The following is a 115343-nucleotide window of genomic DNA, read 5'->3' on the forward strand; positions in this document are numbered from 1 at the left end:
ACCTTGTGGATCCAGTCGATGCTGCGCACTCCGTCCACGAGCACGACATCGGCGTCGGTCGCGGCCAGCGCCTTGGCGCGGCGCAGGATCTCGTCCTCCTCGGTCGCGTCGGTGCGGGCGACCACGACGAGCTCACGGCGCGAGGTGAGCACCATGTCGAGCTTCTCCAGGTACTCCTCCAGTGGCAGTACCTGCTTGCCGTCGACGTGCCCGCAGCGCCGCGGGCGTTTCTGGTCCTCCAGGATGACGCCGGAGGCGCCGATCGCCTCCAGGTTCCGCACGACATGGCACGCGGTCTCCGGATCGACGTAGCCGTCGTCGATGTCCACGAGCAGGTGCTGTCGCGGGAAGGCCAGTCTCAGGCGCTGGACGAAGGCGATGATGTCCGGCCAGGCGATGAAGCCGATGTCGGGCAGCCCGTAGTGGGACGCGGCGAAGCCGAATCCGGAGATGAACATCCCGTCGTAGTGCCGGGCCGCGACGGATGCGGAGAACATGTCGAACACGCCGATCAGGGGCGTGGTCCCGCTTGTGTTGATGGCATGGCGTAGCCGATCGGGGTGGCTCACGGTACCCTCCGGGAAACTGGTTGCGTGGCCTTTCCGCCGTGCGGCTGCTTGCCTGCGAAAGCCGTGGCCGCGCGGCGCGTCGCGCACTAGACAGACCGGGCATCTCTCTTCGGAAGGGGTGCCCGGCCTGTGCTGTCCAGTGCGATGACGGCACCCTAAGAAGGTTTTTGCCGTATCACAACCATCCCTTGGGGATCGCAATACGGATATGGCCATCGTCCGACGCCGGTTCGGCACGCTGAAACGCGTACACGCATGGAACTGGCCGACACCCAATGGCAGGCCATGGCGAGGATCTCGCCCTGGCGCAGCTTGTGACCCGGAGCCTTGAGGGCGGCCAGGGACCGACGGCGGCGTCCGGGCCGACAGGGGCGGCCTCCCGGCCCACTGTCTCGGTGGGGGCGCACTCGGCTTTGATCACGTCTCGCGGGGCTCGGAGTGCTATCCGACCGCTAACCCGACGGTAACGGCCGGTTGTCTCCAGGTGCGCCGGGTTGCGAGCCCGGCGATCTCCTCGGGTGTACTCCGGAATCAGAGCTGCCTCGACATACTCATCCAGCTTGCGGCTCGTGCAGGTAGGTGTGCCCTCATGGTTCGGCGGCTACCGTAGGTTGTTCGCGTCACCGGCATGCCGGGGGCCACAGCACGAGAAGATCGAGGCCGAGGGCCCGTTCATCGCCCGCTCCTCCAGGACCCTCATCGAGGCGCGCAGGACTGAGCGCGCGTAAGTGCTCGCGGAGGACAGACGTGTCCTCATGGGCGGCGGTGCGGCCGGCTGTCCCAGAGCTCGGTGGTCCCACGCCCGGCGGATCAGGCTGCGGACGATAATGATCGTGTCGTGACTGCGCATCTCGCTGCCCGGCTGGCCCTCCTCCTTGTCGAGAACGCACTCGCTTCACCGCCTTTGCCCAGGCCGTCCTCGCTCGATGAGACCCGCACGCACCGGACTTCTCATCCCACGCTCCGCGTTCCGTGAGCCTGCACTCCCGATGTCAGCAGATTCGACCACCGGCGGAACGGGACCCGTCCCGTCCTCCGAGTCAGGGCGTCGTGGGGAGTGGGCCAGGCGGTATGGGGGAGGTGTGCGGGACCCGTCCCGTCACGGGGCTGACACAGTACCTCCGGTTTTTGACCACAACCATCCGGCCCCGACCAGCCGTCTCGGTGGCCCGGGGCTGTCAATCGAAGCGAGGCCCTATGAGACGCATGCTTCATGCGCTGTTAGTGGGTGCGGTCGCCGTCGGAGTCTCGGGTGTGTTCCACCCGGTCGCGTCGGCCGCCGACACCTCTCCGCTGGAGGTCAAGAGCGTTACGGCGAGTGCCGATGACGGCAACGTTCCCGCCAACACCCTGGACAACAACCTGAGTACCCGCTGGTCGGCCGAGGGCGACGGGGCGTGGATCCGCTACGACCTGGGCTCGGCGCAGACCGTCGGGTCGGTGTCGGTCGCCTGGCACCAGGGGGACACCAGGAAGAGTACCTTCGACGTCCAGCTGTCCGCCGACGGATCGTCGTGGACCACGGTCCTGAACCGGAAAGCAAGCAGCGGTACCACACTTGAGCAGCAGAACCACGACTTCGCCGACGCCTCGGCCCGCTACGTGCGGATCGTCGGCCATGGCAACACGTCCAACGACTGGACCAGCATCACCGAGACCGACATCAACGGGGCCGACGGCGGCGGAGACGACGGCGGTGGCGGCTCCTGCGCGTACCCGGCCGACGTGCTGGACCTGACGGACTGGTACATCGGGCTGCCGGTGGGCGAGGAGGAGTCCCCCACCAACGTCTACCAGCCAGAACTCGCCACGTACGCGAACGACCCGTGGTTCACCACCGCCGACGACTGCGCGGCCGTCCGGTTCCGGGCCCCGGTCAACGGGGTCACCACCAGCGGCTCCAAGTATCCCCGCTCGGAGCTGCGGGAGATGACGGACTCGGGGGAGACCAAGGCGAGTTGGTCGTCCACGTCCGGCACCCACACGATGGTGATCGACCAGGCCATCACGGACCTCCCCGAGGAGACCCCGAACGTCGTCGCCGGGCAGATCCACGACGCTTCCGACGACGTCAGCGTCTTCCGCCTGGAAGGCAGCAAGCTCTACATCACCGACGGCGACGAGAAGCACAAGCTGGTGACGGACGACTACGTGCTGGGCACGAGGTTCCAGGCGAAGTTCGTGGTCAGCGACGGCAAGATCAAGGCTTACTACAACGGCGAGTTGCAGACCACGCTGTCGAAGGAATTCTCCGGCGCCTACTTCAAGGCGGGCGCGTACACGCAGGCCAACTGCGACAACTCGGAGCCGTGCAGCGACGACAACTACGGCCAGGTGAAGATCTACGGGCTGAACGTCACGCACGGCGACGACGGGGGCGACGAGGGCGGCAACGACGGGGACTCGACCGAGGCCGCCAAGCGGTACGGCTGGGGCACACCGCTGCCGATTTCCGACGAGTTCGACTACACCGGCGCGGTCGACCCCGACAAGTGGGCGGTACCGACGGGCGAGGTTGGCGGCACGCAGGGATGCTGGGAAGGGCATGACGAGAACGGCCGCCGGTGCGCCAAGAACAGCACCGTCGCCGACGGCATGCTCACCATGCGCGGCGAGGCGAACGGCGACACGGGATGGCTCAGGCAGCAGCGTGACGCCCAGTACGGCCGGTGGGAAATCCGCTCGCGCTCACGGAACACCGGCTCGGACGGCGGGCTCTACCATGTGCTGCACCTGATCTGGCCCACCGCAGGCAACCGGCTCGAAAACGGGGAGTACGACTGGGTCGAGAATTCCGACCCCGAATCGCGGTGCCTCACCGCTTTCCTGCACTACCCGAAGAGCCCTTCGGACAAGAAGGAGCACCGCGAAGTCTGCTCCGTGGACATGACGCAGTGGCACAACTTCGCCTTCGAGTGGACGCCGGACGCGCTGGTCGGCTACGTCGACGGCGTCGAGTGGTTCCGGGAGTCGGGCGGCGCGGACGCCGACCGGGGGGACATCCAGACGATGCCGTCGGGGCATCTGAACCTCCAGCTCGACAACTTCACCGGTGACAGCGGTCTGCGCCCGGCCGTGCTTGAGGTCGACTGGGTCCGGACCTACGACATCGAGCCTGCGGGCGAGGATCCCACCGACCCCACCGACCCCACCGATCCCGGCGGGGATTCCCCGGTCCAGGTCGCGAACGTCTCGGCGAGCGCGGATGACGGCAACGTTCCCGCCAACACCCTGGACAACGATCTGAGCACCCGCTGGTCGGCCGAGGGCGACGGGGCGTGGATCCGCTACGACCTCGGCTCGGCGCAGACCGTCGGGTCGGCGTCGGTCGCCTGGCACCAGGGGGACAGCAGAAAGAACACCTTCGACGTCCAGCTGTCCGACGACGGATCGTCGTGGAAGACCATCCTGGAACGAAAGACCAGCAGCGGCGACACGCGTGAGCAGCAGAAGTACGACTTCGCCGATGCCTCGGCCCGCTACGTGCGGATCGTCGGTCATGGCAACACGTCCAACGACTGGACCAGCATCACCGAGACCGACATCTACGGAGCCGACGGCAGCGGCGGCGGAGATGGCGGCGGAGATGGCGGCGGGGACGGTGACGACGGGGGGCAGAGCCCCGTCCGCACGGTCCGTGTCGCGGACTCGGACGAGTTGAAGAGCGCGTTCGGGGACGCGCGGGCCGGGGACCGCATCGTGCTCGCGGACGGCACGTATGCGATCGGCAAGATGACCGGCAAGAACGGAACGGCCGCCGAGCCCATCACCGTCGTCGCGGAGAACCGCGGCAAGGCGTTGATCGACGACGGGCAGCTGGAGGTGGCGGACTCCTCCTACGTAACCTTCGAAGGGCTGAAGTTCACGAACAGCGACACACTGAAGATCACCAGCTCGAACAACGTGCGGCTGACCCGCAACCACTTCCGGCTGACCGAGGAGTCCTCGCTGAAGTGGGTGATCATCCAAGGTGCGAACAGCCACCACAACCGGATCGATCACAACCTGTTCGAGGAGAAGCACCAACTCGGGAACTTCATCACCGTCGACGGATCCGAGACCGAGCAGTCACAGCACGATCGCATCGACCACAACTACTTCCGTGACATCGGCCCTCGCGCGGACAACGAGATGGAGGCCATCCGGGTCGGCTGGAGCGGAATCTCCCAGTCGAGCGGATTCACCGTCGTCGAGTCGAACCTCTTCGAGAACTGCGATGGTGACCCGGAGATCGTCTCCGTGAAGAGCAACGACAACATCGTCCGCTACAACACGTTCCGCAGCTCGCAGGGCGTCCTGTCCCAGCGGCACGGGAACCGCGGCGAGTTCTACGGCAACTTCTTCCTCGGCCAGGGCAAGGCGGGAACCGGCGGGATCCGCATCTACGGCCAGGACCACAAGGTCTACAACAACTACTTCGAGGGCCTGACCGGCACCGGCTACGACGCCGCACTGCAGATCGACGGCGGCGACGTGGACACCTCGGGCGCGCTGAGCGCACACTGGCGTGTCTACCGGGCGACCGTGGTGAACAACACCTTCGTGAACAACGTATCGAACATCGAGATCGGCACCAACTACAAGCTTGCCCCGGTCGACTCGGTCATCGCCGACAACGTCGTCACGGGCAGCCGGGGCAAGCTGATCAACGAGGTCAAGAAGCCCGAGGGCATGACGTACGCCGGGAACATCGCGTGGCCGACCGGATCGGCGACCGTCGGCGTGTCCGTGCCCTCCGACTCCGTCAGGGCAGTCGACCCGCTGCTCGCCTCCGACGGATCGCTGTACCGGATCGGTGCGGGCAGCCCGGCGATCGACACCGGCACCGGCGACCACGCCTTCGTGACCGACGACATGGACGGCCAGGCTCGCGTCGGCGGCGTCGACGCCGGCGCCGACGAGCGGTCGTCGTCCACGGCCACGCGGGCCCCGCTCAGCGCGAAGGACGTCGGCCCCGGCGCCGTGTAGGACCCGCCACGCGAAAGGACCGGTGGCGGGCCGGCCCCGCCACCGGTCGTACGCGCTCACCGGGCCAGGCAAGAAACGCCTGCCCGGCGGGCGCGGAGTCGGTCAGCGCCAGGCGAGGTGGACCTCTGTGCCGGCGGTGTAGACCAGCGCGGCGTAGGCGTTGACACGATCGGGCAAGATTCCCGCGTCGGCGTTGACCGTTCGTCCGGTGCGCCCGTCGACGACAAACGCCCTTCACGTACCGGACTTCTCATCCCGGTCTCCGCGTTCCGTGACCTGCGAGGCCGCCCCCGGTCGGTGACCAGGTGCGCACCCTGACGGCGCCACCATGACCAGGCCCGAGGAGACCGATTGTTCCGACCGCAGCGTCGGACGCCTGCTGCCCGGCGCTCGGAGGCGTTCCGCGACGCACTGCCGGAGGCAGACCGAGGCGGCAACCTCGTGGCCGCTTGCAATCGGCTGATGAACAGCATGGACGAGGCAGTCCGGGTCAAGGCCGCGCGGGGCTGGTGCGCTTGGGAGGACGCCGTCATCGCCCACGAGGCACTCGCCGAGCCTGGCGCATACAGCGACAAGCCGGAGGACGCGCTGATGGCCTTCGTCCGGATCTGCGCGCACTACTTCGCGAACGACGCCTGGCTTGAGGACGGGCAACTCCTGTGCGACGCGGGCCGGCCGGCCGGGATCCCGGCAGTGCCGATTCACGGCCGGCTCGACCTGGGGAGCGCGCTGAAGACCGCGTGGGAGATGGTCAAGGCGTTGCCGGACGCGGAGCTGAAGGTGATCGACGACTCGGGCCATACGGGCAGTCCCGCGATGCAGGACGCGATCCTTGAGGCGACCCCCGCCGTGACGGCACCCCTGGGCGGCACCTGATCCGCAGCCGCCACTACAAGAACGTCACCAACGACGACGGCCACCACGTCTCCGCCGGTGAGGACCGCAAGGTCCCCTGGGCTGCCATCGCCCCCGCCGTCCACGCCATCCGTGTCCTGGAACGCATCGTCCCCGACGCTTCGTGGCCTGGGTGAACCGGGAGGCTCTCGGTCAAGGACACCGCACCATGTCACCCCGGCTGCCTCACCATCCGCAAGGAAAGCCCAGATCAGCACCCTGATCGGAATATTGACACGCTTCAGGGGCTTGGTCAGCTGCGACCCGGCTCACGACGCCACACCATGTCGTGTCGGGGCTTCCTGTCGAAACGGTCGTGAGGTTCAGACCATCGCGCTGAGCCCCGACTGTTTCCTACAGGGTCTCTGCGGGGCGGAGTGAAAATGTCACGCTGAGAACGAGACCCCCGGTTCGCCGGCCGGGATCACCGGTAGGAGCAGGTGGCTGTCCGTGGTGCCGCCGGTGTGGATCCGGTGTCGACCGCGGTTCACTGAGTTCTCGTGGGCTTGTGTGGGTCCCAGGTCGTAACGATGGAAGTCCCGTCCTTGCACGACGAGCCTTAGAGTCTCTCCGGCGTCGAACAGCGTCGACGACGGCCAGATCTCGATGTCGACCGGTACACGCTCGCCGGCACGAAGCATCGCCTGCTGGCGATGGCGCAGTCGAGGCTGCCACGGTGTCGAGCGTTGCTCGTCGAGTTCACGGTGGCTTGCGCGCAGCCAGCCCAGCGCAACCTGTCCGTCGTCCATCATCGACCAGTACGGAAACTGCACCTCATGGCCATCGCGGTCGAGCTTCTGCAGTGCCACGAACAGGTCCATGTCGTTGCCTGCATCGGTCTCGACCCACAGTCGCAGCTTCGCGTAGCCCGTGATCTCGGTGCGAGACGCGAACTGCAGGTCGAAGACGGCTCGCTCGTTTTCGGCCATCGGGTCGTAGTCGATCGATGATTGCGTCGGCGGTGTTTCGAGATCTAGTCGGCCGGCGGCGGCGTCCAATGCGTAGGCCTGGTACGTGGTTCGGGCTATCGGCCATTCGTTCTCGGCGCGCTCGACACCCACGTCGCGACGCTCGCGGACCTCGATGCGCACCGGCGCCCACGACGCGATCTCGTCATCGTCCGTGGGATCGGCATCCTTGAGGAAGCGATCAAAGAACGCCTTTTGGCGACGCAGGCTTTCGGGCCGGTAGTAATATTGCCACTTCTTTCGGCCGTGGATTTCGAGCCATTTGTGCTTCGAACCGAGCTGACGCCAGGCTTCGATCGTCCCGCGTGTGTGGAGCCCGTGGTCGCCCCATCCGGCGACACAGTATGCCGGCACGTCGATGACCGAGAGGTTGGCAACCGACTTGCTCTCGTTGTACTCGTCGAGCAGGGGGTGGGCCTCGTGCATCGCTACCAGATCTTCGATGCGTCCGGTGCCGCACCGGACGGACCACTGCATGAACTTGACGAACTTGGTCTCGGGGATCCCGCCGTGGAAGAAGTACTCGCGGTAGACGTCGCTCAGTCCCTCCCACGGGTTGATCGCGGCGAGGTGCGGTGGTCGGGTCGCGGCGACGCGCCATTGCACGATCGCCAGGTAGGAGACGCCGGACATTCCTACCCTGGAGTTGCACCACGGTTGACGTGCAGCCCACTCGACGAGGTCGTGGCCGTCTTCACCCTCCTGCTCGCCGAAGACGACCAGGTCGCCTTCGGACATCCATGAGCCTCGGGAGTCGGCGTTGACGACTGCGTATCCGCGTTTCGCCCACCACATCGGGTCCGGGCCCTCCCAGACGGTGTGCCGGGAGACAGAGCGGTCAGGGACGTCGGCGCCGGGGAACAGGTGAAGCCCCTTGGGCGCGTGCTTGCCGTACGGACTCAGAGTCAAGATCGCGGGAACCGCTGAGCTCGTGCGCGGTCGGAAGACATCGACGAAGATCGTCGCTCCGTCGCGCATCGTGACGGGCGCGTCACGCTCGATCAGGACGCCGTCTTCCTCGAGAACGACTCCGGTCCGGAGTCCGGGATGCCCACCCTCGGCTGGGGCTACCGCGTCCGCCCACTTGAACTGAGGAAGAGTCCGCCGGTCGGAGTCGGACCAGGGCGATGAGGTAGTCATGATGGAGCACGATCCTGTTCGTTGTTGGACGGCTCGGACAGACGCCCGCGCCTAGCGGACCGGCGCCGGCCTTAAGGTCCGCCAGAAGGGCCCTAGGCGCGAAGGAGCCCGCCCTCGACCAGGGACACAGTGCCGGTGACGTAGTCGGCCTCCATCAGGTGCACGTACGACTGGGCGATCTCTTCCGGTTCCGCGGCCCTGCCGACGAGGGTGTGAGAACCCGCATGGGCGAACATCTCGTCTCGCGCCTGCTGAGGCATGCTGGCGTAGAGCGGCGTGCTGACGATGCCCGGAACGATGACGTTGACCCGAATCGGGGCGAGTTCGGAGGCCAGGGACTGCCCTGCCGAGATGAGTGATCCACCGACTGCGGCACTCAGCAGTCTTCCCGGACCGCCGAGGTAAGCACCCGCGCCGCTCGTGAGAGTGATCGACCCTGTCGGGCGTAGCGTCGAGAGCGCGGCACGGATGGTGTCGAAGGCTCTGAACACCCGGACGTCGAAGAACGCGTGCGCCTTCTCCGGGGTGTAGTCGGCGATGGGCGCGCGGACGATGTCGTCACCGGCCGTGTAGACGAGGTGGTCGAACTCGCCCGCCTCGGCGAAGAACGACTGCAGCGAGGTGAGGTCGGTGACATCCACCTGCCGGCCTCTCGCGCCGGGCAAGCCGTCGAGCGCCTCGTCCACCGACTTTGTCGAACGAGAGCCGATGACGACTCCAGCGCCCCGCTTCGACACCGCGTGAGCGACGGCAAGGCCGATGCCGCTGGTGCCGCCGACGACTACGACCCGTGATTCTGCTGCGAGGGACATTGCGCTCCATTTCTCATGACGTGACTCGAAGGGGGTACGGCGGGCGGGCGTTTCAGCACACCCGCCGTACCGACACCGGAACCGGACGCAAGAGGTTCGGGTGATCCGGCCCCGGCCGGTCGTGCGCGGTCACGCACAACGCCGTTCAGTCGAGGTCGGCCTGGGCGTCGCCGAAGAAGTGCTCGACGGCCGGCCAATCCGCGCAGAGTTCCCAGTGCTCGACGAGCAGCCCCTCCGAGAAGCGCCACATGCCACAGATGGGAACGTCCAGCTGGTCGGTGCCGCGCTGGACCTGGAACCGGGCGAACGAGGCACCGAAGTAGTCGTTGGCGATTACGAGTTCCACCGGCTCCGAGAGCGAGTCGCCCGACAGGCGCTTCATCTCTTCGGCACGGAGGATGAAGTTCGCCTTGCCCACGACGTCGCCCTTCCCCAGTCCTGCCGTCCCTTGGGGATGGACCACAATGTCTTCGGCGCAATTCTCGAACAGGAAGTCGAAGTCACTGTAGGCGCGGCGCAGGAGAGCCGCATTGGGATGTTCGGTAGATGCTTTCATGGTTGCCTCGTTGAGTTCGCGCGGGTGAGCGGTCTCGGTTCGGTGTCGTTGTGGACGCGGGTCAATCGGTGCTGGGAGTCTCCTGCCCGCCGTCCGCGGTTTCGCTGCGCTGGAGCGGGTGGAACTCGCTCGTCTCCATGAGAACGGCGGCCGCGAGTCCTTCGGACGTCAACCGGAGCGTCCCACCGCTCTCGACGAGCCAAGCCTCGAACCCGCCTTCAACGTCCTCCTCGGGGCCCCGGTGGGCGACGGCCTTCGGGATCCAAACCGTGCTGCCGGGCTCGCTCAGCCCGCCATAGGGGGCGGGACCGCGGAAGTAGAACAGCAGCTCGTCGTAGTCAGCGTTGTGGTGCTGAGGGGGACGCCCGCCGGGCCGCGAGCTCGCAGGATAGAGAAGGAGGTCCTTGGTCGGCGTCTCCGCGAAGTGGGTCGGCGGTCCACCGTGAGGCAGGTAAACGGTCGCTTGGATGTCGGCCAGGTTGACCTTCCAGACTGGCGGTTGCCCGGCGACCAGCGACGTCATTGCCAACGGGTCGTCTTTCATGGTGAAGCGTGTGATGCCGTCGGCGGCCCTGATCAGCAGAATTGTCTCGCCGCTCTGCTGAGAGGTGCGGGCGGTGTCGGGGCGGTGCACATCCCGCGCCGTGTTGACCATGCCGCGCAACGCTTCCGGGTTGAGGCCGATCGTCTCGGGAGTCTCGATGATGACCCGCAATGTCGACTGCGTCGTGGGGATCACTCGGTACGACGCCGCGCGCGGCAGGAAGACGAAGTCACCCTCGCGGACCGCCAACGTTCCCCAGTCCGTGACGTAGTCGAACTCGCCGTCCTGCACGAAATGCACTTCGTCGTACTCGGCGTTGCGCCACACGAACGGGGTCGGCTCTGAGCGTGCCGAGACCGCGAGGGTCAGGCCGGTGCTGGAACGGGCGAAGATCGTCGGTGGCTCCGCCGGGTCGGACGCGTCGAGCGCCTTGATCTTCGTGATGTCGATCCGGTGAGGCGCATGGGGTCCGACCACCGAGACGTAGTCGGTGATGGGATGGGGTCGTAGCGTGACCGCGGCGTCCCCCAAGAAGCCCTCTCGGGTCCAGCTGTGCGGATAAACGGTGTCTTCCACTTGGACTCCATTCCTATGTGACGTCTCGCTCGTCAGGCTGTTGCGCGCGCTCAGACAACCGCGGAACCACTGCGTTGTCGCGTCGGAGTCCAGGCCCCGGCCGTGGCTCGCGGTTTCACCTGGTCAGGGCGATGACGATGCTTCGCGACGGGCCGCGGCTGTCCGGCGGTACCAGAACCGGTGAACGGTCTCGACCGTGCCGTCGGCGGTCTCGCGGGTCATCTCGTCGACTGCGGTGAGAGCTGGATCGACAGCCTGATATCCGTCGATGAAACCGTCGAAGAAGGCAGCGCGTACGGGGGATTCCGCCATCCTCGTGGTGCCGAAGGAATCGTCGGTACGGACCACTTCGACGAGTTCCTCGCTGTACCGGGCGAACAGCGCCGTCGTGTGTCGTGGTCCGGCCGAGGAATGAGCCGTATCCTGCCACATGGCCATCGACTCCGCGCCCCCGGCGGACCCGCGTCCGGCGAGGAATGTGCCAAGCCGTCGTTTGCCGTGGATCATCCCTGCGGCGTAGCTGACTCGGCACGCGACGTCGACGTCGACCGTCTCCTCCAGCGCGTGCCACAGAAGGTCGAAGCTGTGGGCGAGCTCGTTCTCCAATGCTTCGACTCTGAGATGCGGATTCTCGAGGAACTCGCGAGGTGTCATCCGATATTCGGCGACTCGGGCGCGCTCGTCGGCGGACGGCAACTGATCGCGGTACCGGTCGAGCGCCACTGCCGTGCTCTCCGCCCAGGGGAGGTGGGTGAGCTGGGGTGAACCTGGACCCTCGGTACTGACCACGCGGCCCAATCTGTTGAGCGGCATCTCACGTCCTTTCTCAGCCGAGCGGAAGTCGTGCCTTCAGGCCGACCCGGGCCTTGTGCGGCGGAGCCGGCGCGTTGCGCAAGGCCGCTGGCGTCGCAGGTCGCCTCGCCGCTCGGTTCGAGCCACTGGCAAGTCATTACGTGTACGTACTATTTCTGGAACGCTAGGCCCGTGAATCGGGTAAGTCAACACCGCGAAGTACGTTTCGTCACTGGGTGCTTGCTGATCGGCGCGCTGTGGGGCCTGGTGATCGTGCCCGGTGAGCCCGTCGTCGACAGGTCAGGGCCTGATGTCGTCGGCGTAGGCCAGGTGACCCAAGTGGTGCAGGAAGCCGGCGCGGGTTGTCTCGTCGGCCAGGGGGCGCAACAGCCTGTCCTGAACCCGCTCTACGGCGGGCCGGAGTTGACGGAGTTCGCCGACGACCCCGTCGGGGAGCCGCAGCAGCCGACGACGTGCGTCGGCGGGATCCTTGGTCCGCAGTACCCAGCCCCGTCGCACCAGGCGCGCCACGACGTCCGCCATGGTCGACGGATCCAACGACGCAAGGTCGGCGCCGGTGCCCTGGTCGATTCCGTCCGGGTGTGCCCACAGTGCGCTGAGGACGGCGTATTGGGGCGCGGTGATGTTGCGGCCGACTTCCTCGGTCCATGCGACGGTGTGAACCTGTTGGGTGCGACGGATCAGGTGGCCGGGTGTGCTTCCCAGGGCCAGGACCTGGTCTCCTGCCACGCCGGGCAGCGGGGGATTGCCGGCGTAGGCCACGAGACGCAGCGCCTCGACGAACTCCTCACGGGTTGCAGACGGCAGTGGCGCGAGTAGCCGCTCCTGGACCAGGAGGACCCGGCGCGTTATGTCGGGGAGAGCGGTCCGCGCCAGTGAGGTGAGACGCAAGGTCTTGCGACGGCCGTCAGAGGGGTCTTTGGCGAGGCGGAGCCATCCCTGGCCCTCGAGGCGGGCGATGATGTCGCCGACGCTGGACTTGTCCAACGAGGCGCGCTGGCCTACGGCTCGCTGATCCAATCCGCACTCTGCCCCGATCGCCGAGATCACCGCGTACTGGGGGCCGGTGAGTGCGCCGTCGAACTCTTGCGACCACAGCGATGTGTGGCGCTGTTGCGCTCGGCGGACGAGGTGTCCCGCCGCTTCGCGCAACGCCAGTATCGGAGCACCTTCGGCCGCTCGGCCGCGTCCGGCACTCGCCTCGCTCACTGAGAGACCTTCCTGCGTCGATGCGGATTCGGACGTACCGCCCGCGCTCCGTCCCGAGTAGGAGGAATCCTATCGCGGGACCGTGGGGCCGCCCCGCTGCTGCGGCCCGGGGGCGTAGGCGCCCGTCGAGAGGGTCCAGGTGGCGACGCCGATCCTTCGCGCCGGCGCAGCGCCTTGACGCACGTGGGACTGTCTCCTACGGTCAGGGAATCGAACGTATACGGACTATCTTCGAGAAGATCGGCTGGATCACTCGCACCCGACGCACCTACCGGTCGGACCGGACAGCGGTCTTCGGTCGATGGGGACCGCAGTGTCAAGAACTCGACTCTCGTTGCTCACCCCACTGCCTTAGGAGCGGAATCTGCATGCGCGTTTTCGTAACCGGAGCGTCCGGCTGGATCGGCTCGGCCGTCGTGCCGGAACTCCTGTCCGCCGGACACCACGTCACCGGCCTCGCCCGCTCCGACAAGTCGGCCGCCGCCATCGAGGCGAGCGGTGCCGCCAGCGTCCGCGGCAGCATCGAAGATCTCGATCTCCTGCGCGCCGCCGCCGCCGGATCCGACGCCGTGATCCACCTCGCGTTCCCGGTCGAGCTGGCGCTTGCCGGGAACATCGAGGAGGCGGTGGCCGTGGATGTCGTCACGATCAAGACCCTCGGCGAAGGACTACGCCCCGGCGGAACCATCGCGGTCGCCTCCGCAACCGTGGGACTCGCTCAGGACGGTGTCGTCGCGACCGAACGCGACGAAGCGCCGCCGGGCGCTTTGGTCGCCCTCCGCAAGCCGTCCGACCACGCCGCTCTCGCGCTGTCGGCGCACGGCCTGCGCCCGGTCGTCGTCCGTCTGCCGCCCACGAGCCACGGCGAGGGCGACAACGGGTTCATACCGAGTCTCATCGAGACCGCCCGGAACTGCGGATTCTCCGGCTACCCAGCAGACGGTGCGGCGCGCTGGTCCGCAGTCCACGTCCGGGACACGGCTCGATTGTTCCGGATCGCCGTCGAGACGGAGGTGACCGGGTACCTGCACGCCGTTGCGGAGGAGGGCATCTCGTTGCGCGAGATCGCCGAGGCCATCGGGCGTCACTTGGACATGCGGACCCGGTCGGTGCCGGTAGACCGGATCGACGAGCACTTCGGCTGGGTCGCCCCGTTCCTCAAGGCCGACAGTCCGGTCTCCAGCGCCATCACCCGCGAGACCTGCGATTGGCGGCCGACCGAGCTCAGCCTGCTGGACGACCTGGGCGAGGGGCACTACTTCGCGAAGGCGTGAGGGACGAGAGCGACGGCGTGGATGGCGTCGGCGCGATGAGTCGTCGCTGGCGATTCGTGCACGGAACCGGTCGATGCGTCTCCCCGTGCGAGAACGGGCGACCACTGTCGAGCCTGTAGCGACGTACACGTATGAGTGTGGATGATCGGAGCGGATATGGCGACCCAACGTTTCACGGCACCAGACCCCCTGCTTGACGCGTTCTACAGCCAACTGTCGGAGCACTCGCTGCAGCCCTTGTGGGAGCTGTCCGGCCTACTGACCTCTCAACCCCGAGTAGCGGGCGTGCCCGCCCATTGGCCGGGACGGACGCTGAAGGCGCTCGCCGAGCGAGCGGGTGAACTCGTTCCCGTCGACCGTGGTGGTGATCGTCGCGTGCTCGCCTGCTGCAATCCCGGTCTCGGAGGTGCGCCGTACGCGGTGTCAACACTGTGGGCCGCCGTCCAGTATCTGCGCGGGCACGAGGTCGCCCCGGCGCACCGCCACACCCCGGCTGCGTTGCGCTTCATCGTTGCCGGCGAAGGCGTGTGGACCCTCGTCGACGGCGATCCGCTGCACATGGGCACCGGCGACTTGATCCTGACCCCGAGTTGGACGTTCCACGAACACCACAATCCCACCGGCGATCCGATGATCTGGCTCGACGTCCTTGATCTGCCGGTAGTCAGCGCGCTGGATGCGGTGTTCTTCGAAGAGGGTCCGTCCGAACAGCCGGACACCCGGGTCGCCGAGCGGTCGGCCTCCGAGGCTTTCTTCGGCGGCGGACCCGGTCTGGTGCCAGTTGACGCGCCCGGGACTTCGGCTCGCCGATCGCCCCTGCTCGCCTACCGGTGGCGCGACACTGACCGTGCCCTCGACGCCTTGCTCGACACGTCGGGCGGAACGCACGCATTTTTGAGGTACAGCGATCCCGTCCACGGCGGCGATGTGTTGCCCACGATGCGGTGCGAGATCATGCGTGTCAGGGCCGGACACTCGAGCGATCTCGTCCGGCAGACGGGCGGGCGCGTGTTGTGCGTCCTCCACGGCGACGGGGAGGTCGCGGTCGGTTCGCAGCGGTACCCGCTCGCGCCGGGCGACGTCGTAGCGGTGCCCTCGTGGACCGCCTGGTCGCTGCGCGCCTCTGATGAGCTCGACGTTTTCAGCACCAGCGATGCACCGGTGCTCGAGGCACTCGACCTGATGCGTACGGAGAACCTCAGTCGGACAGCTGGGGGTATACCTTCTGCCGTCTCGACGCACGATGCGACGATGCGTCCCACAACTGCGCGGATTGGATCTCGCGGATGAGCAAAGCGCATCGGGTACCAGCTCTCGTGGTCGGTGGAGGCATCGGCGGCCTGGCAACCGCGCTGTCCCTTGCCAGGAACGGTCAACAGGTCCATCTGATCGAGCGAGCGGAAGAATTCGGCGAGATCGGCGCGGGTCTTCAATTCGGTCCCAACGCCAGCCGCGCGCTCGACGCCCTGGGTGTCCTTGACGACATCGTGCCTGCATCGGTGGCCCCGGCTGAGGCGGTGCTCATGGACGCGATCTCCGGTGAACGCTTGACCACACTGGACCTCGGCGCCGACTTTGCCGCCAGGTTCGGATACCCCTACCTGGTGCTGCACCGGCACGACCTGCTGCAGCGACTGGTCGAGCACTGCCGGCGACATCCGCTGGTCACCCTCGAGACCGATCGCGACGTCGTCGATGTCGAAGTCGGCAGCAGGAGTGCGCTGCTGCGATGCGCGGACGGGTCGTCGTACCAGACCCCGGCGCTCATCGCGGCGGACGGATTGCACTCCACCCTCCGTCGCCATGTGATCGACGACGAGGCCTCTTGCAGCGGATACGTGGCGTATCGAGGAACGGTGCCCGCCGAGGTCGCGCCCCACACCCCGGCCCGTAACGCCATCGTGTTGTGGATCGGACCGGGACTTCATCTCATGCAATACCCCGTCCGCAACGGCGAGCTCTACAACCAGGTAGCCGTTTTCAAGAGCGAGCGCTATCAGCAGGGTTTCACCGAGCCGGCTACGTGGGGCGGGCCTGACGAGCTCGACGCAGCGTTCGCGGCCACGTGCTCAACTGTTCGCAGTGCCGTGGCCCAGGTCGGGCGGGCGCAACGCTGGCCCATGTACGACCGGGCTCCCGCCTCATCGTGGTCCAACGGCCCCCTCGTGCTCACAGGCGATGCGGCACACCCGATGCTGCAGTACCTCGGCCAGGGTGCGTGCCAAGCCCTTGAGGACGCCGTTGAGCTCGGATACCGCTTCGCGGTGCACACCCACGAGGGCGTGGTCGACGTGCCGCGTGCGTACGGGGATTTCGAACGCGTACGTCGGCCCCGTGCTGCGAGGTGCCAGACAAGCGCTCGCCCGTGGGGGGATCTGTGGCACACCGAGGACCCGACAGTGCTCGCTCTGCGCAACCGGGTGTTCTCAATGCGGGCAGCCAATGACTATCACGAGCTCGATTGGCTCTACGCGCCGGCGTCACCGGGTACGTCGGCCCCCGCGTTGACCGTGATCCGACCTGGCGAATCCACAGTCGTCCCGACTGCCTGAGGGGGAGCAGCAATGCGATACCTGTCCTTCGCCGACCCCGCGGGCCCGCCGCGGGTGGGCGTTCTCGAGCGCGGTTCCGGCACCATCCTCGATCTGACCGATCTGCTGCCCGCTCCGCCGAATCCGGCGCAGGGCGGCAGTCCCATGAGACGTCTCATTGCGGCGTCTCGCGACGTGGACGTCGCCGATCTCTTGCCGCGCGCACCAGTCGTCGACGCCTCCAACGTCGTCTTGTTGCCGATCGTTCCCGACCCGCCGAAGATCGTCGCTGCGCCGGTGAATTACCACGCTCATCAGGCGGAGATGAACGAGGCGGCGCACATCGACTCACTGGGAGTGTTCCTTAAGGCGCCGAGTTCGGTCCTCGGCGACCGGGGCACGGTCCGCCTGCCTTATGTCGATCGACGATTCGACCAAGAAGGCGAATTTGCGGTGATCATCGGGCGCGAGACCCGGAACACTTCTGAGGCCAACGCTTTGGATGCCGTATTCGGCTACACCTGCTTGCTCGACATGACGATGCGCGGCGGCGAGGACCGATCAGTGCGCAAATCGTTCGACACCTTCACGCCCGTCGGACCGACAGCCGTAACCGCCGATGAGGTGGGGCGAATCGAGGATCTCGAACTTCACCTGTGGGTCAACGATTCTCTCCGCCAGCGCGCGGACCTCAGGGACCTGATCTGGAGCGTGCCGCGCCTGATCGCCTACGTATCATCGGTGATGACGCTCCTGCCAGGCGACATCCTCACCACCGGAACCCCTGAAGGGGTAGGCCAAGTGCACCATGGCGACAACGTTGAACTCGAGATCACCGGCCTGGACCGCCTCACGGTAAAGGTCGACACCGACGGCGCCGTGCCCTGCCCCACCCGCGGCGCACAGCGCGGACCGGTTCCTCCGTCAGCACCGACGCAGGTTGCCGAGCGGTGAGCCAACCCGTCCCCTAGGGCGTGTTTGAAATGAGGTCACAGCGACTGCCGTATCAAGGTGAGTTGAATGGTGGCTTCGTAGCGGACGGCCAACTTGTCGTAGCGTGTCGCGACGCCGCGGGCCTGCTGGTGATGACCGCGGCCAGGACGTGGAAGGAGGCGTCGACTGTGAGGTGAATCTTGGTGGTTAGGCCGCCGCGCGAGCGGCCGAGCGCATGGTCGTCCGGCTCGGCCGCCAGCCCGTCGGGATGCGTCCGGCCCGTGCCGGGAGCCCGTAGCGCTTCAGAACGGCTTCACTGGTTGCGAGCTGGGATTTTCCTCATGGTCAGCTGGCTCGGTGGTACTCGCGAGGGCACCCGCGCCCAGAACCGCCTGCGCACCGCGGAGCGGATCATCAAGAAGCTCGGGCCTCTGGCTGCCACCGCCTTCGACCGTCCGGCGCCCGTTGTCTACGTCCAGGGCATCGGACACGTGGAGTTTGCGGAGTTCGTTTGCAGCTATGCCGCGAATGAGGCTGTTCTGTGCCATGTCCGTGCCCGTTGCGGCGAGGGGCGGTCGGTGGACGTCGTCCTCTTCGGCAGCATGGAGAACGTCGAGGGGTTCCGGCCCGGTGACGCGATCGACGGCGGCTGGGTCTCATCTGCGGCCCCGGCGATCGAGGAGCTGCTGTGCAGCCGAGGGGCTGAGAACACCTGGCAATGGGACGATGACGAGTCCCGCGCCGTGGGAGCTCTCAAAATCGCCGTTCAGCAGGGAAAGCTTTTCGGACAGGAACACGAAGGGCGTCCCTGGACGTGCGGTTACACCCTCGGCAATGACCGTCAGGGCCTCCGCGCCTTTACCGTGACGGACAACCATCTGGTTCGGCTGCTACGCGTAGCCTTCACCGAGTTCGAGCGCCGGAATGAGGACGGTCGCGGCATCGCAGTTGTGGCAGGCCCGAGCACCTGGCCGAATCAAGTTGGCCGAGTTGGGGTTCACTGCCGAGATCGCCCGCAAGGGTGTGCCCGCCCCGATCCAGGCCGGCAGGCGCTGGCCCGTCGAGCGCACGCATTCGTGGATGAACGGCTACGGCAAGCTTCGGCGCTGCACCGAGAGAAACGGCAGGGTCGTGGACTTCTACCTCTACCTCGCCGCTACCCTCGTCACACTTCGCATGCTGATCTGGCAGGCACGCAGCCGCTACCGCTGGGATGGCCGCCCCACCAGCCGCCGCCTCAAGTGATCCATTCGCCGGTCGGTTAACTGCTCGTTCGGAATGAGTTGAACTCTGGACCTCGCGCTCGGCGATCTTGGTCGGTGGAGCGGCTCTCGCGTCAGGTGAGGACCAACCTCTGCCTGCCGTCGATGAGTTCGCGCACGACGTCCAAGTGGCCGGCGTGGGTGGCGGTCTCGGTGATCACGTGCAGGATGACTTCGCGCAGGTTGTCGAGGTGCCAGTTGCCGAAGAAGTCCGGCCACCAGCTCGGGGCCGCGCTCAGGTCGGCGCCGGCCAGGAAGGTGTCGGCGAGCTTCCCTTCCTTCCGGTACAGAGCGAAGATCTCCTCGGCTGTCTTCTCCGGGGCGGGCTGCCACGCGTTCTCCCCGGCCCCGAGGATCTCTTCGATCGCCGCTTGCTCCCCCGCAGCAACCGCGCGGAACCAGAACTTCTCGTCGTCCAGAGCGAGATGGTGCACCAGCCCAAGGCATGTCCATCCGGACGGCAGAACCGGGCGCCGCAGCGCCTCCTCGTCCAGGCCCTCCAGGATGTCCAGGACGTGCCTGCGCTTGCTGTTCAGGACGCTGAGCAGCGTCGTGAGTTCAGTGTCAGCCATGGGCCGGACTCTATGCGGCCCCACTGACATCCGGCTCACTGAGCGTTTCAGGATGCCGTTCGGAGCCGTCGGAGGCAGATGACGCCACAGGCGAGTTCAAGGAGGCCCTGGTGGAGGTCGGCGCGCCGCTCGTAGCGGGTACGGAGCGCAACTGGGGGGCGACAAGTGCGGTAGCGCGGCACTTGGCGTGTGCGCGGACGATCAACGTGAAATAGTGTGCCAAGCACGCCGTCGAAGGGGCTGAGTGAGGCTGACGACAGCTTCCTCGGGCAGATTCCGGAAGTGGCCGAGTCGCTCGCTGCCCGCATGGTCGCGCGCATCCGCGCATGTGACACTCTGGCCGCATGATGTGGAACGGTGATGAGTACCAGTCCCGGTTTGACCGCATCGCCGCCGAAGGAGGGGATATCCACGGTGAGGCCGCGCTGGTCCGTTCCTTCCAGCCCGCCACGGTCCTCGATGCGGGTTGCGGTACCGGTCGGGTGGCCATCGAGCTGGCCCGTCACGGGATCGATGTGGCGGGTGTGGACACCGACGAGTCGATGCTCGCCACCGCCCGTCGGCTGGCCCCGGAGATCCGCTGGTACCTGCGGGATCTGATCAACCTCGACCTGGGGTTGTCATTCGATGTCGTGGTGCTGGCGGGCAACGTCCCTCTGTTCACCCCGCCGGGAACGGAACCGGCCCTGGTGGCCGGGGCGGCGGCCCACGTGCGTCCGGCCGGGCGTCTCATCGGGGGTTTCGCCCTGGACCGCGGTTACACGCTGGACGACTATGACGCGCACTGTCGTGCGGTGGGACTCGTCGTTGAAGCCAGGTACGCGACGTGGGCTCGCGACCCTTACACCGACGGGAAGTATGCCGTTTCCGTGCATATCAAGCCCTAATGCCCTGTGTTACTCGAAAATACGATTCGATGCTGTGCGCTGTGGGGATGCCCTTCGGTCAGGCAGCCTGGCGATACTCGTTCACCAGGCCACCGAGAACGGGCCGTTGTTCGGTTCGATGGGCCTTGAGGTCGGTGACGTTGTCCGGGACGGGTGGATCGGTACCGTCCGGGGTAGTTGCTTCCGGGACTGGTGGGTGGGTGTGCCGGTTGTATGGTGGAGGCACCGATGCGGTGGCCGAGCCGCATCAGCTCGCCTTGGATCCGCTTGTACCCCCAGGACGGGTTCTCTCTCGCGAGCCGTTCGATGAACGTGGCGATTGCTTCGTCGAGGGGAGGGCGGCAGCTCCTGTGTGGGTAGGTCCATTTCCGTGCTACGAGGCGGCGATGCCAGCGCAGGAGGGTGCCGGGGTGACAGCTCTGTGTTCGCGTAGCCTTCTCGGCAGGAGCGGGACCAGGGCGCTGAGGATCGCGCGGGGTGAAGGACGGCCGCCAGGACCTGGTCGGGGAAGGCGAGTCGGGGCGGGCGGCCGCGCTTGACGTCGCCGTCGAGGGCCAAAGTGTTGGTGAGATCGCTCAGTTGCTGCCCCGGACATGCCGGTCAGGACGGGGTCGGACAGGAGAGCATGGTCCCACTCCGGGGCGGGTTCCTGCGGAGGCCGGGGCGCTGGGTTGGCAGGGCACGGCTGGGGGTGCACGGCATAGTTCCAGTCGCCGTGGAAGGCGTGTCGGGTCAGTGGCAGGGCCGCCATCTCCGCGTCGCCGATCTGGACTCCGGTTGGGTAGATGTTGGTGTCCAGCTCGGCCATGACGCGCAGTCCGGTGCGGGTGGTGGTCGCAGCGATGGACTGGACGATGACTTCGTGGCTGGTCAGCGGGCGGCCGCGCCAGTTCAAGGTGATGTGCGAGAAGAGCCGATGCTCGATCTTGTTCCACTTCGATGTGCCCGGCGGCAGGTGGCACACGGTGATCATCAGTCCTGTTTCGGCCGCGAGCCGGGCGAGTTCGAGCTTCCAGGCCCGGGTGCGGTAGCCGTTCGAGCCGCCCGCGTCGGCGGTGATGAGCAGTCGTGTCGCCTGCGGGTAGGCGGCCCGGCCCTGGCCGCACCACCAGCGGCGGATCGACTCCACTGCGAACGCGGCGGTGTCGTGATCGGTGCCCACATTGACCCAGCCGGTGTTCGCCGCGAGATCGTAGATCCCATACGGGACGGCCTTGCCCAGCTGCGGGTCGGCGAAGTCATGGACGTTCACCGGCACAGGATCAGCCACAGGCCGCCACTGGCGGCCGTTGTTCTTGAACTCGCCGACGAGCTCCTTCTTCTTGGTGTCCACGCTGATCACCGGCTGGCCGGTATCCCGGTGATCACGGGCCTGCTCGTTTAGATAGCGGAACTGGGCATCCCGGTCCGGATGCTGGCTGCCCTCGATGGTCTTGGCGTTGGCCTGCAGACTGAAGCCTTCCTCCCGCAGCAGGTCCGCGACGGTGTCCGCACTGACTTTGTGCCCGCTCCGGGCCAGCTCCCGCGCCAGCGTGCGGGTCGACTTCACCGTCCACCGCAGCGGCGACATCGGATCACGGCGCTCGTCGGGCTCGACCAGCGCCAGGAGGGCCGGCCGCAGCCCCGGATCGAGATCTGCGACCCTCTTGCGGCCCCCGCCCGGCCGCCGAACCCGCCCCAGAGGCTCCTCGCCGGCCTCCAACTCGAACACGCCCTTGCGGACCGTGGTCTCACTCACCGAGGCCGCCCGCGCGACGGCCCGAACACCACCGTGTCCTAGGACACGGGCCTCTGCGGCCATCAGCGGCCGTCGCTGTCGCTCATCCATATGTGGGAACAACACCGCAAACTTCACAGCGAGTTGGGTACGGATCTCGTCCGGGATGCGCATACCACATCAACGAGCCATCGGACGGGAAGCAACACCTTGATGATCTGCAAGCCCTTAGGGACTGTTTCCAGTTGTGATCATTGGGCTTTCAGGATGCTGCTGATCCAGATGGTCGCTGCGCGGAGATGGAGTCCGGCGAGGTAGCTCTCGGGCGTCTTGTCGTAGCGGGTCGCGATGCCTCGCCAGTCCTTCATCCTGTTGATGGCCCGCTCGACCGTGTTGCGGTCGCGGTAGAGATCGGCATTGTGGGTGACGGGCCTGCCGCCCCGGCTGCCTTTCTTCCTGCGGTTGGCGGCCTGGTCCCTCTTCTCCGGGATGACTGCCTTGATGCGGCGTTTGCGCAGATGGGCTCGGTTGGCGCGGGAGGAGTAGGCCTTATCACCGGCCACGGCAGCCGGCCGGGTGCGGGGACGGCCGACCGGCAGACGGACCCGTACCTTGCTCAGAACCGGGATGAACTGCGGGCTGTCGGCGGCCTGTCCGGCGGTCAGAAGGAGCGCCATCGGCCGGCACCGCCGGTCGGCAGCCAGGTGGATCTTGCTGGTCAGCCCGCCGCGCGACCGTCCGAGCAGGGCGGCCTTCAGCCGGGCCCGCCGTCGCAAGCGGATGCGCCGGCGTTCGGCCCGGACCGGATCGCTTTCGCCGTCCTGCCCGCCTTGTCCCTGCGATGCTCCCCCTTTTGCGAGGCTGCCTCCTCGAGTGCGGCCAGAGTCTGTTCGCTGACCCGCATGCCGGCGGCGTCGTGATGGGCCCGCGCGGTGGTGGAGTCCACGCTGACCAGGGACATGTCGATCTCGTCCCTGCGGGCGGCCTCGGCGATCGCTTCGTCCAGCAGGGTCTGGAAGACGCCCGCGTCCCGCCATCGCATGAAGCGGTTGTAGACGGTCTGCCAGGCGCCGAACCGCTCGGGCATCTCTCTCCACTGGCTGCCGGTGCGGAACCGCCAGATCACCCCCTCGAACTGCTCACGCAGCCGCTCGGGGTACGGGCCGAACCTGCCGACCGGCAGGAACGGCTCGATGAACTCCCACTCAAGGTCGGTGAGTTGCGCACGCGTCACAGCACAGTCTTATCGGACCGGCCCCCACCCCGGGGCTTGATCACAACCGGAGACAGTCCCTAGACGTACACGCCGCGGGGCGGGCAGGGGCAGCCGGTGCAGCAGCGCCCCCAGGAACGCCCGGTCGCTGGGCTGAATCGGGCTTTTCTTCTGCCGAGTTGGTGTTCCAGAACCGCGAGCCGATAGCCGTAGTGCAAGGATCTCCACGTCCTTGTCCTGCTCGCTCATCGGCAGCTCACGCTCGGACAGGTAATGTCGCCATGCCCCCGAAGTGGACAGATGGGGAGGGCTCGTTCGCCACTCCGGCCCAGACTGGCACCGAATCCGGCCCCGCCGGCCGCTTGCGCGGCGTCGGGGCCCGTTGCTCGCGCTCTTCGCGAGTATCGTTACGAGGGTGGTGTGTTGTTGCACCTGCCGTAGCGGCATGTGGTGTCGTCGAGGCACCACAGCACGAAAGGCTCCGTCTGCGATGTACCCCTTCGTCACACCGCCCCGCCAGGTCAAGATAGGCGCTGCTGCCGCCTTCGCCGGGACCACCCCACGCGCTATCCGCCACTACCACCAGATCGGTCTGCTACCGGAACCCGAGCGCGGTGGAGACGGCCGCCGCCGCTACGGCTACGACGACATGATCCGCCTGTTGTGGATCCGCAGAATGGCGGAGGTCGGCATCAGTCTGGACGACATGCGAGCTGCCTTCGACGAATCCGGGGACATCGAGGAGACCCTGGGCCGGCTGGAGGAATCCCTGGCTGCCCAGGAGGCCGACATCAAACGTCAGCGCGCGGCCGTCGGGCGCCTGCGGGCTGTGGGCAGCCCGCAGGGCCTGCTCTCCGAGCCGGTGACGGATCGGCTCAGCCACCTGCCCCCTGGCGCATTGCGCGCCTCCGACATGGAGGCCCTGCTGGTCACGGAACGGATCTTCGGTCCGCTCGGCTCCGCACTACAGGCCGGCGTGTACATCGTGCTGGCCACCCATCCCGACCTACGGGCCGAGGAGGACCGTCTCGACGAGGCCGAGGCCGCCCTCGACGACGGCGTCGACCCCGATGACCCGCGCGTCGAGGAAATCGCCGTACAGCGATACACCCACCACATGGCCCTCGTGCAGGCCATCACGGCAGCCGGGCTGGACACGGCCGATGACGAGCTCTTCGAGACCTACGACGCCGACCTGGCAGAGGAGGAGGACACGCAGATGGGCGCCTTGGAGGCGATTACCAAGATGCCCTACGACTTCTCTCCTGCCCGGATGCGCTGCATGGAGCGCGTGGCACAACTCGTCGGCCAAGACGCCTCCGCAGACAGTTGATCACCTGTGCCCGGTACCGACCTGGCCGGCATCCCATCCCGTCCACCTGTACGTGACCGGCCACATCAGGAACCGGTCAATCCGAAACCGAGAGTGACATCTCAACTGGCCGTACGTCGGGATTCCGGACTGGCCGCTGACACCCCATGCCCTCATCGGCCCTGGAAGGCCGGCAACTCCACGGAGAACCGGCTGTTGTCGCGCTTGATGGTTGTCCGTGTCGATGTGCCAGCCACCGAGATGTAGGGAGCTCCGTGCACGGCGTCGGGACAGGGCAGTTTGTGCCGGTCAGCCCACTGTTGGGAAGGCTCTGTTCGAGGTGACGGCGTCATGCCTTCGTGATTTGCAGCGCGCGGGTGTCGGACCAGGGGACCAGCGCGCGTAGCCATACTTGCGGCATCTGGTCGGCCATCCAGTTCTTTTCAGGCGGGCCCTGGTTGAGCGTGAAGCGCATAGTCGGATCGTTCCTGCTGGGGCGTACCACGGTCAGCGGCACGGTGGCGCCCACCATTTGGCCCAGGCTCAGCGAATTTCCGCTGTGGCGATGGGCCGATCCCTGCTTGCTTCAGAATGGTCCAGACAGTGGAGGCCGCGACGTCACGTCCAAGGCCGAGGAGCTCTCCGTGGACGCGGCGGTATCCCAGCCCGGGTTCTCCTTCGCCAGGCGCAGGACCAGTTGGCGCAGGGTCTCTGGTTTCGGTGGTCGGCCCGGACGACCAGGGCGGCTTCAAGTTCCGGGATCGCGTAGATCGTCGGGGCCGTTCACGGGTGGGGCTGAGCTGGGGCTTTGACAGAACTCAAACCGCCGTTCCCAAATCGCGTGGAGATCATTACCCGACTGCGTGCATAGTGCAATTATGTAGGCCTCCGGCCCTCCGAAGCGATGCCGCTCCGCCGACCTGATCGGCTGCGGCGTCACGGGTTTTCTCGTTACTCCACAGCGCGGCCGATGAGTTTGTGGCTCCGGGCCGGTCCAAGCTCATGACACCCCTAGGAAAGGACACCGCCATGTCGGAGCTTCTCGTCGACTTCATCACCTCCCTCGACGGCCACGCATCGGGAGAGGGATGGCCCGGGTTCTGGGGCCTCGAGGGCCCGGAGTACCTCGCATGGCTCGGCGAGCAGCCCGAGGTCACCTACCTGATGGGAGCGAACACCTACCGCCTGATGTCGGGCTTCGCCGCAGGCGAGGCCCCGAATGGCCAAGACGAGTTCAGGCCCGAAGAAGAGGCGTCCGTCGACGAGCTCACGCAAGCGTCCAAGGTGGTGTTCTCCTCCTCACTCGAGGAGCCACTGACATGGGCCAACTCCAAGCTCGTTCGCGACGACGCCGTCGAGGCGGTCCGCGCCATGAAGTCGAGTGGCTCGGGGCTCCTCAGCACGATCGGCAGCCTCAGCCTGTGCCGGTCCCTGCTACGAGCCGGACTCGTCGACCGCTTCCGGGTCGTGATGTTCCCGGTGATCACCGGGGCCACGGGCGAAGAACGCATCTACGACGGCTATCCGGACGTTGCCCTCGAGATGATCGAGCACCGCACCTTCGACGGCCGCATCCAGCTGGTCGAGTACAAGCCCCGCGTGCTCGAGCACCCGCCGCTCGGCGTCCCTGCGTGACGTCGCCCCGTCCGCCGGTCTGGACGGCCGCCAGGCCCCGGCGCCGGCGGGCGCGGAGCAAGACCTCATAGGGGGCGAACGGCCAACGTCAGGAAGCCCGGTCCATCGCCGCTGTGCGGCGGGGGTTGACGCCGCAGCAGAACAGGCACGGAGCCAGTGATCACGTTGGTGTCGAAGCCAGCTGATCACGAAGAGGTCCCGTGCCTGCCCGCTCATCTCCGCCCATCCTTGTCGTCCTGATCGAACCGGGTCCGCTCGACGAGCGCGGAATCGGGCGTCTGCGCGCCCATCTCGAGCGCGTCCCTGACCCGCGCTCGCGCCGCGGCCGTTGGTATCCCCTGGTCAGCGTGCTGCTGATCTGCTCGTGCGCGGTGGTCTCCGGCGCGCGGACCATCGAGGAGATCGCCGAGTGGGGCCAGCGCGCCGCCGTCGGCCTGCTGGCACGGATGGGGGTGCGCCGCCACCTGCCCGGCCGCTACCGTGCCCCCTCTCACCCCATCATCACCCGGATCCTGGCCGCCGTCGACGGCGACGCCCTGGACACGGCCGAGGGCGCCTACCTGGCCGAACGCCACGATCACCCTCGCCCAGCGGGAGGTCGGTGCCAAGACGAACGAGACGGCCGCGTTCCGCCCGCTGCTTGAGTCGCTGGACCTGGCCGGGGCTGTGATCACCTTCGATGCGATGCACAGCGTCAAGGACCAGGTCCGCTGGCTGGTACAGGACAAGGACGCCCACTACCTCGCGGTCATCAAGGGCAACCAGCCGACCGCGTTCGCGCAGCTGACCAACCTGCCGTGGGACGAGGTGCCCATCGCACACACCGCCTCGCAGTCCGGACACGGCCGACGGGAATCCCGCTCACTCAAGACGCTCACCCTCGCAGCGTCCACGGGCGGGCTGGCCTTCCCCTACGGCCGGCAGGCGCTGCGGGTGCGCCGCCGCCAGGAGACCGGGCGCAAACAGTCACGCGAGACTGTCTACGCCGTCACCAGCCTGGATGTCCACCAGACCACCCCGGCTGACCTGGCCGGATACGTTCGCGGACACTGGGCAGTGGAAAACTCCAGCCACCATGTGAGGGACCGGACCTTCGCCGAGGACGCCTCCACCGTCCACACCGGCACCGCACCACGGGCCATGGCATCGCTTCGGAACCTGGCGATCGGACGCCTGCGACTGCTCGGCGCGACGAACAGCGCCAAGACCACCCGGGCGATCCGGGACCTACCCGAACACGCCGCATGGATCATGGGCATCACCGACAGCCCGTACCCTTCGGGAACTTGAAGCCGCCCTGCCGGACGACGGGATGGGTAGGTCCACTTCCAGGCGATGAGTCGTGCGTGCCAGCGCAGGACCGCCCGCGGAGAGATCAGCAAGGCCACTTGTGAACGCCGCTGCTTGCTGACGATCATCCGGAGCAGTGCCGCCATGACGGCCCGGTCACTCCAGGAGAAGGGAGGCCGTGGCTGGGCGCGTCGTGCGATGGCGAGTTGATGCCGGAGCATCAAGGTCTCTGCGTCTTTCGTCGCGCTCGAGCGGGCGAGCAGGGCAAGCCATCGGAAGGTCTGGCAGGCGAGCAGGTAGATCAGCCGTATCACCACGACCGGAATGCTGCCTCAAAACGGCTCGTCGTTCCTGAGATCTGGGCAGGTCCGAAGCAACAGGTCAGCCCAGGTGACATGAACCCCGGCACCCACAGGGATCGACTCTTGACGCGCGCAAAGCGGGACTTGTATTTTGATCCTAAATTGAAGTCACTTCAGTTAATGGCCCATCATGGTGATGGTCGCGGTAATGAGGGAGCGCATCGGGGAAGGACGCACAATGACGACGCTCAATCGGAGGCGTTTCTTCGGGGTTGCTTCGACGGCCGGAGCCGCCGCGACGATGTCGCAGGGTGTCGCTCTGGCGAGCGGCCGTGATGCGCGAAAACCGCACCTCATCGGAGTCCGGGCCGACAACGGCGCGAGCGTGATCGCGCAGAACTTCCTTGATCCGAACACGGTGGACATCACGATCGACTCGGTTGCGCTGGGCCACGCCGCATCTGCGCGCATCATCCTTCCGCGTCGGTTCGGGACGCGGTCCAGTGCCTCATGGCCGGTCCTCTATCTTCTCCATGGCGGTTACGGCGCCTATGTGGACTGGGCGCGGCACAGCGACATCGCGGGCCTCTCCCGTAAGCGCGACGTGTTGGTCGTCATGCCGGACGGTGGAGAACTCGGCTTCTACACGGACTGGTGGGCCCGTGGTGCAGGAAATAAGCCTGGCTGGGAAACCTTCCACCTGGTGGAGCTCTCGCAGATCCTCGTGCGGGGGCTCCGTGCCGCCGACCGGCGCGCGATTGCCGGTCTGTCGATGGGGGGCTTCGGCGCGATGTCGTACGCCGCTCGCCATCCCGGTTCCTTCCGGGCGGCGGCGTCCTTCAGCGGTACGCTCGATATGCTCCACCCGACCGTCGAGCCCGTCTCCTCCGACCCGTACGCGACGTGGCTCTTACGGACACACATCGCGCCGAACGGGTATGACCCGCTCGGCCTCTTCGGCGATCCGACGGCCCAGCGCGCCGTATGGGCAGCGCACAACCCGGCGGATCTCGTAGAGAACTTGCGTGGCACGAAGCTGTTCGTATCCTGCGGCAACGGGCGGATCGGCCCGCTGGATCCACCTGGAACCGATCCTTCCGACGTCTCCGCCCGATTCGAGGCATCCCAATTGCTGCAGAACCAGGAGTTCGTCAAGCGGGCGACCAGCCATGAACTCGACGTGACCTTCGAGACCTACACCGGCACGCACACGTGGCCCTACTGGGCGCGCGAGTTCGAGAAGGTGTTCCCGCTCCTGATGCGGGCGATCGAGATGGGGTGAGTCCGCACCACGTGCAAAGGTCTGGTCGAGCTCTGGAACTCACAGCGTCAGGACCATTTTCTGACCACACACTCGGCTGTCGCGTCCCTGAAGGGTGTCTTTGTCGCAGTACGGTGGCTGGCCAGGCGCTTTGCGTGCCACCCGCTCTGCGCAGCCTGTGCCGGGTCCCAGCCGGTCCTGCCGATAATGCCGGGCATGCCCGAACGACGCACCCATGACTACGTCCGCAACGGGCTGACCACCCTGTTCGCCGCATTCGATGTCGCAACCGGCGAGGTCATCAGTGCCCTGCACCGCAGGCACCGGGCAGCGGAGTTCAAGAAGTTCCTGATCCGCATCGACAAAGAGGTGCCCGCGCACCTGCAGGTCCACCTGATCGTGGACAACTACGGTACCCACAAAACCCCCGCGATCAAGGCGTGGCTTGGCAAACACCCGCGGTTCCAGCTCCACTTCACCCCGACCGGCTCCTCCTGGATCAACCAGGTCGAGCGATGGTTTGGCTTCCTGGCCGACCAGATGATCCGCCGTGGCGCACACCAGAACGTCCAGGCCCTCGAAGCTGACATCCGCGCCTGGGTCAAGAACTGGAACGAAGACCCCAAGCCGTTCATCTGGACCAAGACAGCCGAAGAAATCCTCGACTCCCTCGCCCGCTTCTGCCGACGGATCTCCGGCGCAGGACACTAGTAGGACTCCGTTAGGTCTGTGTGTCGACCGTCTTCGGGGGCACATGGGGTGTATGGACGCACATGAAGTCAATCGTGTTCGGGCGTCGTTGGCGTTATTCGTGGCGGATGTGTTCGCCTCGGTGCCGCGCAAGGACCAGCGGGCCAAGGGTGACTGCTATCTGCGGGGACTGATGCTGGACGGTCGACGCAAGTCCATCCAGGCCATGGCCTCGCGGCTGCCGGACGGAAACGAGCAGAACCTGCAGCAGTTCGTGAACCAGTCCACGTGGGATCCGGTGCCGGTGCGTCGGCGGATCGCGGAGCGGATGGTGCCGCGGATCGGCCCGGACGCCTTCGTGGTCGACGATGTGTCCTTTCCCAAGGACGGCCGGATGTCGGTGGCCGTCGCCCGCCAGTACTGCGGCGCCCTGGGCAAGCAGGCGAACTGCCAGGTAGCGGTGAGTGTGCATGCGGTCAGCGACACCGCTTCCCTTCCCCTGGGATGGCGGCTGTTCCTGCCCAGGGAGTGGGACACCGACCTCCAGCGGCGACAGGCGTGCGGAATGCCGGAGGACGAGCGGCACCGGGAGAAGTGGCGGCTGGCGCTGGATGTCCTGGACGAGCTGGCCGGGTGGGGCCTGACGCCGCCAGTGATGGTCGCCGACGCCGGATACGGCCAAAGCCACGCCTTCCGCGCCGGGCTGCGCGAGCGCGGTGTGGACTACATCACCGCCGTGCGCGGGGACACCAGCGCGCACCCCGCCGATGCCGTGCCCACCGCGCCGGAACGGGCCGGCCGGGCCGGCGCACCCCGCCTGCCCCGCTACCGCGACCCCGCCCGCCCGGTGAAAGACCTGGTCATGGCAGCCGGGCGAGGGTCGCTACGGCGATGCACCTGGCGGCGGGGCAGCCGCGGTGCGATGACCGGCCGCTTCATCGTGATGGAAGTGCGTCCCGCCGGTGTCGCGGCCCGCACAGTGGCCCGCGAGCAGGCCGGCGGACGCGCCGCCTGGGACGGCACCCTGCCCCTCGAGACCCTCCTCGCCGAATGGCCACCCCACCAGGACGAGCCCACCGACTACTGGCTGACCAGCCTGCCCACCGGTACTGCCCTGCGCCGCCTGGTGCGGCTGGCCAAGATCCGCTGGCGGATCGAGCACGATGACCGCGAACTCAAGCACGGCCTGGGCCTGGACCACTTCGAAGGACGCTCCTTCAACGGCTGGCACCATCACGTCACCCTCGTCACCGCCGCCCACGCCTTCCTCACCGAACAGCGCCTGTCCCCAAAAGCCGACACACCGGACTCACCCTCTACCAGATCCTCGACACCCTCCAGGACCTGCTGAACTGCTGGACCGGCATCTGCACCACCTGCCACCAACCCCTGCCCAGCAGAACACACACAACACCAAGATCGAGACAGACCTAACGGAGTCCTACTAGGGACTGTCTCCAGTTGTGATCATTGGGCTTTCAGGATGCTGCTGATCCAGATGGTCGCTGCGCGGAGATGGAGTCCGGCGAGGTAGCTCTCGGGCGTCTTGTCGTAGCGGGTCGCGATGCCTCGCCAGTCCTTCATCCTGTTGATGGCCCGCTCGACCGTGTTGCGGTCGCGGTAGAGATCGGCATTGTGGGTGACGGGCCTGCCGCCCCGGCTGCCTTTCTTCCTGCGGTTGGCGGCCTGGTCCCTCTTCTCCGGGATGACTGCCTTGATGCGGCGTTTGCGCAGATGGGCTCGGTTGGCGCGGGAGGAGTAGGCCTTATCACCGGCCACGGCAGCCGGCCGGGTGCGGGGACGGCCGACCGGCAGACGGACCCGTACCTTGCTCAGAACCGGGATGAACTGCGGGCTGTCGGCGGCCTGTCCGGCGGTCAGAAGGAGCGCCATCGGCCGGCACCGCCGGTCGGCAGCCAGGTGGATCTTGCTGGTCAGCCCGCCGCGCGACCGTCCGAGCAGGGCGGCCTTCAGCCGGGCCCGCCGTCGCAAGCGGATGCGCCGGCGTTCGGCCCGGACCGGATCGCTTTCGCCGTCCTGCCCGCCTTGTCCCTGCGATGCTCCCCCTTTTGCGAGGCTGCCTCCTCGAGTGCGGCCAGAGTCTGTTCGCTGACCCGCATGCCGGCGGCGTCGTGATGGGCCCGCGCGGTGGTGGAGTCCACGCTGACCAGGGACATGTCGATCTCGTCCCTGCGGGCGGCCTCGGCGATCGCTTCGTCCAGCAGGGTCTGGAAGACGCCCGCGTCCCGCCATCGCATGAAGCGGTTGTAGACGGTCTGCCAGGCGCCGAACCGCTCGGGCATCTCTCTCCACTGGCTGCCGGTGCGGAACCGCCAGATCACCCCCTCGAACTGCTCACGCAGCCGCTCGGGGTACGGGCCGAACCTGCCGACCGGCAGGAACGGCTCGATGAACTCCCACTCAAGGTCGGTGAGTTGCGCACGCGTCACAGCACAGTCTTATCGGACCGGCCCCCACCCCGGGGCTTGATCACAACCGGAGACAGTCCCTAGGGCATCTAGGGCAATCTGCCTACTTCAAACGCCCTCTGAGGTCCGGCGCGTAAGACCGGAGGAGCCGTGAGGAGACGGCGGTTCAAGGAGTGGACAGGGGCTCGGCGACGATGGCCGTCGAGCCCCTGTCGGTCTCAGTGGAAGACCCGCTCCACGAACGCGTCGAGGTTGCCGCGCAGGCGCTCGATCTGCTGCTCGACAGTGAGGTACTCCTCCATGCGCCCGCCCGGTGCCGCCTTCTTCCTGCCCCGTGCGTACAACGAGCAGTCCAGGTCGGCGCAGATGTAGAGGCCAACCGAGTTGCCTTCGCGGCCGGCCGGGCCCGCCTTGGGGGCGGTCATGAGGGAGACGCCGCTGCCGGGATGCGTGGTCAGGCACAGCGAGCACAGGCTGCGGCGCAGGAAGCCGCGGTTGCCGGAAGCGGAGCGCAGGGACAGGCCGACGAGTTCATCGGCGCGTTCGACGACGAGATACCTGCGATCGGGCGCGGACAGATCGAACCAGCCCAGGAAGTCCAGGTCGTCCCAGTGGTCGAGGTCCGCCAGGTTCTTGGGCAGGGGGAGGCGTTTGGCCTCGCCCTTCGAGCAGTTGACGAACGAGGTACGGATGTCGTGCTCGGTCAGGGGTTTCATGGAGGATCCTTCGAGGGGTGAGGTGGACGGTGGCGGGACACGACCCCGGCAAGCTAGGCCGGTGCGTCGTTTCCGGCGTGCTTCGGCGTCTTGTGCCGTACGGTGAGGCCCGCTACCAGGGCGGCGAGCAGCAGGACGCCCGCCGAGCACCAGTAGGCGACGGAGAAGCCGTGCACCATGCCTTCGTTGAGGGTCGCGCCGCCGTGGGCCGGATCGTGCACGTGCGAGTGGACGTAACGGCTGGTGGCGCCGGTGGCGATGGTGTTGAGCAGTACGGTGCCCAGCGAAGCGCCCATCTGCTGAACGGTGTTGAGGACAGCCGAGGCCACACCGGCGTCCTGCGCGGGCACGCCGGCGGTGGCCGTCGCGTAGACCGGCATGAAGGTCAGGCCCATGCCCAGACCGAGCAGCAGCAGGGCGGGCAGCACGTGCGGGACGTACTGCGCATGCACGGTCAGGCTGCTGAGCAGCACCATGCCGGCGGCGGCCAGCACCATGCCGGACGACATCAAGGTGCGCGGCGCCGTGCGTGGCAGCAGGCGGGCCGCGATCTGGGTCGCGCCGATGACGATACCGGCCGAAATCGGCACGAAGGCCAGGCCCGTCCGCACCGGCGGGTAGCCGAGGACGACCTGCAGGTAGTACGTCAGGAACAGGAAGACGCCGAACATGCCGATGGTGGCCAAGCCCATCGTCGCGAGCGATCCGGCCCGGACACGGTCCTTGACGATGCGCAGCGGCAGCAGCGGGCTCGCCGCGCGGCTCTGCCACCACACGAAGGCGGCGAGCAAGATCACGCCGACCACGAGCAGCGTGAGCACCGACGGGCTGGTCCAGCCGCGAGGTTCGGCCTCGCTGAAGCCGTACACGAGGGCGACGAGCCCGCCGCAGCCCAGCAGCGCGCCCGGCACGTCCAGGTGCCCGCCCCGGCGGCCGGAGCGGTCGCGCAGGAAGGCCGGTGCGCCGAGCAGGGCGGCCAGCGCGATGGGCACGTTGACGTATAGGGACCAGCGCCAGTTCAGGTACTCGGTCAGCAGACCGCCCACGATCAGCCCGATCGCGCTGCCGCCGCCGGCCAGCGCACCGTAGACCCCGAACGCCCTGGCCCGCTCCTTGGGGTCGGTGAACGTCGTCGTCAGCAGCGACAGGGCCGAGGGCGCCAGGACCGCCGCGAACGCACCTTGCAGGGCCCGCGCCGCGAACAGCATCCCGGGACCGGCCGCCGCGCCGCCCAGCGCGGAGGCCGCGGCGAACCCGGCCAGGCCGATGACGAAGGCGCGCTTGCGGCCCACCAGATCGGCGATCCGGCCGCCGAGCAGCAGCAGCCCGCCGAAGGCCAGCGTGTAGGCGGTGATCACCCACTGCCGGTCGGCGTCCGACATGCCGAGAGCGCGCTGGGCGGAGGGCAGCGCGATGTTCACGATGGTGCCGTCAAGGATCACCATCAGCTGGGCGAGGGCGATGACGGCCAGCGCCCACCAGCGCTTCGGATCCGGTGCCGGTACCGGAGTCGCGGCGGGAACCTCGCGGTCCGGGGAACGGTCGGTGGCCGTGGAAGGGGCGGACGGGAGGGATTCCCCTCCGGGACGTTTCTTGCTCATGGCGATCACGCACGTTTCGTGTCGAAGTGCTGTCGGGACAGCCGGCCAGGGACGGTCGCAGTGGTGACGACGGGCCGGTGTACGCAGCACGGGGACACGGCATGGCGGTGGGGCAGCGGGAACCGCGGACAGCACCCGGGGCCTGCCTCACCAGCTGCGTGTCACTCACGCCGGCGCTCTTGCTGGTCGTGAGGCGGAGAGTGCCGAGATCACGGTGACCAGCAAAAGAAGGGCCCGTCTTCGGGCACGCGCCCCCGCGGCCCGCGCGGCGACGAACCGCGCAGGCCAGGACATCTCGTGACGCGGCATCTCAGGAAGATGCCGAAGACAAGAAACAAGAAGGGGGAAGAGTTACCGCGCGCCGCAGAGGAGAGAGGGCACACGGCCGGAGGCAACTATGGCCGCAACGCATTCGGCACGGTCCATGTCTCTCGCCTCCTTCCGGGCAGGGCACGCGGTGCGTGTCGACGCCGAGCGCGCCGAGCGGGGCGGCAGAGAACCTGCCGCGCGAAATCCCGGACAGGATATCCCATCGACGCCACCGCGCGACCGGAATTGCCGACCGCCCGCGCGCACACGGAAGGGGTTTGACGACGGCCGTCGTCAAACCCCTTCCGTGTGCGCGCCCAGCATGGGTGATTGCTTGGGGTGGAAGTCCCTGGGGGAAGAGGTGGTGCTCACCCCGAGCCGGGAGTACGGGGCGGGAAGCCGTTGACGATGTCTGACAGCTGCTGGTGCAGCCCCGACACGTATGCGGTCTGGCCGCCGCGGGGCTTGATGTCCAGCACGACCCAGGTGCCGAGTAGTCCTGCTGCTCTCGCTCGACCAGAGCGCGGCGTTCCTCTGGGGCGACGTCGTCAGACAGGACGTCGACGACCTCGACGTCAGCTTCCGTGGGCTCGGGAGCGATCCTGTGGGCGCTGGCGAACCCGAAACTCGACGAACGCGAAGTGCTCCAGGCCATGCTCGACGTCGATGAAGACCTGGTCGCCGACCGGCCCGGACTGCTGATCATCGCGGACAAGGGCTTCGCCTCCAAGGAGTTCGACAATGACCTGGTCATGCGTGGGGCCGAACTGCTGCGGCCCTCGTTCAAGCGGGAGAAGAAGCGCAAGGGCGAGGGCCTGCTCAAGTCGGTGCGGCAGCTGATCGAGTCCGTGAACGAGACCCTCAAGGGGCAGTTGGACCTGGAGCAGCACGGCGGACGGACCTTCGAGGGCGTCGCCGTCCGTGTCGCCCAGCGCATCCTCGCCATGGCCGCCGCTATCTGGCGCAACCGCAAGACCGGCGCCCCGAGCACGCGGTCGCTGGTCGCATTCGATCACTGAATACATCGGACTTATTCGTCTAGTAGGACTCCGTTAGGTCTTCCGGTTCGGGCTGTTCCTGGGCATGTTGGATGTGTGGATACACGCGAAGTGAACCGTGTACGGGCGGCGTTGGCGTTATATGTGGCTGATGTGTTCGCCTCAGTGCCGCGCAAGGACCAGCGGACCAAAGGTGACTGCTATCTGCGGGGACTGATGCTGGACGGCCGCCGCAAGTCGATCCAGGCCATGGCCTCACGGCTGCCGGACGGCAACGAGCAGAACCTGCAGCAGTTCGTGAACCAGTCCACCTGGGACCCGGCGCCGGTGCAGCGTCGGATCTGCGAGCGGATGCTGCCGCTGATCGCCCCGACGGCCTGGGTGATCGACGACGTGTCGGTACCCAAGGACGGACATGTCGGTCGCCGTGGCTCCGCAATACTGCGGGGCACTGGGGAAACGGGCGAACTGCCAGGTGGCGGTCAGCGTCCACGCCGCGAGTACCACCGCTTCCCGCCCGTTGCAGTGGCGCCTGTTCCTGCCCGAGGAGTGGGCCTCGGACACCGCTCGCCGGGCCACAACCCGCATCCCGTCCGACGTCGTACACCGCGAGAAGTGGCGCCTGGCAGTGGACATGCTCGACACGCTCGCCGGCTGGGGCATGACGCCGCCGGCCGTGATCGCTGATGCCGCCTACGGCACCAACGCACACCTGCGGGCCGCCCTGGCCGACCGGGGGCTCTCCTACGTACTCGCCATCAAAGCGAATGTGACCGCTCACCCCTTCGATGCCGAGCCCGTGGCCCCGGACCTCAACGGAGCCATCGGCTGCCGGCCCAGCCCCGCTACCGGGATCCCGCACCCTCGGTGGCCGCTCTGGCCACCGGCCTCGGGCAGGAGACATTCACCGCTCTCACCTGGCGGCAGGGCTCGTGCGGGGAGTTACGCTCCCGCTTCGCCGCCGTGCGCGTCCGCCCCGCGGGCAAGGCCGTCGAGCGCCCCATCCGGGCAGCCGCCTCGGCCGAACAGGGCTGGTGGGACAAGATCCTGCCCGACTGCCGGCTGCTGATCGAGTGGCCCGCCGGCGCCGAGGCGCCGACCGACTACTGGCTGTCCAACCTGCCGGCCGACACCCCGATCATCGACCTGGTCCGTCTGGCCAAGGTCCGCCGGCGCATCGAGCACGATGACCGCGAACTCAAGCACGGCCTGGGTCTGGACCACTTCGAAGGCCGTTCCTGGCCGGGCTGGCACCACCACGTCACCCTCGTGACCGCCGCCCACGCCTTCCTCACCGAACAGCGCCTGGCCCCAAAAGCACCCGAACAGGACTCACCCTCTACCAGACCCTCGACACCCTCCAGGACATCCTGAGGTGCTGGACCGGCATCTGCACCACCTGCCACCAACCCCTGCCCAGCAGGACACACACAACACCAAGATCAAGACGAACCTAACGGAGTCCTGCTAAGCGAGGAACACCCCGATCTGGCTGTTCTCGGTGCGTCCGGCGGTGCCGGAGTACCGCCTTTGTACGCCGGCTTCCGGATAACCTGACCGATGGCCACCACGCGGAACCTGTCCCTCAGGCCATCGCCCACGACTACGGCACCACCGCCACCTGTCCTGCCGCCCCGCAAGATCCCGCACGAAGGAACACATCACATGCAAGACGACCTGGAAGACCGGCTGCGCGTCGTCGAAGACCGGTTGGCGATCTACAATCTGCTCGCCGCGCACCCACTCAGCGCGGACACCGGCGAGCCCGGATTCATCGAATCCATCTACACGCCCGACTTCGTGTTCGACCGTGGCGCCGGGCTGGCAGGCGCACGCGGCCGCGACAACATGGTCACCTTCGTCGGAAGCGACGCGCACCACACCGCCATCGCCGGCGGGCTGGCGCATTTCGGCAACCTGCCGCTCATCGAACTCAACGGCGACACCGCCACGGCCACCTCCTACATCGCCCTCATCACGCCGGACGAAGAGGGCGAAGAACGGGAACTGGCCAACCACGGAAGGTCAACAGGATTCCGCATCCACCGCATCGTCGCCAACCGCTGGTCGCTCGTCCGTGAAGACGGACGATGGGCGATCGCATCCCGGAAGGTCCTGCCCATGGACGGCAGCGGGCCGGCACTGGACATGTTGCGCCAGGCCGCCACCTACTACACCGACCGCTGAAGGGCCCACTGTGTATGAGGACATCTACCGGGTAAGCCAGGACGACCCGGAAGGGTTCTGCTCGACGCGCCACGGAAGCGCTCGACTGGTCGCGGCGTCCCCCCGTTATCTTCTTCGCGGTCCTGCAAGGGGACCGCTGGCCTCCGGGCCCGGCATGACTGTTCCCCCCTGTCGAAGGGATGACCTGGGGGGTGGTGTCACCGGACCCGAGGGGTGCCGTTGGAGACGCTGATGAGAGGTCCGACTACCGCCCGGCCTGGCGCAACGCCAGGCCGCTTGCGGGCGGCAGGTCTGCATAACGTGGATGCGCGCGTACGGCCCCGAAGCCCTGGCCAGCACCGCACGAACCCCGCTTTGGGAGGATGGGTTGGACGACATCGACGACGTGGGCGTCTTCCTCGGCCTGGACGTCGGCAAGAGCGCCCACCACGGGCACGGCCTCACCCCGGCCGGCAAGAAGGTCTTCGACAAGCAGCTGCCCAACAGCGAGCCCAAGCTGCGGGCCGTCTTCGACAAGCTGGCCGCGAAGTTCGGCACCGTGCTGGTGATCGTGGACCAGCCCGCCTCGATCGGAGCCCTGCCCCTGACGGTCGCCCGGGACACCGGCTGCCAGGTCGCCTACCTGCCGGGCCTGTCCATGCGGCGAATCGCCGACCTCTACCCGGGAGAGGCAAAGACCGACGCCAAGGACGCCGCGGTGATCGCGGACGCAGCCCGCACCATGCCGCACACCCTGCGCTCGCTTCAGGTGACCGACGAGATCACCGCCGAACTGACCGTGCTGGTCGGCTTCGACCAGGACCTGGCAGCCGAGGCCACCCGCACCTCCAACCGGATACGCGGCCTGCTCACCCAGTTCCACCCCAGCCTGGAGCGCGTCCTCGGACCCCGCCTGGACCACCATGCTGTGACCTGGCTGCTGGAACGCTACGGATCCCCGTCCGCCCTGCGAAAGGCCGGTCGACGCAGACTGATCGAGGTGATCCGGCCCAAGGCCCCACGCATGGCCCAGCGCCTGATCGACGAAGTCTTCGACGCACTCGACGAGCAGACCGTCACCGTCCCCGGCACGGGCACCCTCGACGTCGTGATCCCCTCGCTGGCCCGCTCGCTCGCCGCCGTTCACGAACAGCGGCAAGCTCTGGAAGCGCAGATTGCGGCCCTCCTGGAGGAGCACCCTCTTTCCCAGGTCCTGACCTCGATGCCGGGGGTCGCGGTCAGGACCGCCGCCACCTTGCTGGTCACCGTCGGCGACGGCACCAGCTTCCCCACCGCCGCCCACCTGGCCTCCTACGCCGGCCTCGCCCCGACAACGAAGTCGTCGGGCACCTCGATCCACGGCGAACACGCGCCCAGAGGCGGCAACCGACAGCTCAAACGGGCCATGTTCCTGTCCGCGTTCGCCGCCCTGCACGATCCCGCCTCCCGTTCCTACTACGACCGGTGCCGGGCCCGAGGAAAGACCCACACACAAGCCCTCCTCCGCCTGGCCCGCCACCGCATCAGCGTGCTGTTCGCCATGCTCCGCGACGGCACCTTCTACGAACCCAGAACCCCCCGCCTCGCTTGACGAAAGACATAGAGGCACCCCCGGGGCATTCGACGACACGAACCCACCGTTCCACCAGTGGTTCCCGGACGGTGAGCTGAACGTCGCCCACAACGCGCTGGACCAGCATGTCACGGCCGGCCGTGGCGCGCAGACGGCACTCGTCTACGACTCACCGGTCACAGGAGTTCAGCGCACCTACACCTACACACAGCTTCGGGACACGGCCGCGCAGTTCGCCGGCGCCCTGCGAGACCTCGGGGTCGGCCTGGGCGACCGGGTGGTGATCTACCTGCCGATGGTGCCCGAGGTCGTGATCGCCATGCTCGCCTGCACGCGCATCGGTGCGGTGCACTCGGTGGTGTTCGGCGGGTTCGCCGCCCACGAACTCGCCATCCGCATCAAGGACGCCGCGCCGAAGGTTCACCGCGTCGGATGTCGGCTGGGTGGCGGGACACTCGTACATCGTCTACGGCCCGCTGCTCGCCGGCGCCACCACCGTCTTGTATGAAGGCAGGCCAGTGGGAACACCCGACGCGGGGCAGTTCTGGCGGGGCGTGGCCGAGCATCGGGTCCGCTCGATGTGGCCGTGAGCCCCTTCATGTGCTGCGGTTGTCATGACTCAAAAGCTAAACTATGGCGTTAACCTGAGTGTCAGCCTTGGAGGCTCGTCGTGCGGATCGGAGAACCCAGCAGGGCCACTGGAGTAAGCGCCCGTTCGCTGCGGTACTACGAGGAACAAGGCCTGCGCCAGAGTCGTCGGCGTGCCAACGCCTACCGGGAGTACCCGGAGGCCGTGCAGCAGGTCGCTTTCATCCAGGACCTCCTCAGCGCGGGCCTGCCCTCGCAGGTCATCCGCGGCATCCTTCCGTGTGCTTGGCAGGCGCAGCCTCAAGGTGACTGCGCTCCGATAGGGTCGACCTCGCCGACCGGACGTTCTTCGGCATGCGGAGGCTGAGATGGATCGGGCACTGCTGGCCGACTTTCTCCGGGCACGTCGGGAGGTGTTGCAACCGGAGGACGTCGGGCTTCCCCGCGGCTCCCGGCGTCGTACCGGTGGGCTGAGGCGTGAGGAGGTGGCCGCGCTGGCTGGTATGTCGGTTGATTACTACAGCCGGATCGAGCAGCAGCGTGGGGCGATGCCGTCCGAGCAGGTGCTCGCCGCGCTCGCCCGGGGGCTGCATCTCAGCCTGAGTGAGCGGGACTACCTCTTCGATCTCGCCGGGCACCCTGTACCGCGGCGGGTCCTGCGCGAGGATCACGTCAGCCCCACCATGATGCGCATCGTGGAGCGGCTTTCGGACACGCCCGCGTTGGTGATGTCCCGGTTCGGTGAGACGCTGCTGCAGACCCGTCCGGCGGTTGCCCTGCTGGGTGATTACACCAGGTTCAGCGGACTGTCCCGCTACCTGGTCTACCGCTGGTTCACCGACCCGGCGCAACGCGATCTCTATCCCGTCGAGGACCACGCCCTGCGGGGCAGGGTCTTCACCGTGGACCTCCGGGCGGCGTACACGGCGGACCCTACGGGCAGGGCCGGCGAGATCGTGGCAGCGCTGCTTGAGATCAGCCCGGAATTCGCCGAGGTCTGGCGGTTGCACGAGGTCGACGTCACCCACCATCTGGACCTCAAGCGCTACCGGCATCCTGAGCTGGGCGAGATGGAGTTGTACTGCCAGCGACTGGTGGACCCCGACCAGGCCCAGGAACTGCTGGTCTTCTCCGCCACGCCCGGCTCACCGAGCCACAAGAAGCTCCAGCTCCTGTCCGCCGTAGACGCTTAGGGCGTGCAGATCTTTAACTCGTGGCTTTTCGCTCGGTGGTTCGTTGGTCTTGCATGAGCGGGTTGGAAGGGCAACGGGCCGTGCTGGCTGCCAAGTTCCGGGCGATTCTGCCGCACCTCGACGAGCGGCAGCGTCGTCTGTTGATAGGGGCGGAGGCCCAGTCTCTCGGCCATGGCGGGATACGGAACACCTGATCCCGACGCGAGGCTGAAACGGGCAAGAAATCGCTTCTCGCTCTCTCATGAGTGCCGGTGATAAGCCTTGTTGGCGATGCGCCAACTGTCGTCGACGCGGACCAGCAGGAAGATGTCGGTGAAGGTGTCCGCGCCGTGCTGGAGCGTCATGGTCGCGGTAGCGATGGTGCCGTGGACGTCGACGGTGTCGATCCGGCGAGAGCGGGTCGGTTCGTCCGGGGCCGAGTGGCCGTGGAAGAGAGCACAGTATTCGTCCAGAGGCCACGAGACGAAGGCGCCGCCCCGGATTCCCTCGATGTGGGCGGTGGGCAGGAACGCGTCGCGGAAGTGGGTGGGCTCGCCGGTGGCATGTCCGCGAATGTAGGCGCGGAGCGGTTCGAGAACGGCGTCCGATACGGCGGGGACCGTGGCGGCAATGGCGATGTCGGCCTCGGGAGCGGCAGGGGTGTCAGCCAGACCCACGGCGCTGCGCAGAGGCGTGTTCGACGTGTCGGCCAGCAGAGTCATGTCCTTGGCCAGCGCACCGATCGTGAAGTCGGCGGTGCCGGCGGGCGACTCACCGTCGAGGAAGGGGCGTTTGCGGGCCACGAGCCCGCCGAGCTGGCCGAGTTCGAGGACGTCCAGCGCCTGGGTGCGCTGCAAGCCGAGGGCGTCGGCTTGCCGCAGTGAGTCGCGCAGTGCGAGGACGGCGCCGGCGAGGCTGTTGTTGGCGATCAGCTTGAGCACGGCGGCGGTGGAGGCGTCGTCGACGCGCCGCACGGTGCCGAGCGTTTCCAGAACCGGTTGGGCTCGATCGAGCGCGTCTTGGTCGGCGGCGGCGAGAATCCGCAGGGCGCCCGCGGCGGCAGCCGGCACCGTGCCGAGCACGGGCGCGTGGACGTAGGACGGGCCGAGTTGCCGGGCCAGATTCGACGCTTCGGCAGGGGCGATGGTGCTGGTGTTCAGCACCATCGTGTCCGGTCGCAGCGAGTCACGGACGTCGTCGAGGAGCTGCTGGCAGGCCGGGCCGTCGAACAAGGCCAGGAGCACGAGATCAGCCTTTGCCACTGCCTCGTTCGGATCGCCGGTCGTCTTGACGGCGCCTGATGTACGCCCTGAGCGTGTCCAGCCCACGACGTCCCAGCCCTGGGCAGTGAGTCGGGTCGCGATCGCGCCACCCATGCGCCCCAAGCCGAGGACGGCGATCGTGTGCGGTGTGGTCATGCCCGCCACATTGGCGCACCGAGAAGGCTGCGACAAGCGCATATTGTGCAGGCCAGGCATGCGGGAGACGCATGCCGGCTGTGCATACTGGCGCCATGGAACTGACGGTGTGGCGCACCTTCGTGACCGTGTGCCGACTCGGGTCGCTGTCGGCGGCGGCCGCCGAGCTCAATCACACGCAGTCGGCCGTCTCGCGGCAGATCGCGGGGCTGGAGCGGCAACTTGGCGTGCCTCTGGTGGAACGCCATGCGCGGGGTGTGCGTCCGACGCCTGCCGGCGAGGTGTTCCGGCACCACGCGGTGGCCACGCTCAACGAGGCGGACCGCGCTGTTCGTGCCGTACGAGACGTTCGTGACGGGACGTTCAATCGGCCGCTGACTGTTGGCGCGACACCGTCTCTGGCCGCAGGGATCGTTCCCGAGGCCATCCGGGGGCTGCTCGAGCGAACCGGATCCATCCGGTGGAACCTGCTGCCGGGCCTGAGCGCGCAACTGCACAACCGCGTGATCGCCGGCGATCTCGACATCGCTGTTGTCACCGATGCACCGCCAGGGCTGCCCCATGGCTCCCGGGTCGAACGCCGGTACCTCGGTCTGGACGACATGGTCGTCGCACTGCCCGTCGGCCATCCGCAGGCCGGGCCCGGCCCGGTGCACATGCAGACGCTGGCCGACCAGACCTGGGTCGAGGACAACGAGGGCTCGGCGGCGCTTCTGCGCCAGCACGCCGCCCGCGCCGGGGTGAGCGCCCGCATCGACCTCACCGCAGCCGATCTGGTCGGCAAGCTGGCCCTGGTCGCAACCGGTCACGCCATCGCGCTGATACCCGGCGTGCTGACGGGCGCCCTGCGGACCGGCGTCACCACCATGCCCCTCGTCGATCCTCCGACCCGCGGCATCTACGCAATCACACCACGCCGTGACCCCCACCCCTCCGCGGCGCCCCTGCTCGACCAGCTCGCCACAGCCTTCGCCTCGGTCAGTCCTACCCGTTTCCAAGCCCCGTTCTGAGTAGCTTTGCGTCCTACGCCGGGCTGATGTCCGAGGGCACCGGACGAGCCGGGGAGAGAAACCGGCCCGGCGGCCGTGCTGCTTCCAGGTGAGGCGGCGGCGCAGGTCGGCGAGGTGGTGCTGGGTGAGCTGGACGATGTGGAAGCAGTCCACGATGACAGCTGCGTGCGGCAGTGCGCGGTGGATGGCGGCGCGGAAGGTGGAGCACAGGTCGATGGCGACGTAGCGCACCTTCTCGCGCCAGGTGGCGGGCTGGGAGGTCAGCCAGTCGGTGACCGACCTCGCGTCGCGGCCTTCGACCTGCCCGAACAGGCCGCTTCCGCCCACCGCGTCGACGAATCCGATGTGCCAGGCGTCCGCGGCCAGCTCCCACTTCCCGGTGTCAGGGTTCTGCTTCCACACCGGTTTGCCGGCCGGGTCTCATCGATCCCGATCGCCCAGGTCTCGGGCAGGGCCTTCGCGGCGTACTCCTCCAGGCAGCGCTCCACGATCGCCCAGGACAGGCCCAGATCGCGGCCGGCCCGCACCACGGTGCGCCCGCCGTCACACACCGCGGCCCCCGCCGCCTCGCGCAGAACGGTCGTGGTGCGCATCCGTGCGGGCACCGCGTGGATCGCCTCGGTGAACGAGCCTCGCTCACAGGCAGGTTCGGTGCAGTACCAGCGTGCCTTGCGCCACCGGATTTCTCACGGGACGCCCGCCGCAGGGCAGGTGTCCCGGCCGGGTGGTGCGTAGCCCTTCAGCCGGGTGGCGAAACACCCCACAGGAGGGACCGGCGCGGGCACCGTCCTCGGCGGTGACCACATACACCACCGAACCGCCCTCCCCGTCATCCCTCACCTGCGTCACACTCACCCCCCAGCCCCAGCAGTTGTGTCGCTGCGGTGTTGATCCCCGTATCAATGCTCAGGCCCGTGGGCTTTCAGGCTCTGTCGCCGAACTTGTGGTCCTCGATGCCTTTTCAAGGGGACTGGGTGCCGTCCGAGCTTTGCCTCGTCAATGCCGGACGGCGGGGTCCCGCGAGGTCATGAGGCGTTGTCGAGGCGGTGCCGCAGCTCGTCGTCCAGCTCCAGGTCCAGGGCGCCGAGGCACTCGTCCAGCTGATTCACCGAACTGACGCCCAGCACCGGCAGCACCGGCGGGTCGCCGCGCATCAGCCAGGCGAGGACCACTTGGTTCCGCGTTATGCCCAGCTCGTTCGCCACGTCAGCCAGCACCGCCAGCCGACGCCTGCTGCCCTCGTGGTCGTACTGCTCGGGCAGGGGTCGGTCGGGGCGAGTGTACGCGCCGGACAGCAGCACCGAGTAGCTGAGCACTGTCAGGTTGGGCTCTTCGCGCGCGTAGTCGAGCAGTTCGTCGCTGATGTGCGGGTTCACACCGAACTCGGCGCCCGGCCGCGGCCGCAGGTAGGTGTGGCGCTGCTGGACACACGTGAAGCCGGGCAGCCCCGCGGTCCTGGCGATCTCACGGGCCTTGGCGATGCGCCAGGCGGCGTGGTTGCTGCACCCGGTAACCCGAACCAGGCCGTCGGTCACCAACGACGCGAAGGTGGCCACGGTGTCTTCCAACGGTGTGCGACGGTCCTCAATGTGGGCGAAGTAGACGTCGAGATGGTCGGTGCCCAGGCGGCGCATGCTGGCCTCGGCTTGGGCCCGGACCACCTTGTGGGACAGCCCTTCCGCGTGCTGCGGCCAGGGAGCGCCCAGCGGGTCGGGCAGCGCTCCCACCTTGGTGGCCAGCACGACCCGGTCCCTGGCCCGCCGGGACGCCAGCCACCGGCCCAACAGCTCCTCGCTCTCCGCACCGGTGCCGCCAGGCACCCAGAACGCGTAGGTGTTGGCGGTGTCGATGAACGTGCCGCCGAGGTCGGTGAACCGGTCGAGGATGGCGAACGCCCGCCGTTCGTCGACCGTCGTGCCGAAGTGCATGGTGCCCAGGCACAGCGCACTCACGCTGAGCCCCGACCCGCCGTCGGACAAGATCCGCTGTTCCACGTGAACCTCCTGTGATGATCGCGGATGACGCTAACGGCGATTGGCTCGGCATTACGATCCATTCACATGGAAGAATCCCGAACCAATCTCGCGTGGGGCGTGCTGCTCGACCTCCCAGGGGCGGGCGCGAAGCACGAGCGGCTGACCCGCGCGCTGCGGGTGGCGGTCCGCTCCGGGCGGCTGCCCGCGGGCAGTGCGCTGCCTCCGAGCCGCACCCTGGCCGCCGACCTGGGCTGTTCCCGCTGGGTCGTCACGCAGGCGTACACGCAGCTGGTCGCTGAGGGGTACCTGGACGCGCGGGTCGGGTCGGCCACCAGGGTGCGCTGGACTCCCGACACAGTGCCCGCGCCGTCGGACGCCGACCGACCGCCGGAACCACAGACCCGGTTCGATCTGACCCCGGGGCTGCCGGACCTGCGGGCCTTCCCGCGCGCCCGGTGGGGCGAGGCGGTCCGCGACCAGGCACGCCGGGCGCCGTTCTCCGACCTGGGTTTCCCTCCGCCGGGCGGACACCCCGAGCTTCGCCGGGTCCTGACCGACCACCTGCACCGCTCCCGGGGCGTCGTGGTGGACACCGACGACATCGTGGTCTCCACGGGCGTCACCGACGGCGCCGCCCGCCTGTTCCGGGCCTTGCGGGTGGAGGGGATCACCCGCGTGGCCGTCGAGGATCCTGGTTGGACGCGGCTGCACCACGTGGCCCGCGAGGCCGGGCTGACCGTCGTGCCGGTCCCGGTGGACGAGCAGGGCCTGCGGGTGGCCGAGTTGGACCGCGATCCAACGGTCCGGGTGGTGCTCACCACGCCGGCCCACCAGTTTCCGACCGGCGTCACGCTCAGCGCGGAGCGGCGCGCCGCGCTCGTGGAGTGGGTGCGGCGGATCGACGGGGTGGTGCTGGAGGACGACTACGACGCCGAGTTCCGCTACGACCACCGCCCGCTGGGCGCGGTCCAGGGGATGTGCCCGCAGCGAGTGGTGCTGCTCGGTTCGGTCAGCAAGACGCTGTCACCGGCCCTCGGCATCGGTTGGGTGGTCGCGCCGCCGCAGTGGCGCCGGGTGCTGCAGGCGAGCGGCACCGTCCGGTCCGGCCCGCCGGTGCTGGACCAACTGGCGTTCGCCCGCCTGGTCCGGACCGGTGGCTATGACCGGCACCTGCGGTCGGTGCGACAGCGCTACCGGACCCGGCGGGCCGCCCTGCTCGACGCGCTGCGCACCCGGCTGCCGACATGCCAGGTCACCGGGTCGGCCGCCGGTCTTCACATGGTGGCCCACCTCGGGGACGGCGTCGACGCGGCCGACGTCGTCACGGCCGCGGCCGCCCGTGGGCTTCGGCTGGTCGACCTGGGGACCTACCGAGTGGACCACCGGGAACCGGCCGACTGCCTCGTCCTGGGCTACGGCAACCTCGCCGACGGCGCGGTCGACGACGCGGTGGTCGTGCTCGCCGCATCGGTGGCCGATCAGAGAGCGCACGACAGCGGATCACCCCGGTAGTCGATGGCATTCGGACCTGGCGGCCACGCAGTCCCGTTCCGCGCCCGCGTGGCATCTCAGTACCTCATCACCGCGCCGTGACTCACGTCCTGGCCTCCACAGGGCAGGGCACGCCGAGACCGGCCCGATCAACCTGGCCTGTCACGATGTGCGGTTCGTGGCGATGGGGTCGAGCCTGAAGACGGCCGTCTTGTCGACATGACGCTGGATCAAATCGAGTGGTGCTTTCCGGCTCGAACAGCAGATGCGGCGCCGGGCACGTTCAGCTCAACACGCTGGACTTGACAGAGAAGTCGTCGCTGACCACGCCGCGCAGACGATGGAGCGAGAGGACCTGGGAGGCCGGCCAGGTGCGGGCCGGCGTCGACTTGCCCGCGCCGGAGGCGCCGATCAGCAAGATCAGCCCGTTGTCGGGCAGGTCCGGGTACAGCGGCGAGGTCATGCGGGTTCTCCTTCGGGGTACAGGACGCGGGTGGCCCAGTAGAGGCGGACAGGGACGTGGTCGGTCAGCAGGGCGGCCGCGTCGTGCAGCGGGCCGGAGGCGTCGCCGTCGCTGTCCGTGTCGCGGCGTTCGGCGGTTCGGGCGGAGACGGTGAGCAGCTGCGCGACGCCGGCGAGGACTCCGTCGTGTGGGTCGTCTTCGCGGTGAAGCTCGCGCAGGATCTGGGCGAGCTCCTGGGGGGGTGATGTCGTCGGCGAGTTCGTCCTCGATCTGCTGCAGGGCGAGGCGGACGATTCCGGCGGAGGCGCGGACCCGGTCCAGACGGGTGCGGGTTGTGGTCATCGCGGCCGCCGTCACAGCGTGGCGCCGGCGGCGGCGAGTGCAAGCAGCGCCAGGGCGGCGAGGCTGAGGTGCACCGCGTGGCGCAGGCGCGTGAACTTGGCGACGGCGATCGTCGACAGGACACGGATGCGGGCCGGGCGGTTGTCGCCGTCCATGCAGGCGCGGATCTCGTGTTCGTCGATTCGCGCCGAGTACGGGAAGGACGCCTTGTCGGAGCCGCTCAGGTTGGGCCGGACGACCAGGAGCAGGAGTACGGCGGCGGCGCCCAGGGCGATGACGGCCGCAGCGCCGAGACCTTGGTCGCGGGCGGCGGGTCCTTGTCGGCGACGGACGCGAGCCCGGCGAGCACGGTGCCGTTGAAGGCGAGCAGTAAGGATTCCTGACAAAAGTGGTGGGCTTGACCTGGCCACAGGTCGGTGTCGTGCACGAGGCCGCTGGGTAGCGGGACGCGGTCAGCCGCGTAATCGCACGCGATAAACCCGGCGACGTCGGCGAACATCCCCGGGATACTGGTCGCCCATGGATGAGGTCAAAGTCGTCGTCGCCCATTCCGAGCGGGCGACTCTGCGCGTCGGCGATGTGTTCCTGAAGGTGGACGCCGATCAGGCGCGTATCGACGTCGAGGTGGAGGCGATGGCCCTGGCGCCGGTTCCCACCCCGAAGGTCCTGTGGCGCAAGCCGCCCGTGCTCACGATCGCCGCGGTCCCGGGGGCGGCGCTCGGCCGGCTCGGCGAGCCGTCGACCGCGTCCCCGGCGGCGTGGGCCGCGGCGGGTGCCGCCATCCGGAAGGTGCACGACGCACCGCTGCCGCCCTGGCCCGGCCGCGCCGGCCGGGGCCTCGACGAGTTGGCGGCGGAACTCGACGACGAGTGCGAGTGGCTCGTGACGAACGGCGTCCTGCCCGCCGATCTGGTCACTCGCAACCGTCAGGTCGCCGAGGCCGCGCTGCGGCCGTGGTCTCCGGTGTTCACGCACGGCGACCTGCAGATCGCTCACGTCTTCGTCGACGGCGACGAGGTCACGGGCATCATCGACTGGTCCGAGGCGGGCCAGGGCGATGCCCTGTACGACCTCGCCACCTTCACGCTCGGACACGAGGAGCACCTCGGCGACGTCGTCGCCGGCTATGGCACCGACGTCGACCTCGACGTGATCCGCGCATGGTGGTCGTTGCGTAGCCTGCTGGGGGTTCGCTGGCTGCTCGAGCACGGCTTCGACCCGTCCGCGCCGGGCTGTGAGGTCGACGTGCTGAGATCCCGCCTGTGAGGCTGCGCGGGCCCGACTGCCACGTATGCGTGTCGACACATCGAGCAGGCCATCCCCTGGGGCGCATCGCCTGCCCTTACCCTCAACAAAGTGCGGTGCGTCGCAGTCGTCGCCAGCAGATGACGGCGCAGCCGAGGGTGACGAACGCGTGGTGGATGTCGTCGCGCATCTCCCAGCGGATGCGCAGGCGGCGAAACCAGTGCAGCAGAGCGATCGCTCCTCCCACGACCCAGCGGTACACGCCCAGGCCGGAGCCATGCCTGGTGCCGCGCCGTGCGAGGTGCGGGGTGATCTGGAACCGGCGGATCTTGTCCCGGTAGGCCTCGTGGTCATGGCCGCGGTCGGCGTACAGGTGCTCGGGGCGGCGCAGTGGCTGGCCGCCCTTGCCGCGGATCGATGGGACGGCCTGGATCAGCGGGATCAGTTGGGTGACGTCGTTGCGGTTGCCGCCGGTGGTGATTGCCGCGAGCGGGATGCCGTGCGCCTCGACGATCAGACATCCGATGGGGTTAGTACTCCAGCTGTAGATCGCGATCTTCATGCCTGAGCGGCTTGTCGCTGATAGTGGCTGGCTTGGGATCGGGCCTGGTGGCGGCGTCGCCAGTTGGACCGTGTGTTCGTCGGCGCGGACGACGGTGAGGAAGACGTGGGCGAGCATCGAGAGGGTGACCCAGCGGTGCCAGGACGGCCAGCGCCTGACCTGGTGTTCGTCCAGCCCGGCCAGGCCCTTGCCGGACTGGAAGGTCTCCTCGACCGTCCATCTGCGTCCGGCGACCCGCATCAGGGTGGCTGGCGGGACCCGGACCGGCGAGTAACAGCGGTAGAAGGCGAGTTCGCCGGTGCGCCGGTTGCGGCGGACGAGCAGCTGGTGGTGACCGGGCCGGTCGTCGGCGAGATTGGCCAGGGCCCAGTCGTAGAAGCGGTGCCCCTTGGCTCCAGCCCCGGCGGACAGCTTTTGCCAGGCCCGTTTCGGCAGCTTCCTGGCCAGGGCGTCGGCTCGGAACTTGCCCGCACGGGTGGTGATCTGATGGTCGCAGGCGATCGCAAGGACGTAGCCGACCTGCCGATTCTCCAGCTCGGTCCTCAGGTGCGGGTTGCCTCCGTAGACCTCGTCGCGAGCCACCCAGGACGCGAGGACTCCGGCGTCCAGGGCGCGGCCGATCATGCGGGCGGCGAGGGCGGGTTTCGTGGCGAAGGCGCCGCTGTCGGGGATCCCGGCGGCCCGGCAGCGGGCTGTGTCCTCGGTCCAGGAACGTGGGAGATACAGCTCCCGGTCGATCGCTGCGTGCCCGAGAGGGGTGGAGTAGGCGAGGTAGACGGCGACCCGGGAGTTCTCGATGCGTCCGGCGGTGCCGGACCTGCGGCCACCGACTGATCTTCTGTCTTCACACACCGATGATCACCGGTGGCCGCACCCGCTCCGGAACCGGCAGCACTCCGCCCTACGGCGCGCCGCCTGACATGGCAGCGCGCGCCTCACTGTGCCAGGACCTTGTCCAGCGCAGGGCGAAGCCCCGCAGCACCGCTGAACTGGATCGCGGTGATCCCCAGCTCCTGAGCGGCCGCAACGTTTGCAGGCTTGTCGTCGATGAACACGGCCTCACTCGCGACACTGCCCATCACGTCGAGCGCCTGGTTGAACACCACCGCACTGGGTTTGGTGGCCCCGAACCTGCACGAAAAAAGCAGGGCATCGAAGCGGGACGCGACCTGGGGCAGCTCCTCCGGCAGCGCGTCCAAGAGCAGATGGTCGTTGTCGGTGAGTAGGGCCGTTCGCAGCGGGCGCACACCATCCACCAGGTCCAGCACCTGCGGATCCGGCTCGAAGGCGCGGCACCAGACCTCCCGGAGCTCCGCGAGATTCCCTGGGTAGCCCAGCCTCTCCCGCACCACACGGTGGATCTCCACGGGCGAGCCGAGGCCACGATCCCACCCCTCGATGAGTCCGGATGCGTAGAGCACGCCCTCCACCTGCTCCGCACTCACCCCGCATGCCTCACCAAGCGCCGCAAGTCTCCGCTGCGGAAGGAACCGGCAGACCACGCCCCCAAGATCGAAGAAGATCACCTTTGGCTGCATGCGCTGACGATAACCGCAGCCATCCTCCATCCAAAGCGGGCCGCCTCGACCGCAAGCCTGCCTACCGCCGCTCAGGGATATCCCGTAAATGATCTCTGACGCGGTCGAAGCGTTGGGCGACTGCGGGTGGTCGGGGGCGCCTGTCCCGCGAGGTTGAGGTTGTGCGGGCGGGCTATCCCGCGCATAGCGTGGTGGACGCCGTCGCCCCTGAGCCGGCAGTCGCGGAGGATCTTCCAGCCCATACGGGCGAAGACATGCTCGACGCGGGCCCGGAGGCGTCTATGGGAGGTGTTGTGCTCCTGCTTCCACTCGGCCAGTTCGTCGTCCTTGCTCCGGCGGTAGTGCGGGATGACCAGGCCGGTGCCCCTGTAGCCGCCGTCGGCGATCGTTGTGGTGGCTCCCACGGCCTCCTTCGCGCCGGATTCGCTCCAGGCCCGGCAGTCGTTGCGGTTGCCGGGCAACGGCTGGCCGATCACGACCACCAGGCGAGTGTCGGCGTCGATGACGACCTGGTGATTGGTCGAATACCGATGGTTCTTCGACTGCTCGGCGACGCTGTGATCGCGGGTGGGAACCAAGGTGCCGTCGACGATGAGCACAGTGTCCTTACGGAACCGTTTGCGAGGCTTCAGTGCCAGCAGCGGGCCGAGGTGATCGATGATGCGGTCCGCCGCTGACTTCGACACCCTGAACAATGGAGCCAGTTGGCGAATGGTCAAGTTGGTGCGCCAGTACGCCGTCACCAACAGCACCCGGTCCTCCAACGACAGGCCACAGGGCCGTCCCCGCCGCGGCGAGTCGGCGCCGTCGCGCCGCAGCACGCTCACCAGCTTGCCGAAGGCGCGAGGGCTCAGCCCGGTGAACGGGGCTATCCAGGAGGGCTCCGACGCCGTGATCACATCAGCCACCTCAAGATCATCCCACGGCGACCCGCCAGTTCAGTGCGTCGGTGACAGTCGGGAGCTCGTGGGGTAGGAGCACCCGGACGGTCCGCAGACGCATACGAGGGCGGGGTTGATGGAAAACGTAGGGCAGTGTCTGGACGGGGGCGGGGATGCCGACGACCCGTGGTCGGGGGTGGATGCCGCCCGGCTGGCACGTGCCGCGAAGGAACAGGCTGAGCGAACGGTACCGGGTATCCAGGACATGAGGTCCTACCTGACCTCCCAGGTTGGCGATGTCTCACATCGGGAGGTTCTGGGCCCCCTGCTCGACGGGCACGGGGCGAGCGGTGTCGTCGCGCGGCGCGGCGTGGTACTCGCCTCCTGGGGCGACCCAGAGCGGACGGAGATGGCCTTCAGCGCCACCAAGAGCGTGCTGTCCCTGGTGGCCGGGCTGGCCTTCGACGACGGACTGCTCCGGCTGGACGAACCCGTGTGCCGTTCGGTCGACCTGCCGCAGTTCGGCGGCGCACACGCGCGGAAGATCACCTGGCGGCATCTGCTGGACCAGTCCAGCCAGTGGGAGGGCGAGCTGTGGTCCAAGCCGACCTGGGTCGACGCCCAGAGCACCCGTGAGGGAACGGAGTCAGCCGGCGGACCGCCCGGAGCGGGCTGGGCCTACAACGATGTCCGAGTGAACCTGACGGCCCTCGCGCTCACCGTCCTGCTCCGTCGGCCCCTGCCGGAGGCGCTGCGCGAGCGGATCATGGAGCCGATCGGGGCCTCGTCCGGGTGGTCCTGGCACGGTTACGCCGACTCCGCGGTCGAGATCGACGGCCGCCGCATCGCCGTAGTGTCCGGCGGCGCACACTGGGGCGGCGGACTGTGGATCAATGCTCTCGACCTGGCCCGGATCGGGCAACTCTGCCTGCGGAACGGGCAATGGGGCGGGCGCCGGCTGCTGTCCGCCGCGTGGATCGAGGAGATGTGGCGGCCCTGCCCGGTCAAGCCCAACTACGGGCTCTCCTGGTGGTTGAACGACCACCGCACGGTATGGCCCAAGGCCCCGTCCACCGGGCGCTGCGCCCGAGGAAATGGCGGCGGCCACCTGCTATGGGTCGACCCGGCACGGGACCTGGTGGTGAGCTCGCGTTGGGGAGCGGGTGTTGCGTCGCTTCTCGCTGAAGTGTCCGCTGCGATTGAGCTAATGCCGTCAGCCTGAACACGTCCCTGGCAGCTCCGCCATGCATCTCACTCCCCTCGGAGATCATTTACGGGACATCCCTTCTTTTCGGGCGATCTTCTTCAGTGCCCGGTCCAGTCGTGGAGCCCTGGCGGCCAGCAGTTCGATGGCCTCCGGCACCCAGCGGCGCACCGTGGAGGCGGAGACGTGGTGGCCGCCGGCCAGGTCGGCAAGGCGCTGGTCGTGCCGCAGGTGGGGGAGGACGATCACGGCGATCTGCCCGCAGTTCAGCTTCCTCCAGCGGGAGCGGATCTTCTTCCGGTGGGCCGCGGAGAAGGCCTGCGACCAGGTTCACGGTGGCGTTCGACAGGGGAAGGCGGCACTGGTGGACAACACCGGAAGGGCCCTCGGCCGGCTGGGATTGCTTCTTCACGCCAAGCCCCAACTTCCGCCGAGAGCCTGTGCGTTGTGCCCATAACCGGACAGTTCGCCCACGCTGGCGGACGCGGATCACCGTGGCAGGTAGCGCCCGGACCCGGTGCGCACCAGCCAGCCACGTTCGGCGAGTTTGCGCAGCTGACCGCGGACCGGCTCCACTCTGGCCGGTGTGTTCTCCCTGCCCAGCGCCGCCGCTACGTCCTTGGCCACCACCGGCCCGGTGCGGCCCGATCGTCATGAGCCTTTGGTAGGCCTCCGGCAGCGCCTCGACCCCCATGCCCTCGGTGCGGTGCGGCACCAGCAGCATCCCTCCGGCTCCCGGCGCGGCCGGAGCAGACGCACCGCCACCACCGGTGGCCTCCTCCAACGCCTGCTCCCAGGCGTCCTGGCCGGGATGGCCGGCCTCCCGGTCGGCCAGGTACTGCCGGATGACGACCTCGGCCGCCTCCAGCCGGGCCACCTCCGCCTCGGTCTCGGCCAGGTCCTTGCGTAACTGCTCGACCCGCTCCTCCAGCACCACCCGACGCTCCATCACCCACACCAGCACATCGGCCACCCCGAACTCCCCTCCCGGGGCCGCATCCAGCCGTTCTTCCGGAGCGTAAGGGAGCGACTACCAGCCGCGTCAGCGATTCCGAGCAGTCCGCACCCCGTCTGACGGACGATCGGGCGCTGCAGAGCAGGTGCTGCCAGGGGCAGGGGGCCTGGCGCTTCAACTACGTTGGTACCTGGCCGCCATCGTGTGGAATACCTTCTTCGGTTCCCAGCGGGTCTCGTCGAGCATCCGGACAACGCCATAGGAGCCAAGACCTTGCTCCCCGGGCCTGCTGTAACCGGCGAAGGTGAACCAGAGCGCGGTGTCCAGGCCTTCCTCCTCGAAGATGTCCAGCAGTTCGGTGAAGTAGCGCACCTGCTCTTCCTCGTCCGATACCGCGCCGTGCGGCACCTGCCAGGCCATGCCGCCGCGCTCTCCCGCGTCCTGGTACGCGCAGGTTCCGTACTCGGTCACCGCGACGGGCTTGCCGTGGGCGAGGTGCCCACGCAGCTCGTCCCGGAAGCTGTCGGCGTTGTAGGCGGCCCGGTAGGCATCGATGCCGACCAGGTCGAATGGACGCCAGTCGACGAACTCCCAGGGGGCGGAGGCGTACGTGATGCGCCCACCGAAGTGCGTGCGGACCCTCGCGGCGACCTGAACGAGGAAGTCGTTGAGGCGCTTCTGTACCGGACCGAGGGAGGACCACCACTCCATGTCGGCGGCAGCCATGGCCCGCAGGCGGTCGCCGTAGGTATCGCCCGGGATGAAACCGCCACAGAACGCGCTGATCTCGCAGCCGGCAACGAACACCACATCGGCGCCGGCCTCCCGTACGGCTTCGGCCCGACGGGCGCAGTCGGCGAAGAACGGGAGCAACTGATCGGGAGGAAGGTCCACGGGAAATGGGGCGAACCAGACCTCAAGGCCGGCAGCTGCAGCGTGTCGCGCCGCGATACTCAGCCGCTCAGGCTCTCGCCCGGAGATACGAACGGCGTCACAGTGGAGATCCCCGGAGATCACCGCCATGTCGCGCTGGACCATCTCAGGGGTGAAGCTCTTGCGGGAAAGTTCCTCCCCGGGGAGGAACCCGGTGTCGTAGTTGATGCCCCGTGCACGCACGTCAGTGTCCCTTCACATAACCGTTGCCGTGTTCCAGTCAAGTCAAGGGCGCGCTCGGTGTCCTTGGCCAGAGGGGAACGGCTACCGACCCTGATCTTCTGTCGACTACTGGGCTGCTTGCTCTTGCCGGGCCGGTCGACCGCCGCGAACAATGCCGAGATCCTCGTGCTTCGTCATGAGGTCGCTGTGCTTCGCCGGCAGATCGAGCGGCCGCGGCTCTCATGGGCTGATCGTGCCGTGTTCTCCGCTCTCGCACGGCACCTGCCATCCGCCTTGCGCCGCTATCGGCTGCTCACACCGGGCACGCTGCTGACCGGGCACCGGCGTCTGGTGCGCTGGAAGTGGCGCCAGACGGCGGTCGGACCCGGTCGGCCACCGTTACCGGAAGAGATAGTCGCGCTCATCCAGCGCTTGGCGCGAGAGAACCCGACCTGGGGGTACGTCAGGATCCAAGGTGAGCTGTGGCGGCTCGGTCATCGGGTCGCGGCCGCCACGATCCGGCGCGTCCTGCGCCGCTCCGGTCTACCGCCGGGCACCCGACGACGCCCCGAACGTTATCCCCCTGCCCGCTGTCACGGTCAGGCGCCGCCAAGTACTTGGCGGACTGCTCAACGAGTACCACACCCTGTCGCCCCGACTGCCTCACCATCCACAGGAAACGCTCAGCTCAGCAGTCTGATCGGAATATTGACACCCTTCAGGACGTCGCGGCTTCGGTGTCGGTGAGGCCAATGCCTCCGCACCAACCGGCGGTGCACTCCGTACCTGCGCGCGAGTGCCCGGGTCGACAACCCCTCCCGCCACGAGTCGCGACGGATCCGGAGAAAGATCTCTTCCTTGGTCAAGGACACCTGAAGTCCCCCCAACACCGCGGACCACAGCGAGCGTCCCACCGCACGAGGTAAGCCGGGGCCACAACAACCCGTCACATACCTCGAATACCACCGTGAAAATGGGGTCCGATCCTCCAGTCCGTGGAAGGCCATGCCGAGACACTGCCCGAAGGTCAACAGCAGGCCCCGCACCGTGATGGACCGCGGCAGACAGCGATCCAGCAGTTGCCGTGCCGCCGGTAGCGGCTGCCTCGTACTGAGAAACTCCGTTAGGCGGGAGCCACGCAAGACGTCCAGCCGGGCGAAGAGCTGCAGGCACGAACAGACAGTAGGGACAAACAGTGAAGCGCATTGCCTGTGAGTGCCCGAGCCCTTGTCCGTCCGCGCTTCCGTAATCTGCGCCATCAGGCAACAACCAGTGCACTGCGAGACAACAGGGGCAGGGCATCCGCCCTAGCGTGAACGGCGTTCCGTCGCGCACGCCTGCGGACCGGCCGCCGACGGCCCGGTCTTCCCGTACGACGCGTTCTTCCGCACCGAAGCGGGGCGTGGCCGCGCGCACCAGTCATCCCGGAAACGAGGTAGCAACCCATGCCGTACATCACCGTGGGCCAGGAGAACTCCACCGCCATCGACCTCTATTACGAGGACCACGGAACCGGGCAGCCGGTCGTCCTCATCCACGGCTTCCCGCTCGACGGCCACTCCTGGGAGCGGCAGAGTGCCGTGCTGCTCGACGCCGGCTACCGAGTGATCACCTACGACCGGCGCGGCTTCGGTCAGTCCAGCCAGCCGACGACCGGCTACGACTATGACACCTTCGCGGCCGACCTGAACACTGTGATGGAGACCCTCGACCTGCGTGACGCCGTCCTCGTCGGGTTCTCGATGGGTACCGGTGAGGTCGCCCGGTACGTGGCCGCCTTCGGCTCTGCCCGAGTGGCCAAGGTCGCCTTCCTGTCCTCGCTGGAGCCCTGCCTGCTCAAGAGCGACGACAACCCGGACGGGGTAGCCCCGAAGGAGTTCTTCGACGGCGTCGTCGCGGCGGTCAAGGCGGACCGTTACGCGTACTACACCGCCTTCTACAAGGACTTCTACAACCTCGACGAGAACCTCGGCACCAGGATCAGCGAGGAGGCGGTACGCAATAGCTGGAACGTCTCGGCCGGCGGTGGCTTCTTCGCCGCCGCCGCCGCGCCGTCGACCTGGTACACCGACTTCCGTGCCGACATCCCGGCCATTGACGTACCGGCCTTGATCCTGCATGGCACGGGCGATCGCATCCTGCCCGTCGAGGGGACCGCGCGGCCGTTCCACAAGGCGCTCCCGTCCGCCGACTACGTGGAGATCGAGGGCGCCCCGCACGGCCTGCTGTGGACCCACGCGGAGGAGGTCAACGCGGCGCTTCTCACCTTCCTGGGAAAGTGACCGAACGGGAGCCGGGTCGCCTTCGAAGGCGACCCGGCTCCCGCATGTCTCCGGCAGCTGTCCGCCATGGTCGGTCCTGCTAGGCCACCGACTCGGGACGGAGCGGCCGTTCGGCGGCCTGGCCCAGCCGGACGACGAGGGTCGGTGTCCGCTTCAGTACGCCAAGGTCCTGCTCCTGCAGGGTAATCACCAACGCGGTCTCGGGCAGCGCCTCGGCCAGTGCGGCCAGCAGCGCCTCGGCGGTGGGGCGGTCCAGGCCAGCCACCGGTTCGTCGAGCAGCAGGACCGGAGGACGCCTCAGTACGGCGCGTGCCGTGGCAAGGCGCCTCCGCTGACCCTGGGACAGCAGACGTCCGCCCGGGCCAACCGGTGTGTCGAGCGGCAAGGCCGACAGGCCGACGGGTTCCAGTGCGCGCCGTAGAGCGGTGGTGTCGGCCGACGGTGCCGCCTGACGCAGATTCGCCGCGACGGTGTCGTCGGCCAGCCAGTCGTCGGCCTCGACGAGGGTGACCGTCTCCGCGACGGTCTGGGCGGGCAGATCGTGCAGCGGTGTGCCGTCGAGGAGGACTGTGCCTGCGGGAGCAGGTATGCGCCCCGCGAGTCGGCCGAGCAGTGTGGACTTCCCACTGCCGTTCGGACCGGTAACGAGAATCATGCCGGGGCCTTCTACGGTCATGGTGAGTTCCGCGGTCGAGTCCATGAGAGGGAGGCCCATGGTTTCGACGGAGCGAGCGGTCGGCCGCTGCTTCCGACCTGCGGGCTGATCGTCGGCCGCGAGGGCGGCGAGGCGGCCGGCCGCGTCCCCCGCCTGAGTCATCTCCTGCATCAGCCGAGGAAGCCTCTCCAAAAGCTCCCACCCGGCGGCTACCAACAACACCTCACCCACCACGACCGCGATCGGCCGGGCAGGCGCGGCGCACCAGGCGACGACCAGCACCGCCGCCTGCCCCAGCGCGGCAAGAAGACGCAACGCCAGTCGTCCATGCCGCTCGGCCCGGGCGGCGGCCCACTCTGCGGACTCGACGGCGGCCATGGCGTTCGCTGCCGTTTGTCGCGCCTGGGGCACGGCGTCCAGACACCGCAGTTCATTGAAGGCGGCCCGACTGCCGAGCAGCACGGTACGGTGCGCGGCCCTGGCCTCGGCGGCGCCGGCGAGGTGGGTGCGCCCACGGCGGTGGGCTTGCCGGGCACAGGCGAAGCCGACTGCCCAGACGACCAGTTCGGCCGCCCCCATGACCGGCATGGCCCACAGCAGCAGGATCTCGACCAGGCACGCGGTTGTGATCGCCGACATCAATGGCGCGATGGCGTTCGCGGGCAGGCCCGCGACGGTCTCCACATCGGCGGTGAGCCGGGTCAGCAGTATCCCGTCGCGTTGCCCGCGCAGCTCATGAGGCGTGAGGAGGGCAGCGCCGCGGGCCAGTCGAGCACGCAGGGTCACCTGGATGGCGAGCAGCGTCCGGTGGTTGACCAGGCGTTCGAGGTAGCGGAGCCCGGTGCGGGTCAGGGCCAGTGCCCGGACGGCGCTCGAGGGGTACATCCAGGACCACGTGGTGTTGGCCTGGAGGGTGACCACGGCACAGGTCGTCAGGAACCAGCCGGACACACCGAGCAGTGCGGCGCCGCTGAGTTCCGCCGCCGCGGCCAACAGTGTGCCGGTCAGGAGGGCGCGGCGCGGAGCCGCCGTACGCAGCAGCCGCCAGGCGCTGATCCGGTTCACTGGGCTCTCCCGTGGTCCAGCGTGATGACGTGGTCCGCCAGTTGCAGCAGCCCGGGACTGTGGGTGGCGAGCAGGACCGTACGGTCGCGGGTCAGCGTGCGCAGCGCGGACAGCACGCGTTGCTCCGCTTCCGGGTCGAGGTGTGCGGTGGGTTCGTCCAGGCACAGCAGGGGCACGTCCCGCAGCAACGCCCGGATGAGGGAGAGCTGTTGGGACTGGCCGGAGGACAGGCCGGTGCCGCGTTCGCCGAGCGGTGTGTCCAGTCCCTGCGGCACTGCGGCGAGGAGGTCTTCGAAGCCGAGGGAGGCGACGGCGTTCAGGAGGTCGTGGTCGCTCGCTGTGGGCCGGGCCAGGAGAAGGTTCTCGCGCAGGGTGCCGGGCAGCAGGTGCGCGGGCTGGCCCACCCAGGCGACCCGGCTGGGGTCGGCGGGAACGGGCCGGCCGTCCAGTAGGTGGAGCGTGCGTCCACCGTGCGGGGTGTACAGCCCGGCCGCAACGGCGAGCAGCGTGGATTTGCCGGCTCCGCTGGGGCCGGTGATGGCGAGGCACCGGCTCGGCGCGAGCTGCACGCTGATCCGGTCCAGCGCGGGTGCCTCCCGGCCGGCGTGATGGACCGTGACGGCTTCCAGGCGCACCCCGGGTGGCGCCACGGCCCGCCGGGTCGGTCGGTCAGGCGGCACCACGGTCTCGCGGTACGCGTCCAGAACCGGCGCCAGCAGGCCGGCGGCGGCGGTCGCCCGGGCGCGGGCGTGGTAGCCGGCAGCCAGGTCCCGGGCCGGCGCGAAGTAGGCGGGCACCAGGATGAGGACGAACAGCGCGGCGGACAGGCTCATGTGGTCCGGTACGACGGGCAGGTCCAGGTAATCGAGCAGGACCAGGCCGCAGTAGGTCGCCACCACGGCGAGGGTGCCGGTGATGAGCAGTTCGACCCATGCGGTCGACAGGAAGGCGATCCGCAGCACCTTCTCGGTGCGACCGGCGACCTCCCGGTCGTGCCCGGCCAGCGACTCGGCCGCCTGGTCATGGGCCCCGAGCCCGACCAGGGTGGGCAGCCCGCGCAGATGGTCCAGCAGGCGGTACTGGTGCGTGCGGATCGCCGCCAGTTGGGCGCGTACGGCGGTCTGCGTGCCCAGGCCGATGACCTTCAGGTTGGCCGGCAGCAGTGGCGTGGCGGCCAGCACGAGCAGGGCGACGAACCAGCTGCGGGAGGCGATCGCGGCCAGGGTGAGGCCGCTGCCGAGCAGCATGGTGGTCCGCGCGGGCAGATAGTCGGTGAGCCAGTCGGTCAGCTGACCGATCTCGCCGTCGACGGCCTGGACCAGTGCGGCATCGTCCAGGTCGGTGGGGGCCGGTCCCTGTGCGGGTAGCGCCGTGTCGATGAGCCGGCCGCGCAGGGTCTCGCGTACGGTGCGGGCGCCGCGCGCGGCCGCCGTGTCGCCCGCGGCCAGCAGTACGGCGCGCAGGGCCACGCCGACCGCTATCAGCAGGGCGGGCGGCAGTACGGCGGACGTGGGGCCGCCGTGGAGTGCGGACAGACCGCGCTGGGCGCCCCAGGAGAGCCCGCCCGCCCAGATGACCGTGCCGAGCTGGGCCGCGCCGCGCAGCAGTCCTGCGCGGCGCAGCTCCCGCCGGCCGACGGCCGCCCATTCCTTCAACCGGGCGGGCGCCGGGTCCGCGGCCCGGTCCGCGGCCAGTTCCTCCAGGAGCACGGCGGTGGTGCTCACGAGGGGGTCTCCGCCTCGATGTCCGCGTGGAAGTATCCGGCGCGCCGGTCCCGGCGGTCGCCCATGATCCAGGCGGCCAGCGCCGCGCAGCTCAGGACGGTGACACCGACCGGGCCGATCCAGGCGGCCACACCGCCGAACACATCCTGGGACAGGGCCGTCGCCAGGACGCCGAGTACCACCAGCAGGGTCCGTCGCACGATCGTCCGCAGGGTGCCGGAGGGCGCGGGGGAGACCGCCAAGGGGTGGGTACGGGCGTGCAGCGGTGGGATCGGACGCTCCACCGGATCGGTGTACTTGCCGCGGAAGCTCCGCCACGCGTAGACGTTGTAGGCCAGTACGAACGGTATGCACAGCCCGACGCCCAGGACCAGGAAGAGCTGCGAGGAGTACGGGCTCGCAACCTGATGGACGGTCAGTCCGGGCGGTACGACGACCGGTACGGAAACCACCGCCAGGCCCAGCAGCCCACAGGCCGTCATCGTGGCCACGGCGGCGAACGGCAGCCAATCGGGGCGACGGCCGAAGCCGTACCAGGCGATGGCACCGGCCACGACAGCGGCGACGACCGTAAGCCAGAACAGCACCGCCCGCACAGGCTGGTCCATCTGCAACGGCTGCGGGTCCGCGCTCGGCAGCAGCAGGCCGAGTACGACCGCCATGACCGCGGTGACCACCAGCAGCGACCGTCCGGTGCGGCGGGCGTCCGACCGTGACCAGCCCTCGGTCTTGTCCTGCAGCCAGGCGGCCCCGGCCAGCAGATAGACGGCGACCAGACCGAGCGCGCACAGCACGCCGTAGCCGCTGAGCCAGTCGAATGCCCCACCCTGGAAGGCACCGTTCCGCTGGTGCGGGCCGGTGAGCACGGCGCCGAGGACGAGACCTTGGCACACGGTGGCGGCGAACGACGCCCCGCCGAACAACAACGCCCAACCCCGCCGGTAGCCACCGGCCGCGCTCTGCATCTCCAGGCCGAGACCGCGCAGGATGATGGCGACCAGCATGCCGATCAACGGCAGATAGACACCGGGCAGAACCACGGCGTAGGCGCCCGGCAGGCCGGCCCAGAGCACGACGCCGGCCAGGATGATCCAGCTTTCGTTGGCGTCCCAGGCGGTGGCGACGATCTCGCTGTACTCCCGTCGGCGCTCCGGCCGGGCCGTCAGGCTGAGCATGCCCACGCCAAGATCGTAGCCGTCGAGGACGACGTACATGGCGAGTGAGAAGAGGGCCAGAGTGTAACTGGCGTACTCAAGCAACGAGGGCCTCCGATGCGTCGGACGAGGCGGGCCCGGTGGGCAGTGCCTCGGGGCCGGCCTTGACCGTGCGGACGATGTAGCGGGCCCAGATGGCCAGCAGGGTGACGTAGAGCAGGACGAAACCGGCCAGGCTGGCGGCGACTTCGAAGGTGGACAGGTGCGAGACAGCGTCGGCGGTGCGCAATTGGCCGTAGACGACCCAGGGCTGGCGGCCCGTCTCAGCGACGATCCAGCCGCCGGTGATGGCGATGATCCCGGCCGGGGTCATCCACACCATCCACCGCAGAAAGCGCGGGGAGTCGAACAGGCGCCGCCGCATGCGCAGGACGACGCCCGCGAAGGCCGTGCCGAACATGAGCAGCGCGGTGAAGTACATCGCCCGGAAACCGTAGAAGGTGGTCCATATGTTGGGGCGCTCGTCGGGCGGGGTCTGGAGCAGTCCGGGCGTCGTCGTCTTGCCGCTGAGGTCCTGGGCGATGACCGACCCGAGATAGGGAATCTCGACGTGCAGTCGGTTCTCGCCCTTGTCGGTGTCGGGAACGATGAGCAGGTTGTAGCCGTTGTTGTCGCTCTTCCAGTTGCCCTCGAACGCCTCGAGCTTGGGGAGCTGGTGCTGGCCCATGTAGACCGCCGTGCCGTCTCCCACGTACAGCTGCACCGGCATCAGCACTCCCAGCACGCCGAGCGCGATGGACAGACAGCGGCGGGCCATGGGCTGGGCGTGGACCCGGTTCTTCACCAGGTACCAGGCGGAGATCCCGCCGACGAACCAGGCGGCGCTGATCAGCACGGCCAGCAGCATGTGCGGGAAGCGGTGGGCGAAGGCGGGGTTGAACAGGATGCTGATCCAGTCCCTGGCCTGGAACTGGCCGGCGACCTTCTGGTAGCCGACGGGGTCCTGCATCCAGCTGTTGGCCGACAGGATCCAGGTCGTGGACAGCAGCGTTCCGAAGGCGACCATCCAGCTGGCCAGGGCCATGGTGCGCGGGCGGATCCGCCCGTCCCCATAGAGCATCAGGCCGATGAACCCCGCCTCCAGGAAGAAGGCGGTGATCACTTCCATGCCGATGGTGACACCGATGATCGGACCGACCGCGTGGGCGTACGTGCCCCAGTTGAGGCCGAACTCGAATGTCATCACCGTGCCCGCGACGACGCCCAGGCCGAAGCCGACAGCGAAGATCTTCTTCCAGAACCGGAAGATCTGCAGGTACAGGGGATTCCCGGTGCGTACGTAGACCGTGTACACGACGGCGAGGAGCACGGAGAGGCCGACGGTGAGCGCGGGGAAGGTCATATGGAAGATCGCGGTGATCGCGAACTGCCATCGGGACAGTTCGACGACGGTTGACGAGTCCATGGGTACTCCCGGGAAGGCAGCGGTTCTGGCGGGGGCTCGCGCAGGTTCAGTCCCGTGCGAGGGGAGGCTTCAGGCACGGACTGCCCTGGTCGGCCTTCGCCGACTGTCGCGTGGCGGGTCCGCCGCGACGGCCGTGCCGGGCCGGAGGAGGGGACGCGGTCGCCACCCTGTGACACAGACACGCTAGACAGCCGACCGGGTACGACGATTGCCTCCGAGCGCCCCTGCACTTGCCTGATGCTGCACACTTGCGATCGCACAGACAGCGGCCTGAGACGCGGGCCGGGAGAGGGCGCTGACGGGCAAGTTCCTCTGCACGCACAGGCATGACGGCCGTCCGGCGAGTGCCTACATTTCCGGCGTCCACTCAGTTGCCGGAACGAAGAGGCACCCATGCAGTTCGGAATTTTCTCGGTGGGGGACGTGACCCCCGACCCGACCAACGGCCGTACCCCGTCGGAGCACGAACGCATCAAGGCGATGGTCGCCATCGCACTGAAGGCGGACGAGGTCGGCCTGGACGTCTTCGCGACCGGCGAGCACCACAACCCGCCGTTCGTGCCGTCGTCCCCGACCACGATGCTCGGCTACATCGCCGCCCGTACCGAGAAGCTGATCCTTTCCACCGCCACGACGCTGATCACCACCAACGACCCAGTGAAGATCGCCGAGGACTATGCGATGCTCCAGCACCTGGCCGACGGCCGGGTCGACCTGATGATGGGGCGCGGCAACACCGGTCCGGTGTATCCGTGGTTCGGGCAGGACATCCGGCAGGGCATCAACCTCGCCAAGGAGAACTACGCGCTGCTGCGCCGGCTGTGGCGCGAGGACGTCGTGAACTGGGAGGGGAAGTTCCGCACGCCTCTGCAGGGCTTCACGTCCACACCCCGGCCGCTGGACGGCGTACCGCCGTTCGTCTGGCACGGCTCGATCCGCTCGCCCGAGATCGCCGAGCAGGCGGCTTTCTACGGCGACGGCTTCTTCCACAACAACATCTTCTGGCCTGCCGACCACACGAGGCAGATGGTCCAGCTGTACCGGCGGCGGTACGCCCACCACGGTCACGGCCGGCCCGAGGACGCCATCGTCGGCCTCGGCGGACAGGTGTTCATGCGTAAGAACTCCCAGAACGCCGTACGGGAGTTCCGGCCCTACTTCGACAACGCGCCCGTCTACGGGCACGGCCCCTCGCTGGAGGAGTTTACCGAGCAGACTCCGCTTACGGTGGGCTCTCCTCAGCAGGTCATCGAGCGGACGCTGTCCTTCCGTGCGACCGTCGGCGACTACCAGCGGCAGCTGTTCCTGATGGATCACGCGGGGCTGCCGCTGAAGACCGTCCTGGAGCAGCTCGACATCCTTGGCGAAGAGGTGGTGCCCGTCCTGCGGAAGGAGTTCGCGATTGGCCGCTCTGCCGACGTTCCGGACGCGCCCACACACGAGTCTCTGCGGGCCGTTCAGGAGGTGTCCGCCGCATGAAGCTCGTCGCCGTATCCGCGGGGCTGAGCACCCCGTCCTCCACACGCCTGCTCGCCGACCGTCTCGCCGAATCGGCCCGTGGCGAGCTCGCCACTCAGGGCCACGACGTGGAGACCGAGGTCATCGAGCTGCGGGAACTGGCCGTCGCCGTCGCCAACAACCTCCTGACCGGCTTTCCGTCTCCCCAACTGGCCGCCGCGATCGACGCGGTGACGTCCGCCCAGGGCCTGATCGCCGTGACCCCCGTGTTCACCGCCTCCTACAGCGGGCTGTTCAAGTCCTTCTTCGACCTGATCGACCCGGACGCCCTCACCGGGAAGCCGGTGCTCGTCGCGGCGACGGGAGGCACGGCCCGCCACTCCCTGGTCCTGGAACACGCCCTGCGCCCGCTCTTCGCCTACCTGCGCGCCACCGTAGTGGCCACCGCCGTGTACGCGGCGTCCGAGGACTGGGGATCCGGCGGCGACGAGTACACCGAGGGGCTGCCCGCGCGCATACGGCGGGCGGGCGGCGAGCTGGCCGGCCTCATGGCCGCCCGCCCGGTCGAGGAGACACCCGAGGACGACGTCACCGCACTCGAACGGCAGCTCGCCGACCTGCGCTTCGATTGACCTGACCGACTGTATGGGGCTCTCATCCGTCCAGCTGGAGCTTCTCCCGCAACTGGCGACGGGATGAGATCCCCAGCTTGGGATAGATCCGGTACAGGTGTGCTCCGACGGTGCGGTGGGAGAGGTAGAGCTGCTGGCCGATCTCGCGGTTGGAGAGCCCCGTCGCGGCCATCTGAGCGATCTGCAGGTCCTGCGGCGAGAGCAGATCCCAGTCCGTGGGCATGCTCTGCGTGCCCCCCTCGCCCGCGGCGCGGAGTTCCTGGCATGCGCGCTCGTGCCACGGCCGGGCCCCAGCGAGACGAAGGAACCCCCTGGCGATCCGTAGCGGCGCCCGGGACTCCATCACCCGGCGTCTACGGCGTAGCCATGTGCCGTAAGCGAGGGGAAGGCGGGCCCGCGTGAAGGGATCCAGGGACAGGTCCAGATCGAGCGCGGACCGGAATGACGCCTCGGCATCCTCGTCGTCGGCCGGGAGGGCATGCGCGAACCCCAGGTTCGCCCTGATCAGCGCCGCCGTCGTGGCCGCGGCCGAGGCGTCGAGCCGGCTGAGGGCGTCGCGCGCCATTGCCCTGTCCTCGACTTCAACGGCGGCCTCGGCGAGCGCCGCGATGGCGATGATCTGGAGAAAGGCATGGTGTGCGGGGTCCGTGCGGTCGAAGACCCGCCACACGCTGGCGAACGCCTCTACGTGACGGCCGGTCGCGAGTCCGATCATGCCGCGCGTGATTTGGATGAAGGCGAGGTGGGAGGGATTCGCCACGGAGAGAGCCTGGCGTTCGGCCTGTTCTAGGGCGGTCTGCGCCGTCTCCAGGTCCCCGAGCACCAGCATCGTCGCGCTGCCGCGCGCAGAAGCCGCAGCGCGAGTGCGGGATCACCGGCGTCTGTCGCCTTCTCCGCCGTGGTGAGGTGCAGACGCGGGACGCTTGTCGACACATCGACTTCTGTTCCCTCGCGCACCAGCACCGTGCGACCTGGGCATCTCCGGCACCGACGACAACCCGGCCGCGATCTCCCGTACCAAGGGCAACATCGAGCTGTTCATCCGCGGCCGCGACAACCACCTCTACCGCCGCGCCTACACCGCCGACGCCGACGAACTCAATGACAACGGCGGCGTGACCGACCCCAGCTGACCACCCCTGAGCTCCGCTGGTCGGCCTCCGGACCCGGATGCCGACCAGCAGGACTTTACGCCGCGGGGGCGTCTCCGCTGCCGTAAAGGCGGTGGCGAGGGCCCGCTCAGGCGGTCTGTGCGAGCCGGCCCCGCCGGGGTGTCGGCGGTTCGGCCCGGCGAGCGGGCTTGCGGGTGAGGCGGCGGGTTGTGGGCCTGATCGCAGCCCAGAGCGCCGGGGATCACAAACCGGCCGCACCCTCGCGCCCGCCAAGTACAATGCTCACAGCTCGCCGACTAGAGCGCTCACTCGTCAACTACGGCGCCTGGCCGATCCCTTCACCGAGCAGGTTGAGCGTGGCCAGAGCGATCACGAAGGGCTGTGGGGCACTCGTGGGCGACGACTCGGCCATTCCGAACGCCCCCAGCAGTGCTTCGGCCTGAACCGGCGGCAGCTCCGGAACACCTCCAGCATCGTCTGCGTCAGCTGGTACAGCCCGGCAAAGGGCAGATGGTCTCGGCCTCCACGCCAGTCGCGGTGAGCACGGTGACACCCGAGCGCTCCGCCCGGCGCGCGGCCCGTGGCAGGAGGGCGGACTTGCCGATGCCGGGAGCGCCGCGGAGGCCGTGGTCTTGCCATCGCCGCGGCGGCACAGGTGGGGTTTCGCCAGTGCCGCTCACTTCAGCCGGGATTTCCAGGCTGCTTATCGCATGGCCCCAGTGAGTGGCGCGACATCCACGGAACGGCGTCGCGCGTCCGAGTTCTTGTGAGACCCGTCAATCCGGTAAAGTCCGCGTTCGCTTCTTCTTTCTCGGACAACACCTCGTACGTTCTTCGACAAGGCGCCCCATGGGAAGTTTTAGGTTGTTCTCAACGAAATCACCCCTGAGGGACCCGAAGAGCGGGGTCCGAAATGAGCAAGCCGTTTTCCGGTGCCGCCGACGAGATCTCGGTCACCCACGAAGTGGTAGTACACGTCGTCGTCGCGGATCAGTGACCGACATCACTGCCCTCGGAGCTGCGCTGCGGCAGGACGGATCCCTACGCCGTGGGCCTCTCCTTCGGGGCGATGTCGACCGGCACGGTCGACTGGGCGTTCGCCCACCCGATCTCGTGCCACCGGGCACGGAGGACCTCCACATCGACATGACCGGGTCGTCGCCGAGTTCATGGCGGGAAGCGACTGACGGATCGGCTCGGGTGGCGCGGCCGTTTCTCACATTGTGGAATATTTGCCCACAGGGTTGCCATTGTCTGTACAAAGGGGTCTTCGAGAGAGGGACTCCGCATGACTGAACGGCTTCAGCAAGCCCCCGCCCCGGCAGTGAGGCGCTCCAGGGGCTCGTCGACGAGCCCGCGGAGGAGCTCGACCGGTCTGTGGCGATCGACGACCCGCTGGTCAGAATGATCCGCACGAGTCGGCACTTCGGCGGAGAGGACCCCGTGCGCGTCCGCACGATGCCGCAGGGCAGAGCCGACAGGGAGGTCATCCGGTATGTCCTCGCGCAGGGCGTGGCCCAGTGGTCTGAGCCTGGGTTCATCGACGGCCGGGATGATCTGGGACCGCTGCCCCGTTACGTCGTGCCCCTCCGTGAGTGTGGTCACCTCCTCCACCTGATGATGATCTTGTCGCAGCGGGTACTGACAGAGCAGGAGATGGAGGCCATCACGCGAGCAGTCCGCGTCATGACCGCGCAAATGTACGCGGAACACCTTGAGGCCGACACCGAGCAGAGTGACGCGCGGGACCTGCTGCTCGAACTGCTCGGCACCAGCCCGGCAGCGCGCGACGCGGCGCGGCAGCGGGCGCTGGACAGTGGGCTGCTGAAGGAGATGCCGTACGCCGTGTTCAGCGCCATCCAGGTGGCCCGGGGACAGGAGCCTCCGGGGCAGACCGAGGTAGCCCTCCACGGCGCTGCGGAAAGGTTCCTGCAGACGCATTCGGCGCACGGCACCATGGCGATCGAGCAGGACCGCGCGATCCTGCTGCAAGTGCGCGACCGGCCCTCGGACCCGGACGAACTCGGCGAGCAGTCCAGACGCGTCATCGAGGCGCTCCGCGCCTTCCTCGACGCGTCGGCCGCTCCTGTGGGCGTCTCGGTGTGGTGGAGCTTCGTGGACCAGTACGGGACCGGCCGGGTCCGACGGTTCGTCGCCGTCGACCAGCACGCGGCCGTTACGGCGGTTCCCTGGATGACGGTCGAGGAGCAGCAGGACTCCGGCGCCATCTTCGACATGGCGGGACTCATGGAACTCGGTGCGGCGCTCGCCGGCCCGGATGGCGAGAAGACGCGTCAAGACTTCGTGCCCGGCATGTTCTCCGGCGCCCCGGATCCCGAGATGCTGGCCTTCATCGCCGAGCAGATCACATCGACGCCGCCCTACGGCGGCGTCTCCCTGCTGTTCGATCACTGTGCACAGGACTGGCGCGATGCCCTTCCCAGGATCGATGTGCCGACACTGCTGATCGGCTGCGACGGAAGCCATGTGAATCCCGGTTCGCGGCGCTTCATCGCCGAGCAGATTCCGGACGCACGCCTTCACGTCTTCCCGACCGATGTGGCAAGCTCACATCTTCCTTTCCTCGAAAACCCTTCCGCCTTCAATGTCGTGGTGGAGAAGTTCCTGGCGCCGAAATTTAGACTTCGGCCCCTGGGTGAACATCCGGTTGGAGTTCTCATGACCCAGTCCTTTACGACACGTGTGCCAAAGACAGGGGATGAGCAAGCACCCGATCCCTTTTTTCCTTCTGGTTGCGGGGTTATTCGGATTCTTTCCGAAATGCCCGACGGTGGTGATGATGAATTCCTGTACCTGGGAATGCATGTCCGTGGGTCGGTCGCGATCACCAGGGCTGGTGGCAAGGTTTTCCTGGAGCCGAGTGACGTTGTTTTCTGCCATCCGGATCGGCGTCACTTCTTGCAGTTCGGCGAGGACTGCCAGATGAGGTTCTTCCGTATACCCCGCCGCTACTTGAGCGTTTCGGAGTCGGACCTGGACCGTATCCTGGGTGTGCCGGTGCGGCACGATGAGGGCATAGGCGCGCTGGTTTCGGACTTCATGTCCGGGCTCGCCGCCGAGGCGGAGTTCCACCGGTCGACGATCGTCGACCGGCTCGCCCGCAGTGCCGTGGATCTCCTCGCCGTCCTCGTCATGGAACTTCTTCGGACGGAGGCGGCAGAGGAGACGAGCGGTGCATCGAAGGCCGGCAGTGAGATGCTGTCCCGGATTCGGATCTTCATCGAAGAGCATCTGACGGAGCCGGACCTGTCACCGGAAGCGATCGCACGCGCACACCACATCTCCGTCCGCTACCTGCACAAGCTCTTCCAGAACGACGGCACCTCAGTGAGCCAGTGGGTGCGGCAGCGGAGGCTCGACTCCTGCAGGCACGAGCTGGGTCGGACGTCGAACCGACCGGCCACCGTGGCCGCTGTGGCGCACCGCTGGGGCTTCAGTAGCCCATCGCACTTCAGCCGCACCTTCCGGGACGCCTACGGCATGTCTCCCAGCCAGTGGCAGGCACTGGCGGCGTCGGGCATCGACTCGCCGCTCACCTGCGCGCGGGCTGACGGGTGATCCTCGGCAGCTGACCCGCACCAACCGAAAGACATCCCGATGACCCAGCCTTCCGCCACTCCGGCCGTGGAGCCGAGAGACAACAGGCGCCGTCACGAAATCATCGTCGACGGAAAGCGCGTCGGCCTGACCGCGTACCGCGACCGTGGTGAGCAGCGGGTCTTCTACCACACGGAAGTCGAAGACGCCTTCGTGCCGGTCTGTCGCCATGTGACCAAGTACCTGGACAGGCATGGGGAGTTCAGCGACATCACCGGTCCGGTGACCCCTGAGGTCCTCCAGCGGCTGGATACGGAGTTGGCTGACGGCCGAGTTGATCCACTCACGTCCCTGTAGGAGGTCCCATGCCTGTCGTTCTCTCGACCACGCCACTTTCTCCGTCTCAGCGGGCGGAATGTTGGGACGACGTTGTTTCGAACACCTTCATACCGCTCAGGGTGAAGCTTCTCGAGCGTGAGCCTTCGGCGGGCACCATATCGAGCGAGCGGTTCGGTTCCCTGCAGATATCCGTGGTGCGGGCAGGCCCACAGGTGGTCACACGCGGTCCACGGCTGATCGCCAAGGACGGCGAGGAGCGGATCACTGTCGCACTTCAGCACCGAGGGACCGCCGCGCTCGAACAGGACGGCAGACAGGTTTTCCTGAGGCCTGGCGAGTTCGCCATGTCCGACTCCGGCCGACCCTTCCGGAAGGAACTGGCGGAGGGGTTCAATTTCACAGCGTTTCACCTGCCCCGCAAGGATCTCCGAATACCTGAGCAGGACCTACGGGCGCTGACCGCCACCATCTTCTCGAGTAGCGGAGGCAACAGCGGACTGGTGGCCGCGTACCTGACGCGTCTGGCTCAGAGTATGGGGACCTTCGATGTGTCTGTCCGACGCAGGCTCGGCATCATCGCAACGGATCTCCTGGCATTGCTCGTCCAAGAGCGATCCGGAAAGCTGAACCCGCAGGCGCCGGGATCGGCCCACGCCAAGCTGGCGCTGATCAAGGAATATATCCTTAAAAATCTATCCAATCCCGGAATGTCGCCCGAGGTGATCGCGGCCGTGCACCACGTCTCTGTCCGGTATGTCCACAAGCTCTTCGAGTACGAAGAGACCACAGTGAGCCGCTGGATCCTGCAACAACGGCTGGAAAGGTGCAGGCGGGATCTGTCGCAGGCCTCAGGCCCACACCGCACGGTGGCAGCGGTCGGCCGGCGCTGGGGCCTCGTGAGCCCGAGCCACTTCAGCCGCGTCTTCCGCGCCGCGTATGGAATGTCTCCCCGCGAATGGCAGATGGCCGAGTGGACGCATCAAGGCGGCCTGGGGCAGAAGCGCGGGAGGCCGTCGTTGACGGACTCGGGCCGGCGGGGCGAAGGCACCGGGGCAGCCTGACGGCTCTGGACGACAGTGAGGTCGCCGAGCCAGGGCCGTGGGGGGGCTGTCAAGCGGCCTCCTTTCAAAGGGAGTTACGCCCTCCTCGCACGCGCGGCCTAGGCAGTTTCAGTTTGGATCAGCCGGTCGTTGGTCCGGGTGTGCCGTTGACTGACGCGCAGTGGGGCGGATCGAGCCGTTACTCCCGGACCGGACGCCGAAACGGGGTGGCCGGTGGAGGGATCACCGCGAGGTGATCGACGCCATCGCCTTCACGTTCCAGACCGGAACGCAGTGGGTCCACCTGCCGGAGAAGTACGGCAATTGGCGAGGCGTCTACAACCGGCTGCGGATGTGGGCCATCGACGGCACCTGGGAGCGGATGTTCACGATGCTGATGGCCCAGGCCGACGCCGAAGACGACCTGAACTGGGCCGTCTCGGTGGACTCCACCATCGTGCGGCCCTACCAGCACGCCGCCGAGGCCGCAAAAAAGGGCCCCAGCCGACGAGCCCGACGACCACGCCATCGGACGGTCCCACGGCGGACCGACCACGAAGATCCACCTCGCCGCCGAGACCCGCTGCCGCCCCCTGGCTTTCGTCCTCACCGCCGAACAGGCCGGCGATGCAGCCGCCTTCATCAACGTCATGGCCCGCCTGCGCGTTCCCAGGCGCCGCGGACGCCCCCGGACCAGGCCAGACGCGGTCCTGGCCGACAAGACACCCCATGCAGTTATGGGGTCAAGCACCTGCGCAAGCGCGGCATCCGAGCGGTGATCCCCGCCCCGGCCGAGCAGCAAGGTCACCGACTCCGTCGCGGCAGCCGAGGCGGCAGACCACCGGCCTTCGATCGTGACGCCTACAAGCAGCATCGCACTCGATACGAGAAGACCGCCACCATCTACCTGGCCGGACTCCACATCGCAGGCATCTTCCTCTGGTCCGCCCGGTGATCCGATGGGGACTACGATCTGGCGATCTCTTGCCGGAGCTGGTGGGTGAAGCGACGCAGGAGGTCCAAGGTCTCCCGGAACTCGGCCCGGCGGTCGTCCCTGCCGTCGGTGGGCCGGGTGCTCCAGACCCGACGCGCGAGAGCATCGGCGAGATCGACGGTGTCGCTGGCGCACAGCAGGTAGAGGGCTGAGCGTGCTTCCTGTATCTGGTTCGTCAACTCGTTGGCTCCGGGACCATCGTCACTCAGCTGTGTTTCCTTCAGGTAGTCCAGTAGCTGAACTACGGCCGTGTTGAAGCCGATCCCGGCTTTGAGCTTCTGTTCACGGAGCCACATGCGGTCCTGTCGGCGCGCGGTGAACCACGAACCGAACACCGCCCCTATGAGGCCGATAGCGGCCCCGATGGCCACGGACAGGATGTTCTCCACGGTCAACTCCCCCCGACGTACAGCGCCGCCAGGCTACAGAGGCCGCCGGAGGCGCCGCACTCGACGAGCGCCCGCACATGCCAAGGGTTCGGCGATCCGGCCTAGCTGTGCTGTTCGGAGAGGTTGGTGATGCGGCTGGCTGGGGTGTGGCTGCTGAGGGCAGACGGGTGCGAGTGCACTCAACGGCACGGTGGATTTCCACGCGGTGCGATCACGGCGTTCGGCAGGGCCGGCGCGGGAAGGCGGTTGCCGTCGTATCCCTCGACCGCGCCGAAGCGTTGGGAGGCGTTCTGCCAGTCCTCCCGAGCCCGGACGATCTCTTCATGGTTGCCGCCGATGAAGTTCCACCACATGACGATCTGTTCGCCGAACGGTGTCCCACCGAGCAGGACGGCCCGGGCTCTGTCGTCCGACTCGTTCGTCAATGTCAACGTGTCGTTTCCGGTGTCGGTGTATCCCAACTCCGCAGGGCGCAGAAGCGTGTCGGCCATGCGGACAGGTCCGTGGTCGACGATGAGGCCGTGCTCGAAGCCGGGGTCAACGGCGAACGCGACGGCCGCGCGGGGCTCCAGGACGATCTCGGCACCGAGCAGGGGCGTGAAGGTCGGTACGGGGGAGACGTCCCCGGCGAAGGAGCCCAGGAACACCCTGACCTCGGCTCCGGCGATCCGCACGGGGCCGGGCACGTAGTGCTGGAAATCGCGTTCCGCGTGCCTGTGCTGTTCGGGCAGCGCCACCCACAGCTGGACGCCGTGCAGGACCGTGGTGTGCGCGGTCGAGACCTCCGAGTGGCTGATGCCGTGCCCGCCCGTCATGAGATTCAGCTCGCCCGGCCGTACCAGCGCGTGGCTTCCAAGACTGTCCCGGTGCTCGATCTCCCCGCTGAACAGCCAGCTCACCGTCTGCAGCCCGGTGTGCGGATGCGGGGCGACATCCATGCCACCCGTGACCGCGACATCGTCAGGGCCGTAGTGATCGGCGAAGCACCACGCTCCGATCAGGGTTCGGCCCCGCCGCGGCAGTGTGCGCCGTACCTTCATCGCCCGCGGGCCGCCGAGGGGGACGTCCCGTGGGGCGAGTACGTCGATGTGCGGGACCCCCGCGCTCCGTTCGCCGTCGACCGGTGTTCCGCAGTACAGCTCGGTCGGCTCTGTTTCGACGTTGCGCACCAGGCACCGCCTCCTTTCTTCCCGCGACTTGTTCGTAGCCTGCTATTCCTGTTCCTCCGGCATGCGACGGAGGCCCGGCGGCGGCATCGCATCGCCGTCTTCCGGGACGACGGGTCCCGAGGAGGTGTCGAAGGCATGGGTGACCTCTGGCCGGGTGCCGGGGACGAGGAGACGGCGTGCCCGCTCCTCGTAGCGGCGGTCGGCAAGGGTGAGCCTGTCGGTGTGCTGGGCGAGATGCTCGGACCAGGAGGCGACGAGGTAGTTCTCGATGAAGTGCCCGGGATTCTGCCCGTCCTGGTACAGACCCCATGTGAGGGCTCCGGTGCGCCGCCGGGAACGGGCGACGTGCTCCATGCAGTCGCTGAAGGCGGATCCGTTCCCCGGGGCGACGCGGTAGGAGACGGTGACCAGCACCGGGCCGACGGCCGGCCCGGGCTCGAACACCAGGGGCGGAACCGGCCAGTGCTCGGACGGGGAGGAGTCGACGCCCTCCGCCCCGTACAGCGGCCAGCGACGCAGGCTTATGGCACTGACCAGCAGCAACGCGCTGCCGGCCAGGAGAGGGACGGCGAGGCCCAGCCGGTCGGCGAGGGCGCCCCACAGTGGCGCCACCAGCGCCTGGCCGCCTTGGAAGACAAGGAGATAGACGGCGAGGCCACGGGCCCTGACCCAGCCCGGGAGCCGCGTCTGCATGGCCGCGTTGAGGGTGGACAGGACCCCGATCCACGCCAGCCCGGCGAACAGCAGCGCCACCGTCACCAGCCACGGGATGCGTACGGTGGCCAGTATCACCAGGACACTCGCAAAGACCAGGGCACCGCTGCCCAGAGTGCCGTTGGCACCGAGCACCCGGTTGCTGTGGGTCAGTATGAAGGCGCCCGCCACCGCTCCGACGCCGACCGCGCCCAGCAGCAGCCCGTAGCCGCCCGAGCCCAGGTTCAGGGAGCGGCTCGCGACCAGCGGCAGCAGCGCCCACAGGGCGGCGCCACCAGGGATGAAAAGGATCATGCGCAGGAGGACCCGGCGGATGCCCGGTGCGTACCACACGTAGCGACGGCCTGCGTCGAGGGCGGTCAACAGCTTCTCACCGCTGGGGGCGGGGACAACTGTCCGGGGAGGCCGCCAGAGCAGCAGGACGGCGGCGATGCCGAGATAGGAGGCGGCGTTGAAGGCGAACACCCACCCCGAGCCCGCCGCTGCCACGACCACTCCCCCCACGGCTGGTCCGACGGCGCGGGCCAGATTCATGTTCACGCCGCCGAGCGCGGCGGCCTGTCCGAGCTGGCGGCGTTCCACCAGATCCGGCTGGATCGCCTGCCAGGCCGGGCCCATCAACGCGGTGCCGCATCCCAGCAGGAAGGTGAGAACCAGCAGCAGCACAGGGGTGAGCGCATCCGCGAAGGCCAGCGCGGTCAGCACGCCGGAGACCGTGAGCATGGCCAACTGCGCGGCCAGGAGCACCCTGCGACGGTCGTAGCGGTCGGCGACCACGCCCGAGGGCAGAGCCAGGAGCACGACGGGCAGGCTGGAAGCCATCTGGACGAGCGTCACCAGTGCCGCGTCGTGTCCGATCAGCAGCCACTGGGCGCCCACCATCTGCATCCAGCTGCCGATGTTGGAGACCAGCTGGGCGATCCACAGTGCCCGGAAGACGCGCGCTGCGAGTGGGGCCCATGCCGAATCCGGCTTGGGGGACTGTGTCGGTGTGGAGAGTGGTGCGGGGCTCATGGTGGTCCAGGCGGGGTGGGTGCGGACGCGTTGACTCCGGCAGATGTCGCGTATGCCAGGCGGCTGCTGCCGTGTGGAAACCAGGACCGGCCCACCGGTCGGCGTTGACCGTCAGCGAACGGGGTGTGTTCCCTCGGTGCAGTGCCACCGGTGGGCCGGTGTGTTGTTCACAGCTGTGGCCGGATCCAGGCGGCATCAGCGGTCGAGAGGCGATGAGTGATCACGGAGGTGACCGCAAGCAGCACCAGCGTCAGGCCCAGGGTGAGGACGAGACGGCCGTGCAGGACGAGTTGGGCTCCGACGAGGGCTCCGAGGAACATGGCGAGCACGGAGAGGATCCGGCGGCCGGCGCGCGGCGCCTCGCCGCCGGCCGGAGTGGAGTCCGCCGCCAGGCCCGTCAGGGTCAGGGTCAGGACGGTCGTGGTGAGGTCCGGGACGCCCAGGCGTCGGGCGACCGCGTTCTGGAGGCCCATGGAGAGTCCCAGGAAAACGATCAGGGTGTACTGGACGCCGGTGGTGACCCGGCCGTCCGATACTGCGGCGGCCGTCACGGCGACGGCGACCAGGGTCGTCTGGACGGCCGTTGCCGCGCGCAGCAGGTGCCCGCGGTGCAGGGCGAACCGCGTGCCGAGCCTGCCCCCTGCGAGCGCGCCGAGGAGGAACGCGACCATCGAGATGACGGACGCGAGCGCGGACAGGGTCTCGGCGCCGGCCAGGGCGAACCCGAGGAAGACCACGTTGCCGGTCATGTTGGCGACGAAGACGTGACCGAGTGCCAGATAGCTCACGGCGTCGACCAGCCCGGTCGCCACCGTCAGCATCAACATCAGAGGAGGCAGCGGGCCGTGACGTTCCTCTCCGCGCGGTACCAGGGTGCGGACCGCGTCACTCAGCAGCCTGCGCATGCCGTGTCCCTTCCGTTGCGGTGGGCGGGCGGTGCAGCACTATGCGGGTGAGCAGTGCGCTGGCCGGCCCGATCACGATCGCAATGACGGCGACCCACACCGGCCAGGTGGTGACACCCAGCGCGTGGTCCGCGGACCACCGCCCGGCCCCGGTGAGGGCCAGTGCGGCGGAGACGACGACGAGGACGAGGGGGTATTCGTAGCCGTCGTTCTGGACCCACAGCCCCTTGGGCCGCTTCACGGTGCCCGCGACCGTCATCACGCCCATCGCGGCCATCGCAGCGAGGGGCGTGAGCAGGCCGGCGGCCAGGAACAGGCCGGAACCGATCTGACTGGCTCCCGCGACGAGGGCGGTCAGCCGACCGCCGCGGAACCCGTCTCGGCGGAACTCCTCGGTCCCGCCCGCCAATCCGTTGCCTCCGAACCGGAAGCTCACTTTCTGCACCCCGTGACCGGCGATGAGCAACCCCACCACCAGCCGGAGGATCAATAGTCCAGCGTCCATCGTGTGCCTGCCTGTTCCTGGCGTTCTTGTTCCGGCGCGGGGATCAGCCGGCGGCGTGGGCGCCGATGATGGCCTGCGCGTAGACCATTCCGAGGCCGTAGGTGCCGCCGTGCTCCTTGACCACGTCGCCCACGGCGGCGTACGTCTCGGTACGGGCCCAGTCGCGCTGGAGTTCCAGGAGCACCTGCACCCAGGTGACCGGGACCGCACCGGCCTGCACCATGCGCTGGATCGCGTGCTCGTGGGCCTGCGGGCTGACACCGCCGGACGCATCGGTGACCACGTAGACCTCGTAGCCCTGGGCGATGGCGGAGAGCGCGGGCAGGACGACGCAGACCTCGGTCCACAGACCGGCGATGACGAGCTTCTTGCGACCGGTGGCCTTGACCGCTTCGACGAAGGCGAAATCCTCCCAGGCATTCATCGTGGTGCGGTCGATGATCTTCTGCTTGGGGAAGACCGCCGCCAGCTGGGGCATGATCGGACCGGAGAAGGACTCGGCGGCCACGGTGCTCAGAACGACCGGCACGTCGAACGCCTTCGCGGACTTCGCCAGGCCCACGGTGGAGTTGATGATGGCGGTGCGGTCGCCGCTGCCGGTGCCGAAGAACATCTGCGGCTGGTGGTCCACGAACAGCACCGCGCAGTTGTCCGGGGTGAGCAGGTCGGGGCCGGGGGCGGCGGTGACCTCGGAGATGTTGACCATGAGTGTGCCTTTCTCGGCAGGTGGTGGCGCGGACCGCTGTCCGTGCCGTGGGAAGGACCGTCCGGTTGGACGAAGCTGGCGGTGTCCTGGAAGTCGCGGCTCAAGGCCAGGCGGCTTCCGGGAGCTCAGAGGTCGAAGCAGGGATCGAAGGGGGTGCTCGCGGCCTCGGGGGTGAAACCGCGCGCGATACGCCACTGGCGGTGCTGCTCCGACTCGGCGACGGCCTGGCCGAGCAACTCCGCCTGGCGGGCGCCGGGAAGGGCCGCCCGGCGGGACACCTGGTAGCCGCCGAAGTGCGCCACCGGGCTCCAGGCCGGGCCGATGGGGGGAAGTTCCTCGTCGAGCCCCTCGTACTCGGCGGCGGCGTAGACGATCCGCCCGCCGGTCATCGTCAGCAGCGACTCGATGTGCGCGATGTCCGGCTCGGGCACGGCGAAGTAGTCCTCGGACAGGACCGCCAGGTCCCCGTAACACCCGGGCCGCAGCACGCCTTTGACCTCATCCTCGCCGGTCAGTGCGGCGCCGGCGCGCGTGAACATCGCCAGCGCAGTCTGCCGGTCGACGCGGTTCGCCGGCGGGCGGAGCGCCAGATCGCCGACGGTGCGGCCGCTGACGAGCCAGTGCAGGGTCACCCAGGGGTTGTAGGTGGAGACCCGGGTGGCGTCGGTGCCGGCGCCCACGGTCAGGCCCCGGTCCAGCATGGCCCGGATCGGCGGGGCGTCCGCGGCGGCGACGGGGCCGTAACGGCGCACGAACGCCTCGCCCTGGAAGGACAGCCGGTTCTGCACGGACATCGCGCCGCCGAGGGCGGCGACGCGGTCGAGGCTGTCCGCGGAGACGGTCTCCGCGTGGTCGAACAGCCACCGGTTTCCGGCCGGGAAGAGCCCCTCCGCAGCGAGCTTCTCGAACACCGCGAGGTCACGGCGGATGGTTTCGTCGTACGTGGCGTGCAGCCGAAATCCCCACCCGTTCTCCATCAGCAGGCGCACCGCCTTCTCGAACTCCGCCTCGTAGTCCGGAGAGAGTTCCGGACGCGGCTCGGCGAAATTCTCGAAATCAGCCGCCGCCCAGGTGAGATTCTCACCCGCGCCATTCAGCCGTAGCCATTCGTCCCCGTCCTCGGGGCGGGCCATTTCGATCCAGCGCGCGAGATCGTCGATCTCCTGGCCAGGAGTCTGCGGAAAAAGGTGATAGGCGATGCGCAACGACAACTGTCCGGCCTTGGCCAGTTCGACGACGGTGGCGTAGTTGTCGGGGAAGTTCTGGAAACCGCCGGCGGCGTCGATCGCCGAAGTCAGTCCGAATCTGTTCAACTCGCGCAGGAAATGGCGGGTGGAGGTCTTCTTGTCCTCGCCCTCCAGCACCGGCGCCTTGGCCAGGGTCGAGTAGAGGATGAGGGCGCTGGGAGCGGCCAGCAGCATGCCGGTCGGTTCCCCGTCCCGGCCCCGCACGATCTGGCCCCCCTTGGGGTCGGGCGTGCCCTTGGTGAAGCCGGCCGCCTTGAGCGCCGCCCGGTTCATCACGGCCGACTGGTACAGGTGCAGGACGAACACCGGGGTGTCGGGGGCGGCGGCGTTCAGCTCGGCGACGGTCGGCAGCCGGCCTTCGGCGAACTGCTCGGCCGACCAGCCCCCGACCACCCGCACCCACTGGCCCTTCGGCGTCCGAGCGGCCTGCTCACGCAGCATCGCCAGGCCCTGACGCAGGCTGCGCACGCCGTCCCAGCGCAGTTCGAGTACGTAGTTGAGGCCCCCGCGGATCACGTGCAGGTGGGCGTCGTTGAGGCCGGGGATCACCCGTCGCCCGAGTGCGTCGACCACCTTCGTGCCCATGCCGACGTGGGGAGCCACGTTCTTGTCGTCACCGACAACCGTGATGACGCCGTCGCGGATGGCGAGCGCCTCCGCATACGGACGGCCCGGGTCCCCGGTGTGGATCTTCGCGTTGCGGACGACGAGGTCCGCGGCATCGTCGATGGCATACGGAACCAGCCCGCCGACGGGCATTGTTGACATCTCTGGAAACCCCCTCTGGTAAAACGACTTCGATCCAAGTCATGGCCGGTACAGGCGGCTTTCGGCGATTCAGTTACGGTTGAAATGCCTGTTTGTTCGAATCGAACCGGGTGAATTCCACCGACACTCGTCGTGTGCCCTGAGAGCCAGGGCAGGCCCTGTGCTTGAGGGGCTGCGGTTGCTTCGCCATCACGATAGACACGACAGATGCGCCCCCATGTCCCGCCAGTGCACAGGACTTTGTCTCATAGCGCACTGACTCATTCGCGCTGAGAACGCGATGGGAGGAGCCCCGAAGGTAGCCGGTGCACTGTGAGGACAGCAGCGATGCGCCCGTGGGCAATTGCCGCTCGCCCAGCGATTTAACGTGGCGCAGAGAGGCTCCGGGGGGCCTTTCGTGGCATCCTGACCCGTATTGCCGGAGAGACCGGCATACATGAACTTCGAGGAGATTTACATGTCTTATGCCGTTGAGCCGGTTGAGCCGGTGCTGGAACCTGCGGCAGCCGCTTTCGCGGAGGCGACCGCCAATCCGCCGTACCTGTTCGACCTGCCCCCGGCGGAAGGGCGCCAGGCCGTCGATGAGGTGCAGGCCGGCGAGATCGACAAGCCCGCGGTCGACGATGAGTGGATCAACGTCGCCGGTGGGCCGACGGGCAGCGTCCGCGTGCGGATCGTCAAGCCCGCCGGCGCCGAGGGCACCCTCCCGGTGATCCTCTACATCCACGGTGCGGGCTGGGTCTTCGGCAACGCCCACACCCACGACCGTCTGGTGCGCGAACTCGCCGTCGGAGCGGGCGCCGCCGTGGTCTTCCCCGAGTACGACCTCTCGCCCGAGAACCGCTACCCGGTCGCGATCGAGCAGAACTTCGCGGTCGCGCAGTGGGTCGTCCAGCAGGGCGCGACGAAGGGGCTGGACGCCACCCGCATCGCGGTCGCCGGTGACTCGGTCGGCGGCAACATGACCGCCGCGCTGACGCTGATGGCCAAGGAGCGCGGCGGCATCCCGCTGGCGCAGCAGGTGCTGTTCTACCCGGTCACCGACGCGAGCTTCGACACCGGCTCCTACCACCAGTTCGCAGAAGGCTACTTCCTGCGCCGCGACGGCATGCAGTGGTTCTGGGACCAGTACACGACCGACGAGGCCGAACGGGCGCAGATCACCGCCTCCCCGCTGCGCGCCACCACCGAGCAGCTCGCGGGTCTGCCGCCGGCCCTGGTCATCACCGGCGAGGCCGACGTCCTGCGCGACGAGGGCGAGGCGTACGCCAACAAGCTCCGCGAGGCGGGCGTCGCGGTCACCGCGGTCCGCTTCCAGGGCATCATCCACGACTTCGTGATGCTCAATGCCCTGCGCGAGACCCACGCGGCCGAGGCCGCCATCACGCTGGCCGCCAACACCCTGCGTACCGCCCTGCATACCTCCTGACAACGAGAAGAGACACCTCCATGACCAGCCCGACCCCCACCGTCGTCCTCGTCCACGGCGCGTTTGCCGACTCGGCCAGCTGGACCGGGGTCATCGTGGAACTGCACCGTCACGGCATCCCGGTGATCGCGCCGCCCAACCCGCTGCGGGGCCTCGCCGCAGACGCCGCATACATCGCCTCCGTGGCCTCACAGATCGACGGCCCCGTCGTGCTGGTCGGGCATTCCTACGGCGGGGCGCTGATCACCGTGGCCGGCACCACGGAGAACGTCGTCGGGCTGGTCTACGTGGCGGCCTACGTTCTCGAGGAGGGCGAGAGCCTCGGCGAGTTGCAGGGCCGCTTCCCCGCCTCCCCGCTGGTGAGCAACCTGAAGCAGTGGACGTACCCCGTCGAAGGCGGTGACCCCGCGGCCGAGGTCACCATCGCCGCCGACGCCTTCCCCTCGGTCTTCGCCGCCGACGTGCCCGCTGACGTCACCACGGTCCTGGCCGTGGCCCAGCGGCCGCTGGCCGCGGCGGCCTTCGAGGAGACGGCCGCCGCGGCCGCGTGGAGGACCAAGCCGTCCTGGGCCCTGGTGGCCGGAGCGGACGAGGCGATCAACCCCGAGGTCGAGCGGTTCGGAGCCAAGCGCGCCGGGGCGACCGTCGTCGAGCTCGAGGGCGCGTCGCATGCGGTCGCCGTCTCCCGGCCCAAGGAGGTAGCCAACCTGATCCGCGACGCGGTGCGGGCGACGAGCTGACCAAGGGCATACCAACTGCGCGGACGAACTCGTTTCGTCCGCGCAGCCGTGTTTCCACCTCAATGCCGCACTCGCTCCCTCCAGTCGGCCACCGTGACCACGACGACCAGGGCCGCGGCCAGCAAACTGGCGATTACGGCCGGTGCCGGGGAGCGACCGGCCACCAGCACAGCGACCGCGACAGCGGGAAACGCAAGCTGTTCGGCCCCACGCTGCTGGTGCGGCCGGACGTGTATGGCCCACACGGTGATCAGGAAGAGCGCCACCGGCATGGTGATCGCGACACCTGCTGCCGGCGAAGGGACATCGGTGCGTCGCGTGATCAGCTCGGCATACGCTGCCAGGCCGGCCCCCTCGGCGGCTGCCGATGCGAAGATCAGGTAGTGGCCGTACGCCCAGGTGAACCTCTTGCGATGGGCCTGGTGCGTCGTGGCGAGCAGGGTGTGCGCCGGTCTGGCGAAGTACAGCCACCACATCGCGAAGACCATGAGCAGTCCCCCTGCTGCCAGCATGTACAGCGCACCGGCGTTGTGGTGCCGGTCGAAGCCGCTGCGGACCGCCGCCGCGGCGGCTGCGACGGACTCACCGAGCACGATGAGGGTGAACAGTTCGTACCGCTCGGCGATGTGGTGTGGATGCCACGGGGTCATCCCGGCCGACTGCGCCCACACCGGGACGGATAGCTCGGCAACAACCCGATGATGGCCGGCAGTTGTGCCGGGGCCGGTAGGACGAGCACTCCGACCCAACCCACCTGGCAGCTCGTCACTCCGGCGGCGAAGCGGAGCGCCGTCCGCCGCCGGCCGGGGTCCGATCGTGCGGCACGCAACCACAGGACGGCCAGGGCCGTACGCAGTACGGCGTATCCCAGCGTGATGACGCGCAGGTCGCCTTCCTCGAACGCCCGCGGGACGCCGGCGGCGAGAATGAGGGACCCCGTGATCTGGACCAGGACCGTCAACCGGTACGGGACGTCGTCCGGGTCGTAGGCGGACGCGAACCACGTGAAGTTCATCCACGCCCACCAGATGGTGAAGAACACCAGCGCGAACCGCAGAGAGCCGATGACGTAGTGCCCGCCGGTCACCGCTGTGCTCAAGCTCGCGGACGCCTGCGCCACCGCTATGACGAAGCACAGATCGAAGAGGAGTTCCAGCGACGTGGCGGTCCTGTGCGGTTCACCGGGGTCCCGGCCCGGCATGGCGCCGCCGGGCCCCCGTCCGGCTCGCTGCGTACGCCCCGAGGAGAAGCGGCTCAGCGAAGGGCTCCCAGAGCGGCTTCCACAGTTCGGTGGAAGGTGGGGTGGGTGTAGATCATGTGCCGGAGGTGCTCGACGGCTATCTCCGCGTGGACGGCGACATTCAGCCCGTACAACACCTCACCTCCCGCCGGTCCCGCCGAGGTCGCTCCGATCAGCACGCCCCGGTCGGAATCCTCGATCAGTTTGATGAACCCCTCGTCGCCCCGCCCGTGGATCCCGCCGCACGTCGAGGAGGCGATCGGCACCACGCTGGTGCGGAGGATGTCCCGTGCGGCGATGTCCGCCTGGTACATCGACACATGGGTGAAATTGCCGTGGCCGGTGACGTCTCCGATCGCCCGGAGCCCTTCCCCGGCCCGCATCTGCCCGTTCGTGCGCACGGCTCGTGCCGAAGGGTCGAGACCCGCCGCGTCGACGCCCAGCGCGGCGAGGTCGGCGCGGTGCCCGGTGGCGACCAGAACCCGCTCGACGCGCAAGGGCTCCTGCTCGCCCTCCAGACGGATGGTGAAGCCGGTGCCGTCATGACCGACCTGCCGGACCCGCGTCGAGGTGAGAACGGTGACGCCGTCCTCCCACAGGACCCTGTCGGCCAGTTGCCCGGCTTCCGGTTCTTCCTGCGACAGCAGCCGGTTCTGCCTCTCCACCACGGTGACCGTGCACCGGAAGCGGGCGAATACCTGGGCGAGTTTCACGCCGATGGCGCCCCCGCCGAGCACGATCATCGGGACAGGCAGCTCCCTGGCCGGCATGGCGTCCCGGTTGGTCCAGTACGACGTCGAGGCCAGGCCCGGGACCGGGGGAATCCGGGGCCGGGTGCCGGTGGCCAGGACCATTCCCTGCCGGGCCCGGAACGTGCGCCCGCCGACCGTTACCTGCCGTGGGCCGGTGAGCCGTCCCGTTCCACGTACGAGCCGGCCGCCCTTCGCCGCGAGGCGGTCGGCGGCCACCTGGTCGTTCCAGTCGCCGGTGGCCTCGCCCCGGATACGTCCGGCAACCCGGATCCAGTCGGGAGTCACCTCCACATCACCAGCGAGGAAGGGCACGCGGCCTGCCTCGGCGAGCAGGTTCGCGGCCCGGATCGTCATCTTGCTGGGCACGCGTCCCCACCACATCCAGTCCGGCCTCTGTCAGCGTGCCCGCGACGTACTCGCCCCTGGGCCCCAGACCCAGGACGACCACATCGGCCTGCTCGCTCACCCTCATGCCTCTCCCTGCTGGTCGTCGGCTCACGCCCGTCCGCCCGAGGCTAGAGGGGGCTAGGCACCGGGCCGTGCCCGCCAGCGCACGGTGACTTGCCCGAGAACGAACACCGGGCACGCACCCCTCGCTGAGTGCGCTGCCGAGCACCACCGCATGCGCTCCTGGACAACGAGTCCGCTGTGCAGGTACCTAGCGTCACTTGTGCACAATGGCCGGACCGTAGGACGTGGCCACGACAGTTCCCAGGCCGTGAACAGTCGGGCCGTGGCTGCGTCAGAGCGGCGAGACTTTCCGGAACTTCTGGACCGTCAAGCAATCTCCTCTCGGCATGTCCTACGAAACGCCTATGAAGCCCCCACGGAAGTGATCAACATGGCGAGCAAGCGCTGGACCGTTGAGATCGACATCACAGAGGAAGGTGACGACACCCGTGCCCGCGCGGTGCTGGCCATCTCGGAGAACACCACGATCAGCGGCACCGGCGTGGCCCGCCGGAACCCGATTGACCGACCGATTCCGGAGATCGGCGACGAACTCGCCGTGAGCCGTGCACTGGAGGATCTCGCGATCAGGCTGCATGACGTCGCCTCTGACAACATCGTGGACCTTGCCGGACCCGCGCAGGTGTAAGTTCGGCCGCGCGCCCGGCGTCGGGTTGTGGCCCGAGACCACAGGGGCAGGTGCCGTGCCGGGAGGGCGTGGACGCCACCACCACGTACCGGCCTCCGCCGGGCACGGGCCGCCGCAGACCCGGCTCGAGTCCGCAGCCATCGGTCGAGGCCGTGCCCTCGATCGGTCGCTCGGTGGTGCGGAGCTGTCCGGATCAGCTTTGAGCCGCGGCCGGCCACCAGCTGCGCCTGCTTGGCACACAGTCCGAGCGTGTCCCCTCGTGCACGGGGACCGCAGGCTCCAGTGGCTTGCCTCAGGTGACACTGCGCCACGTTGAGCTGCAGCTTGATCGCGTGGCCGCCCTGATCTCCGGCGATGACCGTGACGACGAACGGCCGGCCTTTGCGCGGAGGACTTCCGTGCCATGCGGAGCCGTCAAGGCCGCAGAGCTTCTCGCGAGTAGGTTCCCGGCCCCGATCAGACATAGAACCGTGCCCGTCGGCGCACAGGGCTTGCCCGAGAACGAAACACCGGGCACGGACTTCTCGCTCAGTGCGCTGCCGAGCAGTTCGGTATGCGCTCCTGGGCAATACGTCCCACTTGCAGGCGCTTAGCATCACTCGTGCGTACAAAGCCCACACCGCAGGAGGCGGATCATGACCACCAGCACCCAGAACGTGAGCAGCCAGCCGTGGCTGCATCAGAAGGGCGAGATCATCCAGGAGTTCGGGACGGTCAAGCAGTTCCCGCTCGGCCTCTCCTACGAGGCGCGTATGTACTCCTGCCAGCGCCTCAACAGGGTTCTGGCGGATACCCAGATCCTCTACAGCCTCTACAAGAAGCACCATTGGCTGGTACGCGGCGCGACCTTCTACCAACTGCACCTCGTGCTGGACAAGCACGCCGGGGAACAGCTCGCGCTCGTCGACACCCTCGCCGAGCGGGTCCAGACGCTGGGCGGTGTCGCGGTGGGAGATCCCCGGCACGTCGCCGAGATCACGTCGGTCCCGCGGCCTCCGGACGGCGTGGAGGAAGTGCCCGCCATGCTCTCGCGGTTGCTGGCGGCACACGAGACGATTCTCGCCGACGCCCACGACGCGGCTTCCCGCACCGGGGAGTTGGGTGACGACGGCACCAACGACCTGCTTGTCTCACAGGTGATCCGGACCGGCGAACTGCAGGCGTGGATCCTTGCCGAGCATCTGGTCGACACACCCTTGGTCCGTGCCTGAACGGGTCTGAGCCGCCGGCGCTCGCGGCGGCGGCTCGGCGCGAGCAACGCCGCATTGCGCCGTTAAGCGGCGTGGGTCCGCGGTCAGCACGGCGCGGGATCCTTGGTGGGAACCGGGCGCCTGCCCCTCCGCGATGCCGGACCCGCGCCAGCGGAGGTTTCCGTCCTCGATGTTGATACGGCCTCCCTCGGAGTCAGCCCTGCCCAGCGGGAGGTAGATGTTCCCGGCCCGCGACCCGTTTAGCCTGAATCCACCGACGTGATACGTGTGGATAACTTGCAGGAGCCGATCCACTACTCCGGTCTGGTTTCGCGATCGTGTGTCGGGCGCGGCCCGGGAACGGGTACGGCCACCGCGTGATCGTCGGGGTCGCTGGCCCCGGGCTCGTGTAGACGCCGTGGGGCACGGCGGCGTCCAGGACCGCCGCGTGCCGGGCGACGGCTTGGTCATCCTGGGCAATATCCGGCGGAGATCAGCAGCAGGGTCGACACCCCGGGGAGATCGGACCGCACGGTGGTCGAGAAGGGGGCAGTTCGATGTCACCCACGCACAGCGGGGTAACCGCCCCCGCCGACCTCGATCCCTGCGGAAGCGAAAACCACCCCGACTGCGGCATATGCGACCAGGACGCCACAGCCTGTGGCGCACGGCCGTTTCGACGGCATCGTTGCGGGCTGCGGCGGCGAGGCGTGGGCGGTCGGATCCGAGGGCGACGGCTACGTGCCGACCGTCGAACGCTGGGACGGGAGCGCCGGCAGTTGGAGGATGTGCCCCTGGCCGTCGGCGCGAACGGCGGCTTCCACGCGGTCGCCGAGGGTCGTGGACCATCCGGAGCGGTCCGGTTCGTGCCTGCCGTATGCCGCCGTGCGGGACTGACCCACGCCGAAACCCCCACCGTTGGACATGTGGGACAGTCTCCGGTTTTACTGAAATCAGTCGAGACGGAGCGAGGCGACATGGTCGGCGCGGTTCTCGTACGGCATACGGGGCCTCCTGAAGTGCTCCATTGGGGCAGGACATCCGTGGCCACTCCCACGTCCCTGGACGTCGTCGTGGATGTGCGCGCCGCAGGCGTCAACAATGCGGACCTTCTTCAGCGCGAGGGTGCCTATCCGGTACCCGCGGGGGCGTCTCAGGTGCTTGGGTTGGAATGCTCCGGCGTCATTTCCAGGGTCGGTTCCGAGGTGACGGACTGGTCGGTGGGCGACCCGGTGTGCGCGCTGCTGTCCGGCGGTGGGTACGCCGAGCAGGTAGTCGTCCCGGCCGCCCAGCTGCTGCCCAAGCCGGGGTCCTGCACGTTCGTGGAAGCGGCCGCGCTGCCGGAGGCGGCCTGCACCGTGTACGCGAACCTGGCGATGAAGGCGGCTCTCGGTTCGGGCATGACCCTGCTCGTCCACGGTGGCACCAGTGGCATCGGCAGCTTCGCGATCCAGTGGGCCAAGGCGATCGGGGCGCGGGTCATCACGACCGCGGGGACCTCGGCCAAGGTCGAGCGTGTCCGGGAGCTTGGCGCCGACGTCGCGATCAACTACCGGGAGGAGAACTTCCTCGAGGCAACTCTGGAGGCGACGGAAGGCAGGGGGGTGGACGTGATCCTCGATATCGTCGGTGCCCCCTATCTCGACCGGAACACCCGGTGTCTCGCTCCCGACGGGCACCTTGTGATCATCGGCGGTGACCTGTCGCCCGGCGCCCTCGACCTCGCGTCGTTGTTCACCAGGCGGGCGAGCATGTCGGCCACAACTCTGCGTTCGCGACCGGCGCGGCAGAAGGCAGAGATCGTCGCGGCCGTCCGGTCGCATGTCTTGCCACTCGTCGAGCAGGGCCGTATCCGCCCCCTCGTCGACACGGTGCTGCCGATGGACCGCGCGGCCGAGGCCCACCGTCTGCTCTCGGAAGGCCGCGTGATGGGCAAGGTTGTACTCACGCCGCCCGGCGGATAGGCCCCGCTACGCGGCAGTCGGCAGTACCTGCTCCGTCCAGATGCACTTGCCTGTCGCGGTGTAGCGGCTGCCCCAGCGACTGGACATGGCTGCGACCAGCTGGAGTCCTCGCCCGCCCTCGTCGGTGTCGGCGGCGTGGCGGATCCGGGGCATGCTGGGGCTGCTGTCGAAGACCTCGCAGATCAGTGTTCTGCTGTTGATCAGGCGCAGTCGGATAGGGCCTTTGGCGTGTCGGACGACATTGCCGACCAGCTCGCTGACCAGCAGTTCAGTGGCCATGGAGAGGTCGTCGAGATGCCATGCGGCAAGTGCGCTCCTGACGTGGCGGCGGGCGTCACGGGCGGCGGTGGGGTCCTCCGGCAATATCCAGGAGGCGATGTCGTCGCCGGCCAGCAGATGGGTACCGGCGATCAGCAGTGCGGCGTCGTCGGGCATCCGCAGCCGTTCGGGCACCAGGGCGGTGATGAGGGTGTCGCACAGGCGGTTCAGGCCGTTGAGGTATTGGACGTCGCTGTCGCCGGCGCTGTCGCCTTCCGGCGTGCCGCTCTTCCCGCCGGCGGCCGTGCTCCGGGGGAAGAAGCCCGGGGATCCGGCCGCGGCGCTGGTGAGGGATGCGGCGAGGTCGGCCATGCCTCGGTCGATGTCGCGGGTGGCGGACTCGATCAGGCCGTCGGTGTAGAGGGCGAGGAGGCTGCCCTCCGGAAGGTCCAGCTCGACAGCTTCGAAGGGCGGGGTGGCAGCACCCAGAGGAGGGTCCGGGGCGTTGCTCGGAAACTGCACCGTGCTGTCGGGGTAGATGACGGCGGGCGGGGGGTGCCCTGCGCGGGCATAGGTGCAACTGCCGCTGGTCGGGTCGTAGACGGCGTACAGACATGTGGCATAGAAGTCATCACCGAGCAAGCTGACGATGTCGTTGAGGCGGGTGAGCAGCTCGTCGGGGGCCAGATCCAGGTCGGCGAGGGTGCGCACGGCGGTGCGCAGCCGTCCCATGGTGACTGCCTCGGACAGGCCGTGGCCCATGACATCGCCGACCACCAGGGCGACCCGGTCCCCGGAGAGCGGGATGACGTCGTACCAGTCGCCGCCGACCTCCATCCCTCGGCCCGCGGGCAGATAGCGGGCGGCGGCGGTGACCGCGGGGGTGGAGGACAGGTCGCGGGGGAGCAGAGCGCACTGGAGCTCTCGGGCGCGGGTGTGCGCCGCGTCGTAGAGGCGGGCCCGCCCCAGGGCCTGGGCGACCATCCCGCCGACGGCGGCAAGCAGGGTGCGCTCCTCCTTGGTGAAGTGTCGTGGCTGGTCGAACGCAATGACGCAGTAGCCGATCCACCGGTCGGAGGCGATCAGGGGCAGGAACGCCCATGCCTTCATCCCGCTCAGGCCGACGTAGTCGCGCACCTCGGGGTAACGGTCGACGTACTCCTTTGGCGAGGAGATGAAGACCGGGCGGCGGGATCGGAGCACCTGGGCGACGGCGGTGATCTCCGACAGGGGGAGGGTCTCGACGAACGTGAGGAAGTCCTCCGGATATCCGGCGGATCCGGCCATGCGCAGGTGGTCGTTCTCGATGAGTCGGCAGATCAGCCCGGTGGCGTCGAACGGTGGCAGTACGTGGTCGGCGACGGCCTTCACCACGTCCTGGACCGCCAGTGCCCCGGTGAGCGCGCTGGTCAGCTCTCCGAAGCGGGCGGTTCGCACGGCCCTGGGGCACGCGGCGGTGGAGTCGGTGGAGTCCTCGGTGTCCTGCTTCCGGTGTTCGGTGATATCGGTGAAGTGGATCGCCAGTCCGTCCGGCAACGGGAGCAGCCGCAGGTGGTACCAGCGGTCGCTGTCGGGCCACAGGGCGTGGAGATCCACCGGAGCCCGGGTGGCGGCGACCCTGCGGCAGTGGGTCTCCATCCGGATCGCCCGGAGGCAGGGGACCTCCGACAGCGCCTTGCCCAGCAACTGCTCGGTGGAGCCGAGCAGCCGCTCAGCCTCGGCGTTGGCAAAGGTGATCCGGAAATCGTGGCCGATGGTGAGGAATCCGTCCCCCATGGACTGCAGGGCATGGATCAGGGAGTCACTGGTGGCACTGGGCTCGGTCATTGCCGGTCCGTCGGGCTCGGAAAGCTGGGGCATGGTTTACTGGCGCCGCAGCAGGTACTTGTGCTGTCCGGACAGGACCAGTTCGCCACGCTGATTATGGATGGTGGCTGCGGTGACCACCAGGCCGTTGTCCCCCTGGGGCTCCAGGCCCGTAATGGTAAGAGCTGGATAGAGGGTGTCTCCGGAATGTACCTCGACCAGAAAGGTACACGACAGCTCCACGAAAGCGATGAAGACCTCTCCGATGAAGTGCGGGAACAAGGTGGCACCCGGAGCTGTGAACGCCAATACCTGGAGGCCGTGCACCACAGGTGCCGAGTGGCCGTGTTCCCGCGCCCATACCTCGTCGTAGTGCACCGGGTGGTTATCCGCCGAGACTGTCTGGAATGCCGCGGCATGCGCGTCCGTCAGAGTGCGGCTGGGCGCACGGAACACCTCCCCGATGCGCAGATCCTCGAACGTTCTGGCCGGAACCAGCAGGAACGAGCCGGCGTCGAATTCGGCCGGAGTACCGGCCGGGGCCGCTTCTCTGTTTTCCTTGCCCATCGCATGATCCTTCCTCAGTGGCCCCGGGAGATGCGGGCGGTGAGGATGTTGGGGTCCTTATTGGTGAAGTAGGCCCCGCTGGTGACGTACATCGCCCCGCCGCGCACCGCGACGGAGGTCGGGTTCTGCACGCCGTCGGCGGCGTTCAGCACAGTGGTGTGGGTGCCGTTGTCGGGCCTGACGAGTACGACCTTGTTGTTCTTGTCGACGGCCGCCAGCAGGTTGTCGCCGTGGCCGGTGAACGCGAAGTCGTCGATGTTGTGGATTCCGGTGGCCTTGGTATGTACGGTCCCGGCGGCGCCGTGCCGGGTGATCGGAATTCGGAGGACGGTGCCCTTGTCCAGATTGACCACCCATACGGCACCGGAGTGCAGCTTGAGGCCATTGGCTCCCAGGAACCCGGACGGTGCCAGTGCGGGCGAGGTGGCCCACCGGGCGGGAGTCCCGCCGGAGGTGGGCACACGCCAGACCGTGCCGCGTACCGAATCGGCTATGTACAGCAGGCCGCTATGCGAATTCAAGGCCATGCCGTTGAGCAGGCTGTTCGCCGGGAACGGGGCTATGCGATGCGGGGTGCCCCCGGGGCGCAGGCGATAGAGGCCGGTCAGCTGGGAGGTGCCGGTGGAGTAGAGGAAGTACAGCGTCCCATCCTGGGCCCTGGTGATTCCGCCGAGGAAGGGCTCCTTGAGAGCGGGCGTGACGGCACTGGCCGGGGGGTTGGGCATGGTCGCCAGAATGCGTACCTGCCCGCCCGCCGAGACGTGGGCGACCTGACGATTGTAGGCGAAGGTGATATCCGCGCCGCCGTTGGGATCCAGTGTGATGTTCTCCGGTCGCTGCCCTGCGGCGACATTGAAATGGGCCATGAAGCGCACGTGGGGTCTTGTGCCGGCGGCGGTTGTCGCGGTGGCCGGACTTATCGAGGTCGCGGTGAGCGCTGCCACCGCGGCCAGGGCGGTGAGGCCGGCTCTGATGCCCATGACTTTCTTCGCCATACCCATCACGTAACTTTTCATTCTGTGGTCTCGGGCCGGGGAACGCCGATCGGGTTCTTGATCAAGTGCCTCAAGACAAATGGCTCATGCACGACCCACCCAGTGAATCGCATAGCGACCCGCCAACGTTGTGTGCGGGGGTGGCGTCCGCTTCCCGAAGAACCGCACCTGATGGACGGAAGGCTCCCTGCTGAGAGATTAGAACGATGGGGAACGGTGCGCCACCGGAAGCCGGTCGAGAGGCGCCGTAGCCGAATCCGGCGATCGCGGTCCTGACGAGGCAGACGGCGGGCATGTTCGCGACCTTCCGATCCCGGTCGCGGAGCGCTGCGGGTGTGGCTATATTTCTGATCATTAGCCTCGATAATTCATGAGGTCCGTCAGCTTGCTGACGGACCCTTTCGTGATGAGGGCGTGGTAGCCCTGCGTTATACGAGGGAAACGAGCTTTCGAAGGAGCTGGAAACCGGCGCGGCAGAACGTTTGCCGTTTCAGCATCTTGATGCTTCTGTGGAATCTGATGTGCCAACCGCCGCCTCACTCGCAAGCGCGCCCTCAGGGCCGAACAGCCGACGTCGGCCGGATACGCTCGCAAAGGCCGCCCGATCGGCGTCCTCACGACGACGGAGACGCCCCCGCAGCCAGCATCACCGCAGTCGTCACCGACGCCGGATCACCGCTGGCCACCCACCGGAAGCGGGCCACCATCATCACCTCATCGAGGTCTTCACGCACATAGCCGTCCACGACGCCCAGGCCGCCGGGACGCTCCCGCAGAATCGCGTGTCCGGGAACGGTCTCCTGCCCGAGGTGCTGCTGGTCCTCCAGCTCCGGACAACCCGAAGACCTATACACCCAGTGCCCCCTCCTGACCTTCTGCCAGGCAACGATCATCCTGCTGATCAGGCACTCGTCTGTGCTGCACGGGTGAAGGTAGACAAAACCGCCGACTTGGAGTTTTCCTGGACACAAGCCCTGGGGGCTACCGCGCGTCAAGGGAGCTCACCAGTGCACGAGACGATCAGGGTGAACCGGAAGGCCACCGGACCCGACAGCTGCCGGGTCGCGGTGTCGGGGGAGCTTGACCTTGTCACCGCCGCCGAGGTGCGCCAGCCACTCCAGAGGGCCGTCGGCGAGAACTGTGTCGTGGTCATCGACCTCGGTGGGCTGAGGTTCTGCGACTGCACGGGGCTGAGCGCGCTGCTGGCCGCTGCCCGCACAGCTCAAGCCGGTGACGTCGAGCTGCGGCTACGTGCTGTCCCGCACTTCCTCGCCCGCATCCTGCGGCTGTCCGGCACCCGTAGTTCGTTCATCCTCGAATAAGACCGTGTCCTGCGTGGTGAGGCGGAGGAGTCGCTTGTAGCAGCAGATGGCTGCGGCGAGACCGAGGAAGGCCAGGTAGTTGCGGGGATTTCGCTCGTAGCGGGGACTGAGCCTGCGGTAGCCGGACAGCCATGACATCGTCCGCTCGATCACCCACCTGCGACGGCCCAGCCGTTCGCTGGACTCGATGCCTTTGCGGGCGATCCGGACTCCGATGCGCTTGCCGCGTAACCATTTCCGCAGGTCGGGCCGGCATAGGCTTTGTCCGCATGCAGGCGCTGGGGCTTGAAGTAGCGGCCGCGGTCGGGGGCGTGTCTCGTTTGGTGACCCACCACCATGGGCTTCAGTCCTTCGCTGTCGTGGGTATTGCCGGCCGAGACGCCGACGAGGAGGGGCAGTCCGTTCGCGTCCGACAGGACGTGCATCTTGGAACCCGGCTTGCCTCGGTCCACGGGGCTCGGACCTGTGTGTTCGCCCCTTTTTTCGCCCTGACGTGAGCGGTGTCGAGGACGACGCGGGTGACGTCGATAAGGCCGGTGTCATCCAGCCGGTGCAGGACCGCTTCGTGCAGGCGGCCCCACACACCGGCTCTGGACCAGATCAGAAACCGCCGGTGCGCGGTCGACTTCGAGACGCCGAAGCACGGCGGCAACGCTCGCCAGGCACACCCACTGACCAGCACGTAGATGATGGCCGCGAACAACGTCTCATCAGGTGTGTTGGCCGTTCCGCCGCCCTGCTGCCGTGTTCGTTGCTCCGGGATCAGCGGCCTGGCGATCTCCCACAAGCCGTCCGGCACGATCCAACTCCACGTTCCCTGCCCCATACCGAGTCAACGTCCGCCTCACCACATAGGACACGGTCTTAGAGGGCGCGTCTGACCATGTGCTCTGTCGACACCGTCGGGCTGGTGGGTGGCGTGGTGCCGAGATATGCAACTCGTCCGGGCGTCCGAGTGGTGGGCCAGTGTGTGGCGGTTCCGTGGGCGATGCTCTCGGCGATGCTGGCCAGCAGTCGACTGGATGTGTGCGGGGAGGCTGTGAGGGTCCAGGTGGGGTGGTCGATGTCGGGACCGGCCCAGATGGTCCAGGTGGGGAGGCTGCTGTTCGCCTGCTGGGCGGCGAAGGCGTCGAGCTGTATGCCCGCCTCACCGGCGGGGTTGGTCCACCGGATCCAGCGTCCGTCCATGTTGTGTGTCCATCCGGCTTCGGCGAAGGGTGTCGTGACGCCGACGACGGCCTTCTCGTCCGCGGGATGACTCATCGCATGGCCGCCCCCGGCACCGTCAGCGAGGTATTGCAGCAGGGCTCGGAGTACCGGGGCGGGGGCGGCGGCGGTCCAGGCGGTCTCGTGGGGGTGGGCTTCGTGGACGCGTTCGATGCGTAGGGTCTGGGACTCGTGGATGGCGTGGGTGGTGTCGTCGGACCAGGTCCGCCATTTCTCCCAGCCGTCGTGTGCGGCAAGGAATTCGTTGAGGATGGCGTCGTGGTCGCCTGGGTCGGTGGCATGGACGGGCTCGATCATCGGCTGTCTTCGGCGTGGGCGTGGATGAGGAGCCGCCTGCGGCGGATGTCGTCGTACAGCTTTTGGGCCTCGCCTGAGACCTCATGGACTTCCTGGCGGGTGCACCAGGGCATGGGGTAGTTGGCCTACTGCTGTTGGCCCTGCTCGCTGCCCACGGTAGCAGGCGGTCTATGTGCCGGGCCGTACGGTCAACCGCATGGCGGGCGCTTACCGTGGCGAGGCTGAGACCGACGCCCGCGACGCCTACGTCACCGCCAAACCGCCCGCCATCGCCAGGATTTCGCAACCATCGAGGTGCCTGCCCAGCTGGCCGCTGATCTCTCGCTGCTGACCGCACACCGGTCGGATCTGGTTGCTGATCGAATGCGGATGATCAATCGGCTGCGTGACGTGCTCAGCGGCGTCTTTCCCGCGCTGGAGCGGGCTTTCGACTACTCAGCTCGCAAGGGTGCCCTTGTCCTGCTGACCGGTTACCAGACTCCCGTCGCTATCCGCAGCCGCGGCCGGGCCGGGCTGACGGCCTGGCTTGCCAAGCGCGGCGTCCGCGGCGCCGGCACGGTTGCCGCCACTGCCTTGGACAATGCTCAGGCTCAGTACACCTCGCTGCCCGGCGAGGATGTGGCAGCGCAGATCGTCGCCGATCTGGCCGCCCAGATCCTGGCCCTGGATGACCGGCTCAGGAGCGTCGACCGGCAGATCCGGGAAACGTTCCGAGCCCACCCGCAGGCGGGGATCATCGAATCATTGCCCGGTATGGGCCCGATACTCGGTGCGGAGTTCGTCGTAGCCGCCGGTGACCTGTCGGCCTACGCGGACGCCGGCCATCTGGCCTCCGCAGCCGGGCTGGTGCCGGTGCCGCGGGACTCGGGCCGTCGCAGTGGCAACCTGCACCGTCCCAAGCGCTACAGCCGCCGCCTGCGCAGGGTGTTCTACCTGTCCGCACAGACCAGCATCATCCGCGAAGGCCCGAACAGGGACTTCTACCTCAAGAAACGCGGTGAAGGACTCAAGCACGTTCAAGCCGTGATCGCGCTCGCCCGTCGACGCGCCAGTGTCCTGTGGGCACTCCTGCGCGACAATCGGGCGTTCACCTTCGTTCCGCCGGTCGCGCAGGCAGCTTGACCGGTGGATGGGGCCAGTCCGTGCGGATTGGCCCAGCAGGCCGCCGCACGCCTTCAACTCGGGGCGCAAGCCGTTGGGGCCGAAACACCCCCTGCGTCGGCCTTCCCGAAGAGCCGCCCTGCCACACCCCCCAGTTTCGTCCCCCCGCCGTCATTCTGTGTTCATGAGGTGCTTTGGGTTCTCGGCGGTCGCACGGGGCAGTGCCGTCTGCGGTGTGCGGGCGGGCTTGGCCGGGCTTCAGACGGACCGTCGGATGGCGTGCACGGCTGTGTCGTAGAGGTCGAACAGGTCGACCCGCCCGCCGAGGCGCGCCCACTCCTGGTTCGCTGCCTGGAGGCAGGTGATCGCCGTGGCTGCGATGGCGCGCGCTTGGAGGGCGCGGTGGTCGGAATCGGGCAATCGCGGTTCGATCAGTGGTGTGAGCAGGTCTTGCCAGCGAGCCTGCTTTTCGGCGTGGCCGGCGCGCAGCGACTCATTGTCAAACAGGAGGGTGACCAGTTCGAGGCGGTGCTCGGGGGTGGTTTCGATCTCTTCGATCACCTGGAATGCCGCGCGCAGCGACGCCCAGCAGTCTTCGTCGGCGGGGCGCTGCGCGAAGCGCTCCGCGATCAGCTCGCCTTGTTCGGACAGGCCGCCGAGCGCGAGGTCTTCCTTGCTGGGGAAGTAGTTGAACAGGGTCCGCCGGGAGACGCCCGCTGCGGCGGCGACCTCCTCCAGTGTCGTGTTGTCGTACCCCTGGGCGGCGAACAGCTCGACAGCGGTCCGGGCGAGCAGGGATCGGACCACGGAGCGGGTCTGCTCACGAATGGATGTCTGTTTCCGGGCCATGCACCCATGGTACAAGCATTCCTTCTATGTAGTTCTTTGCACTCAGTGCAAAAAAGTGCTTAGAGTGTATGGCATGACAGGGATCGACTATCGCCATCAGACCGTCATCGTCACCGGGGCCAGCTCCGGCCTCGGCGCGGAGTTCGCACGCCAGCTGGCCGCCCGCGGCGCGAACCTCGTGCTCGTCGCCCGCCGGGCGGACCGACTTCAGAGCCTGGCCGACGACCTCATCCGCACCCACGACGTCACGGTGACCGTCATTGCCCGTGACCTCGGCCTGCCCGACGCCGGCCGCACGCTGCGCGCCGAGCTCGAATCCCGCGGCATCTACGCCACCGGACTGGTCAACAACGCGGGCTTCGGCACTCACGACGCCTTCCGGGACGAGGATCCAGAGCGCCTGCAAAGCATGATCGCGCTGAATGTCGCTGCCCTCGTCGACCTCAGCCGCGCCTATATCGACCCGCTGACCTCCGCCAGCAACGGCGTCCTGATCAACGTCGCGAGCATCCTGGGTTTCCAGCCGACCCCGTACCTGAGCGTCTACGGCGCCACCAAGGCATTCGTGCTCAGCTTCACCGAATCGCTGTGGGAGGAGACCCGCGGCACTGGCCTGCGCGTTCTCGCCGTGTGCCCTGGTGCGGTGGAGACCGAGTTCTACGACGCTGCCGGCAGCCAGTCGGCCGACTACGGATCGAAACGGGCCACCGTCGACCACGTCGTGAAGACAGCCCTCGACACCCTCGACCGCCGTTCTGCACCGCCATCAGTCATTACCAACGGCCGCGGCCTCGCCCTCGCCAGCAAGGTCCTGCCACGGCGCCTGGTCGTCCGCGCGATGGGCTGGATGGCACGACGCGCCGTGCACGCGTAGCTCCACTCATCGCCAGACCGCCACGGGCATGGGGACCGCCAGTACAGCCGTGGCGCTCGGCACTTGATCTGGGGCGCCGGCGGCGGGCGCGGACCTGGATGACACGGAGTTCCTCCGAGAGAAGAGAACGGCATGACCGATCGCCTCCCCGCAGCAGACCTGCGGAACATCGTCGCGGACACCCTCGTCTCCTCACACCGGGAGGGGAGCTACGCGGTGACTTTGTCCGTGGCCGCGGTGTCGTCGTCGAAGGTCATCTCCGGGGCGGGCCGGCGGAAGCCCTTGGTCAGGACGGCCAGGTAGACGACGCCGATCGCCAGCCAGACGCCGCCGATCTGGAGTGCGACGTGACCGAGCTTCGTGAGGAGGTAGAGGGAGACGGCGGCGCCGATGGCCGGCATCACCAGGTACGAGAAGAGGTTGGGGGTGTGGCCGTGTCTGCGCTCTCGGACCAGGTGGGCGATCACGCAGACGTTCACCAGGGTGAAGCCGAGGAAGGCGCCGAAGTTGATGAATGAGGTGGCTGTGGTCAGGTCGAGATTCATGGCGATGACACCGGCGGCCGCGGTCAGCAGCAGGTTCAGGACGGGCGTGCCGGTCTTCCCCGACAGGTTGCCGAAGACGGCCTTGGGCAGTGCGCCGTCGCGTCCCATGACGTACATGAGGCGGGCGGCGGAGGCTTGCAGGGCGATACAGGAGGCGATGGATCCGGCGATGGTGACGAAGTTGATGATCTCGGCGTACGTTGTGCCGCCGACCTGGACCTTCAGGTGGTAGGCGGCCGCGTCGACGTCGGCGAACTGCGCGCCGGGGTGGACCAGTTGCATCACGAAGGACAGCACGATGAAGATCGCTCCGGCGGCGATGACGCAGCCGATGATGCCGCGGCCGATCGTCCTCGCCCCGCCCCTGGCCTCCTCGCCCAGCGTGGAGACGGCGTCGAAGCCGAGGAAGGAGTAAGCGGCGATGGCGGCGGCCGCAGTGACCGCGCCGATCGAAGTGCCGGAGTTCCACAGGGCGTCCGTGGCGGGGGCCGAGGAGCCGTGCTTGCCGAGGAAGACGACACACAGGGTGGCGAAGAGGACCAGCGACCCCAGAGCGATGAACATCAGGACCTTGTTGACGCGGTCCGCGAGCTTCATGCCGAAGACGTTGATGGCGGTGGTGATGCCCACCGAGACGATCAGCCAGACCCACTTGGGTATCTCAGGGAACTGGGCGTTGAAGTAGATCGCCGTGATCAGCCAGCCGACCATCGGGATGAAGAAGTAGTCGAGCAGCATCGCCCAGCCGGACAGGAAACCGATGCGGCTGTCGAGCATCTTGCGGGCGTAGGTGTAGACCGACCCCGAGCCGGGCACGGCGCGCGCCATCCTCGCGTAACTCAGCCCGGTGAGCAGCATCGCGAGGGTGGCGACGGCGAACGCGGTCGGGGCCACGCCGCCGCTGGTGGTGGCGACCACGCCGAAGATCGTGACGACGATGCCGGGGGAGATGTAGGCCAGGCCGAACAGGACGACGGAGAGGAGGCTCAGGTCGCCCTTCAGTCTCCTGGTGTTGCCTGTGGTCTCGCTGTTCATCGTGGTGGCTCCTCGGTGGTGTGGGCGGGGTTCCAGGTGGCGGGGTCGATGCGGCCCCCGTACAGCGGGAGCTCGAGGGCTGGGTCGCCGGGGCGGAACTGGTCCCAGATCCGGTTGAGACCGGCGGTGCCGTAGCGGCGGACGTTGCTGACCTCGTCGAGGTCGATCACGTCGGTGAGGGTGGAGTCGCCGGCATCGACGGTTTCGGCGCGCACCGTGCCCTGTGGATCGATGACGAGGCTGCGGCCGATCCCGGAGGGGGCGGCGGAGTTGACGCTGGCGACGAAGACCTGATTGGCGATGGCGTTGGCGCGGCTGAGGACGACCTCCTGCGCGCGGTCGCTCGTCGACGTGCGGACCACGTTGACTATCAGCTCAGCGCCCATCCAGGCCAGATGGCGGGAGATCTCCGGGAACCAGGTGTCGTAGCAGATGGACAGTCCGATGCGGCCGACTCCGGCGAGGTCGACGACCTCGAACCGGTCACCGGGTGTGGTCGTCTCGTACGGGCGCCACGGGAAGATCTTGCGGTACGCGGCGAGGCGCTCCCCCCGTGGTGAATAGACCGGTGTCGTGTTGTGGACGCGGTCGCCGGTGCCTCGCTCGTAGACGCTGCCGGGTACCAGCCAGATGCCCAGATCCCCCGCGAGCTCGGCGAAGGCGGCATCGCGTTTTCCGTCGAGCGGCTCGGCGGCCTTCTCCGGGGTGGCCGGGATGCCGGGGGCGCTCTCGCCGAGGTGCAGTTCGGGGTAGACGACGAGGGCGCCGGGTGCGCGCAGTTTCACGCGCCGCTCCACGTCGGCGGCAAAGCCTGCGAGGTCGTCGGCCGGGCGGCCGGGCGCCTGGGCGAGGATCAGGGGCAGGGGGCGGGCCATGCGGGAACACCAGCCAATCGAAGGGGCTATTCGAGGAGAAGTCGACGGAGATTCGGGCGCCGATAACCAAAAATTCCGGTGGGACAAGAATGCGGCTAGTCATCCATAGCTTCAAATACTTGGGAGGGGTGATTACCATGCCTTTGAGGCATGAAGGTGTCATGCCTCCTCCGTCTCCCGAGGAGCCACCGCCATGGAACTCCGAGTGCTGCGGTACTTCCTGACCATCGTGGAGACCGGTTCGGTCACCAAGGCGGCCGAGGTGGTCCGCGTCGCCCAGCCCTCGCTGTCGCGCCAACTGCGCGGCCTGGAAGGCGGCTTGGGGATGACGCTCTTCGACCGCGGCGGCAAGCAGATGGTCCTGACGGCGGCCGGCCGGCGCTTCCTTCCCCTGGCCCGCGACCTGGTCGCCCGCGCGGACGCCGCCGAGGCCGCAGTCGGTGCGCTGGCTGCCGGTCGTGCCATGCGGATCACCGTGGCGGCGCCGCCCACCACCATCACCGACGTGATCGCGCCGTTCCTCGCCACCTGGGGGCCGGAGGATCCGCTCGTCACCGTGCAGGCGGAGAGTCCGGCACGTGCGTACCAGGCCCTTGCCAGGGGCGCCGACGTAGCCATCTCCTCGGCACCTCCGAGGCGCCGTTTCGCCGGGCTCCCGGTGGCCCGCCTGCCGCTGTGGGCCTACGTCCGTGCCGACCATGCCTGGGCGGACCGGGACCGCGTCACCATCAGCGAACTTGCCGCGGAGCCCCTCATCGTCCTCACCCCGGCGCACGGCACCCGCCGCATCCTGGACCATGCCGTGCAGGACGCGGACGCCTCGTACGACATCGTGCTCGAATGCGACACCCCGCACGTCGCACAGGCCATGGCGGCTTCGGGCCATGGTGTCGCGGTGGTCTCCGACGATCCCCGCTTCGACCTGCACCCGCTGCTGATCCTCGACAGCACGGGCGAACCGCTGCAGATCCACCTGCACGCGGCGTGGGACGCCGGCCACTATGCGCTGCACAGCATCGAGGCATTCGCGGCCGGGTTGTCACGTTTTTGTGTCGAGCGGTACGGGCCACAGGTCGCCGCCCGCCTGTGAACAGCGACGACTACGGACCACGGCCCTCACCACGACGCGAGGCGTGGGGCCCGGCATCTGCCGGGGCCCCTCCCACGAGTCGCCAGCGGGGGACGTCAACCGCGGATGATGTTCCCGGCCTTGGGGTCCTTCTGACCATGGGCACTGGACACCCGCGCATCAGGCAGTCGAGCAGGAGGATGCAGAGGCCCAGGCTCGGTTGCCGGCGGCCGGCTTCGATCCCGATGAGATCTTCAGCGACATGACGCTGCTGACGCACGCAATCGACGTCTGCGCGAGCTTGTCGGTGTGCGTGGTGCCGAAGCCGTCGATCCAGGCGAACCAGGTGCCGCTGTGCGGTACTTCCCGCGCGTTGTTGGACGCGACCTTGTCGTCCGCCGTCCACGGCGACGCCGTCCCGGTCTCGAAGCCGCCGTTGTCGAGCGGCCGGCCATGCACGGCCGGCCGCCCCCGCCGCCTCAGCCGGTGGCGGGCAGCTTGTACGCTTGCGCGGCCGCCGCCGACCAGTCGAACTCGTTGTTGTCGCTGAAGTAGTAGTACGTGGCGCCGTTGGGCAGCATCGCCGCGGTGATGCCGCCGAAGCCGGACATGAACGGCACGTACACCGGGCTGGTGAACACCGGGTTGTCCGCCGAGGTGAACTGCCGGGCCCACAGGCCGCTCTGGTACTTGTAGGTCTTGCCGGTCGTGTCGGCGGTCGTGGTGATGCCGCGGTTCGCCGGGTTCTGCTGCATCGCGTCGGCGAGCATCGTCGGGTCGAGCTTCTGCACGCCGCCGATCTTCCCGCCGTCGGCGTTCAGGAACCGGCTGACCTTGGCGATGTCGTCCTGCGTATAGAACAGGCCGTACCCGCCGAACGGCTGCCCGGTGGCGCTGTTGTCGGTGCGCTCGGTGGTCAGCACGTCCGGGCTCAGGTGCAGCGGGACCAGCACCTGGTCGCGGATCCAGCGGTAGATGTCGCTGCCGGCGCCGGCCTTGGACACCAGGTAGTTCTGCATCGCCCGAGCCAGCACGAAGGTGTCGGAGGAGTGGTAGACCCACTTCGTGCCGGGCGCGGCGGAGTGCGGGAAGGCCAGCGCGGCGGTCATCTTCCGCCCGTACGCCTCGGCGTCGAAGAACGCCGTCATGCCGCTGCCGGACTCGTCGGACTCGAAAGCGCTGGAGGAGTAGTTGCCGGTGGCCATGTTCGCGGTGTCCTGGAACGTGACGCCGCTCCAGGCGGAGGTGTCCGCCTCGCTGACCCAGTCGCGGATCAGCTGCGACGGCACGGACGAGCCGTAGACCTGCGTCAGCCGCATCAGCACGATGCCGGCGAACATCGTCTTGGCCAGCGAGTATGACGGCAGCACCATCTGGTTGCAGTACGGATACGCACCCTGCCGGGTCTGGCACGCGCCGACGTAGTTCACCCCGCCGTAGGACACGCCGTACGTACTCAGCGCCGAGGCGGTGACGCCGCTGCCGAACGCACTGGTGTCGATGTCGGTGTTCGGGTAGTCGGTGCTCAGCGCGCTGATCGGCTTGGTCGGGATGCGGTGGGCGACCTCGGCGGCGTACGCGTTCTTCAGGTCGGTATCACCGGTCACGGTGTGCCGGGAGTAGGTCGCGCCGACCTGGCCCCACATGTCGAACTGGAAGTACTCGCACGTCTCGTGCACGATCTGGTAGCGGACCTGGGAGATCGTGCTGCCGTCGAAGAGGAAGGTCAGCAGGCCGTTGTGCACGCAGTTGGCGTTGCGCTCGACCAGCGCGAAGGGCAGCGAGACGCGAGTGCGGCCGCCGTCGCCCTTCTCGTTCCAGGCACGGCCGCCCCCGATGATCAGGTTCCAGTACGCGCTCCCGGTGATCTGCAGGCCGCGGACGGCAGGGATGACGTGGCTGCCGTTCTGCACGAGGTCGATACTCACCGGCGGCAGGTGCTTGAGCGCGGCGGTGGCCGCGTAGTTGTAGGTGTCCTTGATGGTGCGGAAACCGCCTTCGGTGGCCACGCCGTTGAGCGTCAGGGTGCCCTCGAAAGTGTGCGTCGGGGCGGCGGCCGCCGCGGGCAGCGCGAAGGCGTCGTCGGTGACGGTGCCGGTGGCCGCACCGCTGGTCAGATCGGCGGTGGTCAGCACCGACCTGGTCACGGCGCCGCTGCCGGTGAGCGGATCGCCGGGTACGGCGGTCGCGGCGTACGCGGGTATCGCCGCCAGCGGCGAGAACGGCACGAGGACCAGAGCCAGTACGAGGAAAGCCAATACGACACAACAGCGCCGGGCGTACAAGACGGACACGGTGAACTCCTCGGGAACGCGAAGGGGTAGTGCCCGCATTCTGGGGACGCGCGGTGCTGCCGTCGAAGACCCATTGGGGTTCGACGGCATGCCTCGAAGGCATCGGCGGGGGCAGAGGTCATGGGGCGCGCAACCGCCGCTGGTGGGCAGCAGCAGCCGGGCGAGGAACTCGGCGGCGTGGCGCGGCACGTCGAGCGTGGCAACATCGGTGACCAACGTGAAGCCTCTGGTTCAGCAGACGATCTTGTGGTGAGAACCGCCAGCGGGTATCAAGCCCTCCGACATCAACCACGTGATTCTGGTGGGCGGCTCGACCCGGATGTCCGCGGTGACCGGGCTGGTCCGTGAACTGACCGGCAAGGATCCGCACAAGGGCGTCAACCCGGACGAGGTGGTGGCCGTCGGCGCCGCGCTGCAGGCAGGTGTGCTGATGGGTGAGGTCAAGGACGTTCTGCTGCTGGATGTCACTCCGCTGTCCCTCGGTATTGAGACCAAGGGCGGCATCATGACCAAGCTGATCGAGCGGAACACCACCATTCCCACCCGGCGGCCGGAGGGTCTTCACCGGCGGAGAACAACCAGCCGTCGGTGCAGATCCAGGTGTTCCAGGGGGAGCGCGAGATCGCGGGCCGAGACCGAGACCGCGCTGTCGGAGGTGAAGGAGAAGCTCAAGGGCGAGGACACCGCCGCGATCCGTGCCGCGACCGAAAAGGCGGCAACGGCCGCGCAGAAGATCGGCAGCGCCCTGTATGCGCAGGCGGCGGATCGAGCCGGTCATCCCCGGCTCCCCGACGACGCGGCGAAGGGCGCCGGGTCCGCCGACAAGGCGGGCCCGGGTGCCCCGGCCGGGGACCGGTCTCGCAATGACGACGGTCCGCCGGCCATGGAGTCCGGGGCGCCTGCCGAGCGCGGTCGTCGGGCGACGCCCACCGCGCGCAACGGCTGAGACGAGTACGACGACCGCAAGCGCGTGAAACGTGATCGCCTCGCGGTGGGCGTGAACGCGGTGGCCAGCGTGTCGCCGGGGGCCTCGACCCGGCCGTCTACGAGGCCGTCTCCTCCGGGAGCGAAGACTTGTCCAACATCCTGTCTCGGTCAGATGGGTTGTGGCCGGCCGAACAGCAGGTCGTAGCCCCGGGGTAGCTGGAGCAGAATCTGGTTCGTCAGGTCTTCGCCGGCGAGGTCGGCCACGACGCTGAGGACGGCGCTGACATCCCACGTTGCGGTCTTCTCGGTGGCTCCTTCGATCCATGCCGCTGTCGCGCGGATGAACCGCTCGGGGGAGAGAGGTTCATGCGCCTCGAGTGGGTTGAGCAGTATCAGCGCGAGAGTCTCCGGGAGCCGGGCGGCGAGTTCTGCTCGTACATCGCCCACCAGGTGAGCCCCCAGCAGAGCGAGAACGACGCGCGATGATCGCTCGGCCTCCTGTCGTGATGGGTATTCGCCTCGTTCCTCGACCGCTGCCAGGAAGGCGTCCCACTGTGTGCGCACGATCGTTCCTCCTGATGCCGGGGCCCGCGCTATCGCTGGCGGGACCGCTGGGACAGCGGGGGCGTTGTCTTCTGGCGGTTTGCCGCCTCGTTGGCGCGGCTTCGGGGGCCGCGCCAGGAGGCGGGCGGGCGATCTGCGCGGTGGGCAAGGCCGGGGTTCCCGCCCTCGGCAAACGCTCGTACCACCAGGTCCCGGTCGGTGACCAGGCCGCGGAGCCGATCGCCTTCGGTGACCAGGACGTCGCCGATGTTCTCCTCCCGCATGCGGCGGGCGACATCGGCCACCGGGGTCTGCGGCTGGACCGCGACAGGAGGTCTGGTCATGATCTCTCGTATGCGCTGCGACATGGAAACGCTCCTCAGTGCCTGAAGGTGCGGATCCCCCTTGGCCTGTACAGCGGCCTTCGCGGCTCCGAGTACCCGGCGAACCGCTTGTACCTCATTGTGCGGGAGGGTTTCTGTTCCCGGAGGTGGGTGCCAAGGTGCGCTCCGTGGCTCGGCCCCGCGACCCTGGCAGGCAGGGTCAGTGCGGCGAGGATCGCGCGGGAGGCCCCGTGGGAACCGCGACTGGGGGACGACCTCGTGGCGCAGAACAGCAGCTCGACATCTGTCGACGCCGGGGGAGGGGCGAGCAGCACGAGCCATTCACAGCCGAGTCCCGATCAGCTCTAGCAGACGTGACGACACGGTCCACGATTCTGCCTGGCTATCGGCGCCCCATCGATCTTTGCTGGTCAGCGGGGATCGACGTTTCGGCGTACGGCCTTACGAGGAGGCGAGCACGTGAGGCTGCTCTCACCCTTGATGAGCACGCGCTGGAACTCGCGAAGCGTCCCTATGACCTGCGCCATGCAGGCATCTCGTTCTGGCTGGCTTCCGGAGTCGACCCCGCGGAGTGCGCGCGCCGGGCAGGGCATCCAGGTCCTGTTCCGCCATTACGCCAAGTTCCTGGCCGAAGCCCGGAATCATGCGAACAGCCTGATCGAGGAATCCATGCGGCGGTGGGAGGAGGCGACGGACAGCTCGGAGAGTGCCTTAGCAGGGTCTTGGCCCGGAAATGCCCCGGAACAGCTGGTCAGAGCCGGGATACCCGTGGGAGGAATCGTGACTGAGGCCGTGTTTCGACTCGCGGCCTAAACCGTGCGCCGACAGGGCGCCTGACGGGCATCTGCCCTGGTCAGGCGCCCTTCTGCGGTGCTCAGAAGAAGCCGGGCTGCTTCGGCGGGTACGACACCAGGAGATTCTTCGTCTGCCGGCGGTACACGCGCGACCGCGCCGCTACAGGAAGCACACCATCCGGTAGGTGGACCACCGCGCCGCGGCCTCGTCCGCGGGCATCGGTCGTACCTGGTCCAGGAGGCGCCCCTCGCCGTCCAGTCCGTATGCGGCCAGGCCGGGCTCCTCGGCGTACACCCGCACCCCGGCGTCCTGCAGCCGCCGCACGTCACCGCGCGGATCGGTGAGCGTTTCGACCACGCGGTTGCCGAGCCGCAGCGGGGGCACGCGGGCGTCACGCGCCGCGTATGTCACGGCCTGGCCGCGCAGCAGGATGTCGATCCCGCCGAGCCTGCGGTGCAGTTCGAGCGCCAGGTACAGGGCGTCCGCGAACTGCTTCTCCACGGCGCCGCGGTAGGCGCGTTCCACGATGGCCAGCACCTGGGGCCGCTCGGCTGCGGCCGAGGGCAGGTCGGTGGGCTTGTGCATCTCAGATCACCCCGACCATCAGCGTCTTGCCGGTCGCGGCGCTGTTGGCGGCGAACGCGGAGGGTCGGCGCACGATGACCTCGGGCACATGATCGTGGACGCCCCGGTCCTCGCTGCAGAACTGGCAGCCGTACCAGTAGAGCTGGTCGGGGAAGGCCGCGAGCAGGTCCTGGACGAGCGTGGCGGTCGATGGATAGGAGGTGGTCCAGGAGGCGACATTGCGCTGTTTGGCCGCGCCGAGCGCCTGTCGGGTGAGATGGGTGGCGTAGCCGCAGGTCCACACCTGCACCCGGCCACCGCGCTCCAGCATCGCCTGGAGCAGCCGCAGCACGCTGGTGGTCTGGTCGGACTCATGCGGTGCGCCCATGAGGATCACCATGATGTCGGTGTGCGGAACAGGACGACCCATCAGTGCCACACCACTTTCACCGCCGGGTCGAGCACCGCCTCGGCCACCGCGCCCATATCGGTGCGGTGGGCCGCGGGCAGGAGGCCGGTGTTCTCGAGGCCGCGCTGGGCGAGCGAGAAGTCGTCCACCCAGACGCGGCCGCCGGCCCCGATGAAGACCTCCAGTTCCGGTGAGCGGCCCGGGACGGCCAGGGTCACGGCGTCCTGGATGAGGAACAGCACCACCGGGTGGCCGAGCCGTGCCTGGGTCACCGCGTCACGCCGGAATCCCGGCCCGTCCGGCAGGGCCGCCGCCTGGCTCTCGATCAGCAGGAATCCTTCACGCGCTGTGGTCATCGATGGCGCTCCCCCTCGGGTCGAGAATGCGGCAGACCGTGCTGGTGGATCTTTCTGCAGTCGCCCGCGGTGCACTGAAACCACCCGAGGAAATCCCGGGTAAATACACTGGCGCTGTCCGGAGCCCGAGGCTACACGATCCCTGATTGCTGGCCGATACACACGTCGGAATCGGGAATTTCGCATGCTCTGGAATTTCGGAATCCGCAATTCCCGCCGCAATCGGAAGGCGAGCCCGTTTCGCGTTCACCCGCTTCCGGGTGCGGCCCCTGCGGATGGCGAAACCCCTGGTCAGGTCCACCATGTAGAACCTTGTGCAGTCGGCGGAATTCCTCATTACGCCGCTACGGAATCATGCGTTACGCAATTGATTCTTCAATGCGGGGTGTCCGCGCGTGGTCCCGCTGCCCAAGATAGGGGCCCAGTCGGCCGCGTGATCCCCAACCGTGGAATTGCTGATTCTGCCGCCGCGGCCCACCGCGCGTGACCGGCGGACACCGATATCCGAGAGGCCCTGTCGTGGAGACCATCCGTGTCGAAGACCTGAGCAAGTCCTATGCGAAGACCCAGGCGCTGTCCCAGGTCGGATTCACGGCTCGGGCCGGCACCGTCCTGGGGCTGCTGGGCCCGAACGGATCCGGCAAGACCACCACGGTGCGCGTTCTGTCCACCCTGATCCGCGCGGACAGCGGGCGGGCCTGGATCGACGGACACGATGTCATGGCGCAGCCGCACCGGGTGCGGGCGGCGATCGGTCTCACGGGTCAGTACGCGGCGGTGGACGACGAACTGTCGGGGCAGCACAACCTGGAGCTGATCGGCAGGCTGCTGGGCCTGTCCCGGGCGGCGGCGCGCGGCCGGGCCACCGAGTTGATCGAGCGGTTCCGGCTGGAGGACGCCGCGGCCCGGCTGACGAAGACGTACTCCGGTGGCATGCGGCGCAGGCTGGACGTGGCGGCGAGCCTCGTCGGTCGGCCGCGGGTGCTGTTCCTGGACGAACCGACGACCGGGCTGGATCCGCGCAGCCGCACCGAGGTCTGGACGCTGGTGCGCGAGCTGGTGGCGGACGGCGTGACGGTCCTGCTCACCACCCAGTACCTGGAGGAGGCGGACCATCTGGCGAACGATCTGGTCGTACTCGACCAGGGACGTGTGGTGGCCACCGGCACCCCCACCGAACTCAAGGCCCGGGTCGGCGGCCTCGCCCTGCAGATGCGGGTGGCCGATCCGGCACAGGGCGCGCAGGCCGCCGCGTACGTCGCCGAGGCGACCGGGGTGGAGCCGGGTGTCGACGCGGACACCGGCCTGATCGACGCCGCCGTCGCGGATGTGACGGCGCTGCGGCGGGTGGCGGCGCGGCTGGAGGCGGAGGGGATCGGCTTCGTCGAGCTGGGGCTGCGTCAGGCCACCCTCGATGAGGTGTTCTTCGCGCTGACCGGCCGTACCGCCCGGCCCGCCGACCCCGCCCAGGACCGCGACCCCGCCCAGGACCCCGATCCGGCACCGGTCACGGCCGGGACCGCCGAAAGGAAACCGCGATGAGCAGCGCCCAGCACAGCACCCCGGCCCAGCTCCCCGCCGACCCGGGCCGCGGGGCCCTGGTCAGCCATACGCTGATCCTCGCCGGACGCCATCTGACCAAGTTGCGCGCCTCGCCGCAGATCGTGGTGTTCAGCGTGTTGCAGCCGCTCATCATGATGCTGCTCTTCATGGTGTTGTTCGCCGGGGCGGTGTCCGGGAGCCAGTCGGCCTATCTGCAGTTCCTGCTGCCGGGGATGCTCGCGCAGAACGCGGCGTTCATGGTCACCACCGTGGGCCAGGCGATCAACAGCGATATCGACAAGGGGATCTTCGATCGGTTCCGGAGCCTGCCCATCGCCCGGCCCGCACCGCTCATCGCGCATATCCTCGGGGACCTGCCGCGCCAGGCCGCCACCACGCTGGCGCTGCTCGCCTTCGGCTTCTGCATCGGGTTCCGCGTCCACACCGATCCGCTCTCGGTGGTGCTGGCCGTGGCGTTGGTGCTGCTGGTGTCGTTCGCGTTCTCCTGGATCGCCTTGACGATAGGGCTGATCGCGGACAAGCCCGAGTCGGTCAACATGCTCGTGATGATCCTGCTGTTCCCGATGGCGTTCGGCAGCAACACGATGGTCGCCACCGACACCCTTCCCGGGTGGCTCCAGGCATGGGCGAAGGTCAATCCTGTGACGCATCTGACCGATGCCGTGCGGGCCCTGCTCACCGGCCCGGCTTCGGATTCTGGTTCGGCGCTCGGAACCACGCTGCTGGCCTCCGCGGTGATCCTCGCACTCTTCGTGCCGCTGGCCGTCCGCGCCTTCACCCGCCGCCTGTAACCGGCCGTTCCACACCATTTCGTTCTTCCGGATCAGCCATGTCCGGGTCACTGCAGAAGGGGACGTCGACGTGTTTAGCGAGACCTCGGGGCGCGCCACGGATGAGCGCGAGGCGGCGGACGGCCGCGAGCGGCGGGAACTGCCGCTGACCGCCGCGCAGCTGGGCATCTGGCATGCCCAGCAGCTCGCCCCGCTCAGCACCGCTTACCAGGGCGGGGAGTACCTGGAGGTCGCACGCCCGGTGGACGCCGCGCGGCTGGAGGCAGCGGTCCGGCGGACGCTGGAGGAGGCCGAGACGCTGCGGGTGCGGGTGGTGGACGGACCCGACGGGCCCCGGCAGGTCGTCACGCCCGTGGGCGACTGGACGCTGCCGGTGGTGGATCTGTGCCGGGAGGCCGATCCTCGGGCCGTCGCCGAGCAGGCGATGTGGGAGCGGCTGCGTACCCCGCTCGACCTGGGCGGGGACCCGCTCTTCGGATGCGTGCTGTTCGCCCTGGCGCCGGATCGGTTCTTCTGGTTCCACCACTACCACCACCTGGTGGGCGACGGGTTCACGGTGGCCGCGGTGGCCCGGCGGGTCACGGAGCTGTACAACGCGGCGGGCACCGGGGGTGTGGCCGTGGGCACGCCGTTCCCCCCGCTGGCGGAGCTGGTCGAGGCGGACACCGCATACCGTGCGTCGGAGCAGTTCGAGGCCGACCGTGCGTTCTGGGCGCGGGAGCTCGCGGACGCACCGGCACCGGCGTCGCTCAGTGCCGGACCGCCCGCGCCGCCACGGGAGAAGGTGCGGCGCGGGATGACGCTGGACGCGCCCCAGCTGGACCGTCTGCGGGACGTGGCGCGCGAGGCCGCGCTGCCCTGGCCGATCGCGGTGCTCACGGCGGTCGCCGTCTATGTGCGGCGGATGTCCGGGACCAGCGAGGTCACCCTCGGTGTGCCGGTCGCGTCCCGGATCGGCCAAGCCCCGCAACGGACTCCGGGCATGATGTCCAATCTGCTGCCGCTGCGGCTCGATCTGGGTCCGGGCCTGACCGTCGGCGAGGCGCTGCGCCAGGTGTCCCGGCGGCTGCGCGCGATCCTGCGGCACCAGCGGTACCGCTACGAGGACCTCCGCCGCGAGCACGGCGGCCCCGACGGCCTCACGCCCCTGTTCGGCCCGCAGGTCAACATCATGTCCTTCGCTGCCGAACTGGCATTCGACGGCTGCCCCGTCACCGTTCACAACCTCTCCATCGGGCCCACCGACGACTTCTCGGTCGTCGTCTCCGTCCGCCCCGGCGGCGCCGGGCTGAGGATCGAACTGGACGGCAACGCGGACCGCTACGAGGAGGCCGATGTCGCCGCGCACCAGCAGCGGCTCGGGCACCTCCTGGAGCGGCTGGCCCGCGCCGATGTGGACACTCGGCTCGGCCGGCTGGACATCACGACGCCCGACGAGCGCGCCCGTGCGCTCGCCGAGGCCGCGCCCCGCCCCCGTACGACGTCTCCGCGGGCGCCTGCCACGCTGTCCGGGCTGTTCGCCCACCAGGCCCGGCGTACGCCCTACGCTCCGGCGCTGACCTGCGGCGACACCACGCTGACCTATGGCGAACTGAACGCCCGGGCCAATCAGCTGGCGCGCCGTCTGATCCATCGCGGTGCGGGCCCGGAGCGGCTGGTGGCCCTCGCGCTGCCCCGCTCGCTGGACCAGGTCGTCGCGATCCTGGCCGTGTTGAAGGCCGGCGCCGCGTATGTGCCGCTGGACCCCGCGGCCCCGGCCGACCGGCTGGCCCTCATCCTCGGCAACGCCCGTCCCGCGCTGCTGGTGACCGCCGCCGAGGTGGATGCCGCGGTCGGCACGCACACCGGGGACGCGGTGCCGCGGCTGGTCGTCGACGCGCCCGAGGTCCGTGCGGCCATGGCCCGGGAGCCCGCGACCGACCCGGCCGTGCCCGAGCTCCGGCCGGACTGCCCGGCGTATGTCATCTACACCTCGGGCTCGACCGGGCGGCCCAAGGGCGTCGTCGTCACCCACCGCAATGTCACCCGGCTGTTCACCGCGGCCGCCGAGCACCTCGCGTTCGGCCCGGAGGACGTGTGGACCATGTTCCACTCGTTCGCCTTCGACTTCTCCGTGTGGGAGGTGTGGGGTCCACTGCTGCACGGCGGGCGGCTGGTGGTCGTCCCGTTCGACGTCTCCCGTTCCCCCGAGGACTTCCTGGACCTGCTGGCCGAGCAGCGGGTGACGGTCCTGAACCAGACGCCGTCGGCCTTCTACCCGCTCATCCAGGCCGACCGGGAGCGGTCCGAACGCCACTTGGTCCTGCGCCACGTGGTGTTCGGCGGCGAGGCGCTCGACCTGGGGCGGCTCGAAGCCTGGTACGACCACCGCGCCGAGGACGCGCCCGTGCTCTCCAACATGTACGGAATCACCGAGACCACGGTCCATGTCACCCACCTCGGGCTCGACCGCGCCACGGCGTCCCGCGCGTCCGGCAGCCTCATCGGCGGCCCGCTCGGCGACCTTCGGGTGCTGGTGCTCGACCAGGCGCTGCAGCCGGTGCCCGAGGGCGCCGTGGGCGAGATGTATGTGACCGGTCCCGGCCTCGCCCGCGGTTACCTGGGCCGTCACGGGATGACCGCGAGCCGCTTCGTGGCCGCGCCCTTCGGCCGCCCGGGCGAGCGGATGTACCGCACCGGCGACCTCGCCCGGCGGCGCGCGGACGGCGCGCTCGAATACCTGGGCCGGGCCGACGATCAGGTGCAGATCCGCGGGTTCCGCGTCGAACCCGGTGAGGTCGCCGCCGTCCTCGCGGATCTGCCGGGGGTCGCGCAGGCGGCCGTGGTGCCCCGGACGGACCGGCCCGGACAGACCACGCTGGTGGCCTATGTGGTGCCCGCCTCCGGTGCGACGCCGGAGGTGTCGGCGCTGCGCGCGGGGGCCGTGGCGGCGCTGCCGGACTACATGGTCCCCGGCGCGTTCGTGACCTTGCCGACGCTTCCGCTGACCGTCAACGGCAAGGTCGACCGCGCCGCGCTGCCCGCCCCCGACCCGGGCGCCGAGGTGTCGGGGCGGCAGCCGCGCACCGAAGAGGAGACGGTGCTCTGCGACATCGTCGCCGAGCTGCTGAACCTGGAGCGGGTCGGCGTCGACGACGACTTCTTCACCCTGGGCGGCGACAGTATCGTCTCGATCCAGCTGGTCGGCGCGGCCCGCCGCGCGGGGCTGCGGTTCACCACGCGTGAGGTGTTCGGGTGCCGCACGGTCGAGGCGCTGGCCGCGGTGGCCGAACGTGGCGCGGCCCAGGGCGGTGACGGTGACGACGGCACCGGTGAGCTGCCCGCGACCCCGGTGATCCGCTGGCTCCAGGAGCGGGGCGGCGCCATCGACCGCTACCACCAGGTGATGACGTTCACCACCCCGCCCGGCGCGCGTCAGGAGGAGCTGACCGCGGCCCTGCAGGCGCTCCTGGACGGCCATGACGCGCTGCGCGCCCGGCTGCTGGACGACGGCGACGGCCCGTGGCGGCTGGCCGTCGCCCCGCCCGGCGCTGTGCGGGCCGCCGACCGCCTGCGGCGGGTGCCGCTCGCCGACGGCGACGCGCGGGCCGAGGCGACCGCGGCGGCGGTGCGCGCCGCGGTGGACCGGCTGGCCCCGCGCACCGGAACGATGCTGCGGGCGGTGTGGTGCGACGCGGGTCCCGACCGGCCCGGGCGGATGGTGCTGGCCATCCACCACCTGGTGATCGACGGCGTCTCCTGGCGCGTCCTGCTGCCCGATCTGGCGGCCGCCTTCACCGCGGTGCGCGAGGGCCGCGACCCGCGGCCCGCACCCGCGGCCACCTCGCTGCGCCGCTTCGCCGGGCTACTGGCCGAGCAGGCGGCGACCGGCGCCCGGGACGGGGAGGCGGCGTACTGGCGGGCGGTGCTGACCTCCGCCGAGGAGCCGACCCTGGGGGCCCGGCCGCTGGACCCGGCGGCCGATGTGGCCGGAGCGCGGCGGCAGATGACGGTCACGCTGCCCGCCGGCCCGGCCGAGTCCGTGCTGACCACCGTCCCGGCCGCGTTCCACACCGGGGCGCGTGAGGTGCTGCTGGCCGGGTTCGCCGCCGCGGTCGCCGACTGGCGGCGGGAGCACGGCGGCGCGGCGCCGGAGGTGCTGCTGGACCTGGAGGGCCATGGCCGCGACGCGGTGGTCGACGGGGCCGACCTGACCCGCACGGTGGGCTGGCTGACGGCCCTCTTCCCGGTCCGCCTGAGCCTGGGCGCCCTCGACTTCGACGAGTTCGCCGCGGGTGGCGCGGCCGCCGGGCAGGCCCTGCGGGAGGTCAAGGAGCGGCTGCGGGAGGTCCCGGACGGCGGCGTCGGCTACGGCGTACTGCGCTATCTGGCCCCGCCGGGAACCCTGCCGGACGACGGGGCCCGGCCGCAGATCCTCTTCAACTACCTGGGGCGGTTCGGTGCGGCCGACCCCGGGCGGCCCTGGACGCCGCTGCCGGGCCTGGAGGGGTTCGGCGGGGGCGACGACCCGGCGATGCCGGTCTCGCACGCCTTGCAGGTCGACGTGGTGGCCCAGGACGGGGCCGACGGGCCGGAGCTCACCGCGGTGCTGTCCTGGCCCGACGGCGTACTGGACGAGGCGGCGCTCGAGGCGCTGGCCCAGAGGTGGCGCCGGGCGCTGGACGGCCTGGCCGCCCATGCCGCCCGCCCCGGCAGCGGCGGCCTCACCCCCGCCGACGTCCCCCTGGCCGGGCTGACGCAGGACCAGCTGGACACGCTGGCGGCCGCGTCGGGGCCGCTCGCCGACGTGCTGCCGCTCGCCCCGCTCCAGCGGGGCCTGCTGTTCCACGCCGCCTACGACACCGAGCAGCCCGACGCGTACACCGTCGAGTTCCGCTTCGCGCTCGAGGGCACGGTCGACCCGGAGCGGCTGCGGCGGGCGGTGGAGGCCACGCTGCGCCGCCACCCCCAGCTGCGCGCGGGTTTCTG

Annotated in this window: 90 protein-coding genes and 21 pseudogenes (2 of these 111 only partly in view); 51 read left to right on the top strand and 60 right to left on the bottom strand. The window is 68.5% G+C overall.

All coding sequences use genetic code 11. From position 1 onward, the window contains the following. On the bottom strand, positions 1-569 hold the 5' portion of the coding sequence (locus ACMTAK_RS50550) for an isocitrate lyase/PEP mutase family protein (RefSeq protein ID WP_413812447.1). 283 nt of this gene lie to the left of the window's left edge; the window shows 569 of its 852 coding nt (coding positions 1-569); its start codon is at positions 567-569; its stop codon lies off the left edge, out of view. A gap of 1197 nt (positions 570-1766) precedes the next feature. Between ACMTAK_RS50550 and ACMTAK_RS50555 the strand changes: the two genes are divergently transcribed. Both ACMTAK_RS50555 and ACMTAK_RS50560 read left to right on the top strand, forming a co-directional pair. Further along, positions 1767-5537: a chondroitinase-B domain-containing protein gene (locus tag ACMTAK_RS50555; protein WP_413812448.1), complete on the top strand. Its 3771-nt coding sequence runs from the start codon at positions 1767-1769 to the stop codon at positions 5535-5537. Positions 5538-5999: 462 nt separating this feature from the next. Continuing rightward, positions 6000-6413, top strand: coding sequence for an alpha/beta fold hydrolase (locus ACMTAK_RS50560; protein WP_413812449.1), 414 nt, complete (start codon positions 6000-6002; stop codon positions 6411-6413). Between the two features lie 404 nt (positions 6414-6817). Here the strand turns inward: ACMTAK_RS50560 and ACMTAK_RS50565 are convergent, their stop codons facing one another. The 6 genes from ACMTAK_RS50565 to ACMTAK_RS50590 all read right to left on the bottom strand — a co-directional run bounded on the left by ACMTAK_RS50565 (position 6818) and on the right by ACMTAK_RS50590 (position 13049). Beyond that, positions 6818-8539: a CocE/NonD family hydrolase gene (locus tag ACMTAK_RS50565; RefSeq protein WP_413812450.1), complete on the bottom strand. Its 1722-nt coding sequence runs from the start codon at positions 8537-8539 to the stop codon at positions 6818-6820. Positions 8540-8631: 92 nt separating this feature from the next. Further along, on the bottom strand, positions 8632-9351 hold the full coding sequence (locus ACMTAK_RS50570) for an SDR family oxidoreductase (RefSeq protein ID WP_413812451.1): 720 nt from the start codon (positions 9349-9351) through the stop codon (positions 8632-8634). A gap of 145 nt (positions 9352-9496) precedes the next feature. Continuing rightward, entirely contained in the window at positions 9497-9907 is a 411-nt protein-coding gene (locus ACMTAK_RS50575) for a nuclear transport factor 2 family protein (RefSeq protein ID WP_413812452.1), read from the bottom strand. A 61-nt stretch (positions 9908-9968) separates the two neighbouring features. Then, positions 9969-11027 (bottom strand): hypothetical protein, encoded by a 1059-nt coding sequence (locus ACMTAK_RS50580; RefSeq protein WP_413812453.1) that lies wholly within the window; start codon positions 11025-11027, stop codon positions 9969-9971. 123 nt (positions 11028-11150) lie between these two features. Beyond that, positions 11151-11840 carry a hypothetical protein gene (locus tag ACMTAK_RS50585; protein WP_413812454.1) on the bottom strand — a complete coding sequence of 230 codons (690 nt, stop codon included), beginning with the start codon at positions 11838-11840 and terminating at the stop codon, positions 11151-11153. Between the two features lie 279 nt (positions 11841-12119). Next, the gene (locus tag ACMTAK_RS50590) at positions 12120-13049 is read right to left on the bottom strand and encodes a MarR family winged helix-turn-helix transcriptional regulator (RefSeq protein WP_413812455.1); all 930 of its coding nucleotides are present in this window, start codon (positions 13047-13049) and stop codon (positions 12120-12122) included. A 368-nt stretch (positions 13050-13417) separates the two neighbouring features. Between ACMTAK_RS50590 and ACMTAK_RS50595 the strand changes: the two genes are divergently transcribed. The 5 genes and pseudogenes from ACMTAK_RS50595 to ACMTAK_RS50620 all read left to right on the top strand — a co-directional run. Beyond that, positions 13418-14323 (top strand): SDR family oxidoreductase, encoded by a 906-nt coding sequence (locus ACMTAK_RS50595; protein ID WP_413812456.1) that lies wholly within the window; start codon positions 13418-13420, stop codon positions 14321-14323. A 141-nt stretch (positions 14324-14464) separates the two neighbouring features. Beyond that, entirely contained in the window at positions 14465-15613 is a 1149-nt protein-coding gene (locus tag ACMTAK_RS50600) for a cupin domain-containing protein (protein ID WP_413812457.1), read from the top strand. Then, positions 15610-16875 carry an FAD-dependent monooxygenase gene (locus tag ACMTAK_RS50605; RefSeq protein WP_413812458.1) on the top strand — a complete coding sequence of 422 codons (1266 nt, stop codon included), beginning with the start codon at positions 15610-15612 and terminating at the stop codon, positions 16873-16875. Before ACMTAK_RS50600 ends, ACMTAK_RS50605 begins: the two co-directional genes overlap by 4 nt. Positions 16876-16887: 12 nt before the next feature. Beyond that, complete coding sequence (locus ACMTAK_RS50610; protein WP_413812459.1) at positions 16888-17808, top strand: fumarylacetoacetate hydrolase family protein; 921 nt, start codon at positions 16888-16890, stop codon at positions 17806-17808. A gap of 951 nt (positions 17809-18759) precedes the next feature. After that, a pseudogene (locus ACMTAK_RS50620) lies at positions 18760-19032 on the top strand (IS5/IS1182 family transposase); the annotation flags it as partial. Between the two features lie 91 nt (positions 19033-19123). Here ACMTAK_RS50620 and ACMTAK_RS50625 read toward each other — a convergent pair. Next, the gene (locus ACMTAK_RS50625; RefSeq protein ID WP_413812460.1) at positions 19124-19621 is read right to left on the bottom strand and encodes a DinB family protein; all 498 of its coding nucleotides are present in this window, start codon (positions 19619-19621) and stop codon (positions 19124-19126) included. A gap of 47 nt (positions 19622-19668) precedes the next feature. Then, a pseudogene (locus ACMTAK_RS50630) lies at positions 19669-19767 on the bottom strand (IS5/IS1182 family transposase); the annotation flags it as partial. 198 nt (positions 19768-19965) lie between these two features. Here ACMTAK_RS50630 and ACMTAK_RS50635 point away from each other — a divergent pair. Next, on the top strand, positions 19966-20508 hold the full coding sequence (locus ACMTAK_RS50635) for a class I SAM-dependent methyltransferase (RefSeq protein ID WP_413812461.1): 543 nt from the start codon (positions 19966-19968) through the stop codon (positions 20506-20508). 477 nt (positions 20509-20985) lie between these two features. On the opposite strand, the pseudogene ACMTAK_RS50640 reads toward ACMTAK_RS50635, so the two are convergent. Together ACMTAK_RS50640 and ACMTAK_RS50645 are read right to left on the bottom strand one after the other, a co-directional pair. Then, a pseudogene (locus tag ACMTAK_RS50640) lies at positions 20986-22399 on the bottom strand (ISAzo13 family transposase); the annotation flags it as partial. Positions 22400-22476: 77 nt separating this feature from the next. Further along, a pseudogene (locus tag ACMTAK_RS50645) lies at positions 22477-23459 on the bottom strand (IS5 family transposase). Positions 23460-23928: 469 nt separating this feature from the next. Between ACMTAK_RS50645 and ACMTAK_RS50650 the strand changes: the two are divergent. Continuing rightward, positions 23929-24771, top strand: a complete 843-nt coding sequence (locus ACMTAK_RS50650) for a MerR family transcriptional regulator (protein ID WP_413812462.1) — start codon at positions 23929-23931, stop codon at positions 24769-24771. Positions 24772-25099: 328 nt separating this feature from the next. On the opposite strand, the gene ACMTAK_RS50655 is transcribed toward ACMTAK_RS50650, so the two are convergent. Continuing rightward, positions 25100-25282 (bottom strand): hypothetical protein, encoded by a 183-nt coding sequence (locus ACMTAK_RS50655; RefSeq protein WP_413812463.1) that lies wholly within the window; start codon positions 25280-25282, stop codon positions 25100-25102. A 22-nt stretch (positions 25283-25304) separates the two neighbouring features. Then, positions 25305-25456, bottom strand: a pseudogene (locus ACMTAK_RS50660) (integrase); the annotation flags it as partial. 323 nt (positions 25457-25779) lie between these two features. Between ACMTAK_RS50660 and ACMTAK_RS50665 the strand changes: the two are divergent. The 6 genes and pseudogenes from ACMTAK_RS50665 (at position 25780) to ACMTAK_RS50690 (ending at position 31279) form a co-directional block, all read left to right on the top strand. Then, a complete protein-coding gene (locus tag ACMTAK_RS50665; protein WP_413812464.1) occupies positions 25780-26385 on the top strand; it encodes a dihydrofolate reductase family protein in 606 nt (201 codons plus the stop codon). Positions 26386-26585: 200 nt separating this feature from the next. Beyond that, positions 26586-27029: a transposase family protein gene (locus ACMTAK_RS50670; RefSeq protein ID WP_413812465.1), complete on the top strand. Its 444-nt coding sequence runs from the start codon at positions 26586-26588 to the stop codon at positions 27027-27029. Next, the gene (locus ACMTAK_RS50675) at positions 26962-27675 is read left to right on the top strand and encodes an ISAs1 family transposase (RefSeq protein ID WP_413813241.1); all 714 of its coding nucleotides are present in this window, start codon (positions 26962-26964) and stop codon (positions 27673-27675) included. The genes ACMTAK_RS50670 and ACMTAK_RS50675 overlap by 68 nt, the downstream gene beginning before the upstream one ends. A 540-nt stretch (positions 27676-28215) precedes the next feature. After that, positions 28216-29259 carry an alpha/beta hydrolase gene (locus ACMTAK_RS50680; protein ID WP_413812466.1) on the top strand — a complete coding sequence of 348 codons (1044 nt, stop codon included), beginning with the start codon at positions 28216-28218 and terminating at the stop codon, positions 29257-29259. A gap of 168 nt (positions 29260-29427) precedes the next feature. Next, positions 29428-29949: pseudogene (locus ACMTAK_RS50685) on the top strand (IS630 family transposase); the annotation flags it as partial. Positions 29950-30001: 52 nt separating this feature from the next. Continuing rightward, positions 30002-31279, top strand: a complete 1278-nt coding sequence (locus ACMTAK_RS50690; RefSeq protein ID WP_413812467.1) for an IS701 family transposase — start codon at positions 30002-30004, stop codon at positions 31277-31279. 116 nt (positions 31280-31395) lie between these two features. On the opposite strand, the pseudogene ACMTAK_RS50695 reads toward ACMTAK_RS50690, so the two are convergent. The 3 genes and pseudogenes from ACMTAK_RS50695 to ACMTAK_RS50705 form a co-directional block, all read right to left on the bottom strand. Next, positions 31396-32378, bottom strand: a pseudogene (locus ACMTAK_RS50695) (IS5 family transposase). A 197-nt stretch (positions 32379-32575) separates the two neighbouring features. Next, positions 32576-33073: an FBP domain-containing protein gene (locus ACMTAK_RS50700; RefSeq protein WP_413812468.1), complete on the bottom strand. Its 498-nt coding sequence runs from the start codon at positions 33071-33073 to the stop codon at positions 32576-32578. A gap of 53 nt (positions 33074-33126) precedes the next feature. Further along, complete coding sequence (locus ACMTAK_RS50705) at positions 33127-34674, bottom strand: MFS transporter (protein WP_413812469.1); 1548 nt, start codon at positions 34672-34674, stop codon at positions 33127-33129. Between the two features lie 908 nt (positions 34675-35582). Here ACMTAK_RS50705 and ACMTAK_RS50710 point away from each other — a divergent pair. From ACMTAK_RS50710 to ACMTAK_RS50740, 7 genes and pseudogenes are all read left to right on the top strand, one after another. Next, positions 35583-36002: pseudogene (locus ACMTAK_RS50710) on the top strand (transposase family protein); the annotation flags it as partial. A gap of 75 nt (positions 36003-36077) precedes the next feature. Further along, positions 36078-37355 (top strand): annotated as a pseudogene (locus ACMTAK_RS50715) (IS701 family transposase). A 291-nt stretch (positions 37356-37646) separates the two neighbouring features. After that, entirely contained in the window at positions 37647-38168 is a 522-nt protein-coding gene (locus ACMTAK_RS50720) for a nuclear transport factor 2 family protein (RefSeq protein WP_413812471.1), read from the top strand. Positions 38169-38535: 367 nt separating this feature from the next. Further along, on the top strand, positions 38536-39738 hold the full coding sequence (locus ACMTAK_RS50725; RefSeq protein WP_413807255.1) for an IS110 family RNA-guided transposase: 1203 nt from the start codon (positions 38536-38538) through the stop codon (positions 39736-39738). A gap of 46 nt (positions 39739-39784) precedes the next feature. Continuing rightward, positions 39785-40304: pseudogene (locus tag ACMTAK_RS50730) on the top strand (AMP-binding protein); the annotation flags it as partial. 86 nt (positions 40305-40390) lie between these two features. Further along, on the top strand, positions 40391-40675 hold the full coding sequence (locus ACMTAK_RS50735) for a MerR family transcriptional regulator (RefSeq protein WP_413812472.1): 285 nt from the start codon (positions 40391-40393) through the stop codon (positions 40673-40675). A gap of 1 nt (position 40676) precedes the next feature. Next, on the top strand, positions 40677-41501 hold the full coding sequence (locus ACMTAK_RS50740) for a helix-turn-helix domain-containing protein (protein ID WP_413812473.1): 825 nt from the start codon (positions 40677-40679) through the stop codon (positions 41499-41501). Positions 41502-41740: 239 nt separating this feature from the next. On the opposite strand, the gene ACMTAK_RS50745 is transcribed toward ACMTAK_RS50740, so the two are convergent. After that, complete coding sequence (locus ACMTAK_RS50745) at positions 41741-42898, bottom strand: nuclear transport factor 2 family protein (RefSeq protein ID WP_413812474.1); 1158 nt, start codon at positions 42896-42898, stop codon at positions 41741-41743. Positions 42899-42993: 95 nt separating this feature from the next. Between ACMTAK_RS50745 and ACMTAK_RS50750 the strand changes: the two genes are divergently transcribed. Continuing rightward, complete coding sequence (locus ACMTAK_RS50750) at positions 42994-43908, top strand: LysR family transcriptional regulator (RefSeq protein WP_413812475.1); 915 nt, start codon at positions 42994-42996, stop codon at positions 43906-43908. 84 nt (positions 43909-43992) lie between these two features. On the opposite strand, the pseudogene ACMTAK_RS50755 reads toward ACMTAK_RS50750, so the two are convergent. Both ACMTAK_RS50755 and ACMTAK_RS50760 read right to left on the bottom strand, forming a co-directional pair. Continuing rightward, positions 43993-44310, bottom strand: a pseudogene (locus ACMTAK_RS50755) (transposase); the annotation flags it as partial. A gap of 623 nt (positions 44311-44933) precedes the next feature. Continuing rightward, a complete protein-coding gene (locus ACMTAK_RS50760) occupies positions 44934-45902 on the bottom strand; it encodes an aldo/keto reductase (protein WP_413812476.1) in 969 nt (322 codons plus the stop codon). Between the two features lie 66 nt (positions 45903-45968). On the opposite strand from ACMTAK_RS50760, the gene pdxR reads away from it, so the two are divergent. Continuing rightward, entirely contained in the window at positions 45969-47396 is a 1428-nt protein-coding gene (pdxR, locus tag ACMTAK_RS50765; protein WP_413812477.1) for a MocR-like pyridoxine biosynthesis transcription factor PdxR, read from the top strand. Positions 47397-47688: 292 nt separating this feature from the next. Here pdxR and ACMTAK_RS50770 read toward each other — a convergent pair. Then, positions 47689-47838 (bottom strand): annotated as a pseudogene (locus ACMTAK_RS50770) (ATP-binding protein); the annotation flags it as partial. Between the two features lie 56 nt (positions 47839-47894). On the opposite strand from ACMTAK_RS50770, the gene ACMTAK_RS50775 reads away from it, so the two are divergent. Next, entirely contained in the window at positions 47895-48083 is a 189-nt protein-coding gene (locus ACMTAK_RS50775; protein WP_413812478.1) for a hypothetical protein, read from the top strand. Between the two features lie 108 nt (positions 48084-48191). Here ACMTAK_RS50775 and ACMTAK_RS50780 read toward each other — a convergent pair whose 3' ends face one another. Continuing rightward, on the bottom strand, positions 48192-48455 hold the full coding sequence (locus ACMTAK_RS50780) for a Pycsar system effector family protein (protein ID WP_413813242.1): 264 nt from the start codon (positions 48453-48455) through the stop codon (positions 48192-48194). After that, positions 48401-48679: a hypothetical protein gene (locus tag ACMTAK_RS50785; protein ID WP_413813296.1), complete on the bottom strand. Its 279-nt coding sequence runs from the start codon at positions 48677-48679 to the stop codon at positions 48401-48403. Before ACMTAK_RS50785 ends, ACMTAK_RS50780 begins: the two co-directional genes overlap by 55 nt. A gap of 20 nt (positions 48680-48699) precedes the next feature. Between ACMTAK_RS50785 and ACMTAK_RS50790 the strand changes: the two genes are divergently transcribed. Further along, entirely contained in the window at positions 48700-49446 is a 747-nt protein-coding gene (locus tag ACMTAK_RS50790; protein ID WP_210948568.1) for a phosphotransferase family protein, read from the top strand. Between the two features lie 82 nt (positions 49447-49528). On the opposite strand, the pseudogene ACMTAK_RS50795 reads toward ACMTAK_RS50790, so the two are convergent. From ACMTAK_RS50795 to ACMTAK_RS50810, 4 genes and pseudogenes are all read right to left on the bottom strand, one after another. Further along, positions 49529-49942: pseudogene (locus ACMTAK_RS50795) on the bottom strand (transposase); the annotation flags it as partial. Positions 49943-49983: 41 nt separating this feature from the next. Then, positions 49984-50821, bottom strand: a pseudogene (locus ACMTAK_RS50800) (IS701 family transposase); the annotation flags it as partial. Positions 50822-50922: 101 nt separating this feature from the next. Then, a complete protein-coding gene (locus tag ACMTAK_RS50805) occupies positions 50923-51525 on the bottom strand; it encodes an HAD family hydrolase (RefSeq protein WP_413812479.1) in 603 nt (200 codons plus the stop codon). Between the two features lie 143 nt (positions 51526-51668). Beyond that, positions 51669-52433: pseudogene (locus ACMTAK_RS50810) on the bottom strand (transposase); the annotation flags it as partial. A 238-nt stretch (positions 52434-52671) separates the two neighbouring features. Between ACMTAK_RS50810 and ACMTAK_RS50815 the strand changes: the two are divergent. Beyond that, positions 52672-53628 (top strand): serine hydrolase domain-containing protein, encoded by a 957-nt coding sequence (locus tag ACMTAK_RS50815; protein ID WP_413812480.1) that lies wholly within the window; start codon positions 52672-52674, stop codon positions 53626-53628. A gap of 45 nt (positions 53629-53673) precedes the next feature. Here ACMTAK_RS50815 and ACMTAK_RS50820 read toward each other — a convergent pair whose 3' ends face one another. Next, a complete protein-coding gene (locus ACMTAK_RS50820) occupies positions 53674-53859 on the bottom strand; it encodes a transposase family protein (protein ID WP_413812481.1) in 186 nt (61 codons plus the stop codon). A 240-nt stretch (positions 53860-54099) separates the two neighbouring features. Then, the gene (locus ACMTAK_RS50825) at positions 54100-54237 is read right to left on the bottom strand and encodes a hypothetical protein (protein ID WP_413812482.1); all 138 of its coding nucleotides are present in this window, start codon (positions 54235-54237) and stop codon (positions 54100-54102) included. On the opposite strand from ACMTAK_RS50825, the gene ACMTAK_RS50830 reads away from it, so the two are divergent. Then, positions 54230-54520 (top strand): hypothetical protein, encoded by a 291-nt coding sequence (locus ACMTAK_RS50830; protein WP_413812483.1) that lies wholly within the window; start codon positions 54230-54232, stop codon positions 54518-54520. The two genes, ACMTAK_RS50825 and ACMTAK_RS50830, sit on opposite strands and share 8 nt — an antisense overlap. Before the next feature lie 219 nt (positions 54521-54739). On the opposite strand, the gene ACMTAK_RS50835 is transcribed toward ACMTAK_RS50830, so the two are convergent. Further along, positions 54740-55681 (bottom strand): hypothetical protein, encoded by a 942-nt coding sequence (locus ACMTAK_RS50835; protein WP_413812484.1) that lies wholly within the window; start codon positions 55679-55681, stop codon positions 54740-54742. A 330-nt stretch (positions 55682-56011) separates the two neighbouring features. Here ACMTAK_RS50835 and ACMTAK_RS50840 point away from each other — a divergent pair, with 330 nt between their 5' ends. Both ACMTAK_RS50840 and ACMTAK_RS50845 read left to right on the top strand, forming a co-directional pair. After that, on the top strand, positions 56012-56407 hold the full coding sequence (locus tag ACMTAK_RS50840) for a helix-turn-helix domain-containing protein (RefSeq protein ID WP_413813243.1): 396 nt from the start codon (positions 56012-56014) through the stop codon (positions 56405-56407). Positions 56408-57105: 698 nt separating this feature from the next. Next, the gene (locus tag ACMTAK_RS50845) at positions 57106-57942 is read left to right on the top strand and encodes an alpha/beta fold hydrolase (RefSeq protein ID WP_413812485.1); all 837 of its coding nucleotides are present in this window, start codon (positions 57106-57108) and stop codon (positions 57940-57942) included. Between the two features lie 79 nt (positions 57943-58021). Here ACMTAK_RS50845 and ACMTAK_RS50850 read toward each other — a convergent pair whose 3' ends face one another. From ACMTAK_RS50850 to ACMTAK_RS50865, 4 genes are read right to left on the bottom strand one after another with little or no spacing between them, the layout of a single operon-like run. Next, positions 58022-59662, bottom strand: a complete 1641-nt coding sequence (locus ACMTAK_RS50850) for an ATP-binding cassette domain-containing protein (protein ID WP_413812486.1) — start codon at positions 59660-59662, stop codon at positions 58022-58024. Next, on the bottom strand, positions 59659-61386 hold the full coding sequence (locus ACMTAK_RS50855) for an ABC transporter ATP-binding protein/permease (protein ID WP_413812487.1): 1728 nt from the start codon (positions 61384-61386) through the stop codon (positions 59659-59661). Before ACMTAK_RS50855 ends, ACMTAK_RS50850 begins: the two co-directional genes overlap by 4 nt. Further along, positions 61383-62645: a cytochrome d ubiquinol oxidase subunit II gene (locus ACMTAK_RS50860; RefSeq protein WP_413812488.1), complete on the bottom strand. Its 1263-nt coding sequence runs from the start codon at positions 62643-62645 to the stop codon at positions 61383-61385. The genes ACMTAK_RS50855 and ACMTAK_RS50860 overlap by 4 nt, the downstream gene beginning before the upstream one ends. Beyond that, complete coding sequence (locus ACMTAK_RS50865) at positions 62638-64005, bottom strand: cytochrome ubiquinol oxidase subunit I (RefSeq protein WP_413812489.1); 1368 nt, start codon at positions 64003-64005, stop codon at positions 62638-62640. Before ACMTAK_RS50865 ends, ACMTAK_RS50860 begins: the two co-directional genes overlap by 8 nt. A 393-nt stretch (positions 64006-64398) precedes the next feature. Here ACMTAK_RS50865 and ACMTAK_RS50870 point away from each other — a divergent pair, with 393 nt between their 5' ends. Then, complete coding sequence (locus ACMTAK_RS50870) at positions 64399-65484, top strand: LLM class flavin-dependent oxidoreductase (RefSeq protein WP_413812490.1); 1086 nt, start codon at positions 64399-64401, stop codon at positions 65482-65484. Continuing rightward, the gene (locus tag ACMTAK_RS50875) at positions 65481-66095 is read left to right on the top strand and encodes an FMN reductase (RefSeq protein WP_413812491.1); all 615 of its coding nucleotides are present in this window, start codon (positions 65481-65483) and stop codon (positions 66093-66095) included. The genes ACMTAK_RS50870 and ACMTAK_RS50875 overlap by 4 nt, the downstream gene beginning before the upstream one ends. A 22-nt stretch (positions 66096-66117) precedes the next feature. Here ACMTAK_RS50875 and ACMTAK_RS50880 read toward each other — a convergent pair whose 3' ends face one another. Next, entirely contained in the window at positions 66118-66924 is an 807-nt protein-coding gene (locus tag ACMTAK_RS50880) for a helix-turn-helix transcriptional regulator (protein ID WP_413812492.1), read from the bottom strand. A 94-nt stretch (positions 66925-67018) separates the two neighbouring features. Between ACMTAK_RS50880 and ACMTAK_RS50885 the strand changes: the two genes are divergently transcribed. The 5 genes and pseudogenes from ACMTAK_RS50885 to ACMTAK_RS50905 all read left to right on the top strand — a co-directional run bounded on the left by ACMTAK_RS50885 (position 67019) and on the right by ACMTAK_RS50905 (position 73099). Continuing rightward, a complete protein-coding gene (locus ACMTAK_RS50885; protein WP_413812493.1) occupies positions 67019-67228 on the top strand; it encodes a hypothetical protein in 210 nt (69 codons plus the stop codon). A 1356-nt stretch (positions 67229-68584) separates the two neighbouring features. Further along, on the top strand, positions 68585-70786 hold the full coding sequence (locus tag ACMTAK_RS50890) for a helix-turn-helix domain-containing protein (RefSeq protein WP_413812494.1): 2202 nt from the start codon (positions 68585-68587) through the stop codon (positions 70784-70786). A gap of 39 nt (positions 70787-70825) precedes the next feature. Further along, on the top strand, positions 70826-71122 hold the full coding sequence (locus ACMTAK_RS50895) for a GNAT family N-acetyltransferase (RefSeq protein ID WP_413812495.1): 297 nt from the start codon (positions 70826-70828) through the stop codon (positions 71120-71122). 8 nt (positions 71123-71130) lie between these two features. Further along, complete coding sequence (locus tag ACMTAK_RS50900; protein WP_413812496.1) at positions 71131-72165, top strand: AraC-like ligand-binding domain-containing protein; 1035 nt, start codon at positions 71131-71133, stop codon at positions 72163-72165. Between the two features lie 140 nt (positions 72166-72305). Beyond that, positions 72306-73099: pseudogene (locus ACMTAK_RS50905) on the top strand (IS5 family transposase). Positions 73100-73110: 11 nt separating this feature from the next. Here ACMTAK_RS50905 and ACMTAK_RS50910 read toward each other — a convergent pair. The 7 genes from ACMTAK_RS50910 to ACMTAK_RS50940 all read right to left on the bottom strand — a co-directional run bounded on the left by ACMTAK_RS50910 (position 73111) and on the right by ACMTAK_RS50940 (position 80555). After that, positions 73111-73527 carry a hypothetical protein gene (locus ACMTAK_RS50910; RefSeq protein ID WP_413812497.1) on the bottom strand — a complete coding sequence of 139 codons (417 nt, stop codon included), beginning with the start codon at positions 73525-73527 and terminating at the stop codon, positions 73111-73113. A gap of 179 nt (positions 73528-73706) precedes the next feature. Then, the gene (locus tag ACMTAK_RS50915; protein WP_413812498.1) at positions 73707-74696 is read right to left on the bottom strand and encodes a pirin family protein; all 990 of its coding nucleotides are present in this window, start codon (positions 74694-74696) and stop codon (positions 73707-73709) included. 42 nt (positions 74697-74738) lie between these two features. After that, complete coding sequence (locus tag ACMTAK_RS50920; RefSeq protein WP_413812499.1) at positions 74739-76424, bottom strand: MFS transporter; 1686 nt, start codon at positions 76422-76424, stop codon at positions 74739-74741. A 167-nt stretch (positions 76425-76591) separates the two neighbouring features. Further along, the gene (locus ACMTAK_RS50925; RefSeq protein WP_413812500.1) at positions 76592-77329 is read right to left on the bottom strand and encodes a YoaK family protein; all 738 of its coding nucleotides are present in this window, start codon (positions 77327-77329) and stop codon (positions 76592-76594) included. Next, positions 77310-77834: a DoxX family protein gene (locus tag ACMTAK_RS50930; protein ID WP_413812501.1), complete on the bottom strand. Its 525-nt coding sequence runs from the start codon at positions 77832-77834 to the stop codon at positions 77310-77312. The genes ACMTAK_RS50925 and ACMTAK_RS50930 overlap by 20 nt, the downstream gene beginning before the upstream one ends. Before the next feature lie 43 nt (positions 77835-77877). Continuing rightward, positions 77878-78540, bottom strand: a complete 663-nt coding sequence (locus ACMTAK_RS50935; RefSeq protein ID WP_413812502.1) for a hydrolase — start codon at positions 78538-78540, stop codon at positions 77878-77880. A 125-nt stretch (positions 78541-78665) separates the two neighbouring features. Then, entirely contained in the window at positions 78666-80555 is a 1890-nt protein-coding gene (locus ACMTAK_RS50940) for an amidohydrolase (RefSeq protein ID WP_413812503.1), read from the bottom strand. A 457-nt stretch (positions 80556-81012) separates the two neighbouring features. Here ACMTAK_RS50940 and ACMTAK_RS50945 point away from each other — a divergent pair, with 457 nt between their 5' ends. Both ACMTAK_RS50945 and ACMTAK_RS50950 read left to right on the top strand, forming a co-directional pair. Next, positions 81013-81984, top strand: coding sequence for an alpha/beta hydrolase (locus ACMTAK_RS50945; protein ID WP_413812504.1), 972 nt, complete (start codon positions 81013-81015; stop codon positions 81982-81984). Positions 81985-82004: 20 nt separating this feature from the next. Continuing rightward, positions 82005-82724, top strand: a complete 720-nt coding sequence (locus tag ACMTAK_RS50950; RefSeq protein ID WP_413812505.1) for an alpha/beta fold hydrolase — start codon at positions 82005-82007, stop codon at positions 82722-82724. Between the two features lie 59 nt (positions 82725-82783). Here ACMTAK_RS50950 and ACMTAK_RS50955 read toward each other — a convergent pair whose 3' ends face one another. The 3 genes from ACMTAK_RS50955 to ACMTAK_RS50965 are packed head-to-tail and all read right to left on the bottom strand — an operon-like array spanning position 82784 to position 85082. Continuing rightward, a complete protein-coding gene (locus tag ACMTAK_RS50955; protein ID WP_413812506.1) occupies positions 82784-83374 on the bottom strand; it encodes a low temperature requirement protein A in 591 nt (196 codons plus the stop codon). Then, positions 83371-83925 (bottom strand): low temperature requirement protein A, encoded by a 555-nt coding sequence (locus ACMTAK_RS50960; protein ID WP_413812507.1) that lies wholly within the window; start codon positions 83923-83925, stop codon positions 83371-83373. Before ACMTAK_RS50960 ends, ACMTAK_RS50955 begins: the two co-directional genes overlap by 4 nt. Before the next feature lie 53 nt (positions 83926-83978). After that, on the bottom strand, positions 83979-85082 hold the full coding sequence (locus ACMTAK_RS50965; protein WP_413812508.1) for an FAD-dependent oxidoreductase: 1104 nt from the start codon (positions 85080-85082) through the stop codon (positions 83979-83981). A gap of 475 nt (positions 85083-85557) precedes the next feature. Between ACMTAK_RS50965 and ACMTAK_RS50970 the strand changes: the two genes are divergently transcribed. Together ACMTAK_RS50970 and ACMTAK_RS50975 are read left to right on the top strand one after the other, a co-directional pair. Then, positions 85558-85815, top strand: coding sequence for a DUF1876 domain-containing protein (locus ACMTAK_RS50970; RefSeq protein WP_413812509.1), 258 nt, complete (start codon positions 85558-85560; stop codon positions 85813-85815). 635 nt (positions 85816-86450) lie between these two features. Further along, positions 86451-87026 (top strand): Dps family protein, encoded by a 576-nt coding sequence (locus ACMTAK_RS50975; protein WP_413812510.1) that lies wholly within the window; start codon positions 86451-86453, stop codon positions 87024-87026. A 716-nt stretch (positions 87027-87742) separates the two neighbouring features. On the opposite strand, the gene ACMTAK_RS50980 is transcribed toward ACMTAK_RS50975, so the two are convergent. Beyond that, a complete protein-coding gene (locus ACMTAK_RS50980) occupies positions 87743-87931 on the bottom strand; it encodes a hypothetical protein (protein ID WP_413813297.1) in 189 nt (62 codons plus the stop codon). Between the two features lie 51 nt (positions 87932-87982). On the opposite strand from ACMTAK_RS50980, the gene ACMTAK_RS50985 reads away from it, so the two are divergent. After that, positions 87983-88969 (top strand): NAD(P)H-quinone oxidoreductase, encoded by a 987-nt coding sequence (locus tag ACMTAK_RS50985; RefSeq protein WP_413813244.1) that lies wholly within the window; start codon positions 87983-87985, stop codon positions 88967-88969. A gap of 6 nt (positions 88970-88975) precedes the next feature. Here ACMTAK_RS50985 and ACMTAK_RS50990 read toward each other — a convergent pair whose 3' ends face one another. The 4 genes from ACMTAK_RS50990 to ACMTAK_RS51005 form a co-directional block, all read right to left on the bottom strand. After that, positions 88976-91054 carry an ATP-binding SpoIIE family protein phosphatase gene (locus tag ACMTAK_RS50990; RefSeq protein WP_413812511.1) on the bottom strand — a complete coding sequence of 693 codons (2079 nt, stop codon included), beginning with the start codon at positions 91052-91054 and terminating at the stop codon, positions 88976-88978. A gap of 36 nt (positions 91055-91090) precedes the next feature. Next, positions 91091-91600, bottom strand: a complete 510-nt coding sequence (locus ACMTAK_RS50995; RefSeq protein ID WP_413812512.1) for a MaoC family dehydratase — start codon at positions 91598-91600, stop codon at positions 91091-91093. A 14-nt stretch (positions 91601-91614) separates the two neighbouring features. Then, positions 91615-92580 carry an SMP-30/gluconolactonase/LRE family protein gene (locus ACMTAK_RS51000; RefSeq protein WP_413812513.1) on the bottom strand — a complete coding sequence of 322 codons (966 nt, stop codon included), beginning with the start codon at positions 92578-92580 and terminating at the stop codon, positions 91615-91617. Positions 92581-93209: 629 nt separating this feature from the next. Beyond that, positions 93210-93449, bottom strand: coding sequence for a hypothetical protein (locus tag ACMTAK_RS51005; RefSeq protein WP_413812514.1), 240 nt, complete (start codon positions 93447-93449; stop codon positions 93210-93212). 153 nt (positions 93450-93602) lie between these two features. Here ACMTAK_RS51005 and ACMTAK_RS51010 point away from each other — a divergent pair, with 153 nt between their 5' ends. After that, positions 93603-93917 (top strand): STAS domain-containing protein, encoded by a 315-nt coding sequence (locus ACMTAK_RS51010; protein WP_413812515.1) that lies wholly within the window; start codon positions 93603-93605, stop codon positions 93915-93917. Between the two features lie 12 nt (positions 93918-93929). On the opposite strand, the pseudogene ACMTAK_RS51015 reads toward ACMTAK_RS51010, so the two are convergent. Together ACMTAK_RS51015 and ACMTAK_RS51020 are read right to left on the bottom strand one after the other, a co-directional pair. Next, positions 93930-94743: pseudogene (locus tag ACMTAK_RS51015) on the bottom strand (IS5 family transposase); the annotation flags it as partial. A gap of 38 nt (positions 94744-94781) precedes the next feature. Then, on the bottom strand, positions 94782-95441 hold the full coding sequence (locus tag ACMTAK_RS51020) for an SPDY domain-containing protein (protein WP_413812516.1): 660 nt from the start codon (positions 95439-95441) through the stop codon (positions 94782-94784). A gap of 113 nt (positions 95442-95554) precedes the next feature. Between ACMTAK_RS51020 and ACMTAK_RS51025 the strand changes: the two are divergent. Beyond that, positions 95555-96563: pseudogene (locus tag ACMTAK_RS51025) on the top strand (IS110 family RNA-guided transposase); the annotation flags it as partial. Between the two features lie 237 nt (positions 96564-96800). Here ACMTAK_RS51025 and ACMTAK_RS51030 read toward each other — a convergent pair. Next, entirely contained in the window at positions 96801-97391 is a 591-nt protein-coding gene (locus ACMTAK_RS51030; RefSeq protein WP_413812517.1) for a TetR family transcriptional regulator, read from the bottom strand. A 73-nt stretch (positions 97392-97464) separates the two neighbouring features. Between ACMTAK_RS51030 and ACMTAK_RS51035 the strand changes: the two genes are divergently transcribed. Beyond that, entirely contained in the window at positions 97465-98265 is an 801-nt protein-coding gene (locus ACMTAK_RS51035) for an SDR family NAD(P)-dependent oxidoreductase (RefSeq protein WP_413812518.1), read from the top strand. Positions 98266-98474: 209 nt separating this feature from the next. On the opposite strand, the gene ACMTAK_RS51040 is transcribed toward ACMTAK_RS51035, so the two are convergent. Both ACMTAK_RS51040 and ACMTAK_RS51045 read right to left on the bottom strand, forming a co-directional pair. Beyond that, complete coding sequence (locus tag ACMTAK_RS51040) at positions 98475-99845, bottom strand: APC family permease (protein ID WP_413812519.1); 1371 nt, start codon at positions 99843-99845, stop codon at positions 98475-98477. Next, a complete protein-coding gene (locus ACMTAK_RS51045; protein WP_413812520.1) occupies positions 99842-100720 on the bottom strand; it encodes a carbon-nitrogen hydrolase family protein in 879 nt (292 codons plus the stop codon). Before ACMTAK_RS51045 ends, ACMTAK_RS51040 begins: the two co-directional genes overlap by 4 nt. Before the next feature lie 193 nt (positions 100721-100913). On the opposite strand from ACMTAK_RS51045, the gene ACMTAK_RS51050 reads away from it, so the two are divergent. Both ACMTAK_RS51050 and ACMTAK_RS51055 read left to right on the top strand, forming a co-directional pair. Beyond that, a complete protein-coding gene (locus ACMTAK_RS51050) occupies positions 100914-101810 on the top strand; it encodes a LysR family transcriptional regulator (protein ID WP_413812521.1) in 897 nt (298 codons plus the stop codon). Between the two features lie 142 nt (positions 101811-101952). Then, a pseudogene (locus ACMTAK_RS51055) lies at positions 101953-102081 on the top strand (ankyrin repeat domain-containing protein); the annotation flags it as partial. Between the two features lie 187 nt (positions 102082-102268). Here ACMTAK_RS51055 and ACMTAK_RS51060 read toward each other — a convergent pair. Next, positions 102269-104083, bottom strand: coding sequence for a serine hydrolase domain-containing protein (locus ACMTAK_RS51060; RefSeq protein ID WP_413812522.1), 1815 nt, complete (start codon positions 104081-104083; stop codon positions 102269-102271). Positions 104084-104345: 262 nt separating this feature from the next. On the opposite strand from ACMTAK_RS51060, the pseudogene ACMTAK_RS51065 reads away from it, so the two are divergent. Then, positions 104346-105029: pseudogene (locus tag ACMTAK_RS51065) on the top strand (Hsp70 family protein); the annotation flags it as partial. Positions 105030-105178: 149 nt separating this feature from the next. Here ACMTAK_RS51065 and ACMTAK_RS51070 read toward each other — a convergent pair. The 5 genes and pseudogenes from ACMTAK_RS51070 to ACMTAK_RS51090 form a co-directional block, all read right to left on the bottom strand. After that, complete coding sequence (locus tag ACMTAK_RS51070; RefSeq protein ID WP_413812523.1) at positions 105179-105574, bottom strand: DUF2267 domain-containing protein; 396 nt, start codon at positions 105572-105574, stop codon at positions 105179-105181. A gap of 152 nt (positions 105575-105726) precedes the next feature. Beyond that, positions 105727-105921 (bottom strand): annotated as a pseudogene (locus tag ACMTAK_RS51075) (CBS domain-containing protein); the annotation flags it as partial. Between the two features lie 930 nt (positions 105922-106851). Then, positions 106852-107277, bottom strand: coding sequence for a hypothetical protein (locus ACMTAK_RS51080; RefSeq protein WP_413812524.1), 426 nt, complete (start codon positions 107275-107277; stop codon positions 106852-106854). A 1-nt stretch (position 107278) separates the two neighbouring features. After that, positions 107279-107686 (bottom strand): hypothetical protein, encoded by a 408-nt coding sequence (locus ACMTAK_RS51085; RefSeq protein ID WP_413812525.1) that lies wholly within the window; start codon positions 107684-107686, stop codon positions 107279-107281. After that, complete coding sequence (locus tag ACMTAK_RS51090) at positions 107686-108021, bottom strand: hypothetical protein (protein ID WP_413812526.1); 336 nt, start codon at positions 108019-108021, stop codon at positions 107686-107688. The genes ACMTAK_RS51085 and ACMTAK_RS51090 overlap by 1 nt, the downstream gene beginning before the upstream one ends. A 519-nt stretch (positions 108022-108540) precedes the next feature. On the opposite strand from ACMTAK_RS51090, the gene ACMTAK_RS51095 reads away from it, so the two are divergent. The 3 genes from ACMTAK_RS51095 to ACMTAK_RS51105 form a co-directional block, all read left to right on the top strand. Beyond that, complete coding sequence (locus ACMTAK_RS51095) at positions 108541-109563, top strand: ATP-binding cassette domain-containing protein (protein ID WP_413812527.1); 1023 nt, start codon at positions 108541-108543, stop codon at positions 109561-109563. Beyond that, entirely contained in the window at positions 109560-110375 is an 816-nt protein-coding gene (locus tag ACMTAK_RS51100; protein ID WP_413812528.1) for an ABC transporter permease, read from the top strand. The genes ACMTAK_RS51095 and ACMTAK_RS51100 overlap by 4 nt, the downstream gene beginning before the upstream one ends. 70 nt (positions 110376-110445) lie before the next feature. Beyond that, positions 110446-115343, top strand: the 5' end (the start) of a protein-coding gene (locus ACMTAK_RS51105) for an amino acid adenylation domain-containing protein (protein ID WP_413812529.1). 12091 nt of this gene lie beyond the right edge of the window; 4898 of the gene's 16989 nt are visible here — the first part of the coding sequence; it begins with the start codon at positions 110446-110448; its stop codon lies beyond the right edge, outside the window.

It is taken from the genome of Streptomyces lacaronensis, assembly GCF_047337785.1.
GTDB classification, from domain to species: domain Bacteria; phylum Actinomycetota; class Actinomycetes; order Streptomycetales; family Streptomycetaceae; genus Streptomyces; species Streptomyces lycopersici.

Bases quoted from the DNA above. Each gene is read 5' to 3' on its own strand.
- ACMTAK_RS50555 (WP_413812448.1), top strand. From the start codon at position 1,767: ATGAGACGCATGCTTCATGCGCTGTTAGTGGGTGCGGTCGCCGTCGGA.
- ACMTAK_RS50560 (WP_413812449.1), top strand. From the start codon at position 6,000: ATGAACAGCATGGACGAGGCAGTCCGGGTCAAGGCCGCGCGGGGCTGG.
- ACMTAK_RS50565 (WP_413812450.1), bottom strand. From the start codon at position 8,539: ATGACTACCTCATCGCCCTGGTCCGACTCCGACCGGCGGACTCTTCCT.
- ACMTAK_RS50570 (WP_413812451.1), bottom strand. From the start codon at position 9,351: ATGTCCCTCGCAGCAGAATCACGGGTCGTAGTCGTCGGCGGCACCAGC.
- ACMTAK_RS50575 (WP_413812452.1), bottom strand. From the start codon at position 9,907: ATGAAAGCATCTACCGAACATCCCAATGCGGCTCTCCTGCGCCGCGCC.
- ACMTAK_RS50585 (WP_413812454.1), bottom strand. From the start codon at position 11,840: ATGCCGCTCAACAGATTGGGCCGCGTGGTCAGTACCGAGGGTCCAGGT.
- ACMTAK_RS50595 (WP_413812456.1), top strand. From the start codon at position 13,418: ATGCGCGTTTTCGTAACCGGAGCGTCCGGCTGGATCGGCTCGGCCGTC.
- ACMTAK_RS50600 (WP_413812457.1), top strand. From the start codon at position 14,465: ATGATCGGAGCGGATATGGCGACCCAACGTTTCACGGCACCAGACCCC.
- ACMTAK_RS50605 (WP_413812458.1), top strand. From the start codon at position 15,610: ATGAGCAAAGCGCATCGGGTACCAGCTCTCGTGGTCGGTGGAGGCATC.
- ACMTAK_RS50610 (WP_413812459.1), top strand. From the start codon at position 16,888: ATGCGATACCTGTCCTTCGCCGACCCCGCGGGCCCGCCGCGGGTGGGC.
- ACMTAK_RS50625 (WP_413812460.1), bottom strand. From the start codon at position 19,621: ATGGCTGACACTGAACTCACGACGCTGCTCAGCGTCCTGAACAGCAAG.
- ACMTAK_RS50635 (WP_413812461.1), top strand. From the start codon at position 19,966: ATGATGTGGAACGGTGATGAGTACCAGTCCCGGTTTGACCGCATCGCC.
- ACMTAK_RS50650 (WP_413812462.1), top strand. From the start codon at position 23,929: ATGTACCCCTTCGTCACACCGCCCCGCCAGGTCAAGATAGGCGCTGCT.
- ACMTAK_RS50655 (WP_413812463.1), bottom strand. From the start codon at position 25,282: ATGGTGGGCGCCACCGTGCCGCTGACCGTGGTACGCCCCAGCAGGAAC.
- ACMTAK_RS50665 (WP_413812464.1), top strand. From the start codon at position 25,780: ATGTCGGAGCTTCTCGTCGACTTCATCACCTCCCTCGACGGCCACGCA.
- ACMTAK_RS50680 (WP_413812466.1), top strand. From the start codon at position 28,216: ATGACGACGCTCAATCGGAGGCGTTTCTTCGGGGTTGCTTCGACGGCC.
- ACMTAK_RS50690 (WP_413812467.1), top strand. From the start codon at position 30,002: ATGGACGCACATGAAGTCAATCGTGTTCGGGCGTCGTTGGCGTTATTC.
- ACMTAK_RS50700 (WP_413812468.1), bottom strand. From the start codon at position 33,073: ATGAAACCCCTGACCGAGCACGACATCCGTACCTCGTTCGTCAACTGC.
- ACMTAK_RS50705 (WP_413812469.1), bottom strand. From the start codon at position 34,674: ATGAGCAAGAAACGTCCCGGAGGGGAATCCCTCCCGTCCGCCCCTTCC.
- ACMTAK_RS50720 (WP_413812471.1), top strand. From the start codon at position 37,647: ATGCAAGACGACCTGGAAGACCGGCTGCGCGTCGTCGAAGACCGGTTG.
- ACMTAK_RS50740 (WP_413812473.1), top strand. From the start codon at position 40,677: ATGGATCGGGCACTGCTGGCCGACTTTCTCCGGGCACGTCGGGAGGTG.
- ACMTAK_RS50745 (WP_413812474.1), bottom strand. From the start codon at position 42,898: ATGACCACACCGCACACGATCGCCGTCCTCGGCTTGGGGCGCATGGGT.
- ACMTAK_RS50750 (WP_413812475.1), top strand. From the start codon at position 42,994: ATGGAACTGACGGTGTGGCGCACCTTCGTGACCGTGTGCCGACTCGGG.
- pdxR (WP_413812477.1), top strand. From the start codon at position 45,969: ATGGAAGAATCCCGAACCAATCTCGCGTGGGGCGTGCTGCTCGACCTC.
- ACMTAK_RS50785 (WP_413813296.1), bottom strand. From the start codon at position 48,679: ATGTTCGCCGACGTCGCCGGGTTTATCGCGTGCGATTACGCGGCTGAC.
- ACMTAK_RS50790 (WP_210948568.1), top strand. From the start codon at position 48,700: ATGGATGAGGTCAAAGTCGTCGTCGCCCATTCCGAGCGGGCGACTCTG.
- ACMTAK_RS50805 (WP_413812479.1), bottom strand. From the start codon at position 51,525: ATGCAGCCAAAGGTGATCTTCTTCGATCTTGGGGGCGTGGTCTGCCGG.
- ACMTAK_RS50815 (WP_413812480.1), top strand. From the start codon at position 52,672: ATGAGGTCCTACCTGACCTCCCAGGTTGGCGATGTCTCACATCGGGAG.
- ACMTAK_RS50845 (WP_413812485.1), top strand. From the start codon at position 57,106: ATGCCGTACATCACCGTGGGCCAGGAGAACTCCACCGCCATCGACCTC.
- ACMTAK_RS50865 (WP_413812489.1), bottom strand. From the start codon at position 64,005: ATGGACTCGTCAACCGTCGTCGAACTGTCCCGATGGCAGTTCGCGATC.
- ACMTAK_RS50870 (WP_413812490.1), top strand. From the start codon at position 64,399: ATGCAGTTCGGAATTTTCTCGGTGGGGGACGTGACCCCCGACCCGACC.
- ACMTAK_RS50875 (WP_413812491.1), top strand. From the start codon at position 65,481: ATGAAGCTCGTCGCCGTATCCGCGGGGCTGAGCACCCCGTCCTCCACA.
- ACMTAK_RS50880 (WP_413812492.1), bottom strand. From the start codon at position 66,924: ATGCTGGTGCTCGGGGACCTGGAGACGGCGCAGACCGCCCTAGAACAG.
- ACMTAK_RS50895 (WP_413812495.1), top strand. From the start codon at position 70,826: ATGACCCAGCCTTCCGCCACTCCGGCCGTGGAGCCGAGAGACAACAGG.
- ACMTAK_RS50900 (WP_413812496.1), top strand. From the start codon at position 71,131: ATGCCTGTCGTTCTCTCGACCACGCCACTTTCTCCGTCTCAGCGGGCG.
- ACMTAK_RS50920 (WP_413812499.1), bottom strand. From the start codon at position 76,424: ATGAGCCCCGCACCACTCTCCACACCGACACAGTCCCCCAAGCCGGAT.
- ACMTAK_RS50925 (WP_413812500.1), bottom strand. From the start codon at position 77,329: ATGCGCAGGCTGCTGAGTGACGCGGTCCGCACCCTGGTACCGCGCGGA.
- ACMTAK_RS50930 (WP_413812501.1), bottom strand. From the start codon at position 77,834: ATGGACGCTGGACTATTGATCCTCCGGCTGGTGGTGGGGTTGCTCATC.
- ACMTAK_RS50935 (WP_413812502.1), bottom strand. From the start codon at position 78,540: ATGGTCAACATCTCCGAGGTCACCGCCGCCCCCGGCCCCGACCTGCTC.
- ACMTAK_RS50940 (WP_413812503.1), bottom strand. From the start codon at position 80,555: ATGTCAACAATGCCCGTCGGCGGGCTGGTTCCGTATGCCATCGACGAT.
- ACMTAK_RS50945 (WP_413812504.1), top strand. From the start codon at position 81,013: ATGTCTTATGCCGTTGAGCCGGTTGAGCCGGTGCTGGAACCTGCGGCA.
- ACMTAK_RS50950 (WP_413812505.1), top strand. From the start codon at position 82,005: ATGACCAGCCCGACCCCCACCGTCGTCCTCGTCCACGGCGCGTTTGCC.
- ACMTAK_RS50955 (WP_413812506.1), bottom strand. From the start codon at position 83,374: ATGACCCCGTGGCATCCACACCACATCGCCGAGCGGTACGAACTGTTC.
- ACMTAK_RS50960 (WP_413812507.1), bottom strand. From the start codon at position 83,925: ATGCCGGGCCGGGACCCCGGTGAACCGCACAGGACCGCCACGTCGCTG.
- ACMTAK_RS50970 (WP_413812509.1), top strand. From the start codon at position 85,558: ATGGCGAGCAAGCGCTGGACCGTTGAGATCGACATCACAGAGGAAGGT.
- ACMTAK_RS50975 (WP_413812510.1), top strand. From the start codon at position 86,451: ATGACCACCAGCACCCAGAACGTGAGCAGCCAGCCGTGGCTGCATCAG.
- ACMTAK_RS50980 (WP_413813297.1), bottom strand. From the start codon at position 87,931: ATGTCCAACGGTGGGGGTTTCGGCGTGGGTCAGTCCCGCACGGCGGCA.
- ACMTAK_RS50985 (WP_413813244.1), top strand. From the start codon at position 87,983: ATGGTCGGCGCGGTTCTCGTACGGCATACGGGGCCTCCTGAAGTGCTC.
- ACMTAK_RS50990 (WP_413812511.1), bottom strand. From the start codon at position 91,054: ATGACCGAGCCCAGTGCCACCAGTGACTCCCTGATCCATGCCCTGCAG.
- ACMTAK_RS50995 (WP_413812512.1), bottom strand. From the start codon at position 91,600: ATGGGCAAGGAAAACAGAGAAGCGGCCCCGGCCGGTACTCCGGCCGAA.
- ACMTAK_RS51000 (WP_413812513.1), bottom strand. From the start codon at position 92,580: ATGGGCATCAGAGCCGGCCTCACCGCCCTGGCCGCGGTGGCAGCGCTC.
- ACMTAK_RS51020 (WP_413812516.1), bottom strand. From the start codon at position 95,441: ATGATCGAGCCCGTCCATGCCACCGACCCAGGCGACCACGACGCCATC.
- ACMTAK_RS51030 (WP_413812517.1), bottom strand. From the start codon at position 97,391: ATGGCCCGGAAACAGACATCCATTCGTGAGCAGACCCGCTCCGTGGTC.
- ACMTAK_RS51035 (WP_413812518.1), top strand. From the start codon at position 97,465: ATGACAGGGATCGACTATCGCCATCAGACCGTCATCGTCACCGGGGCC.
- ACMTAK_RS51040 (WP_413812519.1), bottom strand. From the start codon at position 99,845: ATGAACAGCGAGACCACAGGCAACACCAGGAGACTGAAGGGCGACCTG.
- ACMTAK_RS51045 (WP_413812520.1), bottom strand. From the start codon at position 100,720: ATGGCCCGCCCCCTGCCCCTGATCCTCGCCCAGGCGCCCGGCCGCCCG.
- ACMTAK_RS51050 (WP_413812521.1), top strand. From the start codon at position 100,914: ATGGAACTCCGAGTGCTGCGGTACTTCCTGACCATCGTGGAGACCGGT.
- ACMTAK_RS51080 (WP_413812524.1), bottom strand. From the start codon at position 107,277: ATGCACAAGCCCACCGACCTGCCCTCGGCCGCAGCCGAGCGGCCCCAG.
- ACMTAK_RS51085 (WP_413812525.1), bottom strand. From the start codon at position 107,686: ATGGGTCGTCCTGTTCCGCACACCGACATCATGGTGATCCTCATGGGC.
- ACMTAK_RS51090 (WP_413812526.1), bottom strand. From the start codon at position 108,021: ATGACCACAGCGCGTGAAGGATTCCTGCTGATCGAGAGCCAGGCGGCG.
- ACMTAK_RS51100 (WP_413812528.1), top strand. From the start codon at position 109,560: ATGAGCAGCGCCCAGCACAGCACCCCGGCCCAGCTCCCCGCCGACCCG.